We start from the raw sequence: 115,343 nt of genomic DNA, 5'->3' as shown, positions 1-115,343 counted from the left end.
TACCTATTTAATCCGAAAAGAAAATTAGAGCTGGCACATGAACAGAAAAAGTTCTTTCTGCTCGACGATACAGCCAATATACGAAAGAATTTTTTATTGACGTACAACGGGGTGATGTTTGAAGGGGAAAAATATTTAGGGACGACGGAACGCTCCTTCGAGGTCATCTCCATCTTCATATGGCCTAAAAAAGTGGCCGGCCTGAAAGGCTTGAAGCGAAATGACTTCTTAAAAATCGAGGCAGCCATAAAAAAACAATATCCAGATGCCGTTATTGATTGGAAGAGCCCGGTTAAGGAGTTTTTACAAAAATGAAAAAAATCACGCGTAATGAAGAGCCTTGAGAAAATGGACTCAAGGCTCTAAATTAATCATCTGAACGAAAAAATTCCTTCCAGGGGACGACCGTCTGCTTTTCTCTCAATAAATATAGCAATAAGGTTAAGGATAATAAAATAATGACGATCAGCGTTGGACTGAAATCTGCAATATAGTGGCCAAAAACCGTGTATACGAATGCTACAGGAAGATTGGTCATGAAGGATAGATAAAAATAATTTTTCAGCCCTTTATTGGATTCCAATAAGCAAAGCGACAGTAAGTAAAAGTGTATGAATGGTATTAGTCTCAGTACTGCAATTTGCCGGCTGTTTAGCTTTCGGTTTCCAAACAGCTTATTCTTAAGCCTTAGCAGCCTATCCTTTGTTTTCGGAAATTTGCCTATCACGAAATAAAAGGCCATACTGGATAACGTCAAACCGATTACCGAATAGATGGTTCCAAAAGCTGCCCCGAATAATACTCCGCCAGACATGCAAACCACAATGACGGGAATGAATAAAAATTGCCTTACTAAATGAAAAGTGATAAAAATCAACGGTGCAAACACGCTTCCAGATTGAACGTAGCTCATCACAAGTGTCAGTTTATCATTCATGCTCTCCCTCCAGCTACTCTTCGCTGCTTCTACAAGCATATACATTATACGGGCTACATATTACAATTGAATGAATATCTTAATCAATAAGGCTATCTGAAGAATCATCAATATAGGCAGGCCCCACTTAAAAGCGGCATGCTTCGTCTTATGGCGGAATTGCTTCATCCCCAAAAAGGACCCAGTCCCTCCGCCTATGAACGCCCAAAACCAAAGTGTCTTTTCGCTGATCCGGTACTCCCCATTACGAGCTTTCCTTTTGTCGATTCCCATTAAGGCAAACCCGATGATGTTTGTGATGATCATATAAGCAGCAATGAACCATACTCCTTGCATTCTCATTCCCTCCTTTAAATATGTAAAAAGCCACCCTCTTGAAAAGAGAGTGGCTGTATCAGTCAGACTTATTTGTCTAATTGTTGTTTAGCAGCAGTTGCTAATTGAGCAAAAGCTTGTTCGTCAGCAACAGCAAGATCAGCAAGCATTTTGCGGTTCACTTCGATACCAGCAAGCTTTAGACCATGCATTAAACGGCTGTAAGAAAGACCGTTGATGCGTGCTGCAGCGTTGATACGAGTGATCCAAAGTTTGCGGAAATCACGTTTCTTTTGACGACGGTCACGGAAAGCATAGTTTCCTGACTTCATTACTTGTTGGTTAGCTACTTTGAAAAGAATATGTTTCGCGCCATAGTAACCTTTAGCTAATTTTATTACCTTTTTACGACGTTTGCGAGTAACAGTACCGCCTTTTACACGTGGCATGTTATTTCCCTCCTATTTAACTCGATAAATCGAACTTATTTAATGTTGTCTAACATATGACGAATACGTTTGAAGTCACCTTTGCTTACAAGGCTAGCTTTGCGAAGCTTACGCTTTTGCTTAGTAGATTTGTTAGCAAATAAATGGCTTGTGTAAGCGTTAGAACGCTTAAGTTTGCCGGATCCAGTCTTTTTGAAACGTTTAGCAGATCCGCGGTGAGTTTTCATTTTAGGCATAAGGTATTCCTCCTCATTACAAATTACTTTACAATTACTTTTCGTTTTTCGGTGCTAAGATAATGAACATGCTGCGCCCGTCCATTTTTGGGTGTTGCTCGATTGTAGCCACTTCTTTACATGCTTCAGAAAAACGAACGAGTACACGTTGACCAATTTCCTTATGCGTAATGGCACGTCCTTTGAATCGGATAGAAGCTTTTACTTTATCGCCTTTTTCAAGGAATTTAATACCGTTGCGAAGCTTCGTATTGAAATCATGTTCTTCAATCGTCGGGCTCAAACGAACCTCTTTCAGACTGATGACTTTTTGATTTTTACGTGCTTCCTTGTCTTTCTTTTGCTGCTCGAAGCGGTGTTTTCCGTAGTCCATGATCCGGGCTACCGGAGGCTTTGCATTTGCAGCAACTAAAACTAGATCAAGATTTACACGAGCGGCAATTTCCAATGCTTCGAATTTCGTTTTAATTCCAAGTTGTTCTCCGTTTTGGTCAATAAGACGAACTTCACGGGCTCGGATGCCCTCGTTTACCATCGCGTCTTTACTAATAGTTAGCCACCTCCAAAGATATTGGCGAATACGAATATTTGAATAAATTCGGTCACGCTCACAACTCGCTTACAGGATATAATCATAATAAAAAAGTGTGGATGCATGTTGCACCCACACTGATAGACTCATTCAGAAAGATCCAAATAATCAAATCATGACCTGTTAACTGCATTGTTTGCGTCAACCAGGTGAGAAGCGGGTGCTTCTTCTTTTCCTCAAACACGTATTCAATTCACTTTAGAAATATATCATAAACACTGATGACTTGTCAAATGCTAATTTATTCGTTTTTTACAACAAAATTAATATTATCAGACATTCAGTTATTTGACAATACGTTTTTTAAAGTAATTTGGACAAAAAATATTCATCATGATACATACCATCGAAAAACAGTGATTCCCGCTTTATTCCTTCTTTTCAAAACCAATCTTTCGATATAAGGAAAGCGCAGGGGCTTTGTTTGCAATCACGGACAATTCCAGGCGCTGGATTTCGTTTGTCCGTGATTGCTTCCTTGAAGCCTTTCGAATTTCCATTTCTCCCCACTCCCACTTTGGTTTCGGACCATACCGATCGAAGCCATCAATTGTTAAGAGTTTTCTTTCGCCTTTTTCTTTTTCTCAATGCTGTCCCAAGAAAATAAGGCTATCCAAAAAAGCAGGACCGGGACAATGGCATATTGCCGATAACCATCCAATAATAATAAGATGATGATGACAAGGAATGTTGGCCCGAATAGATAGGTGAATTTCTTTTTCATGCTGACCCTCCTTTTCATTGCTGTACATAATTTCACATGATGGTTTCATTTTATCATGCCTTAATGAAAAAGAGGGACACAACTATATGTGCCCCTCTTTTTGCTATCAACGGCTTACTTCCGCCTTAATCGCTGAAACGAAATCTTCAAAAGCGATCGTTTCGGATTTTTGTTCACCGTATTTACGTACATTCACGCTGCCTTCTTTGGCTTCATTGTCTCCAACAACCAGCATGTACGGGATTTTTTGCATTTGCGCTTCACGGATTTTGTAACCGATTTTCTCGTCACGTGTATCCAGATCGACACGAATGCCTTGCGCTTTAAGTTTTTCCTGTACTTCTTTCGCATAATCCAAGTGCACTTCAGGTGAGACCGGGATCACTTGTGCTTGGATAGGTGCAAGCCAAGTCGGGAATGCCCCCTTGTATTCTTCAATCAAGTAAGCGACAAAACGTTCCATTGTGGAAACGACGCCGCGGTGGATAACAACCGGACGGTGCTGCTTGCCGTCCTCACCGACGTAATTAAGATCAAAACGTTCAGGAAGCAAGAAATCAAGCTGAACAGTGGAAAGCGTTTCATCTTTCCCTAAGGCAGTACGCACTTGAACATCAAGCTTAGGACCGTAGAATGCCGCTTCACCTTCCGCTTCAAAGTAATCCAGACCCAGTTCATCCATGGCGCCTTTTAACATGCTTTGTGCTTTTTCCCACATGTCATCATCATCGAAGTATTTTTCTGTATCCTGAGGATCGCGATAAGACAGGCGGAATGAATAATCCTTGATATCGAAATCTTTATATACTTCCAGAACCAGGTTCACAACGCGCTTGAACTCTTCTTTGATTTGGTCGGGACGGACGAAAATGTGCGCATCATTCAATGTCATTCCACGTACACGCTGAAGGCCTGAAAGTGCACCTGACATTTCATAGCGGTGCATCAAGCCTAGCTCGGCAATCCGGATTGGCAGTTCGCGGTAGCTGTGGATACTGTTTTTATAGACCATCATGTGATGCGGACAGTTCATCGGACGCAGGACAAGCTGTTCGTTTTCCATCTCCATGACAGGGAACATGCCGTCCTGGTAATGATCCCAGTGTCCAGATGTTTTATAAAGGTCCACGCTTCCCATTACAGGTGTGTAGACATGGTCATAGCCCAAACGTTCTTCCTTGTCCACGATATATCTTTCGATTGTCCGGCGGATGGTCGCGCCTTTTGGCAACCACATCGGCAGCCCTTGCCCCACTTTCTGTGAGCTCATGAACAAGTTCAATTCTTTGCCGATTTTACGATGGTCACGTTCCTTGGCTTCTTCAAGGAAACGCAGGTGCTCGGCTAAATCTTCTTTTTTATAGAAAGCCGTACCGTAAATGCGCTGAAGCATTTTGTTTTTGCTATCGCCTCTCCAGTATGCTCCAGCAATGCTCAATAGCTTGAATTCTTTGATTTTCCCCGTTGATGGAACATGAATTCCACGGCAAAGGTCAAAGAATTCACCCTGCTCATAAAGCGTTACCTGCTGATCGGCAGGAATCGCATCGATCAACTCCAATTTATACTCGTCGCCGATTTCTTTAAAACGGGAAATCGCTTCATCACGACTCACTTCGATGCGGGAAATTTCCAAGTTTTCGTTGACGATTTTCTTCATTTCTTTTTCAATCAATGGAAGGTCTTCGGGAGTCAATGATTCCTCCATATCCATATCATAGTAAAAGCCGCCCTCAATGACTGGCCCTACGCCGAATTTAGCGTTTTTGTACAAACGTTTGATCGCTTGTGCCATCAAGTGCGCTGTACTGTGACGCAATACTTCAAGAGCATCCGCTGCGTCCTGTGTGACGATTTCGATTGTACCATCTTGTTCAATCGGACGTTTCAAATCATATAATTCACCATTGAATTTTCCGGCAATGGATTTCTTCCTTAAACCAGGACTGATGGATGCAGCGATGTCTTCAGTTGTTGTGCCTTTAGCAAACTCCTTAACCGCTCCGTCAGGAAAAGATATTTTCAGTAATTCTGACATTGAGTTTCACTCCTTCTTATTGTTCGAACAAATTACAGGTTTTTGATTCCATTACAACACAAAAAAGCCCGCCCCTGTATAAAACAGGGACGAGCTTAGTAATAAATATCATTAACCCGCGGTTCCACCCTCGTTCCAGCTTGCTTTTCACGGCAAAATGGCACTTGTAACTTGGTAACGGCAGCTTCCCGTCAGCTCATATTCGCAGAATGCCTGCTTTCCGAGCCGAAGTTTAAAGGTGGTAAGTGTTCCATGCGAATAGGAAGCTTACAGCCTGTTGGCTCCCCTCTCTGGTAATCGGCGACTAGAATACCCTTGTCCTCATCATAACTTTTAGTTTTTTAATAGTATGTAGGAAATTATAATTTGTTATACGGTGAAAATCAAGGTTAATTTTCTTTTTTCCATGAAAGATCATTCAAATGCATAGAAAATGACGAAAGTGGCAGGATAGTCGCCCGTTCTTCGAAAATCCTTGAAATGGTCTGGATCAGCCCCTCTTCCTTGTCATCGGTATAGATGCACAAGTTTTCAGGAGCAATCGATAGAAGCGGGGCGAGTATCACCGTATCGAGAAAAAGTGAACTTTTGGCAAGAAGCCTCCTGTCGATCATACTATTGATTTTTGGCCGGTCTAGTTTGCTGAATTTCTGATCATAGAAATGAAAACCATCCCGGTTGACCAGGTGCAGCTTTCTTAATTTCGACTCCTGCCCATGAAGGCAATCACGGAGCGTAGCAATGAAATTTTGATAGTCCTGTTCCAGCTTGTATTCATCAATCGCCTTGACGACATACTTTTCCAAAGTATGCTGAAATGTTTTTAAACGGAAGGTCGTAAAAGAATCGAATGAAAAAGATACCTTTCCAGCCAAGATGCTTTGAAGTCCTTCCTCAATCAATCGTTTCTCCGTACTGAATGCTACATCTTGATTCCTGGCTCTTTCCACCTCGATGATTGATGATGCAATTTCAATGATGGCTTCAATTTCTTCCCGTTCCCTATAAAAATATTTACCGACTATTATTTGCTCCAGAACAGGAAGCGTCTTTTCTTCCAATAAAAAAGAATGAAAAGCATCACGAAGCAGAATTAGCCATTTATCACCTGAAGACTCCGTCACATCCACATGCATGCCTTGTTGCGGAAGAAACCGAATGTATGCTTGAAATTCTGCCCCCAGTGGATGGACAGAAACGAAATTCAGTAATTTCAATGCCTCTGAATCGTTTTGAAACGAAATTTGCACTACGACATCCCCCCTTCCCCCTTGCTTCTTTTTTCATGTATATGGGGATAGGGACGTGTTTAGAAGTAGGATGGGTCTTGTAAAGAAGAAAAAAGTGACCTCCATTAAGAGACCACTTTTCTTCATCTTCTCCGATTCACGCCATCCAGCTTGACCGGCTCCGCTAAATATTGAATTCTTTCCAGTACCCTGGCCGCCTTCACTTCTTCCTTCTCACCACGCTGTGAAAAGGTTAGGTGGTTCTCCAGGCCATTCAGGTCAAAATTCGAAGTGAAAAACGTCGGCAGGTTTTCCAACATCCTAAATTGCAAAATCGGACCAAAAACCTCATCGCGTCCCCAGCTCGTCATGGACTCCGCTCCAATATCATCCAGCATGAGGACAGGTGCCGTTTTCACCATCTCAATTTTTTCATTGACTGTATTATCACCTATCGATCCCTTAAGTTCCCTCAAGTAGTCAGGGACATAGACAATAAGGGAGGAAATTTGCCTTTCTGCAAGTTCATTGGCAATCGCACCTAATAAGTACGTTTTCCCAACACCGAATTTCCCATATATATATAAGCCTTTTTGCCTTTTACCTGGCTCATATTCCATAATGAACGACATCGCCTTACTTAATACACCCAAGCGTTTGTTTTCATTATCCGTTTGGGTAAAGTCCTCAATGGTCGCCTTTAAAATATCCTTCGGTACATATAGGCTGCGGATCAATTTTTCCCGTTTCCGCTTTTCATCCTCTGCCAATTTCCGCGGGCAGATTTCATAATGCAGGTTCAGGGCCTTCCCTTGAACCACCAATTTGGGATAATACCCTTGCATCATATTGATGCAGCCATTCAAGCTTGGACATTTATCACACTTATTGCTTTGTGAAGTGAACTCATAAAGCTTCCCCAAATTTTTATCAATCATTTCCTTCGTGACCGTCGAACTGTTGGCATTCAAAAATAACCGCACTTGTTCGTCTTCAAAAATCTCCTGTTTCAGCTTTTCATAACGCTGTTGAAATTGATTTGTATTGGCTAATTTATTAAGGGATCTATTAATCTTTTCCATCGTTCATTTCACCTCCTGCTTTCCACTGCTTCCATTTCTCCTGAAGCTCGCGTTTCTGGGCATTCAATTCAGGCTGATCTGCATTCTGCTCCTGCTGTGTTTCTTCTTTTTTCTCAAGCCACTCCGGAACCACTTCTTCCCGTATCGCCTTTTTCCGGCTGCCCTTCGCAGCATTCCTGCTCCCTTGAGCCCAGTCCTGATATTTCCTATGTTCATTTTTAGCTAGTTCCATCGCCTCGACGACCGTAGAGACCTTCAGCCGTGCCCAATGGCCTGCCAGCTTTTCCACATAACCCTTCGTGAACTTCATATCCGTTTTGAGCATGACATATTCAATCAAGACATTGACGACACCCGGATTCAGCTTTTGATTGATCATCACGCCCTCAACCACTTTCAAATCACCGCTTGATGGCTCTGCACCGCCAGACAATTGCATCAGCCGCTCCCTTGGAGAAATCGTCTCCAAATGACGGATTAACTCTTGTTCCTGTGTTTTCGGTTCTTCCTTTTGTGTCCGTTCACGAATCGGCTGCACCCGATTGACAAGGGAAGGCATATCGGCCTGCCGTTCGATCTGATACCAGTCCCTTGCCGCCTTTCTAAGCACTTCCTCATCGATCTCATCATCCAATGAAACGGCATCCATTACTAGTTTTTGCATTTCCAGCGGATCAATGCCATATAAAAAAGCAAGTTTGGCAATCGTACTTTTTATTTTCGGAGTAAAGGCCTTTTTCGGTACGATCGAGGATTTCATCCCGGCAAATAAAAGGTCAAAATCGAATAATTCGTCAAACCCCGATGGCTCGACGCCTTCCGTCCGATCGATGAATTGCTGTTCAGGCATCGGTTTCCATTCGTTTTTCGCTTCATCCGTTACATATAATGAGTCCAAATGATCTGATGAGAATACTTCCGCAAAAGATTTAGTCACACCTTCATATTGATCGGTTAAGATATAGTCATCACAAAAGAATCTCTTTAACCGGTTGAATTGCGCTTTACCGATTTTTTTGTATAAGTAAATATTCAGCATTCCATCCGTGAAAAACTGCTGGGGGGAAAGCGGCGGGTTTAACTCATAGATGAATTCCTTCGTTTCATTTGTCGATTTCTTATATACATTCAACAGACCAATTCCTTCAAGTAAAAGGCGTGCTTCGTAAATATCACCTAACTTAAGGCCGATGGTATTCATTAATTGATAATGTGAGGAGGTTTCCGACCATAGCCTGTTTTCCTCTAACTCACTCCATAACGTCATATATAGGCTAATGCAGATAGGTCCAATAAGAGGTTGATATAGTCGGGTCAGTATTTTCCGATCATAATCATGAAGCAGCCCCGCAGATGAGACCAAATATGAATCCGCTGGGAGCAATTCTTGCCAATGCATTGACATCTCCATTCAAACCTTTCAAAAGATGTAGTGAAAAAAGAGCCAAAGTAAATCTTCAGCTCTACTTTCTTTCTTTATTTATTAAATCTTTCAATTCATCGATAAAGACATTGATATCTTTAAATTGCCGATAGACGGATGCGAACCTTACATAGGCAACCTCATCGACTTCTGCCAGCTTGTCCATTACCATTTCGCCGACACTGTCGCTTTTCACTTCCGATATGCCCTGGTTGCGTAGTTCTTTTTCTACATAACTGGTAATTTGCTCTAGTTCTTTCAAGGGAACCGGACGTTTTTCGCAAGCCCTGATTAAGCCACGCAGGATTTTATCACGACTGAACTCTTCCCGTGTCCCGCCCTTTTTCACTACAATTAGCGGTGTTTCCTCCACCTTTTCAAATGTCGTGAATCGAAAACCACATGCCTCACATTCACGGCGTCGTCGAATCGATTTACTTTCATCGACTGGCCTGGAATCGAGCACTCTTGTTCCGTTATATTGACATGATGGGCATTTCATCATTATCAGCTCCGTATTTTATGTAGGACTCCCCTATCTAAATGTTCCCCAAGGAATTACTTCTCTATCTTAATCTTATATTAAAAGGAACGGCCAGTACAAGTAAAAAGTGTAACTTCTGGCAGCAGGCACTTTTTGTCCTGCCCCTGAAGCACCGTTGTTAAGGTCTTTGTGCTACAAGGCAATCCTCTTCCATAAAGTGAAGCAGGCTGCCGATTCATTGCATTAAAAAAGAGATGCACCCATGGCATCTCTGTGTATACGTGTTTTTATAGGGCACTTATATTGGCTTTTTTCATTTGTACAGGACCTAATCCACGTGGTAATTCTATGTTTTCACGTGTTTGCGCATTCAAAGCTTCTGCAATATAATCTGCCGCAATATTCGGATCCAAGTTACCGCATGTATAGACATCAATGCTCGCATAGCCGTGTTCTGGAAAACTGTGAATCGTTAAGTGTGATTCAGAAATGATGACAACCCCGCTGACTCCTTGTGGAGCAAATTTGTGAAAGGCAACTTCTCGTACCTCTGCACCAGATTTCAAAGCAGCATCAACAAAAATCTTTTCAATTAAATCGATATTGTTCAGTTTTTCAAAGTCACAACCCCAAAGTTCAGAAATGACATGTCTACCCATTGTTTCCATAGTGTAAGCTGTTTCCATATTAAGCTTCCCCCTTACCATGATTTAAAAATAAGTTCTGATAACTACCACGGGGGAAAGTTAGTCCAAAGAGGTCCTAACCCTTTAAGTAGCCATCATGCAAACCGCTTTTGAAGAAGTTCACGATTCATAGTATATATGGTTTGAATTTTTTTTGCAACTCCAAATTGAATTTTTGGAAAGATAAACTTTATATGTAATAGGGATATAGCGTAGGTTCCAATGTGGTGCAAATTCTGTTATCAGGTTTATTCAGCGCCTCAGAGCAGCAAGGAATTGATTAATCACTGAATTAAAAATAGCCCGCTAAAAAAATGTAGCAGGCTCAGACTGTAGGCAAACTCGATAATAATTGAGTTTGTCTACTGTTTTTTAGGTTTTTTTATATTTGGCCGTTGATTTCCACTCCATGCACTCGCTTTCCGCGGGCGGCCCGGGAGCCTCCTCGGCGCCATTGCGCCTGTGGGGTCTCCCTTGGACGCGCTTTTCCCGCAGGAGTCTCGTACCTTCCGTTCCAATCAACTTTGTTTTAACAGTAAGATAGAACTCCTTTTACCTACAGTCTATTTAAGGAAGAAACCAAGGAGATTAAGGACAGTTCAACTGATACCGAGAGTAGCTACTATGTGAAATATGAACGAACAAAACAAGTTTGCCTATTCGTTTCATGCGGCATCAAACCGCAATGTATTTGTGTTGGGGACGATAGTAACACCCGGAAATACGCATGATAGTCATATCTTAGGGCCTCTGGTTGAACAAATGATTGAGAAAGTTGGAAAAACCGGGAGCAGTTGCCGCTGATGCAAAAGAAAAGCATGGTATGCCTTGGGCCACCATTCTCTATAACTGCTTCAAATCCAATAAACATTAAAAAGGTTTCGGAATGTGACCATTTTGAAACCTTTTTGACTACAAAAAAAATAGCCCGCTAAAAAATTTAGCAGGCTCGATTTTTTCATTATTTTACTGATAATTCGACTTCAGAAGTTTTTTTCAACTCGGATCCAACCAATTTCACAAGGTCCACTACCCGGTTGGAGTAACCCCACTCATTATCATACCATGCAAGGACTTTCACTTTCCTGTCCCCGATCATCATCGTCGTCAAACCATCGATGATTGCAGAATGAGGATTCGTTTTGAAATCACTGGAAACTAAAGGTTCCATCGTAAATTCCATAATTCCTTTGAGTTCATTTTCTGAAGCATCGATGAAGGCTTGGTTCACTTCATCAATCGTGACATCACGGTTTAAATCCACAACAAGATCGACTAGAGATACGTTAGGTGTCGGTACGCGGATTGCCATTCCATGAAGCTTGCCTTTTAATTGCGGCAACACTAGTGAGATGGCTTTTGCAGCTCCTGTAGTCGTAGGAATGATGCTTTCCGCAGCGGCACGGGCACGTCTTAAGTCTTTGTGCGGGTTATCGATATTATTTTGATCATTTGTATAAGAATGTATCGTTGTCATTAACCCGTTGTTTATGCCGAATTTTTCATCAAGCACTTTTGCAACCGGTCCAAGACAGTTGGTTGTACAAGATGCATTGGATATGACGAAATGCTTGTCAATTTCCAGCACTTCCTGATTTACGCCCATTACAATGGTAACGTCTTCATTTTTACCCGGCGCTGATAAAATAACTCTTTTTGCCCCTGCATCTAAATGAAGAGCCGCTTTAGAACGATCATTGAATTTGCCCGTGGCTTCAATTACAATATCTATGTTCATCTCTTTCCAAGGCAATAGCTTTGGATCGCGGTTATTAATTAGTTTTACTCGGCGGCCATTCACTACTAGTGAATCATCTTCCGCTATAATGATACCGTCGAATTTACCATGTATCGTATCATATTTTAGTAAGTGTGCTAAAGTTTCAGCTGGATAGCTTGCATTAATGGCAACAATGTCCAAACTCTCATCTAATATGGCTTTTCGGAAAACCATTCTTCCAATTCTCCCAAATCCGTTAATCGCTATTCTTGAATTCATTGTTCGGACCCTCCAGAAAATATTAGTGTTATACTCATTAGTGTTATACTTATTACCCTTCGTATGTAATTAGTATAACATAATTCAAAGGAATTGTGCTAATAAAATTGCGGATTGTTCTTATTTTTTCAACATAAAAAGAAGAAACCGGGTGGTTTCTTCCTTTTATCATAATTATATGACATGCCATTCGCTAAGTATGGACTTCACTTGCCTCTTCGTTTCATTAATGTCCCCATTATTGTCGATGACGGCATCCGCTAAAGCCTTTTTGTCGGCCAAGGGCATTTGCGAATTGATCCTGGCAAGTGCTTCCGTTTCCGAAAGACCATTCCTGTTCATTAATCGCCTCAATTGAACTTGCTCATCTACATAGATCAAAAGCGTCTTATCCACCATGAATGTCAGCTTGCTTTCGAATAGGAGCGGAATATCCATGAACACCGTTTCTTCCCCTAATGAAAGTGCCGCTTCCGTTTTCAGGCGCATCCAATTCCTGACGGCAGGGTGCACGATGCCATTCAATAGCAATCTCTTTTCCTGATCATGAAATATGATTGACCCAAGCTTAACGCGATCTATATTCCCATCCGGCAATAAGATATCTTCACCAAATGCCTTCACAACTTGATGATAGGCTTCTTCACCTGGCTCAACGACAGCACGGGAAGCCAGATCTGCATCGACAATCGTGAATCCGAGTTCATGTAAATAGAGACTGACACTGCTTTTCCCACTGGCGATGCCTCCGGTGATTCCGATGATTTGTCCCATAAGCTCCCCCTTTTAAACCATGTATCATAACTTGAATAAACCGATGATAATCAATAGTACACCTGGAAGAAAGGTCAAATGCTGGACAACTTTATTATTCGAAAGCAATTTCCCGCTTTGAATTCCGCTCCAAATGAAAATCGAACTCATAACTGCGATGCACCCTGCGAGGATAATCGGTGAAATGCCGATCATAGCCGCTCCAACTCCGGCCCCGAACGCATCCAGCGAAAGTGCAAACCCCAGAACAAGCGCTTCAACACCCGTAATCGTACCTGATTTATCAAAATCGGCATTCAATGGTTTTTGTAAAATATTAATGACTACCCCAAGTGATTTAATTTCAAAATTAAAGATGATCTTTTCATGATATCTATCATCTTTCAGATCTTTTTCAGGCTTAAAATACTGGTATACCATCCAGGCACCAAGAAAAATGAGGATGATGCCACCCGTTTTTTCAGCAGCCCCGATAGATATGAGCTGACTGATGAATTGTCCGATGACCATCGCTATACCTAAACTCAATGCAGAACAAAATGAGATGACCGCTATTGACCTTAAGGGGATTTTCATCTTCCGCATACCGAATGTCAAACCTACGCCAAATCCGTCAATACTAACTGCAAAAGCGAGAAAAATAATTTGTAGCCACATCGGAATATTACTCCTTCCCTACTCGTCGCTACCCTAGTATATGGAAGGAGCCCATCCGATGTGTTTGAAAAAACATTCTCTAATTTAGTGGCTGGCATGACGGGCAAATATGTGTGCCGCGTCCTGCAACAACCAGTTTCTCAAGTGGCGTGCCGCATGTTTTGCAGTTCTCGCCTTTTCGTCCATAAACATTCAGTTCCAACTGAAACATGCCGATTTGCCCTTGGGAATTAATGTATGAACGAATCGTACTTCCGCCTTTTTCCACAGCTTCACCTAACGTCGCAATGATTTCTGCATGCAACGTTTTGATTTCCTGCAATGAGAGTGAAGAGGCAATTCTCTCCGGATGGATACCTGAACGGAATAACGACTCGTCTACATATATATTCCCAATCCCGACAACAACCGTTTGATCAAGGAGAACGGGCTTGATTTTCCTGTTGGTTCTTGCCAACTTCGCACTAAGCCCCTCGACAGTAAAATCTTCAGACAACGGTTCAGGCCCTAAATGCAGCAGGGGCAACCGCTCAAATTCTTCCCCTTTGGCAAATAGATGCATCGTTCCGAATTTCCGGACATCCCTGTACCTAAGTTCACTGCCATCCGTGAAAGTGAAGATTACATGGGTATGCTTATCATACGGCTCTTCTTTTGGATGGACGCCGTATTTCCCCTCCATTCTTAAATGCGAAACCAGCGAATAATCATCCAAGGTGAAAATAAGGAACTTGCCCCGTCGGCCTATTCCGGAAATCGTCTGCCCCCTTAAAGCATCCTGAAACTGTTCGACAGGTTCAGGCGCTTTAATGATCTTTGGCCAGAAGACGGACACTTCCTTGATCTCTTTTCCGATTACGAGCTGCTCTAACGTTCTTCTGACTGTTTCCACTTCTGGAAGTTCTGGCATTGCAATCACCTATCTTTTATTATTTGGCATCAAACCATGTTGGCCCGAAAGCATAATCCACTTTAAGGGGCACGTTCAATTCAATGGCATTTTCCATTTCCTCCGGAACGATCACTTTAAGGATTTCGAGTTCCTCAGGAGGAGTTTCAAAAATCAATTCATCATGCACCTGAAGAAGCATTCTCGTTTTAAGACCTTCCCTTTTCAGGCGCTTATTCATGTTTATCATGGCAAGCTTGATGATATCCGCGGCACTGCCTTGAATCGGCGTGTTCATCGCTGTCCGTTCGGCAAAGCTCCTGATGTTGAAATTCCTGCTAGTTATCTCAGGTATATAGCGCCTTCTTTGCATCAGAGTCGTGCTATACCCTTTTTGCCGGGCCTCATGTATGCTTTCTTCCATATATTCCTGAACACCAGGAAAGCTTCTTAAATACTTCTCGATGAACTCTCCAGCTTCTTTTCTCGTGATGCCAAGACTTTGCGATAGCCCGTAGTCGCTTATACCATAAACGATTCCGAAGTTGACCGCTTTGGCATGGCGCCTCATGTTCGAAGTGACTTGCTCTGCCGATACATGGAATACATCCATAGCTGTCCTTGTATGGATGTCCATCCCGGCCTGAAATGCTTCCACCAATCCGCTGTCATTGGCGATATGCGCCAGGACCCGTAATTCGATTTGGGAGTAGTCGGCAGCAAAAATGATCCAATCCTTTTCGGAAGGAATGAAGGCCTGCCTGATTTTCCTGCCTTCTTCCAGTCTGATCGGGATATTCTGAAGATTGGGATCTGTAGAACTTAACCGGCCGGTCTGGGTCAATGCTTGGTTGAACCGGGTGTGTACCTTGTCCGTTTTGCCATTGACCACTTTAAGCAACCCTTCAATATAAGTGGATTGCAGCTTACCAAGCTGGCGATACAGCAGTATTTCCTTAACAATATCATGCTTGCTCTCCAGTTTTTCCAGCACATCCGCTGAAGTTGAATAACCTGTTTTGGTTTTCTTCATGACCGGAAGCTCCAACTTTTCAAACAGGATGGCCCCAAGCTGTTTAGGTGAATTGATATTGAACGCCTCTCCAGCCAAATCAAAAATTCGCGCTTCGATATTTCTTAAGCGAATGGCTAATTCCTGTCCCATGTTTTTCAGTCGGCCGATATCCACCTTGATTCCCTGCCATTCCATATTGGCCAGGATGATCGACAGTGGCAGCTCCAGTTCCGTAAATAGGTGAAATTGCTCGAACTCTTGCAACTTATCAATCATCGGTTCTTTCAGAGAAAGGATCGCCTTCGATTTTCTGGCGATATGCTCCCTCAATTCCGCTTCCTCAGGTATTTTGCGTTTTGCACCTTTTCCATAAAAAACATCATCAGTTTCAAGACGGATAGTACCCTGAGTTTTCGTGATTTCTGCCACTTCGTCCACTGACTCTGCCGGATCCAGGATATAGGATGCCAAAAATACATCAAAATCGATGCCTTTTATTTCGACTCCTCGATGACGCAGTGCCACAACCGTACGCTTCGCGTCGAAAACCGTTTTCTTTTTTGTTTCATCCTCTGCCCAGGATTTAAATGCCCCGGAACTCAGAGCATCATCTCCATTGAAGTAAAAATGACCTTGTTCATTACTGATGGCGATCCCTATTATATCGGCACGATGATAATTATCTTCTAAAATTTCAACATACAAGGCACTTTCATCTGCAAACATTCCTTCTGTCATTTCAGCAGTATGCACCTCTATCTTCTCCTGTTCAAGCGGTGCACTTTCCGTTACATCCAATTTATCGAGCAAAGTCGAAAAGCCAAGCTCTTTATAGAACGAGATGACTCGATCCTGATCCATGCCAGTGTACTCGGTCTCGTTTACGGAAACCTCAAGCGGCGCTTCCCTCGTTATTGTAGCCAGCTCTTTGCTTAATAGGGCCAGCTCTTTATGTTCTTCTATTTTTTCTTTCAATTTTTGTCCGCTTACCTCATCAATCGACTGCAGAAGGTTTTCAACCGTTTCAAATTGATGCAATAATTTAAGGGCAGTCTTTTCACCAACACCCGGAATACCGGGAATATTGTCGGACGCATCTCCCATCAGCCCTTTTAAATCAATGATTTGCATGGGGGATAGACCGTATTTTTCATGTATATGCTTTGGAGTGTATTCCTCAATTTCAGTAATCCCCTTTTTCGTGATGGAAACCGTCGTACTAGGGGAGGATAATTGTGTTAAATCCTTATCACCGGAAATGACCTTCACTTCAAAACCATCTTTTTCCGCTTGTAAAGACAGCGTACCGATAATATCATCGGCTTCGTAGTTCTCCAGTTCATACCTTTTAATTTGAAAACAATCAAGCAGCTCGCGAATGAAAGGGAATTGCTCGGATAATTCTGGCGGCGTTTTTTGGCGCCCACCCTTATATTCTTTAAATGATGCATGCCTGAATGTCGTCTTCCCCGCATCGAATGCCACAAGTATGTGCGTTGGCTTTTCCTCTTCAAGAATGCGGTTGAGCATCATGGTGAATCCGTACACGGAATTCGTATGGACCCCCTTATCATTATTCAAGAGCGGAAGCGCAAAAAATGCACGGTATGCAATGCTGTTTCCATCTATGAGTACTAACTTTTTATCCAAATCCGTCTTCCTCCAGTCATACAAGTTTATGTATATAGCTTCTATATAAAAACGCAAAAAGCCGTTCATTTTCTTTCTCTATTCTACCATGAGTAGAAGCGGAAAGAAAAATGACGGCATCAAGGTTATTTAGTATTTCCCATTAACAAGCTGGCATAAGGGGAATCCGAAGGCAGAACGATGACCGTTTGATCTCCAATCGTTTTTTTGTAGGATTCAAGAGTCCGGTATAGTTTATAGAATTCGGGGTCTTTGGAAAACGACTCATTATAGATTTTCGCTGCTTCCCCTTCTCCTTCAGCCCTGATCACTTCTGCATCAGCCTCTGCTGTAGAGAGCAATTCTTTCACTTTCCGATCAGTATCCGCAATGATACGGTTTTTCTTCGCATCACCTTTGGATAGGTATTCTTGCGCTTTCGATTCCCGCTCGGAAATCATCCTCCTGAAGACGGATGCTTCGTTTTCGGCGGGCAGGTCAGTCCGCTTTATCCGGACATCCGTCAAGCTGATTCCATAATTGTCCTTTTGCAGCAGATCATTGACTTTTTCGGTTATCCGGTCGTTTAAACTTCCCCTGGATGACTTCTCATCATTGATGATCTCATCATAATTCAGCTGGCCCAGCTCAGAACGAACTGCCGAATAGATGAACTCTTCCATTTTCGTTTCGGCATTCTCAAGTGTCCTTGCATTTGTAATCAATTTCTTCGGATCTTCTATTCTCCAAACTGCATAGTTATCGATCAGCATCCGCTTTTTATCTTTCGTATTGATTTCCGCTTCGGAGACATCAGAAGTCATCTGATACTTCGGCAAGGTCATGATACTCTGAATGAATGGCACCTTCGCCTTCAATCCCGGAGTCTTATCGATCCTTACCACCTCACCGAATTGGCGGACGACTTTGTATTCGCCCTCTTTGACGATATATACATTGGTGAAGATGATTAGCAGCAACGCGATGAAAATAATCAGGAAAATGCCGATTCTCACATAGCCCCTCCAATGAAAATCCCCTTTTTTCAACTCAGAGAAATCTATTATTTTTCCGCTCATTGTTTAGTGCCCCCTTCCCCTGTCGCTTTTTCTTCCGATGCATTCCCTTTTTTCGTTTCTTCTTCAGGTATAGTGGCTTCATTAGGGGCAGGAGTTTTTTTCGTTTCCTCCTTTTCAAGCGAGCGAAGCGGCAAGTACTTCATTGTGTTTCCATCATCATTCATAATATAAATCTCTGCATTCGGCAATACTTCCTCAAGGGTCTCGATAATAAGGCGGTCCTTCGTAATTCCCTTATTGCCCTTATACTCACTGAGTAATTTTTCAAAGACCGCTACATCCCCGCGGGCAGCTTCCGTACGGGCAGCTTTATCCCCATTAGCCTTTGAAATGAGGGCATCTTTTTCCCCTTCCGCTTCATTCATACGCTTATTTTCATATTTATCCGCTTCGTTGATTTTCGTATTCGCCGTTTCCCGGGCATCCGTTACATTGGTAAATGCTTTCCGCACTTCTTCATTCGGTAACTCCACGTCCTGGAGTTTAACCGCAGATATGGAAATCCCCACATCATATTTCTCCATTAGCTGTGACAATAAATCGCGTACATCCGCTTCGATTTGCGCTTTACCAGATGTAAGGGCATCATCGATTTTCGTGCTGCCGATAATGCTCCGTAATGCAGCTGAAGTCGTATCGTATAATATTTTTTCTGGATCATCTGCATTGTATAGATATTTTGGAGGGTCGGTGATTTTCCACTGAACCACTAGGTCGGCCAGCACAATATTTTCATCACCCGTAATCATTTTCGTCTCACTCGGGTAATCCGTCACCTCTCCATCCTCTTCCTTATATCCAAATTTAAGACTGAATGTTTCTTTGGATAATTTCTCGACCGTTTGAATGGGCCAAGGCAGTTTAAAGTGAAGTCCTGGTTCCGTTATCGTCTGCTCCACTTTACCAAACGTCATTATGACAGCTTGATCGGATTCATCAACCGTGTACCAGGTAGATATCGCAACTACACCTAAAATTAAAATAAGAAAGACAAGTCCTGTGATTTTATATATCCTTTTTAAGCTAACGATATGTATCACCCCTTTTTTGCAGTTATATCTTATTTACGCAAGAAAGGGCCTAAAGTTTCATGAAAATCAAATATTTTCCTAGAAAAATAGGATAGAGGAATGGTTCCCGGGGAATATAGCCAAAATTAAAAGACAGAGACTATGTCTCTGTCAATGTTTAACTCCTTGGATGAGGGGTTGTACAACCATTGTACCCCTGCATTATGAAGTCCGTTTTAAGGAATTGTAAAGGACATGTAAATAAGAAACCCGCTACATTTTTCCTTTTAAGCTTTTATTTAAAGTGACTGTAAAAGTTGTCCCGGTTCCAGGTGTGCTTTCCACATTGATTTTACCTTTATGGACTTCTATTATATGCTTGACGATTGCCAGTCCAATGCCCGTTCCTCCTGAATCGCGGCTCCTCGCCTTATCGATCCGGTAAAACCGTTCAAAGATCCTCGGCAGTTCTTTTTCTTCGATGCCGATCCCGCTGTCTTGAACCGCAATATCGACCGTCTGTTCATTTTCAATGATATCAACGGTGACCCTCCCGCCATTTGGTGTATAGGTCAATGCGTTCGTAATCAAATTGATGAAAACCTGTTTGATCCTGTCAGATTCCCCTTCAATGAATACTGGTTCCGGTGATGTTTTAATTTCAAGGGATACTTCTTTTTCCTTCAGCTTGCCTATAAGCATCTCTTGTATTTCGCCAAGAACTTTCGTAATATCCACGACCCCTGCGTTTAAAACGAATTCCTGTTGCTCCATTTTGGATAAATTCAGAAGCTCCTGAATAAGTTCTTGCAGCCGATCACTTTCTTTCAGGATAATCGATAAAAAGTGCTTTAAGGTCTTTTCGTCTTTTAAGGCGCCATCTAACAATGTTTCAGAAAAGCCTTTAATAGAAGTGATCGGGGTCCTCAATTCATGGGACACATTAGCCACGAAATCCTTCCGCATCTGCTCGAGCCTTTTCAATTCGGTGATATCATGGAAAATGAGGAGGATCCCCTTCCATTCATCATGATTCCCGATGATTGGAGCCCCGTAAATCTCAAAATGCTTACGTTCGATGGCAAGCGGTATCTTCACCTGGCGTTTTATCGTTTTTTCCGTTCGAAAGATCTCTTCGATGATGGCAATCACTTCCTGATCTTTAATGACCGAGTAATATTCCTGAAACAAAAACGTAGCGGCGTTCACATGGAAACTTTTCTTGAATTCACGGTTGATTAAGGTGGTATACCCTTTACTGTCTATCAGCAAGACACCACTACCGATATTTTCAACAAGTGTTTCCAAACGATCCTGATTCATTTCCCTCGCTACCTCTGTTTCCTGAAGATTCCTCGCCAATATGTTCAAGGAAGTTGTCAGCATTCCCGTTTCATCTGAATGCCGCCCGAATGTCCGGGTTCCATAATTCCCTTTTGCCAGTTCAATGGCTGCCATCGTCGCTTCCTCGATCGGACGGGTATAATATGATGTGATTTTACTCGCAAGCATGAGAATGATGATCAGGGCGACGCCTAAACAAATGATCAATATTTGCCACATTTGTTTATTCACTTGATTGATGGCCTCTATTTCATTGCTATGAACGACAAAGCCTTCAATCTCGCCATCCTTTTCAACCGTCTTCCAATAATAATGGAGGTCCGATTCGCCTTCGACCACTTCATACCCTTCCCCAAGCTTTTGCCCTTTTTCCAAAGTTATTTTTCGAAGGACGTTGGCATGGCTTTTAAGTATTTCATTGGATGATGTCGAATCGTATAATATTTCCCCATTCTTGGAGAGAATGGTTAAATTCGAATCTAAAAGGGGTGTCAGTTTTGCCGTCTTCCCTTTTTCCAAAAAGGACTCGATCCCGCCATGCTCCTGAATATATGTAGAAATGAAAAATGTTTCGTTCTGTATACGCTCGTTGAACGTTTTAATATAATAACTTTTGAACAAGTGTCCTAATAAAAAGCCCACGGCCATCAGGACGACCATCACCAATGTGATGAGGGTGTATAAGAGCTTTTTACGATAGGTCGTCATTCTTTTTTAGGCTCCTCAAGCTTATACCCCAAGCCCCTTATCGTTTTAATATAGAGAGGTTTTTTTGTATCCTTCTCAATTTTTTCACGAAGATGGCTAATATGGACATCGACGATTCGTGAGTCTCCGGCGAAATCATAATTCCATACCGCACTGAGCAGTTGATCCCTAGTCAGCACCCTTCCTTTATTCTTCGCCAAGTATAAAAGTAATTCAAATTCCTTTGGAGTCAATTCTAATTGCTGTTCATCAAAGAATGCTTCGTATCGTTCCGGGAACACTTTCAATTCCCCTAATTTCAAGAGACCATCTTCCTGATCCTGATTTGACTCACTGCCGTCCGTTTGAAACTGGGATCTTCTTAAAATGGCTTTAATCCGGGCCACTACCTCCCTAGGACTAAAAGGCTTGGTCAAGTAATCATCCGCCCCTAGTTCAAGTCCCAGCACCTTGTCAAATTCATCGTCCTTAGCTGTCAGCATCAAGATCGGTATATTGATTTTTTGCTGGCGAAGCTGCTTACATACTTCAAGCCCGTCCATTTTAGGCAGCATCAAATCCAATACCACTAAATCGGGGCGTATATCCACGGCAGCCTCCAGCCCTTGTTCTCCATCCAAAGCTGTGATTACCGAATAGCCTGCTTGTTCTAAATTGTACTGAAGTAAGGTAACTATTGATTGTTCATCATCCACTACGAGAATTTTCTTTGACATTAGATCCTCCTGAATTATGTATTACCCAAAAAACCAATTTCTTGGTCTACTCATCCAATTCCATTATAAAGAATATTATATGAAATTTACACATAAAAAAAACGTAAAGAAAGTTATTCCTATCTTCAGCAGGGAGATTATAAGTTCCCGGATAGTTCCAGCGGTCTTTTGAAGCGGATTAAAAAACTGCCCGGAGTTGGAAAAAGGCCTTGGCCTTTTCCTCCAATATCCGGGCAGTCTGATCATGATTTCTCATTGAAGGACTTGCATGACTGATTTAACTGATTCAACTGATTTTGAAAGTGCCGCTTTTTCGTCTTCAGTCAATTCAAGTTCGATGATTTGTTCAATACCGTTTGCACCTAGTACAGTCGGCACTCCAAGGTAGATACCTTCAAATCCGTATTCGCCTTCAAGATAAGCGATTGATGGAAGAACGCGACGTTGGTCTTTAAGGATCGCTTCAGCCATTTCCACTAGAGATGCAGCTGGTGCATAATAGGCGCTTCCGTTTCCAAGAAGGTTTACGATTTCTCCGCCGCCAGTACGGGTACGAGCCACTATTGCTTCTAAACGATCTTGAGGGATCAATGTTTCCAAAGGAATTCCGCCTGCATAAGAGTAACGCACTAGAGGAACCATATCGTCTCCGTGTCCGCCAAGTACGAAACCAGTTACATCTTTAACGGATAAGTTTAATTCTTGAGCTACGAAAGTGCGGAAACGAGCTGTATCAAGGACACCTGATTGTCCGATAACGCGTTCTTTAGGGAAACCTGATTCTTTGTATACAGTGTAGGTCATTGCATCTACAGGGTTAGTCAAAACGATGATTGTTGTATTAGGGGAATATTTAACTACTTCTTTAGTTACTAATTTCATAACTTTTTGGTTAGTTTGAACTAAGTCGTCACGGCTCATGCCAGGCTTACGGGCAATTCCAGCAGTGATGATCACTACGTCGGAATCAGCTGTTTCTGCATAGTCGGATGTACCGATGATGTTCGCATCGAAACCTAGAACAGGTCCTGCTTCCGCCATATCAAGAGCTTTACCTTTTGTAGGGTTTTCAGCTTGCGGAATATCAACTAAAACGATATCACCAAGTTCTTTTTGAGCTGCTAGGAATGCTGCTGTAGCACCAGTGAATCCAGCACCTACCACTGTGATTTTTTTACGTTTAGACATGTTATTTCCTCCTTAAAATATATAAATACTTTTGGAATACTTTTAACATCCTCTGAAAATATATATAAGCCTCCTGGAAAAGCAGCCCGTTCAGGCACTTTTCCAGAAAGCATATAATGAATTATTTAAGGTTTTTGATAAGCTCGTCAGCGAACTCAGAACATTTAACTTCCGTTGCACCATCCATTAGGCGGGCAAAGTCGTATGTAACAACTTTAGAAGCGATTGTTTGTTCCACTGATTTAGTGATGCTGTCTGCAGCTTCGTTCCAACCAAGGTGCTCAAGTAAAAGAACGCCTGAAAGAAGAACTGAAGATGGGTTAACTTTATCAAGACCAGCATATTTAGGAGCCGTACCGTGAGTTGCTTCGAAGATGGCATGTCCAGTTTCGTAGTTGATGTTTGCTCCTGGAGCGATACCGATTCCGCCAACTTGTGCAGCTAATGCATCAGAAATGTAATCTCCGTTCAAGTTCATTGTTGCAACAACATCAAACTCTTTAGGACGAGTCAGGATTTGTTGTAAGAAGATATCAGCAATGGAATCTTTAACGATGATTTTGCCTTCAGCTTCAGCAGCAGATTGTGCTTTGTTAGCAGCTTCAGTGCCTTCAGCTTCTTTAATTTTGTCATATTGGTTCCATGTGAACACTTTATCGGCGAATTCTTGTTCTGCAACTTCATAACCCCAAGTTTTGAATGCACCTTCCGTGAATTTCATGATGTTACCTTTATGAACAAGCGTTAATGACTTACGGCCTTCTTTGATCGCATAGTTAAGTGCAGCGCGAACAAGACGTTTTGTACCTTCTTCGGAAATCGGTTTAATTCCGATACCTGAAGTTTCAGGGAAACGAATTTTTTGAACACCGAATTCATTTTGTAGGAATTCGATTAATTTCTTAGCTTCGTCAGAACCTTTTGCATATTCGATACCAGCATAGATGTCTTCAGTGTTTTCACGGAAGATGACCATGTCAGTGTCTTCTGGACGTTTAACTGGTGAAGGTACACCTTCAAAGTAACGTACTGGACGAAGACATACGAATAAGTCCAATACTTGACGCAATGCAACGTTCAATGAGCGGATACCGCCACCGATTGGAGTTGTAAGAGGTCCTTTAATAGCGATTAGATATTCGTTAATGACATCAAGAGTTTCTTGTGGAAGCCATTCGCCCGTTTGGTCAAATGCTTTTTGTCCAGCTAAAACTTCTTTCCATTCGATTTTCTTTTCGCCATTGTAAGCTTTTTCAACTGCTGCGTCTAAAACGCGGGATGCTGCAGCCCAGATATCAGGACCGATTCCGTCTCCCTCAATATAAGGAACGATTGGGTTGTTTGGTACGTTAAGAGCACCGTTAGTAACTGTGATTTTTTGGCTTTGTGTCATGTCTCTTACCTCCGATTCAAATTCAAAGGTTAGATGGCCTGCCATTAAATGAGGCAGAACCACTAACCTTTTTTACTCACATCTATTAATTTACTACAAATTCGATGAAATAAAAAATGATTTTCGAAAAAAATTTTAATTAGCGTTTTTCAATCGGTACGTATTTTTGCATACCTGGTCCTACATAATCTGCACGCGGACGGATAAGGCGGTTGTTTGAATATTGCTCAAGGATATGAGCGATCCAGCCTGAAGCACGGCTTACAGCAAAGATTGGTGTAAATAGGTCATGCTCGATACCTAAACTGTGGTATACGGAAGCAGAATAGAAATCCACGTTCGGCGGAAGATTTTTTTGACCGGTTACGATTTCATGAATTTTGATGGACATATCATAATATTGCGGTTGTCCAGTAAGTTCAGTCAGTTTTTGTGACATTTCTTTAAGGTGTTTAGCACGAGGATCACCTTTACGGTATACACGGTGGCCAAAGCCCATGATTTTTTCTTTATTGGCTAATTTTTCGTTGATATATGGCTCAACGTTTTCAACTGTACCAATATCTGTAAGCATTTTCATGACTTGTTCGTTAGCTCCGCCGTGAAGTGGGCCTTTTAAAGCGCCGATGGCAGAAGTTACGCCAGAATAGATATCAGATAATGTTGCCACACAAACGCGTGCAGTGAATGTTGAGGCGTTTAATTCATGGTCAGCATGAAGAACCAATGCTTTGTTGAATGCTTCTTCTTCGATTGCCGTTGGTTCGTTACCGCTTAACATATATAAGAAGTTAGCAGCGAAGCTTAAATCTGTACGTGGAGCAACAGCTTCTTTCCCTTGACGGATGCGAGCGAAAGTTGTTACCAATGTAGGGATTTTTGCTTGGATGCGGATTGCTTTACGATAGTTAGCATCTTCACTCATCACATCTGCTTCTTCATCATAAAGACCAAGAAGAGATACTGCAGTGCGAAGAGCTCCCATTGGATGTACTTTATCAATTGGGTATGTTTTGAAGTGATTAACCACTTCAGCTGGAATTTCAGCATTTTCAGCAAGTTGTTTAGTTAATTCTTCTAGTTGGCTTTTGTTCGGAAGAGCTCCGTGCCATAAAAGATAGATTACTTCCTCGAATGTTGCGTTCGAAGCCAAATCATCGATGTCATAACCTACATACGTTAATGTGTCATCGATAATGGAGCTTACTGATGAAGTTGTTGCTACCACACCTTCAAGACCTTTTGTTGCTGTCATACTAAATCTCTCCTTTTCCTAAATATTCCCCTATGCCCTTGCTATTAGCGTATAATTATAGCGCTTCCAAGAAATTAGCTATTGTTAACAACCATCTATTTTTTAGCAGAAGACATACATCTTCTATTGGAAGCGTTCACAGAATATGACCCCAACAATAGTAAAATGTACGATAATCTTAAAAAGAAATTCTAAAAATAATGCTTGTAGCTATTCCTAGTGAGCGCTTGCTCAATAACTACATCCTTTTTTTTAAGATTCCTCAAAAATATCAATGATATTCTGAATCCCAATTTTAATAAATCAGAGCAGTTACATGATTATTATAAACAATAAACACTTTTTTGGGAATGAAAAGCACTTAAAATGTGAAAAAATTATTATTTTATTAGAAAAATTAGCTACATATTCTCTTGCTTTTTTTAATGCGATTCAAAACGTTTTTTTTGAAAATTTGCCTCAAAGCAGAATAAATGAAACATTAAATAGAAAATTTATATTCCCAGTACTGACGGACTTTTCTACCTTTTGCCACTTGCTTCATTTAAAAAAATTGAAGATCTGCATGCATAAATAAGCAATTCCCGCCCCGATTAACGGACCGACAGCCACACCTTTGAATAATGCGACCGCCAGAATCGTCCCAAAAACAAGAGCCGTGGTAATGTGCGGATCATGTGATAGGAGCGTAATCCCATTTTTTGCAATGAGCGCAACCGCTATTCCAGATGCAAGCGCAATCCAAGCATAAGGAGATTTTATCGCGTCTCCGAGTTCCTTGAAACCTATCGCCCCGTTTGCTATGGGTATGAGTACGGAAATCGTAATGATCGTAACGCCAAGGTTGATTCCTTTCGCTTCTAGATATGGAAACACTTTAGCGTCAAGGCCAATCAGTTTCATGCTTAAAAGAAAACCCGCAGCCATGATCAGTGAGGTATTTTTCCCAAACCAACCGATTGCAGCAAGCAGAATTAAAAATACAACAGGACCGTTGATCATTATCCCTTCACCTTCTTCCTTCTGTTTTTGTTATTTTAACATAACAAACTCCCCTGTTTCCTGGGAGAAAAATGATTTATGGAACGATGCATCGGCGGAAAAAAGTTAAGCCAAAAGATGAAAGAATCTTTCCTTTCTTTTCCATCATCGTTACAATTATAATACAAACTTATGATTGAAGGAGGATATGACTTGAATCCGGTATATATGTATCGTTTCATTCGCTCTTTACTGGTCGTCGGAGGGATAATTTTAGGTGGAATTGCCTTGTTTTATTTATCTAAATATACATATCCATTCATCATTGCCATGATAATCGCTTTCTTGATGAATCCCCTGGTCACTTTTTTCGAAAGGAAAGGAAGGCTGCCACGGGGGTTGGCTGTATTCATATCCCTTTTACTCATTTTCCTTTTATTTGCGGGTCTTATCACCTTGCTTGTTACCGAGATCATTTCAGGGACCAATTACCTTGCCGGAGTCATCCCGAAACACATTGAAACCATCGTGGATTATATAGAAACATACATCGCGTCCACCGTCATCCCTTTATATAATCAAATAGCTGCCATGTTCAATAATTTGGATATCGAACAGCAGGACACAGTCCTCAAGAATATCCAAAATATCGGTGAATCCATCACTTCCGGAGTAAGCGGCTTCATTCAAGCTTTCTTGAAGAACATCCCCACAATCATCGGATGGTTTCCAACTACAGCAACAGCACTCCTTTTTACCCTGCTGGGCACTTTCTTCATCAGCAAAGATTGGGATACCTTTGGCCGAATGACCGGAAAAGTGTTGCCTGATAAAATTTTTGCGGGTGCCAAGCGTTTATTCAGGGACTTAAAACGGGCTTTGTTCGGGTTTATCCGCGCACAATTCACTCTTGTTTCATTGACGACTGTCACGATTTTAATTGGATTTCTCATTTTGGGGGTGAATTATTCAATAACCATTGCCCTGATATGCGGACTGGTCGATATCATTCCCTATTTAGGGACAGGTACGATTTTCATTCCTTGGATCATCTTTGAATTCATCGCCGGGAATACAAGTCTTGCAATCGGTTTGTCCGTCCTTTACATAATCGTCGTTGTCCAGCGTCAGTTAATAGAGCCAAAAGTACTTTCTTCCAGTATTGGTTTGGATCCGCTTGCCACTCTCATCGCCTTGTTCATCGGCTTCAAATTGATCGGTTTCCTAGGGCTGATTGCAGGACCTGTCGTACTTGTCATATTCAATACCCTTCAGCGTGCCCATGTCTTCAAGGCCATATGGACTTTCATCATCGGGGATACAAAGAAAACCACTTAAGTTATCCAGATATCCTTAGCATTCACCCATTTCCATTTAAAAATCCGCCTCGGGTACAAGGCGGATCTTTGGTTTTAAGCTTAAATTATTTTGACGTCTCGAATTGTTCTGTTTCAGTAGAACCTGCAAGCGCTGTTGTGGATGATGTTCCACCAGAAACGACTTGTGCCACTTCATCAAAGTAACCAGTTCCCACTTCACGCTGATGACGTGTTGCTGTATAGCCGTCGGGCTCACTAGCGAACTCCGCTTGTTGAAGTTCTGAGTATGCAGCCATGCCGCGGTCTTTATAACCAAGAGCAAGGTTGAACATGCTATGATTCAATGAGTGGAAGCCTGCAAGTGTAACGAATTGGAATTTATAACCCAATTTACCCAATTCTACTTGATAATTGGCAATCTCTTCATCACTTAATTTCGCTTTCCAGTTAAATGATGGGGAACAATTGTATGCAAGGAGTTTGCCCGGGAACTCCGCATGGATAGCTTCGGCAAAGCGGCGAGCATCCGCTAGATTAGGTTCAGAAGTCTCACACCAGATAAGGTCGGCATACGGCGCATAAGCAAGGCCTCTTGCAATGGCTTGGTCAAGACCTGCATTCGTGCGGTAGAATCCTTCTGGAGTCCTTTCACCAGTGATGAATGGTGCATCGACCGGATCAATATCATCGGTGATCAAATCTGCAGCATCAGCATCCGTACGGGCAATCAAGATAGTCGGTGTACCCATTACGTCGGCTGCCAATCGTGCGGAAACTAAATTACGTACTGCCGTTTGGGTTGGAAGAAGGACTTTACCGCCTAGGTGACCACATTTTTTCTCGGAAGAAAGCTGGTCTTCAAAGTGAACGCCTGCCGCTCCAGCTTCGATCATGCCTTTCATTAATTCGAAGACGTTAAGGGAACCGCCAAAGCCTGCTTCAGCATCCGCCACGATTGGAGCGAACCAATCGATATCATCTTTTCCTTCAGCAAAGCTGATTTGGTCTGCACGCTGAAGTGTCTGATTAATGCGTTTAACCACTTGCGGCACGGAGTTGGCTGGATATAAACTTTGGTCAGGGTACATTTGCCCTGCGATGTTAGCATCTGCCGCCACTTGCCAGCCGCTTAAGTAGATTGCTTTTAAACCAGCTTTCACCTGCTGCATGGCTTGGTTACCAGTCAATGCTCCTAATGCATTGATGAAATCCTCTGTATTTAATAGATTCCATAGTTTTTCAGAACCACGGCGTGCCAATGTTTGTTCAATATCGATGGAACCTCTTAGTTTAATAACTTCTTCGGCCGTATAAGGACGTTTAATACCAGTCCACCGTGAGTCATTTTCCCAGCTTTGTTGTAATTTTTGCGCTCTCTCATTCATCATCATTATTTCCTCCTCATTTATAAAATATATTTTGAATATTAAGATAATTTTTCGTATGCCGCGTTAGTTAAGAAATCTGCAAAGTCATCCGCTTCAATCAATTGTTCAAATAGTTTAGTAGACTCTTCAAACTTTCCTGATTTGAAAGTTTCTTCCCCTACTTCCGATTTAATGACCGCCAATTCTTCTTGTTTGATTTGATGGAATAATTCCTTGGTTATTTTCCTGCCATCTTCGAGAATGCCTTTTGGATGACGGATCCATTGCCAGACTTGGGCCCTTGAAATTTCAGCGGTTGCAGCATCTTCCATTAGATTATTGATGGGTGCCGCACCTCTGCCGCTTAACCAAGAGGCGATATATTGGATGCCAACGTTAATATTCGTCCTTAATCCTGCCTCTGTGATCGTTCCTTCCGGTACAGCCAGCAACTCTTGAGCTGTTACATGGACATCCTCCCGTTTTCGGAAAATTTGATTCGGTTTGGGGACGAGCAGGTCAAAAACCTCTTTTGCCGTGCTTACCATACCTGGGTGGGCAACCCATGTTCCATCATGACCGTCTCTTGCTTCGCGTTCTTTATCTGCCCTTACTTTCGCAAAAGCCTCATCGTTCTTAACCGGGTCATTTTTAACAGGAATTTGCGCGGCCATCCCGCCAATTGCTGGAGCATTGCGAGTGTGACATGTTTTGATTGCCAGTAAGGAATACGCCCTCATGTTCGGGACGGTCATCGTGACCTGCTGCCGGTCTGGGAAGATAACATCATCCGAGTGACGGAATTTTTTCAGGAAACTAAAGATATAATCCCAGCGGCCACAGTTCAGGCCTGCCGAATGTTCTTTCAGCTCGTACAGAATTTCGTCCATTTCGAATGAAGCAAGAATCGTTTCTATCAAGACCGTTGCCTTGATGGTTCCTTGAGGAATTCTCAAATCGTTCTGTGCATATACGAATATTTCATTCCATAATCTTGCTTCGAGATGGCTTTCCATTTTTGGTAAGTAAAAGTATGGTCCGCTTTGTTTTTCGACCAATGCTTTTGCGTTGTGGTAAAAGTACAGTCCAAAGTCAAAAATGCTGGCTGATATAGGCTGTCCATCTAAAAGGACATGTTTTTCCTCCAAATGCCAGCCGCGTGGCCTTACCTTTAGCACAGCTGTTCTTTCGTTTAATTCATACACTTTGCCATTTGGATTTTTAAATGAAATGGTTCCGCGGATTGCATCGCGCAGATTCAATTGACCATCAATGCAATTCTCCCAAGTGGGTGAATTGGCATCTTCAAAGTCTGCCATGAATACATTGGCACCTGAGTTCATGGCATTAATGATCATTTTACGATCGACAGGTCCAGTGATTTCAACCCTGCGGTCCTGCAAATCATTCGGGAGGGGCGCAATCGTCCAATCACTTTCACGAATATGCTTCGTTTCTTCAAGGAAATCAGGAAGCTTACCTTGATTCAGTTCTTCCTGAACGCTTTTCCGCAGTTCCAGAAGTTCTGCCCTTCTTCCACTGAAATGCCGTTCAATTCTTTCTATGAATTGAAGAGCTTCCGCTGTAAGTATTTGTTCATATCCTGGCTTAATGTCGCCTGTAATTTGTAAGCCTTTTGCTTCCGTAATCATGTTGCCACTCCACATCCTTTCCAACTTTTATATGTTATAATACAGTTGTTTTATTTCCTGTTTGTATTATATAACACGTTGTATAAATTTGTCACCAGTTTTTTCTAAAAAATCTAAAAAAAGATTTTTAAGCATGAAAAATCCTGATTTACCAATGTTTCTTAGGACTTAACCATTTAAAATCCTGTTATTATACACTTTTTCATTCTCGTGGAATTCATCATTTAATGGTGAAACAGGTAAAATCCGATTTACATGGAAGCTCCCATTTCAATGAAAAGCAAAAAAAGCACCCTATAAAAAACTTGGATGCTTTTGTTGACCTTTTTTCCAGACCAAAAAGGCTGCCTAAAAGCTTGAGCCTTTAGACAGCCTTATATTATTTATGCCGAATGACGGTAACTTTCCCTTTATTCATCCTGTTCATGATAAACCGGATAACAATCGGTTTGAGGAGATTCCGGGTTGGCGGAAACACAAGGATCAATCCCATGATATCCGAGATGAGCCCAGGGGACAGCAACAGTGCAGCACCGATAAAGATACAGATTCCATCAATGATTTCATTTCCTGGCATCATTCCGTAACGAATCTGTTCCTGTGCCTTTTTCCACGTTTCCATCCCTTGCCGCTTAGCTAAATAGGCTCCGATCAAACCTGTGGCTACAATCAGGAACAGCGTTGGCCAAAAACCAATCAGATTGCCTGACAGCAAAAGGACAATAATTTCAACGACCGGCATCGCAATGATAAACATCAAGAAATATTTCATCTACATTCCTCCTGCACAGCCCATTTCTGGTGCGGTACATCCATCTTACCTCATTGGCACGGAATCAGCCAAAATTTCGTTTTACAAAACGTTGGCATGTCCATCATAAATGACTCCACGACCTGCATCGACTGTTATTCTTTGACCATCCGTGAAAACCTTGGTCGCGTCCTCCGCCCCAACGATGACCGGTATGCCCAATGTGACACCTACTACAGCTGCATGGCTTGTCAAACCGCCTTCTTCCGTAATCAATGCCGCACACTTTTCAATCGCCGGCATCATTTCGCGGTCCGAACCGATCGTAACCAATACAGAGCCTTCCGTCACTTTTTCCAATGCTTCCTTGGCATTCTTAGCTATAACCACTTCACCTTTCGCTGATTTCCTGCCGATTCCTTGAGCCTTCAAAAGAATCTCTCCTAACACATGGATTTTCATCAAGTTAGTCGTACCTGTTTCACCTACAGGCACACCGGCTGTAATGACGACTAAATCCCCATGGGAAACTAAGCCAGAATGCAAGCTTTCATCTATTGCTGTTTGAAGCATTTCATCGGTAGTCGTCGCTTTTGGACCAATCTGCGGATAGACTCCCCAAGCCAATGCAAGCCGTCTTGAAACATGATCATTGGATGTAACCGCAATGATCGGTGCTTTAGGGCGGTATTTGGAAATCATCCTTGCCGTATGACCGCTTTCTGTAGGGGTGATGATTGCTCCGGCATTAAGATTAAGCGCGGTATGGGCAACGGATTGTCCAATGGCATCAGTGACATTATGACGGTTCACTTTGCTTCTGATTGATAAAATATCCCGATAATCAAGGGCAGTTTCAGCACGTGAAGCAATGTTATGCATTGTTTGCACCGCTTCGACAGGATAGGTTCCGGCAGCTGTTTCGCCAGAAAGCATGATTGCATCCGTTCCATCAAATATGGCATTGGCCACGTCACTTGCTTCTGCACGGGTCGGCCTTGGATTACGCTGCATCGAATCGAGCATTTGTGTAGCCGTTATGACTGGTTTCCCAGCATTATTACATTTTTTGATCATTTGTTTTTGGACTAATGGTACTTCTTCTGCAGGAATTTCCACTCCCAAGTCTCCCCGTGCCACCATCAAGCCATCTGAAACTTCCAAGATTTCATCAAGACGGTCTACACCCTCTTGATTTTCGATTTTAGGGATGATTTGAATATGTTCCGCTCCATTTTGCTGCAATAATTCACTTACTTCAAGCACGTCGGAAGCCCTGCGTACAAATGAGGCAGCAATGAAGTCGATACCCTGTTCGATTCCAAAAAGGATATCCTGTTCATCTTTCTCCGTTATGCCAGGCAGGTTAACCGAAACTCCAGGAACATTCACGCCTTTTTTGTTCTTAAGTGTACCGCTATTCAAGATCTTGGTATGGATTTCTTTTCTTACCTTATCTATCTTCAACACTTCAAGCCCGATCAACCCATCATCCAAAAGGATCTTAGATCCTGGGTGGACATCATGCAGAAGCCCTTCATACGTAATGGAGAATTTTTCAGGTGTTCCCAGGACTTCATTCATGGAAATAATGACATCATTGCCGGCTACGAGTTCCATAGAATCATTTTCCATATTATTTGTCCGTATTTCAGGTCCTTTTGTATCCAATAGGATGGCAACCTGTTTACCCACTTTTTCGCTCGCTTCTCTGATATTGCGGATTCTAGCGGCATGTTCTTCATGATTTCCATGAGAAAAGTTAAGCCGTGCTACATTCATCCCCGCTTCTATTAATTGAACCAGCTTTTCTATACTTTCACTTGCGGGGCCAATCGTACAAACAATCTTGGTTTTACGCATAGTGTCATCCTCCTTTAAGGAAAACTAGCCGCCTGTCCACCTTTGGAAGACAGGGGCGCAGTGTTTTATGTCTTCTTTAAATACCCAATTCTTTAAAAAGCAATTCCTATCGTCAATAATGATTAAATGGATAGCTCAGCGGATAAATCATACATCTTCTTGTCAATTGTATGCGGTTTAGCAAGAGCTTCGATGATATCATAATCAACCAGTTGATTTTGTTCTATCCCGACAGCCCTGCCCCCTTTTCCTTCAAGAAGCAATTCAACGGCTCTTGCACCAAGCCGGCTTGCCAATACCCTGTCATTTGCCGAGGGAGATCCTCCGCGCTGAACATGACCCAGGACCGTTACACGGGTTTCAAATCCTGCTTTCGCCTCAATTTTCCTGGAAATATCAACGGCACTTCCAACACCTTCAGCTACAATGATGATACTGTGCTTTTTCCCACGGTCATGTCCGCGGTTCAGCTTCCCAATCAGATCTTCTATATCATATTCATATTCAGGACAAAGAATCGTTTCAGCTCCGCCAGCCAATCCAGCCCAAAGCGCAATATCGCCGGCATCTCTTCCCATCACTTCAACCACATAAGTCCTTTCATGAGAAGTGGCCGTATCCCGAATTTTATCGATAGCATCGATGACTGTATTCAGGGCCGTATCGAAACCAATGGTAAAGTCCGTACCCGGTATGTCATTATCAATCGTTCCAGGAACTCCGATACAAGGGAAACCCCTTTCCGTTAAAGCTTTAGCTCCGCGGTAAGAACCATCGCCACCAATTATGACAATGCCCTCGATACCAAGTTTATTCAATTGTTCAATCGCTTTCAGCTGGCCTTCCTCCGTCTTAAATTCCGGACAGCGAGCCGTATGTAACATCGTGCCGCCTCTATGAATGATATCCCCGACCGACCCAAGTTCAAGCTTCTTTATATTCCCATTTATCAGGCCCTGATACCCATGATAAATTCCGAAGACCTCCATTTCATGAAAAATTGCTTTCCGGACAACTGCTCGGACTGCCGCATTCATTCCTGGAGAATCTCCTCCACTTGTCAATACACCAATTCTTTTCATAAATGTCACCTCTCTACAGCACTAATCAATTTTAGCTTCGTTATATCATTGTACCCTTTTTCAAGCTTCAATAAGCAGTAACTGTCTCACTTATGCTCACTTGATGTTATAAGCCTAACCGATTCTCTTCAGAAATTGAAGTAAAATGGTGTAAAAATTTACATTCTACACACAAACCATATTCTTTACTCGTTTCGATAATGAATACATATGCGCCCATGAAAGGATGAAAAAACGTGTTGCCCCAGGCAGCACGTTTTTCCTTTTGCAAAATGTGTTTATGAATGCTGTTCCACTTCCTTAGGTTCGCCCTCAGGTTGTTTTGCAAATTCATATTCACCGATTTTCTTGAATTTCATATAACGCTGGTTGATTAGATCATCACTATTCAATGGCAGAAGTTCATGGAATGAACGTTTCAGGATTTCCTTGATGGCTTCAGCCTGTAAATTTGAATCCCGATGGGCGCCGCCCCTCACTTCAGGAATGATCTCATCGATGACTCCTAAGCGGTTTAAGTCGGGAGCCGTGATTTTCATCGATTCCGCAGCCCTCTTAGCCTGAGAGGCATCCTTCCACAGCAAGGCTGCAGCCCCTTCAGGGGAAATTACCGAATAGGTGGAGTTCTCAAGCATGAAAATTCGGTCTCCGACGCCAAGTGCCAATGCACCGCCGCTTCCGCCTTCACCGATGACAATGCTGATGACCGGCACCTTCAGCCCTGCCATTTCGAAAAGGTTTTTCGCAATGGCTTCACTTTGCCCGCGCTCTTCAGCAGCTTTACCAGGGAAAGCTCCCTTCGTATCAATGAAACAAATAATCGGCCGGTTGAATTTTTCCGCCTGTTTCATCAGACGCAAAGCTTTTCGATAGCCTTCAGGATGGGGCATGCCAAAGTTACGACGGATGTTTTCTTTCGTATCTTTACCTCGTTGATGACCGATGACAGTCACGGCAAGTCCATCAAATTCTGCGATTCCAGCGACAATCGCTTCATCATCCCCATAATAACGGTCACCATGAAACTCGATGAAGTCATTGAATAATAGCGGAATGTAATCAAGCGTCGTCGGACGGGCTGGATGCCGGGCAATCTGAACACGATCCCACGGTTTTAGATGGTTATAAATATCCACTTCCAGCTTCTCTAAACGCTTTTCCAATGTTTCGATTTCAGCTGTAAGGTCTACATCAGCATCCTTCGAAATTGCCTTTAGCTCTTTAATCTTATTTCTCAGGTCCGTAACGGGACGCTCGAACTCTAATTCGTAAATCATAACCATTCACCGCCCGGGGCATGGATTTTAAGGATCGTCGTCAAGGTTTCCTTCATTTCCGTACGTTTGACGACCGCATCCAATTGGCCGTGCTTCATCAAGAATTCAGCGGTTTGGAAATCTTCAGGAAGCTCTTCATGGATCGTCTGTTCAATGATTCTTCGTCCCGCAAAACCAATAAGGGCTCCAGGTTCGGCTAGATTAATATCGCCAAGTGACGCGAAACTTGCCGAAACCCCACCTGTGGTAGGATGGGTCATCATTGAAATGATCAGTCCGCCTTCATTGCTGAACATTTTGAGTGCTGCACTTGTCTTTGCCATCTGCATCAAGCTTAATACACCTTCCTGCATCCGAGCGCCGCCTGATGCCGTAAATATGATAAACGGAATCTTCAATTCAGCTGCACGTTCAATGGCACGGGTAATTTTTTCCCCAACAACGGAGCCCATGCTTCCCATCCGGAAATTCGAATCCATGATGGCTGATGAAACCTGGTACCCATTGATGCTTCCCACTCCTGTGACAACAGCCTCATTGATCTTGGCTTTCTTTTTATCTTTTTCCAATTTATCCAAGTAATCCGGAAATTCAAGCGGGTTAACTGAAATCATTTCTTTATCAAATTCATTAAAACTGCCGGCGTCGAATAAAAATTCGATACGCTCATGGGAAGACATCGGATGATGGTGCCCGCAATGCAGACAGACTTTCTTGTTTTTTACCAATTCTTTTGTATACATGATTTTTTTACAGCCGGTGCACTTTGTCATGATTCCTTCTGGTACATCTTGTTTCTCCCGATCAAAAGGAACCGTTGCATATTTCTTCTTAGACTTCGCAAATAGCTCTTTAAGCAAGCTTAATCCTCCCTTTACCACCAATTATCTATTTTATGATACTTGGTACAAACTATATCAGAAATAAAATTAGTATCGTGTAAAAAGGTGTCACTCGTCCTTCGACATATTTCTAATTCTAATAAGATACGTTTCGATGGCTTTTTCTTCATCACGTTCGAGCAAATATGTAAGAAGTGCCAGATAATCTTCTTTTTTCACATTACCCTGTACCATCTCTGATGTTCTAGCATAGCTGTTGACAATGCGCCAAATTCTTTCCAGCAATCGATTGCGATTCAAAATGGCAATTCTTAAGAAGAAATCATCATCATGAAACTCATCGGCTTTGACCCAGGCCATTAATCTTTTGATATCTTCAGCCGTAGCGAAAAAGGCGACGATCCGCAAACAGTCAATTTCAATCAGCCTTTTCGTCTCAGACAAATCTTCTTGTACTTTTTTATCTTGCAAAAAAAAGGTTCCCAGAAGCTCGACTAGCTTATGCTCCTGGAAATCCCTGATAAACGTCCCTTCACCACGCCTTGTTTCTATTAATCCTAATAGCTCTAAGGCACGCAATGCTTCACGGACAGAGGAACGGCCAACATTAAAACGATCCGATAACTCCCGTTCTGATGGGATTTTATCTCCCGGCAGGAGGCTGTCCGCTTCAATCATGCTACGTAGGCTCTCAACGACATCGAGATAAATTTTGGATGAAGAAGTACGACCTGCCAAATTAATTATTCCTCACTTTTTCCAATGATCGCTAATTTCCTTGTTTTTTCTTTAATTTCCTCGGGATCTACATTTATTCTAGCTACTCCCGTTTCCATCGCTGCCTTGGCAACAGCAGCCGCAACGGCAGGTGCTACCCTTGCATCAAATGGAGCAGGGATAACGTAGTCTTCATTTAACTCATGTTCCTGTATTAAACCGGCAATGGCTTGTACTGCAGCTACCTTCATTTTTTCATTGATATGAGTCGCACGTACATCTAAGGCCCCACGGAAAATCCCTGGGAAAGCAAGGACGTTATTGACCTGATTCGGGAAATCCGAACGGCCTGTTCCAACAACCTTGGCACCCGCTGCTTTCGCATCTTCCGGCATGATTTCCGGATCTGGATTAGCCATCGCGAAAATGATCGCATCCCGGTTCATCGAAGAAACCATTTCTTTTGTCAATGCACCTGCGGCAGAAACACCTATAAATACATCAGCGTTTTGAATGACAGTTTCCAAAGGTCCTGAAATCTTATTTCGATTGGTCACTTTCGCCACTTGTTCTTTTGTATCATTCATACCTGTCGAACGGCCCTCATAAATGGCACCCTTCGTATCACACATGATGATGTCACGAACTCCATAGCTATAAAGCAATTTAATGATGGCAATGCCCGCAGCGCCTGCTCCATTCGCAACCACTTTAATTTCTGACATTGATTTATTCACTAGTCGTAACGCGTTCACAAGACCGGCAACAGTAACAATGGCTGTACCGTGCTGATCATCATGGAAAACAGGAATATTCATTTCTTTCTTGAGCCGTTCTTCAATTTCAAAACAATTTGGTGCGGCTATGTCCTCTAAGTTCACTCCACCGAAAGTCGGTTCGAGTAATTTAACGGTCTCTACAATTTTGTCCACATCCGTCGTTTTTAAACAGATTGGGAAAGCGTCCACTCCAGCGAAACTTTTAAATAAAACGGCTTTTCCTTCCATTACCGGCATAGCAGCCTCCGGACCGATGTTTCCAAGTCCCAACACAGCCGTTCCATCGGAAATAACGGCAACAGTATTCCCCTTCATTGTATAGTCATAAACGGTTTCCGGCTTATCGTAAATATCTTTACATGGTTCTGCGACACCAGGAGAATAAGCCAGGCTTAAATCTACTGCATTCCTTACCGGTACTTTCGAAACTGTTTCTAATTTTCCTTGATTCAAGCGATGCATATGTAATGCTTCTTCTCTTAATGTCATATTTTCACTCCTAATACAAATTGGGTAACCCATATCTTATATGCTGAAATCTAGTGGTCAGACCACAGCGGCCTGTTTTCAATATAACATAACTATTAAAGTTGTAAAACAGTTATTCTTTCTTGTAAACCACATTCCCTTTTCCGACCAAGTCAAATAATGCCTGCATCAGGCTATCTGTAGGATTGACCCAATCCCAATAAGATAGCTGTACATAGCGGTTTTCCCTCTCGTAAAAAAGCATGACCTTGGTTTCACCGCTATGCTGCATTAATATTTTTTTTATTTTTTGCAGTGTATCCTTCGTTTGCTTGCCAGCCTCAATTTTCAGGAATACCGTTCCGTTTTTTTCCTCTTTCATCTGCTTCACTCTTTCAAGCGGGTATACGTTCCTGATCAGGAGCTGTGTTTTTCCATCACGCTCTTCCAATGTTCCTTGCAGCATGACGAGTTGTCCATGATTCAAGTCGGCAGAGTGGTTTTTATAAACATTTGGAAAAACGACCGCTTCAATATCCCCCTCTTCATCACTTACGCTCAAGAAAGCCATCACATCGCCCTTTTTTGTCCTTATGGTTTTAACCGAAGTAATGTATGCGCCAAGTAAGACTTTTGATTCCTTTTTATTGGTAGCTTCATCTATGGTCAAACAGCCGAAGTGCTGAAAAAGTTCCCTGTAGCTTGTCACCGGATGATTCGATAGATAAAGCCCCAATGCGCTTTTTTCCAATGAGAGTTTGTGCTCGATGGGGATGGGCTCGACCCGGTTGTATTTCGGTTTGAGTGAAAACTCGCCATCCGAAAACATATCGAATAGGTCATCATCTGGATTAACCAATTCAGTATGATTGATCGCTACGTCCAAGCTCGCCAACAATGTTGCCCGGTCTTCACCGAATTCATCAAATGCACCTGAATGCACAAGCGCCTCCAACACTTTTCTATTTACGATTTTTCCCGAAACGCGCAAACAGAAATCGAATAAATCAGCGAACTTCTTCTGCCTCCTCGCAGCAAAGATTTCTTTTAGGACAGTCCCGCCTATCCCTTTTATGGCGCCAAGGCTATAACGGATCCCTTCCTTTTCCGGTAAAAACGGGTAACCGCTCCGGTTAATCGAGGGGGTCAGGACCATTATCCCTTTCTTTTTTGCTTCACGGATATATTGCGAAATCTTTTCATCATTCCCGACGACCGATGTCAGAAGTGCTGCCATGAAATATTCCGGATGGTGGGTTTTCAAGTAACCCAGCTGATAAGCGATGAAACTATACGCCACCGCATGGCTTCGATTGAATCCATAGTTAGCGAAGCGGACAATCAAGGAATAAATCTCATCTGCCGTTTTTTCGGAGTATCCTTGTTTCAATGAGCCGCTCACGAAATGCTGCCGCTCTTGATCTAGAACATCCTTCTTCTTCTTCGAAACGGCACGCCGGAGCAGGTCAGCCTCCCCTAATGAAAAACCGGCTAAGCGGGAGGCAATTTGCATGATTTGTTCTTGATAAACGATGACCCCGTATGTAGGCTCGAGGATATCCTTCAAATCTTCGTGCAGGTAATCAATCGGAGCCAGTCCATGTTTTCGCTCGATGAACAGCGGTATATTTTCCATCGGACCTGGACGATATAGGGCATTGACCGCGACGATATCCTCGAATCGGTTCGGTTTCAGCTTGATCAAAACCTTTCGGATGCCATCCGATTCAAATTGAAACACTCCGGTTGTTTCGCCTCTCCCTAAAAGCGCCAGCGTCTCGGGGTCATCCATCGGAATATGGGACAAGTCGAGCTTTTTCCCCGTTCCCTTTTTGATGTTATTTAAAATATTATCGATGAGCGTTAAATTGCGGAGTCCAAGAAAATCCATTTTAAGAAGCCCCAGTTCTTCGAGAAGGTCCATTGGATATTGAGTCAGATGGATGCCTTCATGCCCTCCCTGAATCGGAATATGCTCGGTCAGTGCCTGGTCACTGATAACGACGCCTGCAGCATGTGTCGAAGCATGGCGAGGCAGCCCTTCAAGCAATAACGCGGTTTGAAAAAGTTTTTGATTCAGGTCACTCTCATTAACGAATTCCCTGAGCCTTTTCGATTCCTTGAAAGCCTCGGGAAGCGTGATGCCCAGACGGCCTGGAATCATTTTCGATACCGCTTCCTGTTCTTTTGAATTCAAGCTGAAAACACGTCCTGTGTCCCTTAAGGCAGCCTTGGCAGCCAATGTTCCGAATGTAATGATTTGTGCTACATGAAGTTCCCCGTACTTCTTCGCGACATAGGCAATCACTTCTTCACGGCGGTTATCCGGAAAGTCAATGTCGATATCCGGCATCGAGACACGTTCCGGATTCAGGAAACGCTCGAACAGCAAGGAATGTTCGATTGGATCGACATCCGTTATCGACAGCACATAAGCGACCATCGATCCTGCGGCCGACCCCCTTCCAGGACCAGTCAGGATTTGATGGTCCTTAGCGAATTTCATGAAATCCCAAACGATTAAAAAGTAATCGCTGAATTTCATCTTGGTGATGATATCCAATTCATATCGCAGGCGTTCTTCATATTGAATGGATGGCTCCGGCAATCTTTTCTTCAGCCCTTGGAAACAGATGGCTTCTAGCATTTCCTCGGCTGTGACTCCATCTTCAGTAGGGTACTTAGGCAGCAGTGAACGATGAAACGGAATTTCCAGATTGCATTGCGCGTCAATATGTAGTGTATTTTCGAGTGCATCCGGTCTGTCATGGAATAGTTCTGCCATCTGAGCCCTGCTTTTCAAATAAAATTGATCGGATTCAAGAACCGTATGCGTTTCATCCGCCAGCTTGTCGCCATTTCCAATTGCCAAAAGGACTTCATGAGCGAGTGCATCACTTTCGTTCAAATAATAGACCGGATTCGTCGCGACAATCTTTATCTCTAAATCTCTCGCCAACTGACTTATGGCTTCGTTACCTTTTTCCTCATCCGCAATCGAAAGTCGCTGTATGGATACATAAAAGTTATCATGGCCAAAAATTTGCAGAAACCGCTCTGCTGCCTGTTTGGCTTCTTCAGGATTTCCTTCTCTCAATAGCGTTTCTATTTGCCCCTCTGCACCCGGTGTAATTGCAATCAAGCCCCGGGAATAGGCTTTAAGCCAATTCATTGGAATGCCTGACGGGGATTTAGTTTTTATGGCACTGCTAATTTTAAGCAGGTTTTGATATCCTTGTAGACTTTTTGCCAATAAAAGAAGTCCATGTGGAGATTCCCGTTCATCAAGGACATCCGCAAGTATGCCGATGATCGGCTTTATACCCTGTCTCTTGCATTCTTTATAAAAATAGACCGAACCGTACATAACATTTCGATCGGTTAAGGCAAGACTTGTACAGCCATCCGCTTTCGCTTTGGCCACAAGTTCAGTGATCTTCACTGTACTTGTCAGCAGGCTGTATCCGCTCTGAATATGGAGATGAGTATACACGTTTTTTCTCCCACCTTTGTAAGGCATGTTTCTTTTCATTATAGTGTTTATTTCAAAAAAAGAAAATATGTTCTCATTACCAATGCAATTTAACTTCTGATTTCCGGCGACTATCATATTACCTCTGAACTTCCCATATAAATGGAATAGAAGGATATCAAGCAAAAAAGGATGATGATATATGAATGAAGCCTTTGTTCCAGCCTTCCTCAACAGCTTTTTCATATCGCTTGGCGTATTGCTTGGCGGCTCGATAATCGGGGGCCTCGCCGCTTTTTTTACTGGACAAGCCCCGATGACGACTGTATTCCGGCTGTCGGACAGCCTTCGTATTTGGGCGATTGTCGCTGCGATCGGGGGTACTTTTGATATGGTCTATAATTTCGAACGCGGTATTTTCCATGGAGAAACGAAGGATATAGTCAAGCAGGTCCTATTGATTCTATCTGCACTTGGCGGAGCACAGACAGGAGCACTGATCATAAACTGGTTCACTCAGGAGCATATTTCATCATGAGGATTCCTCCCTATCACCGGTCTCCCACCTGGCAGCGTTTTTTTGCCGGAGCCGCACTCGGCGGATTGATCAGCTGGGGGATTTTCTTTTATATGCATGGTGTCCAGCAGGAGAAGCAGATCCTGACCCTTCACGAACAAAGAGAAAAGATCAAGGATTTAAACGGGAAAATCGCAATTTGGGAGCAGGATTATAAAAAATTGAACCAGAAAAACGAGGAAATCCTGACGATTCAGGAAGTGGAAGTAACCATTACGAATGAAAAATACAGTCTGGATCGGCTGAGTATTGCAGAAGCGGAGGATGTGATTGAGGACGACCTTTCCTCTCTTCTCGCCAAAGATGTCGCCAGTGTCTATGACGGAAAGGTGCTTTTGAAAAAATCCATAGAAAATAAGATCATGACCATCAATAAAAAGCGCTATCATCTTGAAGTCGTTGAAATCATGTTTTATACGAAAATGAATATTGAAATCAAACTAAAAAGGACTACTTCTTAAATGTGGACTTAATGGGTGAAAATCCACCAAATTTAAAGACCAAATCATATGCGATTTGGTCTTTGAATTTTTTCATTCCGCTTTATTCAACTCTTCCATGTCGGCAAGGATATTATCCACTTCATCCCAGGAATGGATCGAAGCCCCTGCTGCAAGCGGGTGGCCTCCTCCGTTATATTTACGGGCAATCGTATTGATGATTGGTCCTTTAGAACGGAAACGGACTCTGATTTCATTATCCTCTTCAATGAAAAAGACCCATGACTTAACATTTTTAATCGAGCCAAGCGAGGAAACGAGCTGGGATGCCTCAGATGTAGAAGCATGGAATTTTTCAAGTATATCTTTCGTGATGATCATTTTCCCTGTTCCATATGGAAGGATTTCAAAATGCTGCAGGACATAGCCATTCAACCGGACTATGCTTTCTTCGACATCATACATCTCCTGATATAACTGCGGGCGGGAGAACGAATAATGAATCAATTCACTGGCATAGGCAAATGTCTTTTCAGTCGTACTTTGGAATAGGAAACGACCTGTATCGCCAACAATGCCTGCATATAGAAGGCGTGCCGCTTCATCACTCATCTTCAAGCCTTGTTCTTTACCGAACTGGTAAAACTCATAAATCATTTCACTTGTGGAACTTGCCGATGTATCAACCCAGCGCATATCCCCATATGGATCTTCATTAGGGTGATGATCGATCTTAATCAGTTTATCGCCCGTCGTGTACCGTGCATCACAAATCCGGTCCGTATTTGCGGTATCACAAACGATGACCAGAGCGCCTTGATATGTTTCATCCGAAATCACATCGAGCCTTCTTAAGTAATTCAATGACGGTTCTTCTTTCCCGACCGTATAAATTCGCTTTTCGGGAAAAGATGCTTTCAGGATTTCCGCCAATCCCCCCTGTGAACCATAAGCGTCCGGATCTGGACGGACATGACGATGGAGAATGATAGTATCATAACGCTTTATATCTGCTAATATTTCAGCTTTCATATTGATCTCCCCTTAACATATGTATTATCGAGCCTTATAAAGATGATATATTTCATTTAATCAAAAAATTGCGGAAATAGGAAGACTCATCTTGTTTACTGTGGCATTCTCTTTCATTTCCCGCTACAATAAAAAGGTACATATGTTAAATTGGGGGAATTTCAAACGATGCCTATTCTTGTCACCTTGATCGTTCTTTCACTAGGGGTCTATCTGTTTTATAAAATCAAATCGGTCCGAACCAGAATGCCGATGGAGAAAAAGTGGATTTCAGGGAAGTCTTCCATTGCCCTTGGTTCGTTTGTCGCACTATTCGGAATCAATCAGCTTTTTCTATTCCACACGACCATCACTTATATCATTGCTGCCGTTTTCATCTTCGTTGGCCTATTCAGTGTTTGGGGCGGCTATAAAATGTATAAATTTTATTTGCCGCATGCAATCGAAGAAGCTGCAAATCAAAAAGGATAATCGAATTTCGATTATCCTTTTTATTTTTCATGACCTGTCCAGCAATTGGCAAGTCAACATCGCCTTGCCGACAAGTTTACCTTGGTTAAACACCTCGACATCCACTTTTCCGAATTTACGTCCTACATCAAGGACACGCGGATGGATTTCAAGCGTACTGTCGATCTGAACTGGCTTGATGAAGTAGATCGTCATGTTTTCCACGACCAAGTCACCGCGCTTATAGCTTCGAAGTGCACGGTTTGCCGAGTCGGTGACCAATGTCGTGAACACACCGCTTGAAATGGTCCCAAGGTAATTGGTCATCTGCGGAGTGACGCCATAGTTATACACTTCCTCGCCCTTGCCACGATTCGAAGTCATCACAAGCTGGCTGGTGATCGTATCGTCGATCGTTTCGCCGACCTGAGGCTGCCTTTGACTCATTTGCAGTGCCTTCAGCACATCCTGCCTGCTCACGATTCCCTTTAGGATATGACTGTCATTCACGACCGGGATTAACTCAATCCCTTCCCAAACCATCATATGTGCAGAAGATGCCACACTCATTTTATCGCCTACGGTCATCGGGTTTTTCGTCATCACCTTATCAATGAGCGTCAGCTCTTCCTGTCCAATGATATCTTTTGATGTGACCATTCCTTGAACCTTCATTTTGTCATCGACAACAGGGAAACGGCTATGCCCCGATTCCTGATTCAGTTCATGCCAAGTCTGAACCCGGTCACCCACTGTCAAAAAGGTCGTTTCCTGTACGGGTGTCAAAATATCCTCCACCAGCAAGATTTCCTTTTTGATCAATTGGTCATAGATCGCCCGATTGATCATCGTTGCGACGGTAAACGTATCGTAACTCGTTGAGATGACTGGCATCTCCAATTCATCGGCTAACCTTTTAACGGGCTCTTCCGTATCGAATCCCCCGGTGATCAGCACCGCCGCACCCGCTTTTAACGCGTGCTCGTGGGCCTGTGTACGGTTCCCGACGATCAGCAGGTTTCCTGCCCCTGTATATCTCATCATGGCATCCAGCTTCATCGCCCCGATGACGAATTTATTTAATGTCTTATGAAGTCCCGTTTTCCCACCAAGAACTTGTCCGTCAACAATATTGACTACCTCAGCGAAAGTGAGCTTTTCAATATTCTCTTTTTTCTTTTTCTCAATACGGATCGTGCCTACCCGTTCAATCGAGCTCACGTAGCCCTGGTTCTCCGCCTCTTTAATGGCCCGGTATGCCGTACCTTCACTAACATTCAATGCTTTCGCAATTTGACGGACGGAAATCTTTTCGCCAACAGGGAGCCCATCGATATGTTTTAATATTTGTTCATGCTTTGTAGCCAAGCGCTTCACCCTTTTCACGGTATTCCTATTCTCCATTATAAGGTCAAAGAGCCTAGTTTATCAAACAACTACTAGTATTGGCGCAACCTTTTGTATTCCAGCTGGCGTTTTACCTTTTGTTTCTTAGGAGAATATAGTATGCCCGTCAAGTTTCCAGCGACTGCCAACAATGCAAACAACAGCCAGGATCCAGCAAACAGACTCTCCAGACCGCCACTTTCCAACGACAAACGCGGCACGGCATAATACAGCATCACACCGCATAAAAGTAAACACAGTAATAACCTCTGTTTCATCCAATCCCCCCCTTTTTTTCATCTATTCATTTTATGCCTGTGACAGGAAAAAAGACTTGGCTGCTGAACGAGACTTTACTTTCCGATTGCCGGAATGATTTGCGTGAAAGGCAATGCTACAGGGAAATCTTCAATTTTGGCCGGCTATCCCCATAACAATCCACATAAAAAACGGAAGCCCTGCAGGCTCCCGCTCCTATTAAAATTCTATTTCATCCCCGGCTTCCATGATCAGCCCATTTCGCTCTTCAAGCAAGTCGATGAATTTGTCAGGGTCCTGTTTGATGACAGGGAACGTATTATAATGAATCGGCACGACTTGTTTGGCTTGAAGGAATTTCGCTGCAAGTGCTGCATCTTCCGGGCCCATGGTGTAATTGTCGCCGATTGGCAAGAATGCCAAGTCAATCGGATGTCGCTCCCCGATCAGTTTCATATCTGAAAATACCGCTGTATCCCCTGCATGATAAATCGTTTTCCCTTCTATCGTAAGCAATATGCCAGCAGGCATTCCTAAATAAATGATTTGCCCCTCTTCGTTATTGAATCCCGTTCCATGGAAAGCAGGCGTCAGTTTCACTTTTCCAAAGTCGAACTCGAAAGCTCCGCCGATGCTCATCCCGTGGGTCCTGACTCCTTGAGCACCCAGGTAGTCGGCAATCTCTGCAATGCCGATGACAAGCGCATCATGCCTTTTGGCCAATTCAACCGTATCACCGACGTGGTCATTATGGCCATGTGTTAAGATGATCACATCCGGTTTCACATCTTCTACCTTCAAATCGGTTAATTCGTTTCCAGTAATGAATGGATCGATTAAAATCGTTTTACCATTCGTTTCGACTTTTACAACTGCATGTCCATGAAAAGATACTTTCATTTTTGATGCTCCCTTCCCATACCAACAATTTTTTTATGTAGCTTTCTTAGGCCTTTCCCATTTACTATACTTTTAAATATTGCTAAGGTAATTATATCTTATTAATGGAGGTATCGTCATGAATGAACGTTTGACAGGACTACAAAATTGGCTGCAGGCCAATGAGGCTGATGCCGCTTTACTTACATCTACAGAGAGCATCTTCTATTTGAGCGGTTTTTTTAGTGATCCTCATGAAAGACTGCTGGCACTTGCCATTTTTGCAAATGCCGAACCTTTCCTTGTCTGCCCGCAGATGGAAGTTCCGGATGCTAAACAGGCTGGATGGGATGGAGATATCATCGGTTACACCGACATTGAAAATCCTTGGGAAAAAGTTAAGCAAGCAGTGGAGAATCGCGGGTTAACCATTCATACAATGGCCATTGAAAAAGAGCATATGAATGTAGAACGTTATGAAAAGGTCCAACAATACTTCGGAGCACCAAAGCTCGTTTCCGCAGAAGAAAAACTTCAAAGGATGCGAATGATCAAATCGGAAGATGAAATGGTCAAAATCCGTGAAGCATGCCGCCTTGCCGACTTTGCGATTGAAGTGGGTGTCAGCGAAATTCATGAAGGTAAAACGGAAATGGAAATCCTTGCAGCGATAGAATACGAATTGAAAAAGGCCGGAGTCAGCCAAATGTCTTTTTCCACCATGGTCCTGACTGGTAAAAATGGCGCTTCCCCACATGGCACACCCGGGAATACGAAGGTTCAGCGCGGCGATCTTGTCCTCTTTGACCTGGGCGTCGTTCATGAAGGGTACTGCTCTGACATCACTAGAACGGTTGCTTACGGAGATATCAATGATAAACAGGCAGAAATATATGAAACTGTACTTAGAGCACAGGAAGCTGCCGTTGCAGCCAGTAAACCTGGTGTATCCTGTTCCGAGATAGACTTGACTGCCAGAAACATCATCAGGAATAAAGGATACGGTGAATTCTTCCCGCACAGGCTCGGCCACGGACTTGGGATCAGCGTCCATGAGTATCCATCCTTGACTGAAACGAATTCCCTCGAACTCCAATCCGGAATGGTTTATACCATCGAACCTGGCATATATGTTCCAAATGTTGCAGGCGTCAGGATTGAAGATGATCTACTGATCACCGATACCGGCTGTGAGGTTTTGACCAAATTCCCGAAGAGCCTGCAAATCATAAAGTGATCATGCATTAACCATTTAATATAAAGACCCGGATACCCCCGCCTTCATTTAAGACGGGGGTATCTATTAATCAAAATTCATTTTACTAATCGGTCAGCCGTTCAAGCTTCACTGCTTTATCACTGCCGTCAAACAAAATGACCAGCCATTCACTATCTATTCTTATGATTCCCCTCTCGGCACCAAGAAAATAAACAACATGATCATTCTCTTTAAAATATTCCGTTGGGGACCCTAAAAGCATGATCACTTCTTCTTATGTCTTGCCTATCCATTCATTTTAATTCATTCAACCAGATATACTCTTCCTTCATCATCATTTAACCACCTTTCAGTGGTGAACCTTGATTCATATTCATCTACCCCTCACATAAAAACACAATAATAGAAGAGAAAAGCCAAGGCTTGAAATGATTATAAATCTAATTTTGATTTTCCTTTTATTATGCTGATCGGTATATTTCCATGAAATCCACCGAAAAATAGTAAAAGAACAAATGGAAGCAGCAGTGCTGATATACTCATTAAACTGATCGAAGCATGTACAGCATTGATGTAAAAAATATAAATGAAATAGATCAAAGCATACAAAATCTTATACATATGATGCATAATTTAATATTCTTGAAACACTCAAAGAAAAAAACTCCCCTCTCACATTAAATTCACCATAAATTAGGTAAATAAGGTGAGCGTTTCGTTCATGCAATGAATGTGCTTATCTTTTCATCATAATAAGGTTAGAATCATTTTTTTCATTTTGCGATTTCCAGATCATTGGCTAAAACATTCGCTAATTTGTTACAATTGAAATCAGATCCATTAGGTAAATCATAGTATAATAGGAATGAAATAGAAGGAGGAGATTCACTTGAATAGTATAGATTATAAAAATATTCTTGTAGCAGTGGATGGTTCGGAAGAAGCAGAATGGGCCCTAAAAAAGTCAATCTATTTAGCAAAACTCAGTGACGCTACCCTTGTTCTCACACATATCGTGGATACAAGGAATTTCCCTACTGTCGAAGCTTATGATATGACTATCCGTGATCACTCTGAAACCTTTGCCAATGAGCTATTGGACAAGTATAAAACGGAAGCCATTGCATCCGGGATTGCAAAGGTCCAAACAGAAGTTGCATATGGTTCTCCTAAAGTTCAAATTCCAAGGGATTTAGCGAAAAAGCATTCGATCGATTTAATTGTATGCGGTGCAACGGGCCTTAATGCAGTCGAACGTTTCCTTATCGGCAGCGTGTCGGAAGGCATCGTTCGCCATTCTAACTGTGATGTAATGGTCGTGCGTACGAATTGATAATAGAAAATGATAAAAAGCTCGTTCGCCAAATTGGTGAACGAGCTTTTTCCTGTTATTCACTTACCAGTTTTTCCGCTTTTTCAATCGCCAGCAAAACTTGGGCAAAACCTGTACCGCCCGCACTGTTACGGCGTTTAACTGCTTCATACGGATTTAATGCATCATAAATATCCTGTTCAAACAACTCGGAAGCTTCCTGGAATTGTTCAATGCTTAGGTCCACTAAATAGCAGCCATTCTGGACACAGAACAATACAAGCTTCCCGACCACTTCGTGCGCCTTACGGAAAGGCATACCCTTTGAAGCTAGGTAATCAGCTAATTCCGTCGCGTTCGAGAAGTCATTTTTTGTTGCTTTTTCCATTACGTCCGTTTTCACTTTCATCGTTGAAATCATGCCGGCAAATATTTTAAGTGAACCAACAATGGTCTTAACCGTATCAAAAACGCCTTCTTTATCTTCTTGCATATCTTTGTTATAAGCAAGCGGCAGTCCTTTCAAAACAGTCAATAACCCCGTTAGGTTCCCATAAACCCGTCCTGTTTTACCACGGATCAATTCCGCCATATCAGGGTTTTTCTTTTGCGGCATGATGCTGCTTCCCGTGGAAAACGCATCATCCAATTCAATGAATTGGAACTCTTGGCTTGACCAGAGAATGATTTCTTCGCTGAAACGGGATAAATGCATCATCATGGTCGCACTGTTGCTCATGAATTCAATGGCAAAATCACGATCACTTACCGCATCAAGACTGTTTTCATAAATTCCCTCAAACCCCAATAGCTCGGCACTGAGCGCACGGTCAATCGGGAAAGTCGTCCCAGCTAATGCCCCAGCACCCAATGGAGAAATATTAATCCTTTTGAAACTCTCGGTGAAGCGCTGCTTATCACGCTCAAGCATCCAAAAATAAGCCATTAAGTGGTGGGCAAATGAAATGGGCTGTGCACGCTGCAAATGTGTATAACCTGGAATTAGTGTTTCCACATTTTTCTTGGATTGTCCCAAAATCGCTATTTGCAAATCATTGATGAGTTCCAGAATCACTTTCGTTTGGTTCCGCATATACAGATGAAGGTCGGTTGCAACTTGGTCATTACGGCTTCTTCCTGTATGAAGCTTTCCGCCAACTGGACCGATTTCGCTTATTAGCATACTTTCCAGGTTGAGATGGATATCTTCCATCTCAACCTTAAAAGTCAATTCACCCTTCTCAGCTTTTTCCTGTAAACTTTTCAGACCCGCAATGATCTGATCCGCATCTTCTTCAGGTAAAATGCTGCATTTCTTTAACATGGTTACATGAGCTAAACTGCCTTGAATATCTTCAAGGACAAGTTCCTGGTCAAAGGAAATGGAAGCTCCGAACTCATCTACCCATTCTTCGGCAGATTTCGTAAATCTTCCTCCCCAAAGCTTGCTGCTCACACTGTCACCTTCTTGCTATTGACCATGCTGTTCACTTTCGTTGGAAGTCCCCATAACTTAATGAATCCAACTGCTGCATCATGATCGAATTCGTCCGCTTTTGTATAGGTAGCCAATTTTTCGTCATATAGGGAGTACTCGGATTTTCTTCCTTCAACAATCGCATGACCTTTGAATAGTTTCACACGTACCGTACCCGTTACATTCACTTGTGTTTCTTTCAGGAATGCAGCTAAAGCTTTTTGAAGCGGAGAGAACCAAAGTCCTTCATAAATCAATTCAGTCATTTTCTTCTCGATCACCGGTTTGAAGTGAGCCAATTCTTTTACAAGCGTGATATCTTCAAGTTCTTTGTGTGCAGCTATCAATGTCATCGCACCAGGAGCTTCATAGACTTCACGTGATTTGATTCCTACTAATCTATTTTCAACGTGATCGATACGTCCAACTCCGTGTTTGCCGGCAATTTGATTCAACTCGACGATCAGGTCAGCCAATTTATAGTTTTTATCATTCAATGTAACTGGCACACCTTGTTCAAAACCAATTTCAATGATATCAGCAGTATCCGGCGTACATTCAAGGCTTGTAGTCAAATCATATGCATCTTCCGGTGGAGCTGCCCAAGGATCTTCCAGGATTCCACATTCGTTACTTCTTCCCCAAAGGTTTTGGTCAATCGAGAACGGACTCGCCATGCCAATCGGAACGGGAATGCCATTTTTCGCTGCATATTCAATCTCCTCTTCACGAGACCATTTCCAGTCACGAACAGGTGCAAGAACTTGCAAATTAGGGTTCAATGCGGAGATTGATACTTCGAAACGCACTTGGTCATTTCCTTTTCCCGTACAACCGTGCGCAACGGCTACCGCGTTTTCCGCTTCAGCCACTTCCACTAATTTCTTCGCGATCAGCGGACGTGATAAAGCTGATACCAATGGATATTTCCCTTCATACAAAGTATGTGCCTGAAGAGCCGTCAATGCGAATTCATCAGCGAATTCGTCCTTCGCATCAATTACATAGGAACTTACCGCACCAACAGTGATCGCTTTTTCTTTAATGAAGTCCAAATCTTTCCCTTCACCGACATCCAAGCAGCATGCAACAACTTCGTACCCTTGATCTTGTAACCATTTAATTGCAACGGAAGTATCCAAACCTCCGGAATATGCTAAAACAACTTTTTGATTTTCCATTTCCATCGTCCTTTCGTATGAATAAAAATTCATCGTTTGTTATTTTTATTCAATCTATGATTAGTACTTTATCATCTTTATTAAAGGAATACAAGGGGTATTTTAAAGATTTTGCTAAATAATCCGCTAATATTTTCAGGGAATTTACACATTGGATGCTTCCGCGAGAATATAGTAAACTAGGAGTATGATAAATCGAAAAGTGGAGGGCATATGAAAGAACAATTTACCTATGATGAACGGCTTGGCATCCCAATTCCCGATTTGAATCTGGAATGGGATGAATATACAAAAGGCGAGCAACAGCAAATACTCGTACATTGGGAGAATATCCGGGGAAGCATCCCGGACCGCATCAAGGAACTGGAATCCACCATTAACCGAAAGCAGTTTCGGCTTTCCGATGAGAGTAATTTCGCCAAATCATGCCAGCTCAATTCCGAAATTGCGGAACTTGCTTCCATCATCAATGATTTATGGCTTTGGTATCGTGCCAATCAAGGCGTAACTGAAAAGATGCATAATTAAGGCCTATTCCATGCAAAAAAAGCCACAGTTTAAAACTGTGGCTTTTTTTGCATTCCTCTTATAAATCCTTGCGAAGTTCACCAACGACATGTCCCAATTCCGGAAGAATCAATTTATTCATCGCAAGCCGAACCGCCCCTGATGAGCCCGGGGTGGAAAAAACCGCTTTGTTGTTCACGACTCCGGCAATCGCCCTGGATAGAATGGCAGCCGAACCGATATCCTCTTGATAGCTGAGCATTCGGAAAATCTCGCCAAAACCGGGAATTTCCTTGGTCATCAATTCTTTGACCGCCTCGATCGTTACATCCCTATTGGCGATGCCAGTGCCTCCATTTGTTAATATGACATCGACCGTGCTGCTTTGGCAGCCAGAAGTGACCGCATCCTGAATCGCTTTCCGCTCATCTTTAATGATTACATAATCCGTCACTTCATGCCCATTCGATTTCAATAATTCCATCATCAGTGCCCCGCTTTTATCCGTTTCTTCATTTCGCGTATCGCTGACGGTTATCACCATGCAGTTAACTGCCTCCGTGACGGCTTTTTTATGATTCTTGACACTCATTCTTCATCAGCCTTCTTCTCCAGTAAATAACGATATTGATAGAACTTCTGGGCAAATTCACTGACACTCCGGGTCATTTGATAATTGGATCCAGCCCCGATGGCCATGCTGATGAACGGTATGCCCCGAACCAGTTTTTTCCGAAAAACAGTAATGGATAATGCTTTCAACAGCTGCTTCAGCGGCTGTTCCATCCAGGACGGGTTTGTCAGTTCTTCGATACCTAAATAAAAATAGTCATCTTCTGCGGTCTGGACCTCGCGGATCAATTCTTCCCAGGCTATTCCTTGGAGCCTCTTCGGCATCGCTCCTGCATTGAATACCTTAAGGGCCAGCATCATTTCAAACGGTGTATTCACCTCAACACCATAAGACATCGCAATCAGCTGTACGATCCTGACATTGATGACCGTCATGGCCGGAATATCGCTCCCTAGCAGAAGCATGCCTCCTGATCCGCTCATCCCGCCTTGTGCAAATGAATATAAGCGATGCTTAGCGATATGCTGGTTGGCTATGTAATTCAACTGATCGATCGATAAGTGATTCAAATCACTCAACGTTTCGATTTCTTCATTAAACACGCGCGCAGATGCTAAAATCCGCTCTCTTGCATCTATTTGAACTTGTGAGCTCTGAACCATGGCATGCAAATGAAAAAGCCAAGTATCAAGCTTTTCAAAAAACTGTTGTTGGACGTTTTCCGGAAGCAGGGCAAACCCCTGTTCCAACCATTTATCATACAATGCAGCAAGATCCGTTGGCTCATATTGATAAAGTTTTTCCTGCCATTCACTAATTTCATTCCAAAGTTTCATTTCCCGGTTCGTGAATTCCATGCATCAAGCCTCCTATGTACAGAATTGGTGGATTCTCCCTTAAGTATACCATAGAAGGAAGCTTTTCAGAGAATAGATGATGGCGATCCAGCGTTCAAGGGTATGGATTGCATGGACATAAAATCCATGAGAAGGCGGATTCCGAGAATGAAATTTTATATACTGCATTCACTGGAAAGACCCCTTACCAGAGAGATAAAGGGATCATTATAAAAAAACAGGAAGTCATGTTTTCCAAGTTTCGCTCAAAGCTATTTTCATGGTATCCCTGACAATCATGATTTCTTCATTAGTTGGGATGACCATGACCTTCACAGGGGAATAAGGTGCATTGATGAACGCTTCCTTACCCTTGGTGCGATTGAGATCCTTATCCCAATATACGCCCATGAATTCAAGTCCCTCCAAGATTCGTCCCCTAATGGTTTGACTGTTTTCACCGATGCCCGCTGTAAAAATGATGCCGTCCACACCTCCCATTTTAGCTGAATAGGAACCTATATACTTGTGAATTCGGTCTGCGAACACTTTAAGTGCGAGTTCGGCCCGCTCATTGCCTTTATCCGCTTCAACCTGAATATCGCGCAGATCGCTGGAAAATCCAGAAAGGGCCAGAATGCCGCTTTTCTTATTCAGGACATCCAGCACTTCATCTGCTGTTTTTCCCGTCTTCTCCATGATATAAGGAATCAGTGCAGGGTCGATGTTCCCTGAACGCGTTCCCATAGTAACACCGGCCAAGGGTGTAAATCCCATTGATGTATCAATTGATTTGCCGCCCTTTATGGCCGTAATGCTTGCACCATTCCCTAAATGGCAGGATATTAATCGAAGCTGTTCAATTGGGCGGCCAATCATTTTGGCAGCCCGCTGCGATACATATTTATGTGAAGTACCATGAAACCCATACTTCCTTATTCCGTAATTTTCATAATATTCAAGAGGTAAGCTGTACAAATAAGAACCTGCTGCCATCGTTTGATGGAAGGCAGTGTCGAATACCGCAACCGCTGGCACATCATCCAGTATTCGCTTGAAAGCTTTGATCCCGGTGATATTGGCGGGATTATGAAGGGGCGCCAACTCGGAAAGCTTTTCGATTTCCTCTATTATGTCCTCCGTAATCAAGACCGATTCGCTGAATATCTCACCGCCATGCACCACCCGATGCCCTACGCCATCTATCTCTTCAAAGGAGTCAATGATGCGATGGTCAATCAGCTTTTTCAATAAAAGCCCTACAGCTACTTCATGATTGGGTATATCCATCGTTTCAGAAACATTTTCGCCTTCGACACTTAAGGTAAATGCGGAATTCTTCAAGCCGATTCTTTCTACAAGACCTTTTGTCATTACTTTTTCACTTGGCATCTCAAAAAGCTGAAACTTCAATGAAGAGCTGCCCGCATTAATAGCCATGATTTTTGACATCCATCCTGCTCCTTTACTCTAAGCTAGTTATTCAAATATTCATCTCAACGAAACGTGCAGTGTATTGTACAATCTTATCATGGCAAGCGGATTCAACCAAATAATAATGAAAAATTGCAAATAATCACTCTTTCAAAAAAAAATGAAAGCCAATGCCTGCGGCATCAGCTTTCATTGACTATTTTTCCTCTTTAAACCAATCGTCCATCTGTTGCATGACAGACCTGGTCGCTTCGAAATCAGACAACTTCGGAAGTTGTACGAGCAATGCCTTCTTCGGTGCTTCGATACCCTCTTTTTTCTTTTGAAGGATCAGGATGCTTTTCGCAGCCGCTTCACTCTTAAACATGGAAAGCGGCAGTTGCACCATCCCTTGGATATGTGTATGCTTCTTCAGGAAATCATTGAGTTTCGGCGCTTCCTCCGAGACGAACAGGTTATTCGGGACAATGAAGAATAGGTGTCCGCCATCCTTCGCGTGCTTAACACCTTGTTCAATAAACAAATGGTGTGCATACGAATGTCCCTTATCGGCCTTCAAATCATACTCAGCTGCACGCACATCATTCGGGTAATAACCAATCGGCAAATCACTGACCACAACATCTGAAGGATCGATGAAAAGCGGCTCCAAGCTGTCCTGGTTGAAAAATTCCAGCGGGTGTTCTTGCAGGTTGGCACCTGCATAAGCAAGCCTGATCAAGGTTTCATCAATCTCGACACCATAAGAAGCGATGTTTTTATCAGTAAGTTGATTCAAGATCGCAAATAGTAAGTTCCCCGTTCCGATGGCTGGATCGAGCATGACTATCTCTTTTTGGTCCTTGGTGAATTTACCGACTAAATAGCTGACGAACATGCCGACTGCATCAGGGGTCATATGATGATTCGGCTGAACGCTCTGTTGCATGCCTTTTAAAATAGCAAGCTGATACGCTTTACGGATTGCTTCCTTCTCATATTTCTCTGGTGAAAAATCTGCATAATGCTTCACTAGCCTTTTCTTCGATACTTCACTGATTTCCTCCTGCAGGACTTTCCCTTGGAAGAAATTCTCGCCCGTTTCACCCAGGGCATCCAGATACGTACATGATAGTTCACTTTGCAATATTTGAGCTGTTTCATCAAATTCATAAAATAATTGTTCAACTGGGGTAGACTTCACTTATTAATTCCTCCTGTTTGCTTCTGTCCCTATTTTAAAGGTAAGAAGAAAGAGTTACAAGCCGTACGTCCTGCTCATCATTCTTCGTTTGTTTAACGTACTGTTTTCCGATTTGAAAGTCCGCATATGAAGACTCTCTCGCGCGGCACTCTTTTGTCAACATTTTTAACCATGGTAATTAAAAGGTAAATAAAATACAGGGTTGTTGCCCTGTATTAGGTATGGTTTGTAACTGAATTTTATAACAAAGTTGATTGGAACGGAAGGTACGAGACTCCTGCGGGAAAAGCGCGTCCATGGGAGACCCCGCAGGCGCAAAGGCGCTGAGAAGGCTCCCGGACCGCCCGCGGAAAGCGAGTGCCTAGAGTGGAAATCAACGTCCAAATTGTACAAGCCATAAAATAACTGTGACAAACTCGATGAAAATGATTTTGTCTACAGTTTTTTTATTACTTGGATAGGCTCAATGAATGCCCAAACAGAATACCATGCATGAGGTGGTGATTATATGGATAATCAATATCAAAACTATCATGGGCAGGTTAATCCGATAAATCAGCAACATGATATTCAGTCAGCAGATGAATTTAACAGGCAACAACAAGGGTTTCAACAAGGGTTTCGACAAGGGTATCGACAAGGGTATCGACAGGGGTATCGAGATGGATTTCGAGCAGGGCAACAATCGGGTTTTTTTCCAGGACCAAGACAAATGCCGTCGTGGCCTAATGAAATTGACATAAAAGTCGGTACACCTAATGGTCAAGAGTGGTCTGGCAAGATTGTTTTACCAAATGGTCCGACTTTAGAACCTTAACTAAATACAGCATATAATAAATGAAACTCGTCAAAAAATGATAAATAAACCAGTGTATTAGAAACGAACTGTATCGTCGAAACTTTAACATTAATATAACCACAACTCAATTGAAAATTAAGCCCCTGTCCACTTCAACGACAAGGTGTTTATCAACAAGAAAATCAACATTAAAACAAAAAACCGGGCACATTGCGCCCGGTTTCTTAGTATTCGCATCTTATTTTGCCGCTTTAGCCGCTTCGATTGCACCTTCGTAATTTGGATGGTTGGTACCTTCACTCACATATTCTACATATGTGATTTCATCAGAGCTGTTCACTACGAATACAGAGCGAGCCAATAGACGAAGTTCCTGCATGACGACACCATATGCTTCACCGAATGAAAGGTCACGATGATCGGAAAGAACTTGAACATTATCCAAGCCGCTAGCAGCACACCAGCGTTTTTGCGCGAAAGGAAGATCGTTACTGATCGTCAGTACTTTCACATTATCCAATTTTGCCGCTTCTTCATTGAATTTACGTGTCTGTGCATCACATACACCTGTATCCACGGATGGAACCACGCTGATAATGCGGACAGAACCTTTGGAGTCGCTTAATGTAACTGGTGATAAGTCATTAGCCAATACTGTAAAATCAGGTGCTTTGTCCCCAACTTTTAGTTCTTGTCCCACTAAAGTGATCGGGTTGTTTTTAAATGTAACTGAAGCCATTAATAATTCCTCCCTTTTCTGTATATGTACAAGCATAATAATATTTGTTTTGCCGGAATTTTGCAATTAATTGAATTGGGAAATGTGAATGGTGCTTGCACATGTCCGACATCAAGCTTTTTTGGGTGTAATGGAAGATTGCAGCAAAAAGAAAACTCGGCGGAAGCCGAGTCGCAGTTAGAAATCTATATCCTGTTTAGGTTCTTGGTAGCTCTTTACAGCTGGCTGACTGCCGCCTTGGTTTTGATTACTGCCTTGGTTTTGATTACTGCCTTGGTTTTGATTACTGCCTTGGTTTTGATTACTGCCTTGGTTTTGATTACTGCCTTGGTTTTGATTACTGCCTTGCTTTTGATTACTGTCTTTCTTGGATAGCATGGACTGAATCTTATCGACGACTTGTGGAGCTAAATCCATCATTTTTTCGAGAAGGTGCGTCCCTTCATCCAGATGAATCATTTTCACCCCATGGGAACCGACAATCAAAAAGGCAATTGGTGTTATGGAAACCCCACCGCCGCTACCGCCGCCAAAAGGCTGCTTGGAACCACCTTGCTGTCCTTGATGGTTACCGTCCATCACAAATTCGCTGCCACCTGCTGCAAAACCAAATCCCACTTTGGATACGGTTAAAATGACACTTCCATCCGGAGTTTCCACCGGATCCCCGATGATCGTGTTCACATCAACCATTTCTTTCAGATTTTCCATCGCTTCTTTCATTAAACCTTGGATCGGATGATCTGACATTTAAATTCCTCCACTCTAGAACGATTGTTTATTGGAATCACCTGATAGCTTCGCTAATTTCTTGGACTTGAAATGCGGCTTTCCGCCTTTCCAATAACGAAGCAGTTTTATTCCAGTCACCATAGCCTGCCCGATTCTAAATTGTAATATGCAGGAAATCGATGTATTTGCCTGCCACCTCTGAAAGTCGGGTGTAATGGAATAGGAGGGCATGATCCGGAAGTTGAAATAAGTTGTCAGCAAACCGATGATTGAACCTTTAAGTGCCCAGCATGCACCAGTTAAAACACCGGTGTGTGCAGCGTTTTTAGTACCGACCATACTATGCCAGGTGAATTTTTTGACTTGGACTTTTCCTGCGAATTGACGGACGATCCTATGAAATCCGATTATATGCTGAAGCATCTCCAGAATGTCTGCGAATCCGTCACGCAAATCTTCGGCTGTGATTTTTTTCTTTTCTTCCTTTTCCATTTTTCCGTTCATTTCTTGCTCTTCCTTTACTACTACAGTTGCCGAGTCATCTTCCATTTTGATGACCGGAACCTTGAATGTATAGTGAAAAAGCCCATACCAAGCTGATAATTTAATATGTATTCGGTCATTCGTTTGGACACGTTTGTAGTCGATGGACACTCTTACTTTAGTGAAAATAACAATAAGCAGCACCAAAATGAGGATACCTATAATCAACAAAAGCCACTTCATGCACCCACACCCCTTCAGCCTATCATTATCGGCATATGTAAAAAAAATAAACCTGCAAAAGCGAAAATCACGCTCTTACAGATTTATGTATGGAAGAAATCATCTTCTGATCAACACAACGCCCGTGTCTGCAAAGACATCATGCAAAGCCTGTTTCTTCGGTAATAGGCCTGCCAAGAGATAGCCAATCCAAGTGACTTTTGAAATATAGCGGCCAATCAGCTCCCTGAACAATATCGTACCCCATGAAATGGTTTTTTTCTCTTCCTTCAATGCAACGACTTTCAGTCCAAAAATCATCTTGCCAAGGGTTTGGTTCAAGAATTTGGTCATCAAAACAAAGTATAAGAAGAATACGCCCCCTGTTAAGAAGCCCTCTGCGGAAAACCAGAGATCATCTGTCCCTTCATAAAATTTGAAGATGGGATGAATCAAAATCCGGTTCAAACTTCCGATAACCAATAGATCGGCTAAATATGCCCAAAACCTCATCCAAAAACCAGCAAAATGCACTTTCTTGACTCCGTCATCATCCACGGCCTTCCTGGCTGATGTAAATTCCTGTTGAACGGGAACCCCTGGATCTGCCATTAGATTGGATGAAGCGATTTGTTCATTGTTTTCATTTCGTTCCGTCATCCTTCAGCCCCCCTATTCCGCATACAAATACATTAAGCGTGGAGAATTTGAAGAGGAAAGGATTTTTGTCAAGACTGCCGTTTCCACATCATTTCCCAACATTTTTTGCGCACCCATACTGAATAATGAACCGAAACCTACCTCATCTGTATAACGGATAACTTGAGCATCCTTTTTACCGATATCCGTTTTCATCGCTGCAATTACATCATCCAAATGGCCGAAATCATCGATAAGATTGTTTTCTTTAGCCTGACGTCCATCATAAATGCGGCCATCGGCGATTTCCCTTACTTCCTTCTCTGTCATATCGCGTCCGTCTGCAATGATTTTTACAAATTGATCATAAGAATTATCGATCATATCTTGGAGTATTTCACGTTCTTCACCAGTCATTTCCCGGGTTGGACTCATAATATCTTTGTGTGGTCCGCTTTTGATGGTTTCGAACTCAACACCATACTTTTTGGCCAACTTCTCGTAATTATAACCCTGCATGATGACACCAAGTGAACCCGTCATCGTTTCTGGGCTGGCATAAATCTTATCGGCTGGTGCAGAAATATAATATCCGCCTGAAGCAGCCATAGACCCCATTGATACATATACAGGTTTTTTCACTTTCTTGATATCAAGGATCTTTTCATAGATCTCTGCACTTTCGACGACACCGCCCCCTGGAGAATTCACACGAAGGATGATTCCTTTGATATCGTCATTTTCCTCTGCCATCTTCAGCTTATCCAAGAAGGCACGGTGATTATATGTTGCTGAACTAAGTAATGAGGCTTCTCCTGTATCTTGAATCGTGCCCTCTACATCAAATACGGCAATAACATTAGTGATATCATCGCCTTCTATGACTTCCTCGTAAAATGCACTTTCGGAAGCAAATAATTCATCAATGATATTTTCCGTATCCGCTGTAAATAGAGTCGTAGCCATCCCTACAGCAATAGAGACAAAAAATAAAACGGCTGCGATTCCAAGTGCCGCCCAACGCTTTCCATTCATCTGTTTTCCCCCTTCAATATATGTATCCTTCTTACCATACGAACTAATAACAAAAATGTTTCATTCCATGATAAACTAAGACATATAAAATTGTAGCAAAGAATCCTCAAATTGGAAATGAAATGGTGCATTTTGTACAATCTCCATTTATCCTAAACAAGATAAAGTAAGCCCTTTCATCACCATACATACTAGGGGGGAACATGATGAACACTCGAAGGAATATTTATTTTTTCCATGCACCGAATGCAGAGACGCTTAACAAGGTTGAATACTTGTCAGACTTAGCTAAGCAACATTCGTATGAAGTCATCCAGGATTTCACAAAAGCAAACATCATCGTAAGCATCGGTGATGACGGCACATTCCTGCAGGCTGCCCGTAAAACCGGGTTCAGGGATGACTGTTTATATGCGGGCATTTCCACCACAGGCAACTTGAATATGTATTGCGATTTCCACTTGGAGGACAGTGATAAAATGATCGATGCCATGACAAGAGAGCAAATCGAGGTGCGTAAATATCCAACCATCGATATCCAATTGGACGATCAGCCCTCCTTTTATGCCCTTAATGAACTCAGTATCCGGTCTTCCATCACCAAAACGTTCATCATGGATATTTTCATTGATGAACTCCATTTTGAAACTTTTCGCGGCGACGGAATCATCATTGCGACTCCGACCGGAAGCACCGCCTATAATAAATCGATCAATGGGGCCGTTGTCGATCCCCTTCTCCCTTGCTTCCAAGTGAGCGAGCTTGCTTCCATCAATAATAATACCTATCGGACCCTGGGTTCCTCATTCATCCTAAGCGGCGATAAGACGTTGACCGTCCACCTTGAACAAAACGGGCCAAGCTATCCGATCATCGGAATGGACAATGAAGCCTTAAGCATCAACCATGTCGAAAAGGTAAAGGTCCGGTTAAGCGGTAAAGTCATCAAGACTGTTAAGCTAAAAGACAATTCCTTTTGGGAAAAGGTTAAAAGGACCTTTCTTTAAACGAACTAAAAAGGTACCGGGAATGATAACCGGTACCTTTATATATGATAAAAACCTTTCGTATTTTGATAAAGGATTTCATAGACATCCCCAATCGGCAATCCTTTAATCGAAGCAATTTGGCACACACTGTCATGCATCATGCCGGGATGGGTCCATTTTTCTTTGAATATCCCTTCAAACGGCCATGGGCCATCCGTTTCAATCATCATCAGTTTAAGTGGGTATGCCGAAACTAATTCCTGTATTTCCCTCTCATAACAAACATCAGGTGTAATCGAAATGCGGTACCCCTTTTCGGCCATTCTTTCGACTGTCCGGATATCGCCTTTAAACCAATGAAAGTGTGCCTTTTTGATTTGATGCTTATCCAAAAGGTCGCAAACGATGGGTGCATCGTCATGGACGGCATGAAGGATAACCGGCTTTTCAACCTCTTTAGCTAAGGCCAGGAACCTCTCCAGTATCACTATATACGCTGAGTTATCAATATCGGGATTTTCCTGCCTTAAGTAATAGGGCAGCCCAACCTCACCTATGGCAACCATATCTTGACGATGTTCCCGCATCCAGTTCAATAATTCGTTCACTTCTTCATCACTCGGGAGGGGCTGCTCTGGATGAAAGCCAAAGGCAGGCTTAATTCGTGGATCTTTGAGTGAAAGCTGATAATTGTTAATCGAAGAAGCCAAATTCATGGAGACAGTCAGCAAGGATTCCAAATGAACCTTTTCCATGTCAGTCAGAATCTGCTTCCGCTTAACAACATCATACTTATCAAAATGGATATGGCTGTCGATGATTCTCAATTTTAATCGCCTCCTTACTTAAGTAGAAAAAGTTGGCTTGAGTGCTGCATATAATTCTCTCTTCAGATGAAAAAATTCATCACTAAGAAGCTGTTCTTCTCTTCTTGGCCTTGAAAATGGAACTTCCACTTCTTTGATGACAGCAGCCGGTTTTGCTGATAACACATAAATTCTATCTGATAGGAAAACCGCTTCATCTATGCTATGAGTAACAAAAAGCACCGACCTTCGATTTTCTTCCCAAACCGACAACAGCCATTTTTGCATTTGCAATCTTGTCAGTTCATCCAAGGCAGAAAAGGGTTCGTCCAGGCACATCAAGTCCTGTGGACTTAAGATACTCCGAATGAATGCGGCCCTTTGCTTCATGCCTCCAGATAATTCATGCGGATATGCTTTCTCGTACTCTTCTAATCCAGCTTTCATCAATAGGGCTTTTGCCTTTTCTTTATCTCTGATCCCAGCAAGTTCGCTTCCAAGCAAAACATTTTCCAATACCGTTCTCCAAGGTAAAAGGGAAGGCTGCTGAGGCATATAGCTGATATGGCCCTTTAAGCCATTTATCTTTTTATCATCCAGTGAAATGATGCCATGATCCGGCTTTAAAATGCCGCCGATCAAGTGGAACAATGTACTTTTACCGCTGCCCGATGGCCCAAGGATCGTGACAAATTCCCCATCATCCACATGGAAATTCATATTCTCTAATATATTCTGGTTACCATCGAAAGAATAGGAGACGCCTTTAATTTCCAGCTTCATCCTTTTCGCCCTCCTTTCTCTTCCAAGAAACTAAGTATTTCTCCAGGAAGGTGATGATCCCAAAAAAGATCAGGCTCATTCCCATAATGATGAAAATGGCAACAAACACCCGATCTGTCCTGAACGCAGAGGAAGCGAGAGTCATATACACACCAATCCCCGATTTTGCCCCAAGCCATTCCGAAATAACCGCACCCATTACACTATAGGTCGCCGAAATTTTCAGTCCGGAGAAAATGAACGGGATCGAATGAGGAAGTTCCAGCTTCCAAAATAACTGGTTTTTTCCCGCTCCCATCATCTTGAAATAATGCTTAAGCTCGTATGGTGTCTGGCGAAAACCGTCTAATGATGCAACCGCAACCGGAAAAAAACATACAAGCGAAATCACTATTAACTTAGGCAGCATGCCAAATCCAAACCAGATCACCAAAAGCGGCGCCAAAACAATGATGGGTATATTTTGTGATAGTATGAGCAGAGGATAAACCGCGTCCTTCACACCTGGAAATAGGTGTAAGATTGCCGCGATCAAAAACCCGATGCAGCTTCCAATAAAAAAACCCGACAACGCAAGCTCGGTTGTGGATATAAGGTGTCCGTAAAGATTGCGGGACGACTCAATTCCTTCAATGAAAATGGCCGATGGAGCGGGAAGCAGCCATTCTTCAACTTTCAATAAGACTGTCACTGATTCCCATACTATCAGCAACAATAATAAAAGAAAGAAGGGAGCCCCCTTCTTCCAAATTCCCCTTCCGATCATGCCCGATATTTCTCCGTTAACGTATCCATCGTAATCCCGCTTGGCTGATATAATATTTTCACTTGGGAAATGACATTCGGCGAGCCTATTTCAATCATTCTTACATTCATTTTTTCTATCACGGCAAAAAGTTCGGATAGCTCACCCTCCATTGTCGTTTCAAGCGGGTGAACCTCATATTTGACACCTGATTCTTCAATGATCTTGATTGCTTCATCGACCATAGGGATGACATTTTCCCCTTTAGGAATAATTTGTATACTAATTAATGAATTGGCCATTGTATTTCCTCCTATTTTGGTAAAAATTCATTGGTAAATGCCGTTTCAGGATCGAAATCACCTTCAAGAAGCTTATTTTCAGTCATCCAATCGCTGTAATTCTTCCAAATTTCAAGCTTTTGTTCACCCCATCGCGGAGCATCATCCTGATACTTGGCTGCAAGCCACTCCTGGCTTTTCTTCACTAGTTTTGCATCAAGATCCGGTGCAGACTTAATTAACATGTCTGCTGCATCAGCAGGATTCTTAATCGCAAACTGGTACCCTTTCGATGCTGCATGAACGAATGCTTTAACAGTCTCGGGATCTTCTTTTATCATCTTTTCATTTGTAGTCAAAACAGGCGTATAGTAATCAAGCTTATCAGAGTATTCGGTTAAGTAAACCATATTAAGCTTTTCATTTCGCAACTCAGCCTCAATGCCTGTCCATCCATAATAAATCCAGGCAAAGTCTATATCCCTTTTAACCGAAGTGAAAAAATCCGTGTCTCCTGTATTGACTATGTCCACTTTATTTACATCCGCATTCTCTTTTTTCATGAGTGAATCTATAATGGCCTTTTCAACTGGAGACCCCCAGCCACCATACGTTTTCCCTTCAAAATCCTTGGGAGTTTTAATGTTCTTTGCCTCAGGGGAAGCGAATCCAGAGGTATTATGCTGGATGACGGCAGCTACCGAAACAATCGGTACGCCCTGCACGCGGGCCTGCGTAATGCCCTCCTGGTAACTCACGCCAAATTCAGATTTCCCTGAAGCGACAAGCTTATCAGCTCCAGCTTCACCTGGCATGATAATTTCCACATCAAGGCCTTGCTCTTTAAAATATCCTTTTTCCTTAGCTACATACAATCCTGTATGGTTTGTATTCGGTGTCCAATCAAGCACGACCGATACCTTTTTTAATTCTTCATTGCCTTCATTTTTAGAAGCTTCTTCTTTTTCATTAGTTCCGCCTGCACCGCATCCAGCCAAAAGGAACAACGAAGTTAACAGTGGTAAGAATTTATTCAAGTTATTATCCTCCTACACATCATATAAGATCCATATGCCGGAACCATAATGGGGCTCCAGGGTCCATTCAAATACTGGATAAAAAAGCAAAAAACGCCCGAAGATGAATTCGGACGTTAACATACAAAACAGAAAATCAGTAATAATATGTTCCCTCCGCTGGCATCATCCAGATCAGGTTCAAAGAGTCAGCATCTAAAGGATGCAATCTCAGCCAGCAGTACTGGCCCCCCTACATTTCTCGCACATATGAACTTTCTCTCTCATTATATCAATTCATGGGGAAAAGGGAATACTAATTTGCTTCATCTCGCTAATTGGAAAGGTATTCCTTACAGTTAAGGATATCTAGTAAAACAACTTGTTGGAATGAAAATCATTGAAATCAAGATAATTCTGCCACTTTTCATTCAACATTCCTGGCTGTAACGGTGGCTGACACTTTCCAAATAGTCAATTCCTTACTGGCATTCATATAATGAGCATTACCTATAGACATTTTTGTTTACTGGTTTTTAAACCCTTAATTTCATAAGTAAAAGGTGGATATGATCATGATAAAGATTAATCACAAATGGTTAGATGTCAGTCAAATCCAACCAGGAATAGCATCTGCTAAATCGCTTGAAATTCTCCAATTGCTGGCGGAAGATTCTAACGTTTTTGAATACCGGAACTTTGGAGAGTTTAATTTCGAGATACAACTGAGGAACCGAGTCATTGAGGCAGCTATTGCGTTGAATAAAAGTGATGCAGAATTTTCCACACTTGAGGAATCGGCATCCAATAAACAATATTGGAGCCTTTCAAAGGATGGCACCTTTACACTTCAGCCAGGGATTCTCCCTCATGCTGCACTCGTTGACATTTTCATGAATGGAAGGCTTTATGCTTTCGAATGCGGGACAGCGATAGTCGTCACTTTTTTAAAGGCCATTTTGGATTTAATCGGCCCTAGGAATTTCGACTATCTTTTTTCAGAACTATTTTTATATGACTTTCGCCCTCCACAGAATATGGCTCTCATTATTCACCAAGGGAGAGATTATTTACCAGGTGATTGCGTTTACTTCAAAAACCCTGATCACGACGAGGCAACTCCTGAATGGCAAGGTGAAAATGCCATATTATTAGGAAGAAACCTCTTTTATGGCCATGGAATCGGGATTACCAGTTCACAGGGAATCATCGATGAATTAAATAGCAATAGAAGGCCGAACGCCACCATATCGGCATTCCTGACAGATCATATCATTTTCCTGGATAGTTCCTTCTATAGACAATTCCAACTAAATATCCCCCGTGCAAAGCCCGATCACAGTCCTGTCAGCCTTTCCAATTGCATTGTTTCTGAAATAGGTCCGAAGATTTACCTTTCATGACCCTGGCATTTCCCCTATGCCGTAAAACCGTTTTATTAAATACCGGCATGAAAAAATGCTTGGGAGAGATCTCCCAAGCATTTTTTCTTATTCATGCACCAATATTCCCTTTGCCTTTGAACCTGCGGGCACTTGCCTGACCCCATTTCGTTATGGATAGTGTATAAACAGCCAAGGCTGACCATATGAACAAAAAGGCTAAAAGATGTGATTTGGTGAAACTTTCATGATAGACGAATACTCCGATCAATAAAGATAAGGTCGGAGCGATATACTGAAAAATGCCAAGCATCGATAACGGGATCTTCTCCGCCCCTTTTGCAAAATATAAAAGAGGCAATGCCGTGACAATCCCGCCGCCCACCAACAGCAAGCTTGTGCTTCCCACTGTAAAGAATTGCATTTCCGATCGGTTCATCAAGTATATCAGGTAACCCAGCGCCAGAGGCGTCACCATCATCGTTTCGAGCGTCAGCCCGATCGCCGACTCGGCCTTGATCATTTTTTTTGCCAGACCGTATAATCCAAAGGTCATGGCCAAAACAAGAGAGATCCACGGGATCGTGCCGAAATGAATGCCAAGGATCAAGACTCCGATTCCTGCAAGCAGGAATGAAATGATTTGGGCCCCGCTCAATTTTTCTTTTAAGACTATCACTCCCAATAGTACACTGACTAGCGGATTGATATAATATCCAAGGCTCGTGTCGAGGATCCGTCCTGAGTTAACGGCCCAGATGAACACTCCCCAATTAGCTGTAACAAGCAGTGACGCCGTTAGTAATGCCGCAAAGAGTTTGGGATTTCCCATTATGTTTTTGACATAATCAAGAAACGCTTGCCATTTTTTCATGAACATCAATAAAACCAGCATGAACACGAAAGACCATAATACCCTCTGAGCCAAAATTTCCGTTGCACCGACTCCCTGAAGGAACTTCCAGTAAATCGGCACGACTCCCCACATCATGTAAGAAAGGGCTGCATAGAACGCCCCTTCTTTTTGATCATCCACTTTCATAACCTGCCTTCTTTCCATTTACATTCCTTTATCTAATTCCATCTAAAAATTTTGTATTTCCATTTCTTTTTTTGCAACTGTTATTTTTTATCATACATGATTTTATCATCGATGACCGTCATGATTGCCTCAGCTTTTAGGAGATCATCCGGCGCAGCAGCAAAGACGTCCAGATTAAACACGGTAAAATCGGCATCGTACCCTTTATCGATCACACCGCGACGTTTTTCCTGGCCGATTGCTGCAGCACTCCCTTTTGTATACAGTGCGAAAGCCTCGTAAACGGAAATCCTTTCACCCAAGCCATATACGGTACGGTCTTCACTGTTGATTTTCATCCTTGTTACAGCTGCATGAATGCCCAAAATTGGATTTAATGGTTCAATGGGTGCATCAGACCCTCCCGCGCAAATGATGCCCAAATTCAAATAGGTTTTCCAGGCATAGGAGGCTTCCAATAGATTGGCAGGAACCTTTTCTTCCACCCACGGAAAATCGGACGGGACGAAACCCGGTTGGATATCAAAGATTACCGGCAGCTTTGCCGCCCGCTCCAACAGCTCCGGGCGGACAATCTGCGCATGGATGAGCCGATCCCTCTGTCCCTTTTTCGGAGGGAGGGCTTCAATTGCATTCAAAACGTATTCAAAAGCGAGATCACCAATCGCATGGACAGCAATCGGCATTCCGGCCTCCCTTGCTTTTTTCACCCATTCCTGAAGCTCGTTTTCAGTGAATATCGCTACTCCATTCGTATTCTTCTGATCTACATAAGGCTCGCTCAACAGGGCTGTGCGTCCGCCTAAGGAGCCGTCGGTAAATATCTTCATACTGTCGAATTTGATATATCGCGTACCTTTCTGATAGCCGCCGCCTGCTGCCAGCATTTCTTCAAACGCTTCGTGATGGACGAGTAAATTGGCGCGAAAGGCCATTTCCCGGTCCTCGATCACCGATTTAAACGCCTGATATGTCGGCATGAAGCCATTGTAATAATGGAGGTCCTCAGTATGTCCGCCAGTCAAACCTAGCTTATAAGCGTCTTCTATCGCCTCTGTGAGCGCGTTTTCGATATACTCTTGATCAATGCCGGGAAGGCTGTCTAAAATAAGGTTCTGCGCCTGACTTTCTTTAAATAAACCATTTAAACGTCCGTCAGGATAACGGCAGATCACCCCGCCTGAAGGTTCTTTTATATCTTCTTTAATATCCGCTTCCAAAAGGGCACGGGAATTGACGGCCAAAGCATGACGGCAGATCCGTTTCAATACGATGGGATGTTCTGTCGATATCGCGTCAAGCTCATCCCGTAATATCAATTCAGGACTCGGCCATTCATTTTCATTCCACCCTTCGGCAACAATCCACTTTCCAGCCGGGGTCTTTGAGCACTTTTCCTTCAAGGATTTCATGATGGACTCCCTGCTATCCATCAAAGAGAGGTCTAAACGAAGCAGCCTTTCACCATGCCCGACCAAATGAAGGTGACTATCCACTAACCCCGGGAGCATCGTTTGTCCTTTTAAGTCGATTTCCCTGGAAATATTGCTGGCATATTCATTTTTCAAATAGTCCAGGCTGCCGGTATCAACAATTACCCCCTTTTCAGTGAAGACTGCCTCCACTTGATCGTTTTCTTTAACCATCGTATAAATCGACCCATTGAACCATAATGTACCCATACCGGCTTTACACTCCTTATTAAATGATTGTTACTGTGCAGATATGCAGTAAGTTTACCATCTCATATCACGAATTCCCATATTTACGCTTTTATCCAAGCCCCTGATAATAAAAAAACGCCAGCCTTGGAGGCTGACGGTCATTCAATCAATTGTTAAGGAGTGCTTCTTCCCTTTTCCGTAAATCCACCCGTTTGATTTTACCTGATGTCGTTTTGGGCAGCTCTTCTAAAAATTCGATTTTCCTTGGATATTTATATGGGGCAGTCAATTCTTTCACGTGCGATTGAAGCATCTTGATCAAGTCTTGGCTGTTCGGATCGATATCATCCATCAAGACTACATATGCCTTGACCACATTGCCCCTTATTTCATCAGGACTTGCTATAACGGCACACTCTTTGACATATGGATGCTTAACGAGTGCATCTTCCACTTCAAACGGCCCAATCGTATATCCCGAGCTGATGATGATATCATCAGAACGACCTTCAAACCAGAAATAGCCATCCTCATCCTTTTTCGCTTGATCGCCGGTAATATAATAGTCCCCACGGAATTGCTGCGATGTCCGCTCGGGATCTTTAAAATATTCTTTAAAGAGAGCAGGTGTATCTACATGTACGGCAATATCCCCCACTACGCCAGGAGAACAGGGTTTACCGGAATCATCAATGATTTCCACATGGTTGCCCGGAGTCGGTTTGCCCATGGAGCCCAATTTAATTTCCATACCTTTCGTTACACCTACCAACAGGGTATTTTCGGTCTGTCCATATCCATCACGCACTTCAATATGGAAATGGTTTTTAAAGACCTCGAACACTTTTTGATTTAAAGGCTCTCCCGCTGATACAGCACTATGGAGATGGGATAAATCATAGTCATCAAGGTTATCCACCTTTGCAATCAATCGATACTCGGTTGGTGTGCAGCATAATGCATTCACTTTGTAGTCCTGAAGCAGCTGAAGATATTTTTTCGCCTCGAACTTCCCATGATAGGCAAGGCCGGTCGCTCCCGTTCCCAGAACCGCCAGGAAAGGACTCCAGATCCACTTTTGCCACCCTGGGCCTGCAGTTGCCCAAACCACATCCGCTTCGCTGATGCCGAGCCAGTTTGCAGCAGACGTTTTCAAATGGGCATAAGCCCATCCATGTGTATGGACGACCCCTTTTGGATTTCCTGTCGTTCCGGAAGTATACGATAAGAACGCCATATCCTCACTCTTCGTGTCGGCCATAGTCAGCTGATCGGATTCCTCATCGGCAAGCTCATTCAAATCCAGCCAATTTTCGATTCGCTTTCCTATTGAAAATTTCAGGAGACTTTCCGCCCCTACTATTTCATTCAATTCATGTGTATATTCATGATAACTGATGATTCCTTTGACATCACCATGGTTGACTCGATACTGCAAGTCCTTCGCACGAAGCATTTCAGAACAAGGTATGACAATCATGCCAATTTTCAATGCGGCTAAATACACTTGATAAGCTTCCACCAAACGAGGGATTATGATAAGGACCGTATCACCTTTACCCAGTCCTTTTTGCTTGAAGGCATTTCCAATTTTATTTGCAATTTTTAGTAAATTCTCATATGTAAGTTGTTTTTTAACTCCGGTTTCGTTCTCCCAAAGTACGGCAACTTTTTCTGGATCTTTTGCATAACGTTCCATTTCACTCACTAAGTTGTAATGTTCCGGAGCCAATAAGTCTTCACGCTTCATATTCTTCCCCTCCAATTATGAACTCTTAGTACCTACTCATTATACAAGATACTTCTCTAATAATTCTATGTATTTTTACAAATTAAAAAGAGAGCGGATTCCTACACCCGCTCTCTTTTAGTCTGTAGACAATTCCTAAGGTGAGTTTGTCTGCAGTTTTTCTTTTTAAAAATTCCGCTGATTTTCGAAACCCGCTCCCTTTCCGCCGACTGTCTGCCAAGCCTCCTCGGCGCATGCGCCTGTGGGGTCTTGGCTAGCCAGTTATTCGGCAGGAGTGTCGCAAATCTCTTCAATCCTTTAAGGATTACTGAAAAAAACTATGAAGGGTAATCTAGTTTACCTTTAAAATTTTGGTTCGGGGCGAGAGCAATTCGGAACTCCTTTGCCGGAAAGTTGATGGACCTCCAGACCCTACAATATTTCTCGAAAAGAAGTTCCAGTTATTGGAACGTAAGGTACGAGACTCCTGCGGGAAAAGCGTGGCCAAGGGAGACCCCGCAGGCGAGCGCCGAGGGCGGACCGCCCGCGGAAAGCGAGTGCCTGGAGTGGAAATCATTACACATACCCCCTTTAAGAAACCCGCTCCCTTTCCGCCGACTGCCTGCCAAGCCTCATCAAAGCAAGCGCCTGTGGGGTCTTGGCTAGCCAGTTATTCGGCAGGAGTGTCGCAAATCTCTTCAACCCTTTAAGGAATACTGTAAAAAACTATGAAGGGTAATCTAGTTTACCTTTAAAATTTTGGTTCGGGGCGAGAGCAATTCGGAACTCCTTTTGCCGGAAAGTTGATGGACCTCCAGACCCTACAATATTTCTTAAAAAGAAGTTCCAGTGATTGGAACGTAAGGTACGAGACTCCTGCGGGAAAAGCGTGGCCAAGGGAGACCCCGCAGGCGAGCGCCGAGGGCGGACCGCCCGCGGAAAGCGAGTGCCTGGAGTGGAAATCATATTACACATCCCCCCTTTAAGAAACCCGCTCCCTTTCCGCCGACTGCCTGCCAAGCCTCATCAAAGCAAGCGCCTGTGGAGTCTTGGCTAGCCGTTATTCGGCAGGTGTGTCGCACATTTCTTCATTCCAAGGTTTCATATTATATAAAACAGTAAACAATTATGTAGTTAGACTAAGGAATTTATTAAATCGGCCTTCACGAATTCAGTCCGCAAACGTAAAGAGAGCGGGTGTTAAAACCCGCTCTCTGTAGCCATATTTATTAAATTATCTGTTGAATCCTCCGCCTAATTGTTGTTCAGCCATTTGAACAAGGCGTTTTGTGATTTCTCCACCAACTGAACCGTTAGCGCGAGATGTTGTGTCGGCACCAAGTTGTACGCCGAATTCTGTAGCGATTTCATATTTCATTTGTTCTAGAGCTTGTTCAACTCCAGGTACCAATAATTCGTTTGAGCTGTTGTTGTTTGCCATGTGTTTTTCACCTCCTTGTGATTATAGAGTGTGTTAAAACACATGGCTTCATTCGCACTATTTCATTGGTAATTACAGGATATTAAAATAAGTCTTCCATCGCTTCTTCCTTATCGAAAGTCTGACCAGGTTTAACCGTCAATACTTCTGTTTCGGAGACCGCTTTTTCAATCAAGGATTCAAAGTCGACGAAGCTTTCATAGTAATTGACTTTCTCACGTTTCGGTTTCGTTTTTGGGCTTGCCGGCGTAAAGACCGTACAGCAATCCTCGTATGGCAGGTTGGATATTTCAAAAGTATCAAGCTCTCTTGCAATTTTGATGATTTCCGTTTTATCCATGGTAATCAGCGGACGCAGGATCGGTGTATTCGTCACTTCATTGATGGCAAACATGCTGCTCATCGTCTGGCTCGCAACCTGTCCAAGGCTTTCACCGGTAATCAGTGCCATGGCTTCTTCCTTTTCACGGATTCGATCGGCGACCCGCATCATTAAACGACGGGTTGTAGTCATTGAGTAGTTTTCCGGGATTTGTTTTTGAATCAATAATTGGATTTCCGTAAATGGAACGATATGCACTTTCATGCTTCCATTTATTTCTGCCAGCTTGCCTGCCAAATCAATGACCTTTTGACGTGAACGTTCGCTTGTGAACGGCGGGCTGTAAAAATGGATCGCTTCCACGTCCAATCCCCGTTTCATCGAAAGGAATCCCGCAACAGGACTATCAATTCCGCCTGAAAGCATCAGCATCGCCTTTCCGCTTGACCCGAATGGAAGACCGCCTGCCCCCTGGATGATTTCACCTGTCAAATACACGGCTTCGCGTCTCACTTCCACTAGCAGGTTCAAATCAGGGTTCTTTACATCCACTTTTAAATCTTCTGTATTTCGAAGTAAATGCCCGCCGATTGCCCTGTTAATTTCATCTGTATTATATGGAAAATCCTTATCTGCGCGTTTTGTCGTGATTTTGAATGTGTTTACCTCTTCAAGAGTATGATTAAGGTAATACAATGCTGCCGTTTTCATCACTTCCAGATCACGCTCTATTTTTATTGCAGGGCTTAATGACTGAATTCCAAAAATGCCTTTCAATCGGTCAATGACAGGCTTATGGTCCGCACCGTTCAGGAGAACGTACATCCGCTCCCGGTTGGCTGTAAGCACTACGCCTTCTATATCTTTTAAACTCCAGCGGATATGTGCCTTCATTTTGTCTACAAAGCCTTTACGGTTTCTTTTTTTTGTGGAGATCTCTCCATAACGGATAATTATATGATCAAATTTCATTTTGCAACCCTCATTATTTTTTCTAAATTAGCGACTATTTTCTGTATCGCCTCCAGAACTTGCTTTGCTTCTTCCATTTCATTTCCATAGGTAGTACTGATTCGGATGACGCTTTCGGAACGAGCTGAATTATGGAACATCGCATCCACCGTTTTGCTTACCGTCCTTTTTTTCGAAGAACAGGCACTAGTCGTCGAAACATATATTCCTTCCGATTCAAGTGCATGCAGCAATACCTCGGATTTAAGCCCTGGAACGGAAAAATTCACAATATGGGGTGCACCCTCTTCAGGACTGTTAACCAACACCCCGTCCATTTCCTTCAAACCTTTATATAAATAAGTTTTGATTTGCTGCAGCTTATCATGATACAGCAATTGATTGTTCATACTAATACGCAAAGCCTTCGATAAGGCGACGATTCCCGCGACATTTTCGGTGCCGCTCCTGATTTTCGTTTCTTGATTGCCACCATGGAAAAGCGGATCGACCCGAACGCCTTCACGAACATAAAGGATGCCCGTCCCCTTCAAGCCGTGAACCTTGTGGCCGGAAATTGTACATAAATCCACATTGGCATCACGCAATGATAACGAAACTTTGCCTGCTCCCTGCACATTATCGACATGAAAGAGCACGTTTGGGTATTGTTTTAACAATTTACCCATTTCAGCAATCGGCTGTATCGATCCAACTTCATTATTAACATGCATGACGGAAACCAAAATGGTATCTTCCCTCAATGCATCCTTAAGATCCGTTACATCAATTTGCCCAAATTCGTTAACGGGAAGATATGTGATCTCATAACCCATTTTCGTCAATGATTGGCAGGCATCTTCTACAGAAGGATGTTCAATCGCTGTCGTGATTATGTGTTTGCCGCGATTTCCCTGAGAGTGGGCGGCCCCTTTAATGGCAAGATTATTCCCTTCCGTTCCCCCGGAAGTGAAATATATTTCCGAACTCTTCACCTTTAATAAATCAGCGATCTGCTTTCTTGCAGCGGAAAGCAGTTTTTCGGATTGCACCCCAAGTCCATGAAGCGAAGAGGGGTTCCCGAAATAGTCCGAAGTTACCTTCATGAATGATTCGATTACTTCGGGATATGGTTTTGTTGTAGCACTATTGTCAAAATAAATCATGGGTTCACCTTCCATGTTTTTTATCTATGATGGTCACTCTACTAAATATAAGTTTACATGTTGCTGTAGCAACTTCTAATATTAACATAATTGAATTTGAAAGAGAATGTAAAACCCTGGTCCATGAATGAAAGGAGACCTGCTTCTTTTTATTCCCGCAGGATGATTTAACTTCCCACCTATCTATTCAAGGTCCGGTAAAAGAAAAAAACCCGCTATGGCGGGTTTTTAGGAAAGGACTTCTTCTATGTTCGCCCCGATTTTTCGTAAACTGCCTGGGTCGACCTTTTCTATGGCCGTGGCTGCCGTTTCCAATGCAGCTTGATATTCATAGCTTCGGAATTTGGCTTCGGCTTCCCTAAGGCTTTCGGCAACCATATCGTGACTGCTTCGATAGCGATTTCCGAATTGGATCACCTTTTCAGCCAAATACATATGTTCGATCAATTCTTGGGCATTTTCGTGGACCCTATCCACCTGTTGAACCGCTTTTTCCAAATAAATATAAACAGCGGCCATGTCAAGCGGCTTTTCTTCAAGTTTACCCTGAACGTCATCCATGCTTTCTTTGGCGTCCTGAAGCACCACTTTATACTCTTCCGGAAGACCTGGAATATTGCTTTTTGTAATTAAACGTCCAGTATCGACCATTTTGCGTTTCAATTCGGCCAGTGAATCCCTGGCATCCATTTCATCTTTTCGTAAAGCCTGTAATTTAACGGTAAAGTCTTTCTGATTTTCCTGTAATTCCTTCAACTGTACTGCAAGCCCCTGCATCTCTTCGCTGATGAGCGAGCTTGCCATCACATTATCCTCCATTTTCAAGACGAGCAATTGATGGCGTTTCGAAATCTGGGCAATCTGCTTTTCCATTTTCCGTTGTGCATCGAGCTCATTTTCCGTCAGGTGATACGTGTGCTGAACATGTATAGTTTCAACTTTAAGTTTATCGTTTTCATATTCAAGGTCACTTATCGTTTTCCTGAGAACTTCATCATTTTTCAAGATATACTGTTTTGAAAGTACTTCTTTTTCCAAAAGGTCATAAAGCACCTCGATGCTTTCGCGCATATCTTTAATGCCTTTTTCCACGGCTTCCGTTTCGGCATTTTCCAATTGTGTTTTATATAGATCCAGTTCTTCCTCAAGGCGTGATATTTCCTGCTCGAATTGGATATGGCTCAATAGATAGCCCTGTCCTGACATCTCCTCATAACCATCCTTCAATTCATTAAGCTGGGAATGCAGCTCGGATTGGCTATCAACCAATAATTTTGGGAGCATTTCCATTTTAACTGACAGAACCGCCAATTTTTCCTTAATGGATAGAACAAGCTCCCTCGCATTCAAATAATTGCCGTTCACGGTCTCTTCTTCATATTTCTGAAGGATCTGCAATACTTCATCCAAGGAGTTTTCCAGCTTATCAGCCGCTTTCCCGTAATTGTGCCTGTGTGCAAGCAGGGATTTCTTCAATTGACGGTAGGATTCTTTGATATCCTCAATTTCCAATCGATTCTTTTCCTCACTGCCTACAAGTTCATTCAGTTCGTATAAGATCTTTTTGATCATTTCTTCGATTTCATTCAGCTTGACTGTAATTTTGCGCTGTACCTCTTTTGATCGGCTGAAACGGTATTTATCGACGAATTCCTCGGCATCGAATAAAAGCTCTTCGACTTCGGGCATATGATCCGTAATGATGGCGTCCCATTCAATGCGCCAGTTTTCGAACATTTCCTCTGTTTCACCTGTCATGTTCAATTGTTTGACTTTAGAAAGCTCTTCCAGCACGGGGCGGTGCATGATGCTTATTTTCCAGGATTCCAGTCGATCGATTTCTTTAAAATATCTCTTTTTGAAAAAATAACCCCAAATGATGAAAATCAAAATTAATACAATTACCCCAATTATGTAATCCATGGTAAGCCCCCTGTTCTAGTCCTTACAGTCTTGCTCGTTTATATATCAATTTTAAAAATGTTAAATTTAATGCTTTTATGATACCATGTTAGCAATAATTTTTGACGAGAAAAATGATTTTTTTGTAGAAAATTGCTACAAATACCTGTTTTTTGGGAGGGAAGGACCATGAAAGCTGACGGTCATGTGCACACTCCGTTTTGCCCTCACGGCTCTACGGATAAATTCGATGAATATATTACGCGGGGAATCGAGCTAGGATTAAAGGAAATCACATTTACGGAACATGCTCCATTGCCACGAAATTTTCAAGATCCCACGCCTGAAAAAGACAGCGGCATGGACGCTGTCCTGCTCCTGGATTACTTTCAAGAGCTCCGCGTACTGAAAGAACGCTATAAAGACAAAATCCTGATCAAAACAGGTCTGGAGGTTGACTTTATAGAGGGGTATGAAAAAGAAACAAAAGAATTCCTCGACGAAATCGGAGAATTCCTTGATGATAGTATACTTTCCGTCCACTTCATCAAGCATCAAAACAGTTGGCATTGCATCGATTTCAGCGAAAATGGATTTGCTGAGATTGCCAATGAACTAGGTTCAGTGGAATCGGTTTATGTCAAATATTACGATACACTGGAAAAATCAATAGAAGCTGATTTAGGCATTTATAAACCAAAACGGATCGGGCACATTACGCTTGTCCATAAATTCCAGCATCGATATCCGCCGGCAGCAAGTTTTGACGAGCGGGTTTACAAGGTTCTCGACATGATCAAGGATCAAAGGTATGAACTAGATTATAATGGAGCTGGGCTTGTAAAGCCGCTATGCGGTGAACCCTACCCACCTGAACGATTTGCAAAGCGTGCTTTAGATCTCGGCATTCCGCTTATTTACGGTTCCGATGCCCATCAGGCTAAAGATTTGGGTCAGGGCCATCAGGCACTGATTGCAGGGTTTAATGGGTAACTCATGTATACACTTCAGGCCGGCCGGCTAACAGCGGCTGTAGGTCTTCGGCAATGAAAAGGGTATCTTGCAGAAAACGTCCGACTTCATTGGCATAAATATTCGTGTAATAGGCTTCCTGAGGGAACACATGAAGCACATCCATCGCATAATGGGTATGCAGGACAGGGGCCGTCAATAAACCCTTCAACTGCAGCATATACATGGGAACGGAGACCTGCTGGAAACTCCTGCTCTTGATTCCTTGTTCCAGAATATATTGAAAATAAGACTTTTCCTTTGTAAAATAAGTCGAATGAATTTCGCGGTTTAAATTGGAATCGAGTGAAGATTCCCCATATATGAACCGTGCAGCAAGGAAGTTTTCCCTCTGGAAAGCGAGAATACCCTTTACAAGATTCATCAAGCAATGCTGCGGGCCTTTAAGTTCCAGGAGTGTCATGTTCGTCTCAAGGACCAGGATGTATTCTTCTAAATAGGAAGTGAAACAGAATTCCAGCAACCCCTGCTTATTCTTGAAATAGTAGGCAATATTTGCAGCGTTCACTTTCGCTTTATTCGCAATATCCCGTATGGATGTAGCATGATAGCCCTTTAAATGAAATAAATGCAATGCAGCTTCCACAATGGCTTGTTTCGTTGGCGTCTGGCGATTCATTCAGGCAATCCCTCGCTTTCTTTGAGACAAGTCTTGTTGACTACTTCTTCACGGAAGAGCCTGAATCCTTTAGTAAGTTCTCGACAATTTCCCAACAATAAAGCATCATGATTAGAAAGTGCTGTAAAAATATGCGGAAGACAGGTGAACGCTTTTGTTTAATGTCGAAATGTATCAAGGAAAAAAAGAAAAAAACTATGAACTGGTCCAAAAACAACTACTTGCCTTAATCGAAGATGAAACGAACCGGATAGCCAATTTAAGCAATGCGGCAGCTTTACTTAATCAGTTTCTCGATGAGATCAACTGGGTCGGCTTTTATTTATACGAAGAAGGCCAATTAATACTAGGACCCTTTCAAGGTCTTCCAGCCTGTGTTCGCATTCCAATGGGCAAGGGCGTTTGCGGGACTTCTGCGGCAACTGAAAAAACCCTGCGCATAGAGGATGTCCACCAATTCCCTGGACATATCGCCTGCGATGCGGCATCAAGATCTGAAATTGTCATACCGCTCATGAAGGATGGCAAATTGCTCGGGGTCCTCGATATCGACAGCCCGGTCACGGACCGTTTTGACGAAATGGATCAGCAAGGACTGGAGAAGTTCGCTGAAATCCTTTCCAATCATCTATAAAGTTAAAGGGAGCGGCAATCCTTGCCTGCTCCCTTTCAGACTGTAGACAAACTCGATGAAAATCGAGTTTGTCTATTTTTATGGCTTGTACAATTTGGACGTTGATTTCCACTCCAGGCACTCGCTTTCCGCGGGCGGTCGGGGAGCCTCCTCGGCTTTCGCCTGCGGGGTCTCCCCTAGACGCGCTTTTCCCGCAGGAGTCTCGTACCTTCCGTTCCAATCAACTTTGTCTTACCTTTACAGGGCACCTGTACATATCCCCTGTCCTTTCCTGAATTCTTCGCAAAATAAATATATCGTATATTCCCGTTGCGATTCTCTATCTATTCCTTAATTAATCACAACTGTCCTTGACTCATTGAGCAGAATATTATACAATACTCCTTGTGTAAAATATTGCAGCCTATGTGACAGCCTTTATGTTCTCATTTTGTTCCTCAATACAGAGGTGTATCTCGTAACTCTCTGCTGCTAGGGCGAAGGTACATGAAAACAAAATGGTCATGATCGTACATTCACACGGTTTTTATTTTACCAAAATAAAAACATTTAAAGGAGGAGTCATCCTATGGCTCGTTATACTGGCCCAAGCTGGAAACTATCCCGTCGTTTAGGAATTTCCCTAACAGGTACTGGTAAAGAATTAGAAAAACGCCCTTACGCTCCAGGACAACATGGTCCTAACCAACGTAGAAAAATTTCTGAATACGGAATGCAACTACAAGAGAAACAAAAACTTCGTCACATGTACGGAATCACTGAACGTCAATTCCGTTCAATGTTCGATCGCGCTGGCAAACTTAAAGGTGTTCATGGTGAAAACTTCATGATTCTTCTTGAATCACGTCTTGATAACCTAGTTTACCGTCTTGGTTTAGCTCGTACACGTCGTCAAGCACGTCAACTTGTTAACCACGGTCACATCACTGTAGACGGAAGCCGCGTAGACATTCCATCTTACAAAGTGTCTCTTGGACAAACAATCGCAGTTCGTGAAAAATCACGCAACTTCTCAATCATTAAAGAATCAGTTGAAGCAACTAACTTCGTTCCTGATTTCCTTACTTTCGATGCTGAGAAATTAGAAGGTACTTTCACTCGTTTACCAGAACGTTCTGAATTGCCTGCTGAAATTAACGAAGCTCTTATCGTTGAGTTCTACTCTCGTTAATAACTTCAAAAACCCCATCCTCGGATGGGGTTTTTTTTGCATCTAAACACCCTTGCATGACAAAGCCCGGCTGGGATTCAGCCGGGCCTTGAACAATCATTTCACTAATGTGTATTTCTTCTTGCCGCGACGAACGAGGATGAACTCCCCTTCAATCTTGGCAGCTTCCGTCACTACATATTGCAGATCCGTCACTTTCTCCCCATTTATGGAGATTGCCCCATTCTGAATATCTTCACGGGCTTGACGCTTTGATGGCGAAATTTTCGCTTCAACGATTAAATCGACCAAACCGATATCTTCCTTGCTTTCACGTTCGAAGCTAGGGACATCTTTAAAGCCCAATTTGATTTCCGCTGCACTTAAATTCTTCACCTCACCGCTGAATAGGGCGGCAGAGATTTTAATTGCTTGGTCAAGAGCTTCCTGACCATGAATCAAACGGGTCATTTCTTCCCCTAAAGCTTTTTGCGCTTTACGCAAATGCGGTTCGGACTGTACGGATTGCTCTAACTCTTCAATCACCTCACGAGATAGGAAGGTGAAGAATTTCAGGTATTTCACGACATCAGCATCGGCTGTATTGATCCAGAATTGGTAAAATTCATACGGAGTCGTCTTTTCCGGGTCAAGCCAAATCGCTCCGCCTTCCGTTTTACCGAATTTCGTTCCATCCGCTTTCGTTACGAGCGGGATTGTCATACCGAATGCTTTTGCATCCTCATCATTGGATTTCCGGATCATTTCAAGGCCGGTCGTAATGTTGCCCCATTGATCACTGCCGCCAATTTGCAATTTACAGTCGTAATTGCTGTATAAATGACCGAAATCAATTCCTTGTAAGATCGTGTACGCAAATTCAGTAAAGGAAATTCCCGTATCCAGGCGGGAAGCAACCGTATCTTTTGCCAGCATGTAGTTAATGCCAATGTATTTCCCGTAATCCCGCAAGAACGTAACCATATCGATTTTACCTATCCAGTCATAGTTATTGACCATGACCGCACCATTTTCCCCGTCGAAATCAAAGATGTGGGATAGCTGCCCTTTTATGCAATCTGCATTATAGAGCACTTTTTCCAGCGTTTGCAGCTGGCGTTCTTCTTTTTTACCGCTTGGATCACCGATAAGTCCAGTCGCACCGCCTACTAGCACAATAGGACGATGACCGTGCTGCTGGAAACGGCGCATTGTCAAGAATGGCAATAGATGTCCGATGTGCATACTATCCGCAGTTGGATCGACACCGCAGTATAAAGAAATTTTCTCTTTTTCTAAAAGGCCCTTAAAACCCTCTTCATCCGTTTGTTGATAAATAATCCCTCTCCACTCAAGGTCTTTAAGCAATTCCATTAAATATTCCTCCTCCATCTTAGAAAAAAACCGCAAAAAGCACACAAAAACGCCCCTTCATAAAATATGAAGGGACGAATGAATTCGCGGTACCACCCAACTTGAGGACATAATATGCCCTCCGCTCAAGACGAATAACGGCCGTCAACCGTTTCCTGCTACTAATCATTTCACAGCAAATGCTCCAGGAAGTAATTCATCATACCATTTGTACCGATTTCCACTAACCACCGGCTCTCTGAAACAGGGATAGTCTGACTACTGGGTCCTATCATCGCGATCATTTAATCATTTTATTGTTGTTAATAAACTTTTATCATACATAAGAATCCTTGTCAACATACCCTTACAGATTATAGAAAAATAAGAAAGATGCCCATTCCCCTACCTGTTATATGCTATAATATATGTGATTTCAGGGGGTATGATACGATGAATAATAATCAAAAAGATAGATTTCTAACAGTCTGGAAGCAGCTGACCCGTTTTTTTCAAAATGAAAAAACACAAAAGAACGCGCGGGTTACATACCAAGTCATTTGGAATTTAACGCTGATCCTCATTATTGTCGGGATTCTAGGATTCTCATTCGCCGGCGGCGTCGGGGCCGGCTATTTCGCTGCCCTCGTCAATGATGAGCCGGTACGCTCAAAAGAAGAATTGAAAAAAGACATTTACAATTATGAAGAGACCTCTGAAGTATACTTTGCTGATAACGTATACTTGGGCAAGCTTAAGAGTGACCTTGAGCGTGAAGAAGTGTCCATCGATAAAGTTTCCGAGCATCTAAAAAATGCAGTCATCGCTACAGAGGATGAATATTTTTATGAGCATGACGGGGTTGTCCCGAAAGCCATCCTGCGTGCCGTTTACCAGGAATTTTCGAATGCAACCGTCCAATCGGGAGGAAGTACATTAACACAGCAGCTCATTAAAAACCAGGTCCTGACCAACGAAGTATCGTTTGAACGGAAAGCAAAAGAAATCCTTCTTGCGCTCCGGGTCGAAAAGTTCTTTGAAAAAGAAGAGATTTTGGAAACCTATTTAAACGTTTCCACTTTGGGACGAAATTCCTCAGGCCGTAACATCGCTGGTGTCGAGTCCGCTGCTGAAGGCATTTTTGGCGTGGAGGCCAAAGATCTGACACTGCCCCAATCAGCCTTTATCGCTGGATTGCCGCAAAGTCCTTTCGGTTATACACCATATACCCAGAAAGGAAAACTGAAAGAAAATCAAGAGCCCGGCATCAACCGGATGAAAACCGTTTTAAAGCGGATGTATAGTAACGGATACATAACAAAAGAAGAATATGATAAAGCAAACGCATACGACATAACAAAAGACTTTATCGGCAAAACGGAGATGCCATCCGAGAAATATCCATGGCTCACCTATGAAATCGAAAAACGCTCCATCGAAATCCTATCTGTCAGTCTCGCAAAAGAGGATGGATATGAAGAGAAAGATTTAAAGAATGATGATTTAAAAGATCAATATCTAGCACTTGCCGACCGTAAGCTGCGTCAAAACGGCTATCAGGTTTATACGACAATCAATAAAAAGATTTATGACAAGATGCAGGAAGTAACGAAAAACTACCCGAATTACGGATACGATAAAACGGCACAAGTCGTCGATCCGGATACGAAAGAAATGAAAACGGTGAGTGAGCCCGTTGAAGCCGGGGCCATTCTAATCGAAAACAAAACCGGAAAGATCATCAGTTTCGTAGGTGGCCGTGATTTCAAGCGGGAACAGACGAACCATGCAACCGCATCATTGCGATCGAATGGATCAACGATGAAGCCGCTGCTCGTATATGGACCAGGGATCGAGTTAGGAAAGGTCTCACCAGGAAGCGTATCGGCCAACGTACCCATTTCCATTCCAGCAGGAACAATGTGGCGTCCAGGAAACTATGGCGGCGGTAGCTATACGGGAGTAACGACTGCGCGTGAGGCACTGAAGAATTCCTATAATATCCCGGCAGCGCTCTTTTACATGAAAATAATCAACCAAGGTCCAGCTTCCTATTTGGAAAAAATGGGCTTTACAACAGTGACGAAAGAGGATTACTCTAATCCTTCCATGTCATTGGGAGCTATGTCAAAAGGTGTAACCGTTGAAGAAAACGTCAATGCCTTTGGCACATTTGCCAATTCAGGGGAGTTCGTCGATGCCTATATGATCGATAAAATCGTATCGAAAGATGGCGAGGTCATCTATGAACATAAAGCCAAGCCAGTGGAAGTATTTTCTCCGCAAGCCGCTTACCTGACACTTGACATGATGCGTGATGTCGTAAACAGCGGGACGGCCACTTCGGTCAGGAACCGACTTGCTTTCTCGAGTGATTGGGCAGGTAAGACCGGAACTTCACAAAACTATTGGGACGCTTGGTTCGTCGCTACCAATCCCAATGTATCATTCGGTACATGGCTGGGATATGATACACCGAAATCCTTGCAAGGGACCTATAATGGTCTTGAATATAATAAACGTAATATGTATTATTGGGCAGATCTGATCAATGCCGCATATAAAGTCGACCCTAAACTCATCGACCCCGATAAGCGATTTGAAATGCCGGGCGGAATTGTCAGCCGTTCCTTCTGTGGCGTTTCAGGACTGCTGCCTTCAAGCTCATGCCAAAAGGCCGGGCTTGTCAAATCGGATTTATTCATCGCCAAATATGCCCCATCCAAGGCGGATGATAGTTTCATAGATGGACGATATGTATCAGTCGGCAGCAAACGCTACGGAGCCCTTCCGCAAACGCCTGGCGAATTCACAAGCGGCGGGTTCATGTTGAATCCCGATTCTTTTGCAGATATCGGATTGAAATATGTCGATGATCCGGGATCCGTGATTCCTGGAGGCGAAAAATCAGGAAATGTAGTCGGGGCGAAAGCGAAATTGAATGATAATGGCAAAGCACCAGATCCCCTATCCATAACGATCAGTAACGATAAGATTACTTGGGGCCTGCATCATGAAGGAGATGTCGTCGGTTATCGTGTTTATAAAGACGGCAAAAAAGTGGCGAGCATCAATGCTGGGGAGAGTCTTGTTTACAAAGTCGGCTCAGGCGGTTCCTATTATGTAACGGCCGTAGACATAGTCGGTAAAGAATCATCCCCTTCTCAACGTGTTGAAAGCGGCGCTAAAAAGACTGGTTCAAAAGAAGATTCGACAAAAAATAAAAATGATCGCGGAAAAGATAAAATAGCTAACGAAAATAAAAAACCAGACTCAAAAGAAGAGAACGGTTCAGATAAAGAAGCAAATAAAGAAACAGAAAAAGAAACGGAAACGGATAAAGATAAAGTTAAAGAGCCAGCTGAAGACATAGATCAAAACAAAGAGAATGCAGATAAAGAAAATCAAGAGACCGACACAGATCAAGACACAGTCAATGATAAAGAACAAGACACGGATAAAGCTGAAGAAGAGGAAGAATGACACTCTTTTTTGAACTAAAACAGGCTGTCGGGCTGGCCCGACAGCCTGTTTCCTTATAATCTCCCAAAAAGGCATCCATGCAAATGACCATGGATGCCTTTTTCCTTTTCAAATAATCAGTATGACCCAGTTTCTCAATCCTCCATCGATGATAAATCACCAGTTGGAAGATCCAGTTCCCAAGCTTTCAAGACACGGCGCATGATTTTACCGCTTCTTGTTTTAGGAAGTTTATCCCTGAATTCAATTTCACGAGGTGCCGCATGTGCTGCCAGACCATGCTTTACAAATGTTCGAATTTCCTCAATCAACTCATCGCTTGCATCGTATCCGTCACGAAGGGCGATAAACGCTTTGATGATTTCCCCCCGAACTGGATCTGGCTTCCCGATGACCCCCGCTTCAGCTACGGCTGGATGCTCGACCAACTTGCTTTCGACTTCGAAAGGTCCGACTCTCTCCCCTGCCGTCATGATGACATCATCAACACGGCCTTGGAACCAGAAATAACCATCTTCATCCATATATGCGGAATCTCCGGAAACATACCAATCACCTGGCATAAAGTAAGATTCATATTTCGCTTCATTCTTCCAGACGGTCTTCATCATCGAAGGCCATCCTTTTTTGATGGCAAGGTTCCCCATTCTATGCGGCGGAAGCTCGTTGCCTTGATCATCCACTATTGCCGCTTTCACACCTGGAATCGGTTTACCCATCGAACCCGGTTTGATTTCCAGGCAAGGATAATTGCAGATGACCTGAGCCCCGGTCTCCGTCATCCACCATGTATCATGGACACGATGATTGAATACCTTCATTCCCCAGCGCACCACCTCCGGGTTCAACGGTTCACCAACACTTAAAATATGGCGGAGAGAACTCAAATCGAACCGCTTAACGATTTCATCACCTGCGCCCATCAGCATCCTGAAGGCAGTCGGGGCACTATACCATACCGTGACACCAAAGTCTTCCAAGGTCTTGTACCAGGATTCAGGCTTGAACCGCCCGCCTACAATGACATTCGATGTCCCTGTCAGCCAAGGTCCAAATATCCCGTAAGACGTCCCTGTCACCCATCCAGGGTCCGCTGTGCACCAATACACGTCCTCATCCTGCAAATCAAGGACCCATCTTGCCGTTTGATAATGCTGGATCATCGCATTATGAACGTGAAGCACTCCTTTTGGTTTGCCTGTGGAACCGGAGGTATAGTGAAGGATCAGACCGTCATTCCGGTCCACCCATTCAATTTCGAATTTTTTGTCGGCTTCTTTTAATTTTTTATTGAAGTGATGGTACTTTCCTTCTTCTTTTATATTTTCCCCCACCAAGAAAATATGCTTTAAATGGGGTAATTCATCCACTGGCACGCGCGGCAAAAGTTCAGGTGTCGTCACAATCACACTTGCCTCACTATCTTCAAGGCGATCCCTTATTGCGCCTTCCATGAAGGCTTCGAACAACGGCCCTACGACAGCTCCCGTTTTAATCGCACCCAACAATGCAAAATAAAGCTCCGGGGAGCGAGGCATGAAGATGAAGACACGATCACCTTTTTCAACATTGGCAATGTTCTTGAACACATTGGCCGCTTGGTTCGTATAATCTTTCATTTCCTTGAACGTATACTTTTCATTTCTTTTATCGTCTTTGTAATAAAGGGCTACTTTATTTTTTTTGTATGTTTCAACATGGCGGTCAATGGCTTCATACGCAAGATTCACCTTACCGGTTTCAGACCAGGAGAATTCCTTTTCCGTCTCAGACCAGTCAAACTTCTTGTATTTTTCATCATAATTCTTTAAATTAAAATTACCTTCCACTACTGGCAACGCTTTCACATTCATACGACAAACTCCCCCTTCATTCGGCTCTATATTTTCATTATAGTATAAGAATGGAATTATCTCAATTTTTAAAATATTCAACACTTCCATATTAGGGGAAAACCAGTTTGCTGACTTTTGAAAATCACTAGTATATTGTTATAGTTAAGGTGAATCATATTGATGACCCGGGAAAGAAGAAGCCCTGTAACAAAAGATTCAAATATGCCTTGAACTTTCTGAATTATGACCCTTGTTTTTAGGTATAATTTATGTAAGCTTTCCATTCAGTCAAACTAGAATGCTAGAGTGTAAGATTACTATATAACAAGGGTGGTGAAGGAATGGAATATAATAAGACCTTTTATACTAAGGAACTGCAGACATTAAGCGGAACGCTCATCATCGAGGGGCCGTTAAGCGGCGAGAAAATGTCCGCTTATGAGTTTCACGAAGACTTGGTCGCCTTTCGCCCGCCTGCTTTGCAGCATAAAGCGTTAATAGAGATTGCAGACTTGCCTGAGGGCAGGATCTTTATCGCCCGCGAAAATGAAACAATCGTGGGTTATGTAACTTACTTATATCCCGATCCCTTGGAGCGCTGGTCGGAAATCAAAATGGAGGACCTGATTGAGCTTGGTGCAATCGAGGTCATCCCTAAATACCGGGGTGCCTCTGTCGGGAAGAACCTAATCCGCCTTTCAATGGAAGACGATTCGGTTGAAGACTTCATCATCATCACAACTGAATACTATTGGCATTGGGATTTGAAAGGGACAGGGCTGAATATATGGGACTATCGCAAGGTCATGGAAAAAATGATGAGTGCGGGCGGCTTGGTCTACTTTGCAACAGATGATCCTGAAATCAGTTCCCACCCGGCCAACTGCCTGATGGCCCGTATTGGCAAAAGAGTCCCGCCGGAATCCATCCAGAAGTTCGACCAATTGCGTTTTATGAATCGGTTTATGTATTAAAGAGGCGAGGAAGAGGAGGAAGGAAAATGATTGTTGAAACAATAATGAATGAGGATATTATCACCCTCACTCCAACGGATACAATCCATAGCGCTGTCTTGATCATCAAGGAGAAACGAATTCGCCATATACCCATTGTCAATGACAGCTTTCAACTTGTGGGATTAGTCAGCGACCGTGATATTCGGGATGCTGCCCCTTCTATATTCCGTCCCGAAGAATACAAAAATGATTTACAAAAACCACTATCAAGCATCATGAAAACGGAAATAATCACGGGGCACCCGCTGGATTTCGTGGAAGAAATCGGGGCTGTTTTTTGTGATAACAATATCACCTGCCTTCCAATCGTTAAGGGAAGGAAGTTAGTGGGCATCATAACCGGTTCTGATTTACTTCATTCATATGTTGAGTTGACTGGAGTCAATCAGCCCGGTTCCCAAATCGAAATCAGAATCCCGGATAAGGCAGGTTCCCTTCATGATATTGCCCATATTTTCAAAAGGCGCAATACCAATATCCTGAGCACACTTGTTTATCCTGAAAAGAATGGAACCGATTATAAAATACTTGTAATTCGTGTACAGACGATGAATCCATTTATGGTGGTGGAGGATTTGAAGAAAGAAGGCTATACCGTTTTATGGCCTAGTCTACCGGGGATTTCACATGAATGATACATCCCTTTTCGTCTATTCGGATGAACTCCTTACCTACAAATTCAACGATGAGCATCCATTCAATCAAAAACGGCTTAAACTCACGCTTGATTTATTAAAAAAACACCATGCCATCAATGATGATCAAATTATCAAGCCCAGAATGGCTACCGATGCAGAATTGGAACTGATCCATGATCACCATTATGTAAACGCTGTCAGATTGGCAGGCCAGGGAAAGCTCCCCCCTGAAAAGGCAGTAAATTATGGGCTAGGAACAGAGGATACCCCTATCTTCCCCAAAATGCACGAAGCAAGCGCCTTGCTTGTAGGCGGTACCTTGACAGCTGTGGATGCCGTCATGACCGGTCAGGCCCTGCACGCACTTAATCTTGGCGGGGGCTTGCATCACGGTTTCCGTGGGAAAGCTTCGGGCTTTTGCATTTACAACGATAGTTCGGTCGCGATTAAATACCTGCAAAAAAAATATGGGGCGCGTGTCTTGTATGTAGATACCGATGCACATCATGGTGACGGAGTCCAATGGTCATTTTATGATGATCCTGATGTATGCACCCTTTCCATCCATGAAACGGGGCGCTACTTATTTCCCGGCACCGGCAATATTACCGAGCGGGGTCAGGGAAAAGGCTACGGCTATTCATTCAACATTCCGGTCGATGCGTTCACTGAAGATGAATCCTGGCTCGAATGCTATAGGGCTTCCTTTAAAGAGGTCATTGAATTCTTCAAACCGGATGTCATATTAACGCAAAACGGAGCCGACTCCCATTATTACGATCCGCTGACCCATTTATCTGCCACCATGAAGATTTATAGGGAAATACCAAAGTTGGCACACGAAATGGCCCATAAGTATTGCGAAGGACGGTGGATTGCAGTAGGCGGCGGCGGATATGATATATGGCGCGTCGTCCCGAGGGCTTGGGCGAGGGTCTGGCTTGAAATGACGAATAACGATATTTCAGGTCCCCTATCAAAGGAATGGCTCGATTGCTGGCAGCCTGAGTCCCCTGTTCCCCTACCGAATGAATGGGATGACATGGAGGATATATACGAACCCATTCCGAGGAAGCCTGAAATTACCGAGAAGAATGCCCTGACGCTTGAAAAGGTCCTTTATCCCATCAGGTCTTCCAAGCAAACATCGAAAAGCAATGAACAAAGTTAACCTAAAGATCGTTGAAAAACGATCTTTTTTGTTCGGGAATACAATGGAGAAACAAAAAGAGAGTGCCCTCGGGACACTCTCCAAACCAGTTTATTTCGTTGATTGACGGTTTTCAATCCGATGTGGCAGGATCACTTTTTCAAGACCTTCCTCCACTTGTTCTTTATTCATCAACTTTGTAAGAAGCCTCATCGCAACCGCACCAATATCATATAAAGGTTGAACGATCGTCGTGATTTGCGGACGCACCATCAATGTCAATCTCGTGTTATCGAAGCTGATCACTTCAAAGTCTTCCGGCACATTATACCCTTTGTCCTGTGCGGCATGGACAATTCCAAGCGCCATTTCATCAGCACCGGCGATGAATGCCGTCGGTCTGTCTTCAACTTCCAGGTACTTTTCAAAAGATTCAATTCCTGAATCATATGTATAATCACCTTCAACAATATAACTTTCATCAAATGAAAGACCAGCTTCTTTCAATCCTCGTTTATAACCAGTCAATTTCATTTCATTAATCAGCGCGGAAGGGTTTCCGCTTACAAAAGCGATATGCTTGTGGCCTTTTTTAGCAAAGAAGGTCACTGCGTCGAATGCCGCCGCCTCATAATCAATATTAACCGATGGAACTTGCCCGCTTTCATCCACCGAACCTGCCAGAACGATTGGAACCGGTGAATTCTTAAACTCTTTGACATGCTCATCAGAAATGTTGCCGCCCATAAATACGATACCATCCACTTGTTTTCCAAGCATCGTATTCAGCAAATGGAATTCCTTATCTATATTCTCATCAGAACTGCTTAGAATGATATTGTATTTATACATAGTGGCTATATCTTCTATGCCCCGTGCCAATTCGGCAAAAAAGATGCTCGAGATATCCGGGATGATGACCCCGACTGTAGTCGTTTTCTTTGAGGCAAGTCCCCTTGCCACTGCATTTGGACGGTACCCTAACTTCTCAATCACATCGGCAACTTTCTTCCTTGTTGCAGGCTTTACATTTGGATTCCCGTTAACTACGCGGGAAACGGTGGCCATGGAAACATTCGCCTCACGCGCCACATCATAAATGGTTATATTATTCATTCATCCATTCCTCCATTTCTTTCATTTTTCCCATAAAAGACCCGAATTATTTCGGAAAAAAATCTTTTATGCGTTTTCTCTATAAGGAAGATTATTTTAGGAACGATCTGCCTAACAGAAACTGCAGTCCTACTCTCTTCTCAGTCAAATATTCAATACCCTATTCAAGTATAAAATTCACATAGATATCACTTTATGTATGACTCAATCTCCCGAACAGTTCTCATTCTTGTTATTTATCATACGATAGTCGAATCTTTCCTGCAATCCAATAGTGCTTATTTCGAAGCTTTTTCTGCAAAAACTTGTATTTTACCATTAAAAAAAGCCCTTGCCAAGTTGGTAAGGGCCGTAAGTAGATCATTTAAAGACTTTCCAGCTTATACAGTTACCCAGTTCAAACGTTTAATTTCATCGTAGAATTCATCAAATTGTTTGAAGTCCATTTGCTGTGCAGAATCCGATAAAGCAACGGAAGGATCCGGATGCACTTCTGCCATAACACCGTCAGCACCAATTGCAAGAGCCGCTTTAGCCGTAGGAAGCAAGAGATCACGACGTCCAGTTGAATGCGTTACATCAACCATGACCGGTAAATGAGTTTCTTGTTTTAAAATCGGTACAGCAGAGATATCAAGTGTATTTCTTGTTGCTTTTTCGTAAGTACGGATACCACGTTCACAAAGGATGATGTTGCCATTGCCCTGCGACATGATGTATTCCGCTGCATGAATGAACTCTTCAATCGTTGCAGCCAATCCACGTTTTAAAAGAACTGGTTTATTTACGGCACCTGCCGCTTTTAGCAAGTCGAAGTTTTGCATGTTGCGCGCTCCGATTTGGATGACATCGATATGATCGATGGCCGCTTCGATATCGTTGGCACTCACGATTTCACTGATGACAGCCAAGCCGTATTCATCTGCAACGCGTTTAAGTATTTGTAAACCTTCCAAACCAAGCCCTTGGAAGTCATATGGAGATGTACGTGGCTTAAATGCACCGCCGCGCATCAATTTCAAACCTTTAGCTTTAATGACTTCCGCCACCGCAGCTGTCTGTTCATAAGATTCAACGGCACATGGTCCGAAAACGAAGCTAGGAATCCCGTTACCGACCAATTCACCCTTAATGTCGATGATCGTGTCTTCAGCCTTTTGTTTTCTTGATACAAGAAGCGTTTTCTTCTGATCATCTTTTTGTAGCTCCAAGCCCAATTTAAAGATTTCTTTGAAAATATGTTTAATCGAACCAAGATCAAGCGGTCCTTGATTATTGGCTTCGATAAGATCCAGCATTGTTCTTTCACGGACCGGATCGTAACGGTTTACACCTTGTTTTTCTTTAACGCGACCAATTTCCTGTACAAGTTCAGCACGTTGATTAATAAGATGTAATAACTGAAGGTTCACATCATCCAGTTGATTACGAAGTCCATCAAGCTCTTTGTTGCTCATTACAAATCCATCCCTTCGTTTTTTAAAATAGAAATCGGTTCAGCGGACTCAAACTAAAAAAATCCCATCTGGATCCTCGAACATCCACCCCGATTGTTTTATCAATGAAAAATTTAGAATATTTCATGTATAATAAAATCAATTATAAATGAAGTGTCCATAAATGTCACTATATTTTTCTTTAATAATTAAACGCTTTTAAGCATTAAAGTTATAAATGCATAAATGCAGGTGTTACACATACGAGAAAAACGATTTGCACTGGATATCGGAACACGATCCGTTGTAGGAATTATATTGGAAATAGAACAGGAAAGCTATAATTTAATTGATATTTTATCTCAAGGGCATTGGACCATGATCGATCGTCTGCCGCTTGCCGGAGCCATCCACGAATGATTAAAGAGTTACAGCTGCCTGAACTCCTTACGTTGCTAAATGAACAGGTAATACCTTTCAAGAAAAGGTTTCCCCTGAAGACCGTTTAAAAATCCTATGGCCACCAAATGAATAATAAAAGACCGGACCCCTTACCTAAGGGATCCGGCCTCCAAATTCATTCAGTAATGGCTTTGCTCAATGAATCATATGTAATCCGCCAATGAGATTCATTCCAGACAGGTTTTCCACTTTTAAAAAGGATGGCCTGAGGTGATTGATGTGTGACATCAAATGTTTCTGCCACATAATTGGATAGTGGACGAGCTTCCTGAACGGCCAAATAGGCCGTTTTAAGTTGTTCGTTCTCTAAGATGTACCTCTCATATTGTTCAAATGCTTCAGCACTGACCGGGCATGTTACGCTATGCTTGAAAAGCAGGAATGTATCCTCATTTAGAAGCTCATTGAATTGTTCTTCTGTTTCGATTTTGCTCATGACCATAAAACAGTCTCCTTTCCTTGTCCATATAAATTTTACCATCAAAAAGGCGATGAAGCCATAGAAGCACTTCACCGCCTTATTCTTCGTCCCTTTATGCCTCTTCATCCCCATTAAAGGAATCCAAGGAATATTATTTCTTTAGATTATTCTCTGTTTCATCAAATGCCTTTTTCGCTTCATCAAGCTTTAATTTTGCCGCATTCTTGTTTCCGCTTGTAGGATCTGCAGGATTATTTTCCGAGTCATTACCGTTAGCAAAGTTCGTTTCGACGGATACGATAGGAGAATCGGAAGTTCCGGTTACATCTATATCCCTATTGCTGGAATTCGTCGTATCATCAGCCGCGTCGCCGTTTTCTTTTCCCGTTTTTAGGCTTTTCACTTTATTGACGATATTTGAAGATTTATTGGAAACGATTTCCGTGACGGAGCTTGTTTTTTCTTTTGCAGTATCAGCAAGGACTGTACCTTTTTCCATCGCCGTTTGTCTTAATCTTTCTGTTTTCTCTGAAATGTTTTTAGCTTGTTCATTGAAGTCATTCCTTAATTCCTTGCCTGTTTTCGGAGCCATGAACAAAGCTGTAGCCGCTCCGATCATCCCGCCGATCAAGGCGCCAATCATAAAGTCCTTTGAATTGATCGAGTCGCGTTCGTCCTCATATGATTTCTGATAGTCCTTTGTCGGAAATTCTTTTTGAGTCATAATACATTCCCCTTTCAATTTTCAGTTCATTTTTATTTAACTAGATTTTAAGATCTAGAACGTAAAAACCTTTTTTTAGGTAGGTTATCTGTTTCCAGTGCTTCCCTTTCTAACTCCGCCCTTTCGGTTGGGGTCGGGGCAGCCTGTTTGCTTCTGGATTTCCATTTGTCCCTGATCTCCATGGCTACATTGCTCCATTGTACAATTTGTGAGATTCGTTCTTGATTATTATCAATCTCAGCCTGCACTTTATGGGAAACCTTTTGGATGGAAGAATTAAAACTAGAGATGGATGTGCCTACATCCTTCACGGCATCCACCACCGTGTTCAGGTTTTCTGACTTATGCTGCAAATCTTCAGCCAACGTATTCGTTTTATGTAATAACTGAGTAGTTTCGAGCGTTATGCCCTGCATTTGGCTCTCTAGTCCTGTCAGCGTCCGGGCCACACTGTCCAGGGTAGTTTGAAGTGATGTCAGTACCTTTGTTAGGAAAATAACAAGTACCAAAAAAGCTATCGCTGCAACAGCAGCACTTACGTATAAAATAATCTCCATTGGAACACCTCCGTAAAAAATCGACTTATTTAATAGCTGTTAGATATTAATTACCCCTTCCCTATTATTATAAACGTATTTATTTTTTCAATATACCCTATCAAACCCTAATCTGGAAATATTGTTGTCTGCATCCAGTTCCTCCGTGAAATTCATGGGTGACACTTATGGCAGGAAATCGGGTATGATAGAAAAGATAAGTCGAATTTAAACAATGGAGGTATTTTTTATGAAAGATCCCAGAATTGGTACATTGGCCAAAAACTTAATCAATTATTCCGTGAAGCTTCAAAAAGGTGAAAGAATCTTGATCGAAAACTTTGGATTGCAGCGTGAACTTGTTAACGCACTTGTGAATGAAGCCTATGCAGCAGGTGGTTACCCATTCGTCCTGTTAAAGGATCACCAAGTGGATCGTGCCTTGCTGATGGGTGCCAAAGAAGAACAGTACAAGATGATGGGTGAGTTTGAAGCAAACGTAATGAACCAGATGGATGCTTATATCGGGCTTCGTGCCGGGGATAATATCAATGAACAATCCGATGTCCCTTCAGAAAAGATGGCGATTCATGGACAGACAGTCGGTAAAGTACATAGAAATATCCGCGTGCCAAAAACAAAATGGGTCGTACTTCGCTACCCGACAAATTCCATGGCCCAATTAGCCAAAATGAGCACAGAGGCATTCGAAGACTTTTATTTCGAAGTCTGCAACCTCGACTATGGCAAAATGAGCGCAGCAATGGACAACCTTGTTGAATGGATGGATAGAACGGATAAGGTCCGCTTAACTGGGCCCGGTACGGACCTAACCTTCTCCATCAAAGACATTAAAGCCATCAAATGTGCGGGTGAGCTGAACATTCCTGACGGTGAAGTATATACGGCTCCAGTTAAAGATTCCATCAATGGAGTGATTTCGTATAATACTCCGTCCCCTTATCAGGGTTTTACTTTTGAAAACGTGAAGTTAACATTCAAGGATGGAAAAATCGTTGAAGCGGTTGCGAATGATACGGAACGCATCAACAAAATTTTTGATACTGATGAAGGCGCACGATATGTCGGTGAATTTGCAATTGGTGTAAATCCTTATATTCTACACCCGATGCAAGATATCCTCTTTGATGAAAAAATTGATGGAAGTTTTCATTTCACTCCCGGACAATGCTATGATGATGCCTTTAACGGAAACCATTCAGACATTCACTGGGACCTGGTCAATATTCAGCGACCTGAATATGGCGGCGGGGAAATCCATTTTGATGACGTCTTGATACGTAAGGACGGACGCTTCGTTTTACCGGAACTGGAAAATTTAAATCCAGAAAATTTAAAATAACATAAAAACCAATAAAAAAACGACCGATCCGCTACTAACGGATGGTCGTTTTTTTATTTTACCTGCAGTGAATGCTCATAGGCTGCTTGGAACTTTTGAATGTCCCCCGCACCCATGAATAACACGACACTGTTTTGATGATTTTGCAATATTGATGTTGTGTTCTCCGTAATCAGCTCGGCACCGGGAATCTTATCTTGAAGGTCTTCAATCGATAACTTCCCTTGATGTTCACGAGCAGATCCAAAAATTTCACATAAGTATACTTTGTCAGCCAAATTCAAGCTGTCGGCGAATTCATCCAGGAATGCCTGCGTTCTCGAGAAAGTATGTGGCTGGAATACCGCAACAACTTCACGCTCTGGATATTTCTGACGCGCCGAGTCAACAGTTGCAGAGATCTCGGTCGGATGGTGTGCATAATCATCAATGATGATCTGACTTCCGATTTCCTTTTCGGAGAACCGGCGTTTAACTCCGCCAAAAGTCCGCAATTGGGCTTTCACAGCTTCCGTATCCAAGTTTTCATATTTACAAAGTGCAATGACACCTAGTGCATTCAACACATTATGCTTTCCAAAAGTAGGAATAGTGAATGTATCATAGTAATTGTTCCTTACATGCACATCAAAAGTCGTGCCATCCGGAGTGACGGAAACATTTTTCGCCTGAAAATCATTTCCTTCTGCAAATCCGTAAAAAATAACCGGTACTTTCGCCTGAATATGTGGTAAATGCTCATCATCCCCGCACGCAATGATGCCTTTGTTGACTTGAAGGGCCATCGTTTGGAAAGCCTCGAACACGTCTTCGACATTGGCGTAATAATCAGGATGATCAAAATCGATATTCGTCATGATTGCATAATCCGGATAATAGGAAAGGAAATGACGGCGATATTCACATGCTTCGAATACGAAGTAATCAGAATTCACGATTCCTTTACCCGTTCCATCCCCAATCAAGAAGGATGTCGGTTTAGCGCCCCCCATTACATGGGCAAGTAAGCCGGTCGTCGATGTTTTACCATGCGCTCCCGTAACGGCCACACTGATGAAGTTTTTCATGAAATCACCTAGGAAACGGTGATAACGGATAATCGGCAAATCAAGTTCTTTTGCCTTTACGATTTCCGGATGACTATCCGGAAACGCATTTCCTGCAATGATGGTCATTCCAGGTTGAATATTTTCCTCGTTGAAAGAAAGGATTTTAATCCCGGCTTTTTCTAATGCCAATTGTGTAAAAAATTCTTTTTCGTAATCGGAACCCTGCACTTCTATATTCATATCATGCAGTATTTGTGCAAGAGCACTCATACCCGACCCTTTAATTCCCACAAAATGGTAAGCAGTCATAAAGCGAACCTCCACCAATCGTCTACCTGTATGACAGTATATGACGTCATCTTTTATTTGTTTTTCCATTACGAGACTTGTTAGTAACGCAATTTCTTCATAGGTTTTTCAAGCTTTTATTTTAATCATTCATCAACAAAAAACTATTATATCACTTTTTTAATCATTCATCCATGTCAGGCAGATGCCAATTTATCAAATCATTGGCTTTTCCCTCAATTAAGGTGATAAAAAAGGGTTTTCACCCTTTCACATTATATACAATTTCCTTTTATTAGGTTCTCTTAATTAACATGTAAAAATTCCAGTTCTTCTTCCGTAATCAATACATCCCTGGGCCTTGATCCCCTGGATTCGGAAACGACTCCCTGTTGCTCCATCATTTCTATTAGACGCGATGCACGGTTATAACCGACACGGAAGCGCCTTTGGACACTCGATGCAGATGCAGCCTGCTGGCTTACGACAAATTCACAGGCCTCGAAAAACAGTTCATCCGCTTCTTCCGTGACCTGGGCCCTGTTTAGCAAGTCTTCCTGTTCAAACAGGTATTTCGGCTGCTGCTCCAATTTAACATGGTTGACTACTTGATCGATTTCTTCATCACTCACAAAAGTCCCTTGCAGACGCACCGTTTTTGAAGAGCCGTTTTCAGCGAATAACATATCTCCTCTTCCCAATAATTTTTCTGCACCGCCGCTATCGATGATAGTACGGGAGTCGACCTGTGAAGAAACCGAAAAAGCGATCCTTGTCGGGATATTTGCCTTGATCAATCCAGTTATGACATCGACTGAAGGTCTTTGAGTGGCTACAATCAAATGAATGCCGCAGGCCCGGGCCTTTTGAGCAATCCGGCAAATCGCTTCCTCTACATCAGCCGGGGACATCATCATTAGATCCGCAAGCTCATCGATGATCACCAGGATATAAGGCAGCTTGCTTGAATATTGACCGGCTTTTTCCGCTTGGTCATTGAAGCGGGTGATATCACGTACACCGGCATGTACAAACAATTCATAACGCCGTTCCATCTCCTCTACAGCCCATTTCAACGCAGCCGTAGCGGCTTTTACATCGGTTATCACTGGACTGACCAAATGCGGGATCCGGTTATATGGGGCGAGCTCGACCATTTTCGGATCGATCAACAGTAATTTCAACTCCTGCGGCGTCGCTTTATACAGCAAGCTGACCAGCATGGTGTTGATACAGACACTTTTCCCCGATCCCGTTTGCCCGGCTATCAATCCATGCGGCATTTTTCTCAAATCCGTGATAATCGGCTGACCGGATATATCGAGTCCTAAAGCCACAGCAAGCGGTGATTCATGCTCTTGAAACTCAGTACTTTCCAAAACCTCACGCAAAAATACCGGTTTGCTTTTCCTGTTCGGGATCTCGATGCCAATTGTATGTTTACCCGGAATAGGCGCTTCCATCCGCATATCCTGAGCAGCAAGGCTTAATTTGATGTCATCCATCAGGTTCGTCACTTTATTCACCTTCACTCCCGGCTCCGGATGCACCTCGAAACGAGTTACTGCAGGACCTTGAGTGACATTGACGACCTTTGCACGGACATTGAAATTCTTCAATGTCTCATCAAGTAATAAAGTCTGTTCCTCGAGCCACTCATCATCATGCACAGCATAAGTGGGAGGTGTCAGCAATTCGATATTCGGAAACACATAGTATGGATTATCATCCGCTTCCACGGAGCCAAAAACTGCCGGGGTATCGCCCTGGCCACTTTCGGCTGCTGCCTCTGTATAAACTGCTTCTTGATACCCATTTCCAGAAATGGGGGATTCCTGTTCCAAGGGCGGCTTAGGGTTGGAACCATTATTGGATTCAACTGTATTTTCAGGCACGGCGGCGGTTTCGGAACTAACCTTAGTGTCCAAAAAGGTAGGTGTAATGGCCGGAGTCTCCTCTTTCGGCATAACTCTTCCTTCCTCCGGTTTCCGTTCAGGAATGGCGGATGGTTTCGCTTGTCCTGCCTCCGTTTCAGCAGCATCATTCATTGGGCGCTTATCAGGTGAAACTACTGCCCTTTCCGAATTAAGGCTTTTTTTTTCCGGCATCATTTTATTCATGAAGGCATTTTTTTCACGATCTTGCTTAAGCATCATCACATTAAATGGGATATGTTTTTTCGGACGTTTAGGCTGCACTTCAGGTATTGCCTCAGATGGATCACTTTCAGGCAGTATCCCTTGACTAACGGGTGGTTGATTTGATTGTACAGCAACCTCCCCAGGATCCGATATAGCTTCAGGCGATGTGTCGTCCGCCCGTTCCATGATGGATACAGCGACTTCACGTCCAAAATCGACTTGGTCCTGTTCAATAGCCTCTTTTTCTACCGCAGGCTCGCTTACTGCTTCTTCTGGCAGTGACTCAATGGGATTCCTACGAAAGAAAGCGGGTATCTCAGAATCTTCCCTTTTTTTTTCCGCTTGTTCCGGTATAAGAACGGAGGGTTCTATCGTCATTTCCGCATTTGACACTTCTTTTGTGATTTCAGGGATCGATACCGGAATCTCGATATCGGGTTCTTCTTTTTTAAGGATGGGCAATTTACTTTCTAATTCATATTCGACAATTTCTTCAGAAGGGACTATTTTTTTTTCCGGACGACGGAACCCATAAATGGGTGAAGGGATTTCCGTTGGGCGGAATGGAGTCTTTGACGGGACTATTTTTGAGGTTTCCTCCCCGTCGAAGCTTCTCCGTTTTGGTTCAGGATCCCTTACAGCCCTTCTCGTCGTTTCTTTGGTCACATTCTTCCCCTGTTTGGGTTCGTTGTCTTCCCTGTTTCTTTCCCTAGGCTTTCTTTTATTCTGCTCCCGGTCTGGAATGAGCGGAAACTTGAACTGTCCTTTTGGATATTGAAACAGGATTTTCGTATCCGGGTCTGGCGTCTGGGACATTTTTTCCACTTTTTGATTGTAAACCTTTATTTCTTCTTCCTTTGACTTCGAAAGCTTCGAAAAATCCATTTTCCTTAATGTCTCTTCATCAAGCGGTTCATCTATAATAATTTCTTCGATTTCAATAATTTCCTCTGCTTGGAACCATTTTTTCATCTTATTTAGCCATTTCAAAACTATCACTCTTTCTACATCTGTAGTTATGTAACTAATTCTACCAGTTATTTTAAAAATATCGAGAAAATTTAAGCTAAATTGTGATTAGTATCTATTTTTTTATAGCATTCTTACTAACCTAACGTATTTCGCAGAACTCCTACCCTATTAAACCCCTTCTGGAATGGTTTTAAACCTATCCATTGCGAAATAACATTAGCCCCTAGTCTACTATTTCAATAAAACACCGCTGTTAAATCGCGTTTACAAAGAGATTAAGTTTTCATGCAGCCTTGGAAGCAGACGGGCCAATTCATTGCATCATCCTTCATGAAACCTCCGGCGGCATCCAAATACCTGCCGCAACCCACAAAACACCGTTCGTTAATACCGAACGGTGTTTTGTGGGTTTCTTGCGTTTTTTTTTGAAAACAAAGACACATGGGACTATTCCCATTCAAAAAAACTGCATACAACCTGTGCCACTGATTTGGAAGCGATCAAAAGGGCATCTTCATCAATATCGAATTTAGGATGGTGATTGAAATATACCTTCTCCGCCCCTTTCGGTTTACAGCCAATGTAAAAGAAGCAGCCAGGAATCTTTTCTGCATAATACGAAAAATCTTCTGAACCTGAGAAAACCGGAAATTCCACGACCTTCTTAATATCTTTGTCATTCATGCTTTCCAGGCTATTTTTCACGAATCCAGTCAGTTCAGGTTCATTATATAACGGAGGATAATCGGGCACATATGTTAGTTCGCACTGAACATCAAATTCCGTTTCTATCCCTTTGACGATCCGGTGGATTTCCTTATCGATCAGCTGTTGGGTCTCTGCTGTCATATAACGGACATCCCCTTCAATTTCTATACGATCTTTAATGACATTAAAGCTTCCTTTTCCATCGAAGGAGCCGATTGTGACTACACCCATCTCAAAAGGGTTCAAGCGACGGCTGATTACGGTTTGTACGGCTGTCACGAAATGGGCGCCTGCCACAATGGCATCATTAGCCAGATGCGGGGAGGAACCATGTCCGCCTACACCCTTTATCGCTAACTTGAAATAGGTCCGTCCAGCCATCGAATAGCCGCCGCGATAACCGACAACCCCAGCTGGATGCGACGGAAATAAATGGATTCCAAAAACAGCATCCAGATCATCCAAAAACCCTGATTCCATTATGCTTTTTGCTCCCCCTGGGGGTGTTTCTTCTGCATGTTGATGGATTATTTTGATCGTACCTGATAGGGAATCTTTCAGCTCGTTGATGCAGTCTGCCAGAACCAATAAATAAGCGGTATGCCCATCGTGTCCGCAGGCATGCATGACACCTTCATTTTTTGAACGGAACGGAACCTCCGCTTCTTCTGTAATCGGCAATGCATCGAAATCCGCACGGAGACCTATCGTTTTCCCTGGTTTTCCGCCTTTGATCGTTACGATGATCCCTAATCCATTTCCTACATTCGTTTGTATCGACACATCTTTCCCCTTATAAAAATCAATGATATATTGTGCCGTTTTCTCTTCTTTGAAGGATAGTTCCGGATTCTCGTGTAAATGACGGCGGATTTGAACCATTTCCCCTTTACGGGCTTCCAGCATGTTCATTAATTTGCTTTTCACATTCACGATTATTCTCCCCCTTATTTCAAGTTGATTAGCCTATTAGTAAGTTCCATGTTCGCTGCAAATCTTCTGTATGCAAAAAGCCAAATAAAAAAGGACAGAGAAGGGTTGCTTACTGCTCCCCTTCTCTGTCCTTTTCACCTGAGAGTTTAGCTCCATTTTTGGTCATGGAGATTCCCCCTTTGGCGGCACACTGCTTCCCTGCGCGCTCTCCAGAGTAGCGTCCAGCTGCGGTTCCATTTACCTGAGAGATTTGCTTCATGGGATATTTTTGGAACTTGCTCCTTCGGTGGCTCACTGCTTTGCACTCTCCCACAACGTTCATCCGCTTGTTCATTTGTTTTATTCTATATTTTCAAAATATTGCAATTATATTATCATCGATTAAAAAATAAATATCAACTCTCAAGAGTTATAAACTCTATTGAACTTTAAAAGGACCGCTGTCAGATGCTGACACGGTCCTTTTAAAGTTTAATAGATTATTGTTCACGCTTTTTGTTTTTACCCATAATGAAGATGGGCTCCAACTCATTTTCTTCGTAAAGGAATGATAGAGCCGTTATCGGAACATGACCGCTGGCAAAGAAGCTCATCGCCATTTGCGCAAGAATATCATAGCCCGTATCATTCTTCACATCGGCAATGATGATGACATCCTGATGGGGAATGGCCACAGCCATGGTTCCCTCGATCTTGTCCTTCATTTCCCGAAGCCATGATTCATTTAGTATCCTGCTGGCATCATATCCATCATTCGTGTTCAAAAAATAAAATGCATTACCTGCAACGATATCCGACTTCATTTCAGTGGAGAGGGAACGGGCATTGAAAAGGGCAATTTCACGGATCCTGTCACCCTGCCAATTTTCCCGTTGAATCATCTTTTCATCTATAAGACGGTAGGTTTTCCCTAAATCAAGGGCATAAAAAATCCGGGTTTCAGCCGTATGCTCATCGAATAAAAATGGATTTCCTTCTTCCGATTCCATTGGAAAGGAGGTCGAGCGGATGACTGGGAAAATGAATTTCTCCTTGCCTTCCATACTGTGTTCTTCCCCCATCACATTCAGGGCCTCTTCCACGTAATAGGTGATTTCATCGATGGCCTTTTCCTGTACGTTCTCATAGTTAGCAAGTACAGGAGGCAGCTCGATGGTGATCCCCTTCCCAGTCTTCACATTTTCCACGCGTAACGTATCTTGCTTGCTATCGAATTTGAATGTGCGTTTCTCATCTTTTAAACGTTCCTTCAAGATATTTTTCAGCTTTGTGCTGTCCATTTTCATGATTGACCCTCCTCTTCATTGAAAAATCCCCAGCGAGAAGGGGAAATTGATTATAGTGATTGTATGAATTCCTCAATTTGTTCTTGTGTTTTGCGATCCTTACTCACGAACCTGCCTAGCTCTTTGCCATTATCATAAGCGATGAAACTTGGTATTCCGAATACATCATTAGCTGCACACACATCGATGAATTCATCACGGTCCACATAAATGAATGTGAAGTCTGGAAATTTCATTTCAATCTCCGGCATTATCGGTTCGATTACACGGCAATCTCCACACCATGTTGCTGAAAAAAGAAAAATATGTTTGCCCTCATTTTTCAATGCATCATATTGCTCAATGGTTTGTAACTTTTCCATTTGAATATTCCTCCTGCTCTAAATGACACCTTAGTTTTTATAATCCCATCATACCAGACTCACCGCGAATCAACCATTAATACGGATCGGTTGAAAGGCAGGGGGGACATCTTATTTCTGGGGCACGGATGAAACGATTTCCATCATTTGTTTCGCATCGGTTTTTAATTGGTCTTTATCCGTTTCGGTGGTCAGCTTCACCCCGCCGATCCCCACTGCAAGCTCATACTTTTCTTTCGGTATCTCTTTGATCGAGATAAAGCCGAATTTATCATCAGTTTGAAAGGAATGCATCACTACATATTGATCCTGTTGTTCCTTTATCGCCAAATATAACACGGAGCTATCTTCTTTTTCATTTGGATTGACAAATAATATATAAATCTTATCACCTTTTTGTAAAATTAAATTATTATCATGTTCTTCCACTACTTTAAAATCCTTTGACAGATAGACCTGAATTAGCCCTGCCTCTTGATTGGGCTGTTTTTCATCGTCACGAAAAGCCACTTCAGCAGCCTTCATTGCCTTTTCTGTTTGTCTCTCGATACCTGAGCAGCCCACGACCAAACTGCTTATCAACAGGAAAACAAGAAAATTCTTATTCGATAAAGCCATCGTCATTCCTCCAGCCGTCTCTTTTACTCCTTACGGATAATATTATCCTTATTTATGGAATTCATCCATTTTCTAAAAAACATGGTACAATGAAAGCAATTTTAATACCGAGGAGGAAAACAATGAAATTAACCGTGTATCTTGCTGGGGAGATCCATTCAAATTGGAGAAGTGAGTTGAGAGAGAAGTCCGCTGCACTGAAGCTTCCTTTAGAATTTGTCGGCCCGATGGAAAATCATGAACGCTCCGATAATATCGGTGAAGATATCCTCGGGGAACAGCCGAATCCTATCCTGAAGGATGCGGCCGCTTCCCAAATCAATAATTTACGGACAGGCCTTTTGATGAAAAAAGCTGATATTGTCGTCGCTCTGTTTGGTGAAAAATATAAACAGTGGAATACTGCCATGGACGCAAGCACCGCCGTTTCCCTGGGTAAACCACTTATTTTGATTCGTCCCGAATCCCATCACCATGCCTTAAAGGAATTATCGGAAAAGGCGAGTGTCACGGTAGAATCCGTGAACCAAGCCATGAAGGTGCTTTCTTATATTTTTGAAGAAGGGCTGTAAATCTCCCTGCCCTTAACTGTCCAGCTCAAGTATATGAAGGACTGATCATTTATAAAGAAACGAATAAAAAGCTTGCAGGGGGAAATTAGATGCCTAACCTCCCCTGTAAGCGAAAAACGAATAATTTTTATGATTAATCCTTATCCCTTTTTAATGGGAATCCAAATTTCGGAGTAATAGTCAGGGTTTGAAGCGTCGTCATTCGCGTATACTTCCAATTCTGGAGTTCCGGCATGTTCATAACCGCTTGTAGGGAACCATTCGGAAAAAATTTGCTTCCAAGCTTGTTGGATGGCTTCAGGCATAGGTCCGTGAACTTCGAATACAACCCACTTGGAAGCCGGTATCGTAAGGGTTGAAAACTCTTCAGGCACTTTCCCTGCATACTCTGCACCTATCCAATAATCCATCGTTTCATTTTTTTCCACAGCCCGCTTATCGACACATACACCAATCAAGCCATCTATTTGGCCATTGTTCAACTTCGCTAACCTATCTCCCGTTCCATCCGAATTCACTTTCTCCCATAACTTTGGAATCCCAATCAAATTCTCTTCATTAACCAAGGAAAACTCTTGCTTGATTCCAATCAATTGAAAGGAATCCCTTTCAAGGATATTGTATTTCATCGGTTTTTCCCCTTTCAGAATCACCTGTATCACCAGGCGTTCATAGAATTTCAGCTTCCCCATATACTTTCGGGCTTCGCTTGGAGATACCCCATGCTGCCTTCGAAAAGCTTTTGAGAATGCCTCGGGGGTGTCATAGCCATACTTGTAGGCTAAATCAATGACCTTGCCATTTGTGGATGAAATCTCCTGGGCCGCTAAGGTCAGTCTTCGACGCCGGATATATTCACCAATGGTAATATCCGTTAAAATGGTGAATGTCCTTTGAAAATGAAAAGCTGAGGCATTCGCCTGCCTGGAAATACTCTCGATCGTCAGGTCCTCCAATAAGTGCTCCTCGATATATTCGATGGCCTTTTGGATTGATTCAACCCACCCCATTTCGCTCACCCCTTGTCACCATACTAGCAAGCCAGCTAAATAAAATCCTGTCTGATTCTGCTCTGTTTTGGCAGTGTTCGTTTCCATCATTCGAAACCCGCCTTTCCATGACAGTGATTCAAAAATCCTGCTTTTTCATTTTCAGCTTATACTCGTGTTGACCGGCAAGCATCCTCATGATATGAAGGAACATTTCGCCCCTAGTGATTCGCTCATTTGTAAATACGCCGATCGCTCCTTCCTTTTTGCTAATATTCTCTTGCCTTGTGAAGGCGTCCATCACCGGGCCCAACTCTTCGCCGTCCAGCAGCTTCTCAGCAACAATTCCCGGAACTGGGATTCTCGCTCCGGCAGCTACAAAGACCTCACCGTCCCCCGTGGCCATTGCACCCCAATTACACAGAAACAGGGCTTGTCCCATTTTCACGACACCGCCTTCAAGTCCGATACCCATTTCGGCATCACTGTGAATCAAGCAATTCCGGGCACGTGTCATTGCCCCCTCCATCGTTTCCTCATCTGAAAAAGGCTGTTCCGGGACCCCGCTCTCCACGTGAAGCGAAATGATTTCTGCATCTTCATATACACCAAGCACGGCACTTACTTTCGCCGGATTCTTACTGCCTACTGCTATTTTCAATATAATTACCTTCCTTCTATGTAAAAAAAGCTGATGGAAAAGGATTCATGACAGCATCCCTTTCCATTCAGCTTCCTCCTCAACCTTTTTTTATCAAGGTCTCGAATGTCGTTTTATCACAGGAACGAACCAATTTCCCAATCAGTTCACGTGCAGCGGCATAATCATCAATATGAATCATGGATGCATGTGTATGAATATAGCGGGAACAAATGCCAATCACCCCGCTTGGAATGCCTTCGTTTGCAATATGGACCTGCCCTGCATCCGTGCCGCCTTGGGAAACGAAATATTGATACGGAATCTCATTCGACTCGGCCGTATCAAGGATGAATTCCCTCATTCCGCGATGCGTAACCATCGAACGATCAAAAATGCGGAGCAGTGCCCCTTTTCCTAACTGGCCAAATTCACTTTTACTGCCGGACATATCGTTCGCCGGACTTGCATCCAAAGCGAAGAAAAGATCCGGTTTGATCATATGAGCTGCAGTTTGCGCACCCCGTAATCCCACTTCCTCCTGGACGGTTGCCCCGGAATATAAGATATTCGGTAACGTTTCACCTTTTAAATCTTTTAACAATTCAATCGCAAGTCCGCAGCCGTAACGATTATCCCACGCTTTTGCGAGGATTTTCTTCTCATTGGCCATCGGGGTGAATGGACAAATCGGTACAATCTGCTGACCAGGCTTAATACCGATTCTCTTCACATCTTCCTTATCATCCGCTCCGATATCAATCAGCATATTTTTAATTTCCATTGGTTTTGAGCGTTGGGATTCATCAAGCAAATGGGGCGGAATCGAACCGATGACACCAATGACCGGACCGTTGTCTGTTATGATCTCGACTCTTTGGGCCAAAAGCACTTGACTCCACCAGCCTCCTAGGGTCTGAAAGCGAATCATTCCATTTTCCGTTACGGAGGTGACCATGAATCCCACCTCATCCATGTGCCCGGCAACTAGTACAGTCGGCCCATCCTCATTGCCTCTTTTTACGCCAAATATTCCACCAAGGCGATCTTGGACGATTTCATCCGAATACTTTTCCAGCTCACTCTTCATGAAACTCCGAACTGCATGTTCATTTCCCGAGGCTCCCGGTAATTCCGTCAATGTTTTAAAAAGCTCCAAAGTCTCATGATTCATTTTTCTACCCCTAACCTATGTATTGTTTCTTACTATTTTACAGAACTTAGCATCGTGTTACACTAGAAACTTCTAATTTATCAGTTAATGGGTAAAATTTCAAATTATTAGTCAAATAAAGCGTTCTTCTGTATACTAGAAGAAGTGATTTTAAAAAATGCAATGGAGGAGAAATCAATGAATTGGAAAACGTTTTTACTAGGTACCGCAGCCGGGTTTGCTGCTGGCTATGCGACTAAACAACTATTGGATCAATCAAGTAAACCTTCTCCCGATAAAGTCTTGGCTCAAGTAAAGGAAACAGTCAAAAAGGATGGAAATATATATGGCTCATGGATCTTGATGAAGCCGGAGAACTATACAAAAAATGATTTGGACTATGAAGTGTACAAAGGCGGGATCACCAGAAACACAGAGGGTAAACGCGAGCAATTCGAATTTGTTGCAGATGCCTCAACAGGGACGATATTGGAGCTTAATGCGCAAAATAATTGAAACACAAAAGGAGGGCCGTCAAAATGACGTCCTCCTTTTGCTTTCCCTCTTACCGCTTCCGTTTCAATTCGGCTATTATCTCCTTACCCGTTACATCCCATTTGATGGCACAGTATTGGGCATCATGGTAAAAGCTGTACCAGGACCCATTTTCCAGTCCTGATTTCATCCATTTTTCCTTCGCCTCGATGGAAGTCATGGGATAATCGTCATAAGCGAGGACCCAGAGGACATTCGCATGCGCGTGCGTCGGCATGATATCTGCCATGTGAATCAATCTATCCCCGCCATCCTCAATGATGATGATCGCATGTCCATCACTATGCCCCCCAGTATGGACCATTTTAATGCCGTCCGTAATTTCCTGCTCACCTTCAAAAGGACGTACAAGAGAAGCTACAGCCTCCCAGTTTTCTGCCCAATATGTACTTTTTGAACGAATATTCGGGTTTTTCATTTCTACCCATTCAGTTTGGGTCGTAATGATTTCTGCACGCTCGAAAACAGGCACCCAAGATTCACCTTCACGTTTCGTCAAACCGCAGGCATGGTCGAAATGTAGATGGGTCATTAAAATGTAATCGATATCATTTGGCTGAATCCCAAGTCTGCCAAGATCTTGGACAAGATTGGATTCCTCCGTCACCCCAAAATTCCGTTTCTGCTTGTCATTCATCTTTCCATTACCAATACCGGAATCTATTAGCATGTTCAATCCATTAGCCTGCACCAAAATCGGATCCGTACGTAACTCGATTTGGTTATTTTCGTTAACAGGATACTTCTTGGACCAAAGCGGTTTCGGTACAACACCGAACATCGCACCGCCATCCAAGTGAGTCACACCGCCATTCAACCATGTTAATTTAATTTCCCCTATTTGCATCGTTTCCATTTTACCCCTCCTCTTCCTTTAGTTTAACACCCACTTCCAGATATTGAAATTGATAACAATCAAGTCATCCTCGTGTATGAATTACACTGCCTTAAACAAAGTAAAAAACCAGATGCTGTGCACCTGGTTTCTGATCGATGATTATTGGAACATTGCTTCCAATCGGTATATCCGGTTGCCTTTACTCGAGAACTTTTCTTCATATTCAGTCATGATGTTGCCTTCAAAACTGCTGTTATGCAGATCAAGGCTTACATATTTCAAGAGCATGCCGTATTCGGAAATACTTTTCAAGGAAGACTCGAATAACCCTTGGTTATCCGTCTTGAAGTGAATCTCGCCTTTGTCTGGCAGGATGCCTTCATATACTTCGAGGAAAGTCTTATACGTTAACCGACGTTTTGCATGACGTGATTTCGGCCATGGATCAGAGAAATTCAAGTAGACGCGATCCACATCACCTTTTGCAAAATAGTCCCCTAAGTTCGCTGCGTCAACATTCAACAGCTTTAAATTTGGAACATCCGCTTCAATCAGCAAGTCCAATGCAGCTACAATGACGCTTCCATATACTTCAATTCCAATGAAATTCACATCAGGATGGGCTTTTGCCATTTCTGTGATGAAACGGCCTTTTCCCGTACCCACTTCAATATATAATGGATTATCGTTACCGAAAACTTCATGCCAATTACCTTTATGGCTCTCTGGCTGATGAATTACATATTGTGGAAAATTATTCAAACGGTCTTCAGCCCAAGGTTTATTTCTTAAACGCATGATGACACCCCTATTTATAATATAATCGTTCAAACCATAACACGAGTGTATGGATTCCTGCAAGTTGATTTTTTCAGGAAACATCCACTGAACAAATTAAAAAACTGCCGGCCATCCAGGCGACAGTCTCTGTAGTTTTCATGTATAAAACTTTCAGCAAAACACACCATAAATAAGTGAAGGGCAGGCGAGAACCACCTGGGAATCCCTTGAGTCCATATTTAAGAAAGGAGAGGTATATATGCCGCTTTCCCATGAACATCAAATGTCACTATTGAAAGATATATTGACCAACCATCAAACAGACTGCTGCGGATCCGTTTCAGAATGTGAACAGGTTGAAAGGCTCGTCAAATCCTTAATGATCAATATGGAAATGGACAGCAATGTGAAAACGATACTGACGGAGATTTACGAATACAGTCAGACAGGCATCGGTACCGCCGATTTAGATGCACATATTTCAACCCACCAGAACGACTTGTCCCAGTGGGTGGATGATATAGATCAATTCTGATCAGCCAACCATCAATAATGCTTCCAGTTTTTGCAGTAATTCATTTCTTTCCTCGTACCGCTTTCTACGATGATGCCATTGGATGGAAAGCACAAGTTGTGAAACCGTGTGCCATTTCATCCTCATCTCCAGGCCTGCGTCAAGCTTCTTGCCGTAACGGGCAAGCCATTGATTCCATTCTTCCCTTGGGACATATGAATACAGGAGTATGCCGAGGTCAATGGCCGGATCGCCAATGACCGCTCCGTCCCAATCAATCAGGAACAACCCGTCGGTTTCGGTCATGAGCCAATTATTATGGTTCACATCACAATGACAGACGACTTTTTCGTCGCATTCAATCAACAGGAGATTATTCTGTAAAAAGTCGATGGCCTGCTTGATAATCGGAATATCCGTAACATCCGAAGATAACCCGGTTTCTATGTCTGTAAGTATACTTTCAGGTCGTAAAGGGGATTTCCCAAGCCTTTTGAGCATGCTTAACAAAGGATCGGATTGATGAATTTTTTGAAGCAGCTTTGCGACTCTTATATTGTTCATTTCCTGCTGAGATAGCTCCCTGCCTTCCATCCAATGCTGGGCTGTAATTACATCCCCATTTTCCAGGCGTTTTGTCCACATTAACTTTGGAACAATGCCCTCAGCTGAAAGAACAGCTAAAAATGGCGATGAATTTCGTTTAAGGAAGAGCTTCTGCCCCTCTTTCTCGGCAATAAAGGCTTCTCCCGTAGCTCCTCCAGCAGGGGATATATCCCACTCCTGACCTAATAAATGTTCCAACTGGTTCACCTTCGATTTCCTCGCTTAATCATACAAATATGGGTACGTTCACCTAGTGTATGTATTACCACTACTTTGAGTCCATGTTTAATAAAAAATCCGCCTGCTGGCGAAGCTGCATATATACTTGCATCGGGATGATACCCGCAATTAAAAACATCCTCATTTTAGAGAAATAAAAAAATAGCTATTGAGCAATTAAACAATAGCCATAAATTAAATTTTAGTTGAAAAACGGTTTCTTCGTCAAGTACTATAAAACGATTATACGCATAAAACAAAAACAAATAAATCATTTCATATTTTTGTATGGGTCATCACCCTTGAACATGACGCGCATTTTCTCTTTCAGAACCACTGAAGCTACTTCATGCATACCAACAATTTCCCCATCAGACTGGATTTTTAGTGACAATTTTTATCATTTCACCAGAAAAAGAATCAACATTTTTAATATTTAAGTGACCGCCCAAAAAAACGGTGATGAAGACGGTCAATAATTTCAGCAAAGTAATATCATGGACCGCAATCACGTTCAACCTGCCATCATCCAGCTTCGACATCGGTGAAATTTTCATCCCACCGCCAAAGTAGGGCTGGTTCGCAATGACAATGAACCAAACCTTTTTCAAAAGATGCCGATTTCCATCAATGATCAATTCCATGCAGCTGGGCTTATAAGAAAATATCTTTTTCATAAAAATGAACAGATAAATTAATTTACCCGCTCTGACAAAATTAAACCATTTTTTTCAGAGGGGAACGGTCTGCTTCATCGGAAGTTTCGGCATCAATGCCCATTCCCAGGCTATTCACGAAATAACCCACTTTGCCATTCGTCTCGAACTGCCCAATATCAATGGCACTAAAGGCATTATCCTGAAATAAAGAAAGAGCTTCTTCCACACTCTCAGTTTTTTGAATGCCCCTTACATAATCATTGCCGGATCCAGACGCAAGGGAGCCGATGATAGCGTGAGGGAACCAATGGCGCCATTTATCATTTCATTAATCGTGTCCCCCGACACCGATCATCCGGGTATTCAGATTCGTCCCATAGAATCTCCTTCGTCAATCTTAGCGCATGCCCCTTTTCCCGTGTAAAAAACCCTTCATGGGGAACAGCTTTTGATTTTCAGTATTTCCTCGGTTTTTTTCCAAATCTTCAAACTATCTTCATTTCCAGCCGTTGGATTGACCATGAAATACACCGTTTCATTAAGGTGCGGCATGCTCATTTCCTTCTGTTTGGTTATATTCGGCTTCCCATTCAGGTCGCAGGCTGGATGTAGTTTGGCAATATTCAAGCAATGCCTGTGCCCCTTTTAGCTGCTGTGCCTTAAGAGGAGACGATATGGCCCGCATCCTTTCAAACCATTCCGGGAAGGTCCGTTTATCCAATATCGAAATATCATTAGGGGCTTCGGGATAATCGACATATCCATTCCGGGATAAAATCACCTTTTTAATCGGCATGTTCACTTCATATAGCTCAAATAACCGGGAGACGATGTTCGTCATCCGATTTGCACCCAACATAGGATTGAGCACTTTTTTATCCGGACGTTTATGATGCCTGCGGACCCAGAATCGTTCACTCGAACCGATGAAAGCAGCGTCTTCTTCCGCTTCCAGAAAAGTGATGCACCAAGCATCAACAGGGGTCAATAAAATCACTTCGACTTCAACAGGCGCATTCTTCAATAGAAAGATAGGTTTATATAATATGAGAAACGTATCCGGAAAACGCTGCAGAAAAAAGCGGAGCCTCTCATCCAAAAAGAATGATTGGTCCACAAATGACTTTTCACGAAGCGTCGAACTCCCCCATTTCATTTGAAAACGGAGCAACTGATTTAAAAAATTTTGCTTTAAATCATCCAGACTGGCTGGTCGGGACGGAAATCTTAATGAAAAAACATTAAGATCTTCAATCTGGTTCGTTATTAGCAGTTCTTCAGCCTCTTGTTTACCTGTCCGGTGGAATATGCCTTTCACCTTTTTAAACAGGCCCTTTGACTCTTCCTGAGGCGGATCAAATTTGACCTGTGTTTCACTTTCAGTATGTTCGCTATACAGCCGATCTAGCTCGCCCGCAGTATAAGCAGTTTTCAATTTATCCCATTGCTGTTTTTTCAACCGTGCAAATTGTGTTGGGTAACGATAAATATCCTGCTCATACCGTGAAACATAATCCTGCATCTTTATGAGCTGTGCCATTCGACCACCACCCATCTCTCTATTTTTGAAGGTTTATCGTGGAAATCTTCTCGTACGAAGGGGAAGCTCCAAGATGTGTTTGATATAACGCAACCTGATCTGCTTCAAAATGCTTATCCTCCAAATTCGCTATCTGGCGAACGCTCTCCAACGAAAAGGGACGATCCCCCTCGAATTTTCTTGCTAGCGTAATATGAGGCTTAAACGGCTTTTTATCAAGTTCAAAACCCGCTTCGATACAAGAATTATAGACTTTCCTTTGAATGTCAAAAAGCCTTTCCTGCCGCTTGACGCCAGCCCATAGAATCCTTGGACTCTCACTCTTGCCAAAACCGCCGATACCGCCGAGTTCCAAGCCGAATGAGGCCTCATTGGCAAGCTCGCTTTCCACAAGCCCCAAAGCATCCTCTTTCAAAGTATCGGGGGCATTGCCCAAAAATGCCATCGTAATATGATAATCGGCTGGATGCAGCCATTTCTTAAATGGAAAGTCTGGCTTTAGTTGTTCCGTTACAGCATTTAAATAAGCCTTAATGTCATCAGGCAATACTAAAGCAAAGAAAAAATGAGTATTCATGGTCACTTACATTCCTTCCTGTTTTCCCTTTAATTTTACCATAATTCCCAATGCATATACCTTTTCTTGGACTTCCTTACAAATACTCCCTCCATCAGGAATATTCCCAATCATCCATACTATGAACGAGGTCCAGGACGGATTTTTTCGGGCTGGGTCGGATTAACGAAAAATACAGCAAAAATAAAACAAAAAAGGACCAAAAATTGGTCCCACAGACTGTAGACAAACTCGATGAAAATCGAGTTTGTCTATTTTTATGGCTTGTACAATTTGGACGTTGATTTCCACTCCAGGCACTCGCTTTCCGCGGGCGGTCGGGGAGCCTCCTCGGCTTTCGCC

112 protein-coding genes, 3 pseudogenes, 2 riboswitches and 2 other annotated features (1 of these 119 running past the window's edge) are annotated in these 115,343 nt (G+C 42.7%); of the genes and pseudogenes, 25 read left to right on the top strand and 90 right to left on the bottom strand.

All coding sequences use genetic code 11. The annotated features are described in order from the left end of the window. A protein-coding gene (locus Q8G36_RS02525) for a sigma-w pathway protein ysdB (RefSeq protein ID WP_305158822.1) crosses the window boundary here: on the top strand, nt 1-315 show its 3' portion. Its footprint begins 66 nt before the window's first position; the window shows 315 of its 381 coding nt (coding positions 67-381); the start codon falls outside the window, past its left edge; the stop codon is at nt 313-315. 52 nt (nt 316-367) lie between these two features. Here the strand turns inward: Q8G36_RS02525 and Q8G36_RS02520 are convergent, their stop codons facing one another. The 13 genes from Q8G36_RS02520 to speD form a co-directional block, all read right to left on the bottom strand. Beyond that, the gene (locus Q8G36_RS02520) at nt 368-937 is read right to left on the bottom strand and encodes a TVP38/TMEM64 family protein (protein WP_305158821.1); all 570 of its coding nucleotides are present in this window, start codon (nt 935-937) and stop codon (nt 368-370) included. Nucleotides 938-997: 60 nt separating this feature from the next. Next, the gene (locus Q8G36_RS02515; protein ID WP_305158819.1) at nt 998-1,273 is read right to left on the bottom strand and encodes a DUF1294 domain-containing protein; all 276 of its coding nucleotides are present in this window, start codon (nt 1,271-1,273) and stop codon (nt 998-1,000) included. 68 nt (nt 1,274-1,341) lie between these two features. Then, on the bottom strand, nt 1,342-1,701 hold the full coding sequence (gene rplT, locus Q8G36_RS02510) for a 50S ribosomal protein L20 (RefSeq protein WP_034309067.1): 360 nt from the start codon (nt 1,699-1,701) through the stop codon (nt 1,342-1,344). A 35-nt stretch (nt 1,702-1,736) separates the two neighbouring features. Further along, complete coding sequence (gene rpmI / locus Q8G36_RS02505) at nt 1,737-1,937, bottom strand: 50S ribosomal protein L35 (RefSeq protein WP_034309070.1); 201 nt, start codon at nt 1,935-1,937, stop codon at nt 1,737-1,739. Nucleotides 1,938-1,971: 34 nt separating this feature from the next. Then, a complete protein-coding gene (gene infC, locus Q8G36_RS02500) occupies nt 1,972-2,472 on the bottom strand; it encodes a translation initiation factor IF-3 (protein ID WP_034309072.1) in 501 nt (166 codons plus the stop codon). A 98-nt stretch (nt 2,473-2,570) separates the two neighbouring features. Next, nucleotides 2,571-2,707, bottom strand: a sequence feature (ribosomal protein L20 leader region). A 190-nt stretch (nt 2,708-2,897) separates the two neighbouring features. Further along, complete coding sequence (locus Q8G36_RS02495; RefSeq protein ID WP_305158811.1) at nt 2,898-3,029, bottom strand: hypothetical protein; 132 nt, start codon at nt 3,027-3,029, stop codon at nt 2,898-2,900. 53 nt (nt 3,030-3,082) lie between these two features. After that, nucleotides 3,083-3,253: a hypothetical protein gene (locus Q8G36_RS02490; protein WP_170971767.1), complete on the bottom strand. Its 171-nt coding sequence runs from the start codon at nt 3,251-3,253 to the stop codon at nt 3,083-3,085. A gap of 106 nt (nt 3,254-3,359) precedes the next feature. Then, nucleotides 3,360-5,291, bottom strand: a complete 1,932-nt coding sequence (gene thrS, locus Q8G36_RS02485; protein ID WP_305158809.1) for a threonine--tRNA ligase — start codon at nt 5,289-5,291, stop codon at nt 3,360-3,362. A gap of 389 nt (nt 5,292-5,680) precedes the next feature. Beyond that, the gene (gene ytxC / locus Q8G36_RS02480) at nt 5,681-6,541 is read right to left on the bottom strand and encodes a sporulation protein YtxC (protein WP_305158808.1); all 861 of its coding nucleotides are present in this window, start codon (nt 6,539-6,541) and stop codon (nt 5,681-5,683) included. Nucleotides 6,542-6,663: 122 nt separating this feature from the next. Continuing rightward, nucleotides 6,664-7,602, bottom strand: a complete 939-nt coding sequence (gene dnaI, locus Q8G36_RS02475; RefSeq protein ID WP_305158807.1) for a primosomal protein DnaI — start codon at nt 7,600-7,602, stop codon at nt 6,664-6,666. Next, nucleotides 7,589-9,001, bottom strand: coding sequence for a replication initiation and membrane attachment family protein (locus Q8G36_RS02470; RefSeq protein ID WP_305158806.1), 1,413 nt, complete (start codon nt 8,999-9,001; stop codon nt 7,589-7,591). The genes dnaI and Q8G36_RS02470 overlap by 14 nt, the downstream gene beginning before the upstream one ends. A gap of 64 nt (nt 9,002-9,065) precedes the next feature. After that, nucleotides 9,066-9,527 carry a transcriptional regulator NrdR gene (gene nrdR, locus Q8G36_RS02465; RefSeq protein WP_034309080.1) on the bottom strand — a complete coding sequence of 154 codons (462 nt, stop codon included), beginning with the start codon at nt 9,525-9,527 and terminating at the stop codon, nt 9,066-9,068. A 269-nt stretch (nt 9,528-9,796) separates the two neighbouring features. Beyond that, a complete protein-coding gene (speD, locus tag Q8G36_RS02460; protein ID WP_034311443.1) occupies nt 9,797-10,177 on the bottom strand; it encodes an adenosylmethionine decarboxylase in 381 nt (126 codons plus the stop codon). Between the two features lie 584 nt (nt 10,178-10,761). On the opposite strand from speD, the pseudogene Q8G36_RS02455 reads away from it, so the two are divergent. Then, nucleotides 10,762-11,012: pseudogene (locus tag Q8G36_RS02455) on the top strand (IS5/IS1182 family transposase); the annotation flags it as partial. Between the two features lie 144 nt (nt 11,013-11,156). On the opposite strand, the gene Q8G36_RS02450 reads toward Q8G36_RS02455, so the two are convergent. From Q8G36_RS02450 to Q8G36_RS02390, 13 genes are all read right to left on the bottom strand, one after another. After that, the gene (locus tag Q8G36_RS02450; protein ID WP_251429218.1) at nt 11,157-12,194 is read right to left on the bottom strand and encodes a glyceraldehyde-3-phosphate dehydrogenase; all 1,038 of its coding nucleotides are present in this window, start codon (nt 12,192-12,194) and stop codon (nt 11,157-11,159) included. Nucleotides 12,195-12,368: 174 nt separating this feature from the next. After that, the gene (coaE, locus tag Q8G36_RS02445) at nt 12,369-12,968 is read right to left on the bottom strand and encodes a dephospho-CoA kinase (RefSeq protein ID WP_305158805.1); all 600 of its coding nucleotides are present in this window, start codon (nt 12,966-12,968) and stop codon (nt 12,369-12,371) included. A gap of 24 nt (nt 12,969-12,992) precedes the next feature. Then, nucleotides 12,993-13,625 carry a sporulation membrane protein YtaF gene (gene ytaF / locus Q8G36_RS02440; RefSeq protein ID WP_034309090.1) on the bottom strand — a complete coding sequence of 211 codons (633 nt, stop codon included), beginning with the start codon at nt 13,623-13,625 and terminating at the stop codon, nt 12,993-12,995. Between the two features lie 79 nt (nt 13,626-13,704). Further along, nucleotides 13,705-14,535 (bottom strand): DNA-formamidopyrimidine glycosylase, encoded by an 831-nt coding sequence (gene mutM / locus Q8G36_RS02435; protein WP_305158804.1) that lies wholly within the window; start codon nt 14,533-14,535, stop codon nt 13,705-13,707. Between the two features lie 19 nt (nt 14,536-14,554). Next, complete coding sequence (gene polA / locus Q8G36_RS02430; protein ID WP_305158803.1) at nt 14,555-17,179, bottom strand: DNA polymerase I; 2,625 nt, start codon at nt 17,177-17,179, stop codon at nt 14,555-14,557. 125 nt (nt 17,180-17,304) lie between these two features. Next, nucleotides 17,305-18,237, bottom strand: a complete 933-nt coding sequence (hflC, locus tag Q8G36_RS02425) for a protease modulator HflC (RefSeq protein WP_305158802.1) — start codon at nt 18,235-18,237, stop codon at nt 17,305-17,307. Continuing rightward, nucleotides 18,234-19,268 (bottom strand): FtsH protease activity modulator HflK, encoded by a 1,035-nt coding sequence (gene hflK, locus Q8G36_RS02420; RefSeq protein ID WP_305159028.1) that lies wholly within the window; start codon nt 19,266-19,268, stop codon nt 18,234-18,236. Before hflK ends, hflC begins: the two co-directional genes overlap by 4 nt. Before the next feature lie 252 nt (nt 19,269-19,520). Then, the gene (gene pnpS, locus Q8G36_RS02415) at nt 19,521-21,299 is read right to left on the bottom strand and encodes a two-component system histidine kinase PnpS (protein ID WP_305158801.1); all 1,779 of its coding nucleotides are present in this window, start codon (nt 21,297-21,299) and stop codon (nt 19,521-19,523) included. Then, a complete protein-coding gene (locus Q8G36_RS02410; protein WP_305158800.1) occupies nt 21,296-22,015 on the bottom strand; it encodes a response regulator transcription factor in 720 nt (239 codons plus the stop codon). The genes pnpS and Q8G36_RS02410 overlap by 4 nt, the downstream gene beginning before the upstream one ends. A 252-nt stretch (nt 22,016-22,267) precedes the next feature. Further along, nucleotides 22,268-23,203 (bottom strand): malate dehydrogenase, encoded by a 936-nt coding sequence (mdh, locus tag Q8G36_RS02405; RefSeq protein WP_305158799.1) that lies wholly within the window; start codon nt 23,201-23,203, stop codon nt 22,268-22,270. A gap of 121 nt (nt 23,204-23,324) precedes the next feature. Continuing rightward, nucleotides 23,325-24,641, bottom strand: a complete 1,317-nt coding sequence (gene icd / locus Q8G36_RS02400) for an NADP-dependent isocitrate dehydrogenase (protein ID WP_305159027.1) — start codon at nt 24,639-24,641, stop codon at nt 23,325-23,327. A 94-nt stretch (nt 24,642-24,735) separates the two neighbouring features. Beyond that, nucleotides 24,736-25,851: a citrate synthase gene (gene citZ, locus Q8G36_RS02395; protein WP_305158798.1), complete on the bottom strand. Its 1,116-nt coding sequence runs from the start codon at nt 25,849-25,851 to the stop codon at nt 24,736-24,738. A 540-nt stretch (nt 25,852-26,391) separates the two neighbouring features. After that, nucleotides 26,392-26,853 carry a DUF441 domain-containing protein gene (locus Q8G36_RS02390; protein WP_034309113.1) on the bottom strand — a complete coding sequence of 154 codons (462 nt, stop codon included), beginning with the start codon at nt 26,851-26,853 and terminating at the stop codon, nt 26,392-26,394. Nucleotides 26,854-27,045: 192 nt separating this feature from the next. Here Q8G36_RS02390 and ytvI point away from each other — a divergent pair, with 192 nt between their 5' ends. Next, nucleotides 27,046-28,170 (top strand): sporulation integral membrane protein YtvI, encoded by a 1,125-nt coding sequence (ytvI, locus tag Q8G36_RS02385; RefSeq protein WP_305158797.1) that lies wholly within the window; start codon nt 27,046-27,048, stop codon nt 28,168-28,170. A gap of 85 nt (nt 28,171-28,255) precedes the next feature. Here the strand turns inward: ytvI and aceA are convergent, their stop codons facing one another. The 10 genes from aceA to dnaE form a co-directional block, all read right to left on the bottom strand. Then, nucleotides 28,256-29,539 (bottom strand): isocitrate lyase, encoded by a 1,284-nt coding sequence (gene aceA, locus Q8G36_RS02380; protein ID WP_101222909.1) that lies wholly within the window; start codon nt 29,537-29,539, stop codon nt 28,256-28,258. A 38-nt stretch (nt 29,540-29,577) separates the two neighbouring features. Next, entirely contained in the window at nt 29,578-31,170 is a 1,593-nt protein-coding gene (gene aceB, locus Q8G36_RS02375) for a malate synthase A (protein WP_305158796.1), read from the bottom strand. Between the two features lie 379 nt (nt 31,171-31,549). After that, nucleotides 31,550-31,942 (bottom strand): FxsA family protein, encoded by a 393-nt coding sequence (locus Q8G36_RS02370; protein WP_305158795.1) that lies wholly within the window; start codon nt 31,940-31,942, stop codon nt 31,550-31,552. Nucleotides 31,943-32,023: 81 nt separating this feature from the next. Further along, on the bottom strand, nt 32,024-33,784 hold the full coding sequence (gene pyk / locus Q8G36_RS02365; RefSeq protein ID WP_305158794.1) for a pyruvate kinase: 1,761 nt from the start codon (nt 33,782-33,784) through the stop codon (nt 32,024-32,026). A 122-nt stretch (nt 33,785-33,906) separates the two neighbouring features. Beyond that, nucleotides 33,907-34,866: a 6-phosphofructokinase gene (pfkA, locus tag Q8G36_RS02360; RefSeq protein ID WP_305158793.1), complete on the bottom strand. Its 960-nt coding sequence runs from the start codon at nt 34,864-34,866 to the stop codon at nt 33,907-33,909. 278 nt (nt 34,867-35,144) lie between these two features. After that, a complete protein-coding gene (gene accA, locus Q8G36_RS02355; protein ID WP_305158792.1) occupies nt 35,145-36,143 on the bottom strand; it encodes an acetyl-CoA carboxylase carboxyl transferase subunit alpha in 999 nt (332 codons plus the stop codon). Next, entirely contained in the window at nt 36,140-37,003 is an 864-nt protein-coding gene (accD, locus tag Q8G36_RS02350; RefSeq protein ID WP_305158791.1) for an acetyl-CoA carboxylase, carboxyltransferase subunit beta, read from the bottom strand. Before accD ends, accA begins: the two co-directional genes overlap by 4 nt. Nucleotides 37,004-37,093: 90 nt before the next feature. Continuing rightward, nucleotides 37,094-37,723 carry a FadR/GntR family transcriptional regulator gene (locus Q8G36_RS02345; protein WP_094246639.1) on the bottom strand — a complete coding sequence of 210 codons (630 nt, stop codon included), beginning with the start codon at nt 37,721-37,723 and terminating at the stop codon, nt 37,094-37,096. 5 nt (nt 37,724-37,728) lie between these two features. Then, nucleotides 37,729-38,970 carry an NAD(P)-dependent malic enzyme gene (locus Q8G36_RS02340; protein ID WP_305158790.1) on the bottom strand — a complete coding sequence of 414 codons (1,242 nt, stop codon included), beginning with the start codon at nt 38,968-38,970 and terminating at the stop codon, nt 37,729-37,731. A 112-nt stretch (nt 38,971-39,082) separates the two neighbouring features. Further along, complete coding sequence (gene dnaE, locus Q8G36_RS02335; RefSeq protein ID WP_336622945.1) at nt 39,083-42,442, bottom strand: DNA polymerase III subunit alpha; 3,360 nt, start codon at nt 42,440-42,442, stop codon at nt 39,083-39,085. 181 nt (nt 42,443-42,623) lie between these two features. On the opposite strand from dnaE, the gene Q8G36_RS02330 reads away from it, so the two are divergent. Beyond that, nucleotides 42,624-42,959 carry a YtrH family sporulation protein gene (locus tag Q8G36_RS02330; protein ID WP_076364742.1) on the top strand — a complete coding sequence of 112 codons (336 nt, stop codon included), beginning with the start codon at nt 42,624-42,626 and terminating at the stop codon, nt 42,957-42,959. After that, complete coding sequence (gene ytrI / locus Q8G36_RS02325; protein ID WP_305158788.1) at nt 42,956-43,459, top strand: sporulation membrane protein YtrI; 504 nt, start codon at nt 42,956-42,958, stop codon at nt 43,457-43,459. The genes Q8G36_RS02330 and ytrI overlap by 4 nt, the downstream gene beginning before the upstream one ends. Before the next feature lie 72 nt (nt 43,460-43,531). On the opposite strand, the gene Q8G36_RS02320 is transcribed toward ytrI, so the two are convergent. Beyond that, entirely contained in the window at nt 43,532-44,470 is a 939-nt protein-coding gene (locus Q8G36_RS02320) for a DHH family phosphoesterase (protein ID WP_305158787.1), read from the bottom strand. Nucleotides 44,471-44,638: 168 nt separating this feature from the next. Here Q8G36_RS02320 and Q8G36_RS02315 point away from each other — a divergent pair, with 168 nt between their 5' ends. Next, the gene (locus Q8G36_RS02315; RefSeq protein ID WP_305158786.1) at nt 44,639-44,941 is read left to right on the top strand and encodes a YtpI family protein; all 303 of its coding nucleotides are present in this window, start codon (nt 44,639-44,641) and stop codon (nt 44,939-44,941) included. 27 nt (nt 44,942-44,968) lie between these two features. On the opposite strand, the gene Q8G36_RS02310 is transcribed toward Q8G36_RS02315, so the two are convergent. The 3 genes from Q8G36_RS02310 to Q8G36_RS02300 all read right to left on the bottom strand — a co-directional run bounded on the left by Q8G36_RS02310 (nt 44,969) and on the right by Q8G36_RS02300 (nt 47,464). Continuing rightward, nucleotides 44,969-46,288 carry a DRTGG domain-containing protein gene (locus Q8G36_RS02310; RefSeq protein WP_305158785.1) on the bottom strand — a complete coding sequence of 440 codons (1,320 nt, stop codon included), beginning with the start codon at nt 46,286-46,288 and terminating at the stop codon, nt 44,969-44,971. Between the two features lie 71 nt (nt 46,289-46,359). Then, entirely contained in the window at nt 46,360-46,584 is a 225-nt protein-coding gene (locus Q8G36_RS02305; protein ID WP_133349657.1) for a hypothetical protein, read from the bottom strand. A 199-nt stretch (nt 46,585-46,783) separates the two neighbouring features. After that, entirely contained in the window at nt 46,784-47,464 is a 681-nt protein-coding gene (locus Q8G36_RS02300) for a metal-dependent hydrolase (protein WP_305158784.1), read from the bottom strand. Nucleotides 47,465-47,582: 118 nt separating this feature from the next. Here Q8G36_RS02300 and Q8G36_RS02295 point away from each other — a divergent pair, with 118 nt between their 5' ends. Then, nucleotides 47,583-48,680, top strand: coding sequence for a M24 family metallopeptidase (locus tag Q8G36_RS02295; protein ID WP_305158783.1), 1,098 nt, complete (start codon nt 47,583-47,585; stop codon nt 48,678-48,680). Between the two features lie 85 nt (nt 48,681-48,765). Here the strand turns inward: Q8G36_RS02295 and Q8G36_RS02290 are convergent, their stop codons facing one another. Further along, the gene (locus tag Q8G36_RS02290) at nt 48,766-48,924 is read right to left on the bottom strand and encodes a hypothetical protein (RefSeq protein ID WP_305158782.1); all 159 of its coding nucleotides are present in this window, start codon (nt 48,922-48,924) and stop codon (nt 48,766-48,768) included. Nucleotides 48,925-49,560: 636 nt separating this feature from the next. Between Q8G36_RS02290 and Q8G36_RS02285 the strand changes: the two genes are divergently transcribed. Then, complete coding sequence (locus Q8G36_RS02285) at nt 49,561-49,995, top strand: universal stress protein (protein ID WP_305159026.1); 435 nt, start codon at nt 49,561-49,563, stop codon at nt 49,993-49,995. 55 nt (nt 49,996-50,050) lie between these two features. On the opposite strand, the gene argH is transcribed toward Q8G36_RS02285, so the two are convergent. Together argH and Q8G36_RS02275 are read right to left on the bottom strand one after the other, a co-directional pair. Beyond that, entirely contained in the window at nt 50,051-51,430 is a 1,380-nt protein-coding gene (argH, locus tag Q8G36_RS02280; RefSeq protein WP_305158781.1) for an argininosuccinate lyase, read from the bottom strand. Beyond that, nucleotides 51,427-52,632 (bottom strand): argininosuccinate synthase, encoded by a 1,206-nt coding sequence (locus Q8G36_RS02275; protein WP_305158780.1) that lies wholly within the window; start codon nt 52,630-52,632, stop codon nt 51,427-51,429. The genes argH and Q8G36_RS02275 overlap by 4 nt, the downstream gene beginning before the upstream one ends. 213 nt (nt 52,633-52,845) lie before the next feature. Between Q8G36_RS02275 and Q8G36_RS02270 the strand changes: the two genes are divergently transcribed. After that, nucleotides 52,846-53,160: a hypothetical protein gene (locus Q8G36_RS02270; protein WP_305158779.1), complete on the top strand. Its 315-nt coding sequence runs from the start codon at nt 52,846-52,848 to the stop codon at nt 53,158-53,160. Between the two features lie 58 nt (nt 53,161-53,218). On the opposite strand, the gene Q8G36_RS02265 is transcribed toward Q8G36_RS02270, so the two are convergent. From Q8G36_RS02265 to Q8G36_RS02250, 4 genes are all read right to left on the bottom strand, one after another. Then, nucleotides 53,219-53,731: a MogA/MoaB family molybdenum cofactor biosynthesis protein gene (locus Q8G36_RS02265; RefSeq protein ID WP_305158778.1), complete on the bottom strand. Its 513-nt coding sequence runs from the start codon at nt 53,729-53,731 to the stop codon at nt 53,219-53,221. Further along, entirely contained in the window at nt 53,728-54,570 is an 843-nt protein-coding gene (locus Q8G36_RS02260) for an EcsC family protein (RefSeq protein ID WP_305158777.1), read from the bottom strand. The genes Q8G36_RS02265 and Q8G36_RS02260 overlap by 4 nt, the downstream gene beginning before the upstream one ends. A gap of 225 nt (nt 54,571-54,795) precedes the next feature. Further along, entirely contained in the window at nt 54,796-56,001 is a 1,206-nt protein-coding gene (locus Q8G36_RS02255) for an acetate kinase (protein WP_305158776.1), read from the bottom strand. 178 nt (nt 56,002-56,179) lie between these two features. Next, nucleotides 56,180-57,166, bottom strand: a complete 987-nt coding sequence (locus Q8G36_RS02250; RefSeq protein WP_305158775.1) for a class I SAM-dependent methyltransferase — start codon at nt 57,164-57,166, stop codon at nt 56,180-56,182. 508 nt (nt 57,167-57,674) lie between these two features. Here Q8G36_RS02250 and Q8G36_RS02245 point away from each other — a divergent pair. Then, complete coding sequence (locus Q8G36_RS02245) at nt 57,675-57,983, top strand: hypothetical protein (RefSeq protein WP_305158774.1); 309 nt, start codon at nt 57,675-57,677, stop codon at nt 57,981-57,983. A gap of 220 nt (nt 57,984-58,203) precedes the next feature. Here Q8G36_RS02245 and tpx read toward each other — a convergent pair whose 3' ends face one another. The 5 genes and pseudogenes from tpx to sppA all read right to left on the bottom strand — a co-directional run bounded on the left by tpx (nt 58,204) and on the right by sppA (nt 61,815). Then, a complete protein-coding gene (gene tpx, locus Q8G36_RS02240; RefSeq protein ID WP_034309176.1) occupies nt 58,204-58,704 on the bottom strand; it encodes a thiol peroxidase in 501 nt (166 codons plus the stop codon). A gap of 303 nt (nt 58,705-59,007) precedes the next feature. Continuing rightward, nucleotides 59,008-59,454, bottom strand: a pseudogene (gene ytfJ / locus Q8G36_RS02235) (GerW family sporulation protein); the annotation flags it as partial. Nucleotides 59,455-59,469: 15 nt separating this feature from the next. Next, entirely contained in the window at nt 59,470-60,162 is a 693-nt protein-coding gene (locus Q8G36_RS02230) for a DUF2953 domain-containing protein (RefSeq protein WP_305158772.1), read from the bottom strand. A gap of 99 nt (nt 60,163-60,261) precedes the next feature. Beyond that, nucleotides 60,262-60,801 (bottom strand): RDD family protein, encoded by a 540-nt coding sequence (locus tag Q8G36_RS02225; protein ID WP_305158771.1) that lies wholly within the window; start codon nt 60,799-60,801, stop codon nt 60,262-60,264. Between the two features lie 12 nt (nt 60,802-60,813). Then, complete coding sequence (gene sppA / locus Q8G36_RS02220; RefSeq protein WP_305158770.1) at nt 60,814-61,815, bottom strand: signal peptide peptidase SppA; 1,002 nt, start codon at nt 61,813-61,815, stop codon at nt 60,814-60,816. Between the two features lie 206 nt (nt 61,816-62,021). Here sppA and Q8G36_RS02215 point away from each other — a divergent pair, with 206 nt between their 5' ends. Beyond that, the gene (locus tag Q8G36_RS02215; RefSeq protein ID WP_305158769.1) at nt 62,022-62,822 is read left to right on the top strand and encodes an NAD kinase; all 801 of its coding nucleotides are present in this window, start codon (nt 62,022-62,024) and stop codon (nt 62,820-62,822) included. Nucleotides 62,823-62,860: 38 nt separating this feature from the next. Here Q8G36_RS02215 and Q8G36_RS02210 read toward each other — a convergent pair whose 3' ends face one another. Genes Q8G36_RS02210 through Q8G36_RS02190 form a run of 5 tightly spaced genes read right to left on the bottom strand, consistent with a single transcriptional unit; the run spans nt 62,861 to nt 66,456 of the window. Then, a complete protein-coding gene (locus Q8G36_RS02210; protein ID WP_305158768.1) occupies nt 62,861-63,631 on the bottom strand; it encodes a TatD family hydrolase in 771 nt (256 codons plus the stop codon). Nucleotides 63,632-63,649: 18 nt separating this feature from the next. Continuing rightward, a complete protein-coding gene (locus tag Q8G36_RS02205) occupies nt 63,650-64,393 on the bottom strand; it encodes an ABC transporter ATP-binding protein (RefSeq protein WP_305158767.1) in 744 nt (247 codons plus the stop codon). Then, a complete protein-coding gene (locus Q8G36_RS02200; RefSeq protein ID WP_305158766.1) occupies nt 64,377-65,159 on the bottom strand; it encodes an ABC transporter permease in 783 nt (260 codons plus the stop codon). Before Q8G36_RS02200 ends, Q8G36_RS02205 begins: the two co-directional genes overlap by 17 nt. Continuing rightward, entirely contained in the window at nt 65,156-65,440 is a 285-nt protein-coding gene (locus Q8G36_RS02195) for a thiamine-binding protein (protein ID WP_034309193.1), read from the bottom strand. The genes Q8G36_RS02200 and Q8G36_RS02195 overlap by 4 nt, the downstream gene beginning before the upstream one ends. Before the next feature lie 11 nt (nt 65,441-65,451). Continuing rightward, a complete protein-coding gene (locus Q8G36_RS02190) occupies nt 65,452-66,456 on the bottom strand; it encodes an ABC transporter substrate-binding protein (RefSeq protein ID WP_305158765.1) in 1,005 nt (334 codons plus the stop codon). 134 nt (nt 66,457-66,590) lie between these two features. Continuing rightward, nucleotides 66,591-66,700, bottom strand: a riboswitch (TPP riboswitch). Nucleotides 66,701-67,010: 310 nt separating this feature from the next. Between Q8G36_RS02190 and Q8G36_RS02185 the strand changes: the two genes are divergently transcribed. Continuing rightward, the gene (locus Q8G36_RS02185; RefSeq protein ID WP_305158764.1) at nt 67,011-67,838 is read left to right on the top strand and encodes a protein-glutamine gamma-glutamyltransferase; all 828 of its coding nucleotides are present in this window, start codon (nt 67,011-67,013) and stop codon (nt 67,836-67,838) included. A gap of 91 nt (nt 67,839-67,929) precedes the next feature. Here Q8G36_RS02185 and rarD read toward each other — a convergent pair whose 3' ends face one another. The 3 genes from rarD to mbcS form a co-directional block, all read right to left on the bottom strand. Next, a complete protein-coding gene (gene rarD, locus Q8G36_RS02180; protein WP_305158763.1) occupies nt 67,930-68,859 on the bottom strand; it encodes an EamA family transporter RarD in 930 nt (309 codons plus the stop codon). An 80-nt stretch (nt 68,860-68,939) separates the two neighbouring features. After that, nucleotides 68,940-70,541: an amidohydrolase gene (locus Q8G36_RS02175; RefSeq protein ID WP_305158762.1), complete on the bottom strand. Its 1,602-nt coding sequence runs from the start codon at nt 70,539-70,541 to the stop codon at nt 68,940-68,942. Nucleotides 70,542-70,689: 148 nt separating this feature from the next. Then, nucleotides 70,690-72,273 carry an acyl-CoA synthetase MbcS gene (gene mbcS / locus Q8G36_RS02170; RefSeq protein ID WP_305158761.1) on the bottom strand — a complete coding sequence of 528 codons (1,584 nt, stop codon included), beginning with the start codon at nt 72,271-72,273 and terminating at the stop codon, nt 70,690-70,692. Between the two features lie 479 nt (nt 72,274-72,752). On the opposite strand from mbcS, the gene Q8G36_RS02165 reads away from it, so the two are divergent. After that, the gene (locus Q8G36_RS02165; RefSeq protein WP_305274921.1) at nt 72,753-72,962 is read left to right on the top strand and encodes a hypothetical protein; all 210 of its coding nucleotides are present in this window, start codon (nt 72,753-72,755) and stop codon (nt 72,960-72,962) included. A gap of 524 nt (nt 72,963-73,486) precedes the next feature. Here the strand turns inward: Q8G36_RS02165 and Q8G36_RS02160 are convergent. The 4 genes from Q8G36_RS02160 to ezrA form a co-directional block, all read right to left on the bottom strand. Then, nucleotides 73,487-73,693 carry an alpha/beta-type small acid-soluble spore protein gene (locus Q8G36_RS02160; RefSeq protein ID WP_137018142.1) on the bottom strand — a complete coding sequence of 69 codons (207 nt, stop codon included), beginning with the start codon at nt 73,691-73,693 and terminating at the stop codon, nt 73,487-73,489. 82 nt (nt 73,694-73,775) lie between these two features. Continuing rightward, nucleotides 73,776-74,987, bottom strand: coding sequence for a tRNA uracil 4-sulfurtransferase ThiI (thiI, locus tag Q8G36_RS02155; protein ID WP_251429340.1), 1,212 nt, complete (start codon nt 74,985-74,987; stop codon nt 73,776-73,778). Continuing rightward, the gene (locus Q8G36_RS02150) at nt 74,984-76,132 is read right to left on the bottom strand and encodes a cysteine desulfurase family protein (RefSeq protein ID WP_305158760.1); all 1,149 of its coding nucleotides are present in this window, start codon (nt 76,130-76,132) and stop codon (nt 74,984-74,986) included. Before Q8G36_RS02150 ends, thiI begins: the two co-directional genes overlap by 4 nt. 228 nt (nt 76,133-76,360) lie before the next feature. Continuing rightward, nucleotides 76,361-78,055, bottom strand: coding sequence for a septation ring formation regulator EzrA (ezrA, locus tag Q8G36_RS02145; RefSeq protein WP_305158759.1), 1,695 nt, complete (start codon nt 78,053-78,055; stop codon nt 76,361-76,363). A 168-nt stretch (nt 78,056-78,223) separates the two neighbouring features. Between ezrA and hisJ the strand changes: the two genes are divergently transcribed. Then, the gene (hisJ, locus tag Q8G36_RS02140; protein ID WP_305158758.1) at nt 78,224-79,027 is read left to right on the top strand and encodes a histidinol-phosphatase HisJ; all 804 of its coding nucleotides are present in this window, start codon (nt 78,224-78,226) and stop codon (nt 79,025-79,027) included. 1 nt (nt 79,028) lies between these two features. Here hisJ and refZ read toward each other — a convergent pair whose 3' ends face one another. Beyond that, a complete protein-coding gene (gene refZ, locus Q8G36_RS02135) occupies nt 79,029-79,685 on the bottom strand; it encodes a forespore capture DNA-binding protein RefZ (RefSeq protein WP_305158757.1) in 657 nt (218 codons plus the stop codon). A 154-nt stretch (nt 79,686-79,839) separates the two neighbouring features. Here refZ and Q8G36_RS02130 point away from each other — a divergent pair, with 154 nt between their 5' ends. Together Q8G36_RS02130 and rpsD are read left to right on the top strand one after the other, a co-directional pair. Continuing rightward, nucleotides 79,840-80,319 (top strand): GAF domain-containing protein, encoded by a 480-nt coding sequence (locus tag Q8G36_RS02130; RefSeq protein WP_305158756.1) that lies wholly within the window; start codon nt 79,840-79,842, stop codon nt 80,317-80,319. A gap of 568 nt (nt 80,320-80,887) precedes the next feature. After that, nucleotides 80,888-81,490 carry a 30S ribosomal protein S4 gene (gene rpsD / locus Q8G36_RS02125; RefSeq protein ID WP_063232686.1) on the top strand — a complete coding sequence of 201 codons (603 nt, stop codon included), beginning with the start codon at nt 80,888-80,890 and terminating at the stop codon, nt 81,488-81,490. Between the two features lie 96 nt (nt 81,491-81,586). On the opposite strand, the gene tyrS is transcribed toward rpsD, so the two are convergent. Continuing rightward, complete coding sequence (tyrS, locus tag Q8G36_RS02120) at nt 81,587-82,843, bottom strand: tyrosine--tRNA ligase (protein WP_305158755.1); 1,257 nt, start codon at nt 82,841-82,843, stop codon at nt 81,587-81,589. A gap of 67 nt (nt 82,844-82,910) precedes the next feature. Beyond that, nucleotides 82,911-83,127 (bottom strand) — a binding site (T-box leader). A gap of 148 nt (nt 83,128-83,275) precedes the next feature. Here tyrS and Q8G36_RS02115 point away from each other — a divergent pair. After that, on the top strand, nt 83,276-86,305 hold the full coding sequence (locus tag Q8G36_RS02115; RefSeq protein ID WP_305158754.1) for a transglycosylase domain-containing protein: 3,030 nt from the start codon (nt 83,276-83,278) through the stop codon (nt 86,303-86,305). A gap of 134 nt (nt 86,306-86,439) precedes the next feature. On the opposite strand, the gene acsA is transcribed toward Q8G36_RS02115, so the two are convergent. After that, a complete protein-coding gene (gene acsA, locus Q8G36_RS02110; protein ID WP_305158753.1) occupies nt 86,440-88,158 on the bottom strand; it encodes an acetate--CoA ligase in 1,719 nt (572 codons plus the stop codon). Between the two features lie 323 nt (nt 88,159-88,481). On the opposite strand from acsA, the gene Q8G36_RS02105 reads away from it, so the two are divergent. Genes Q8G36_RS02105 through Q8G36_RS02095 form a run of 3 tightly spaced genes read left to right on the top strand, consistent with a single transcriptional unit; the run spans nt 88,482 to nt 90,965 of the window. Next, nucleotides 88,482-89,114, top strand: a complete 633-nt coding sequence (locus Q8G36_RS02105; protein ID WP_283915397.1) for a GNAT family N-acetyltransferase — start codon at nt 88,482-88,484, stop codon at nt 89,112-89,114. Between the two features lie 26 nt (nt 89,115-89,140). Beyond that, a complete protein-coding gene (locus Q8G36_RS02100; RefSeq protein ID WP_305158752.1) occupies nt 89,141-89,791 on the top strand; it encodes an acetoin utilization AcuB family protein in 651 nt (216 codons plus the stop codon). Next, entirely contained in the window at nt 89,784-90,965 is a 1,182-nt protein-coding gene (locus tag Q8G36_RS02095) for an acetoin utilization protein AcuC (RefSeq protein ID WP_305158751.1), read from the top strand. Before Q8G36_RS02100 ends, Q8G36_RS02095 begins: the two co-directional genes overlap by 8 nt. Before the next feature lie 90 nt (nt 90,966-91,055). Here the strand turns inward: Q8G36_RS02095 and ccpA are convergent, their stop codons facing one another. After that, nucleotides 91,056-92,060: a catabolite control protein A gene (gene ccpA, locus Q8G36_RS02090; protein ID WP_305158750.1), complete on the bottom strand. Its 1,005-nt coding sequence runs from the start codon at nt 92,058-92,060 to the stop codon at nt 91,056-91,058. Between the two features lie 380 nt (nt 92,061-92,440). Continuing rightward, nucleotides 92,441-93,517, bottom strand: a complete 1,077-nt coding sequence (locus tag Q8G36_RS02085) for a bifunctional 3-deoxy-7-phosphoheptulonate synthase/chorismate mutase (protein ID WP_034309244.1) — start codon at nt 93,515-93,517, stop codon at nt 92,441-92,443. A gap of 231 nt (nt 93,518-93,748) precedes the next feature. Here Q8G36_RS02085 and Q8G36_RS02080 point away from each other — a divergent pair, with 231 nt between their 5' ends. Further along, entirely contained in the window at nt 93,749-93,916 is a 168-nt protein-coding gene (locus Q8G36_RS02080; RefSeq protein WP_305158749.1) for a hypothetical protein, read from the top strand. A gap of 157 nt (nt 93,917-94,073) precedes the next feature. Here the strand turns inward: Q8G36_RS02080 and ytxJ are convergent, their stop codons facing one another. From ytxJ to Q8G36_RS02065, 3 genes are all read right to left on the bottom strand, one after another. Continuing rightward, a complete protein-coding gene (gene ytxJ / locus Q8G36_RS02075) occupies nt 94,074-94,400 on the bottom strand; it encodes a bacillithiol system redox-active protein YtxJ (protein WP_305158748.1) in 327 nt (108 codons plus the stop codon). 130 nt (nt 94,401-94,530) lie between these two features. Then, a complete protein-coding gene (locus tag Q8G36_RS02070; RefSeq protein WP_305158747.1) occupies nt 94,531-95,103 on the bottom strand; it encodes a YtxH domain-containing protein in 573 nt (190 codons plus the stop codon). 47 nt (nt 95,104-95,150) lie between these two features. Continuing rightward, a complete protein-coding gene (locus Q8G36_RS02065) occupies nt 95,151-95,660 on the bottom strand; it encodes a DUF948 domain-containing protein (protein WP_063232677.1) in 510 nt (169 codons plus the stop codon). A gap of 229 nt (nt 95,661-95,889) precedes the next feature. Between Q8G36_RS02065 and Q8G36_RS02060 the strand changes: the two genes are divergently transcribed. Next, nucleotides 95,890-97,002: an aminopeptidase gene (locus Q8G36_RS02060; RefSeq protein WP_305158746.1), complete on the top strand. Its 1,113-nt coding sequence runs from the start codon at nt 95,890-95,892 to the stop codon at nt 97,000-97,002. A 53-nt stretch (nt 97,003-97,055) separates the two neighbouring features. On the opposite strand, the gene murC is transcribed toward Q8G36_RS02060, so the two are convergent. From murC to Q8G36_RS02025, 7 genes are all read right to left on the bottom strand, one after another. Beyond that, entirely contained in the window at nt 97,056-98,360 is a 1,305-nt protein-coding gene (gene murC / locus Q8G36_RS02055; protein ID WP_305158745.1) for a UDP-N-acetylmuramate--L-alanine ligase, read from the bottom strand. Between the two features lie 284 nt (nt 98,361-98,644). Further along, the gene (locus Q8G36_RS02050) at nt 98,645-101,470 is read right to left on the bottom strand and encodes a DNA translocase FtsK (protein WP_336622944.1); all 2,826 of its coding nucleotides are present in this window, start codon (nt 101,468-101,470) and stop codon (nt 98,645-98,647) included. Between the two features lie 429 nt (nt 101,471-101,899). After that, the gene (locus Q8G36_RS02045; protein ID WP_305159024.1) at nt 101,900-103,087 is read right to left on the bottom strand and encodes an amidohydrolase; all 1,188 of its coding nucleotides are present in this window, start codon (nt 103,085-103,087) and stop codon (nt 101,900-101,902) included. A 115-nt stretch (nt 103,088-103,202) separates the two neighbouring features. Then, complete coding sequence (locus Q8G36_RS02040) at nt 103,203-103,352, bottom strand: hypothetical protein (protein WP_305158744.1); 150 nt, start codon at nt 103,350-103,352, stop codon at nt 103,203-103,205. Then, a riboswitch (glycine riboswitch) is annotated at nt 103,312-103,415 on the bottom strand. It overlaps the preceding gene by 41 nt. 157 nt (nt 103,416-103,572) lie before the next feature. After that, nucleotides 103,573-104,379 carry a DUF1444 domain-containing protein gene (locus Q8G36_RS02035; protein WP_305158743.1) on the bottom strand — a complete coding sequence of 269 codons (807 nt, stop codon included), beginning with the start codon at nt 104,377-104,379 and terminating at the stop codon, nt 103,573-103,575. 50 nt (nt 104,380-104,429) lie between these two features. Beyond that, entirely contained in the window at nt 104,430-104,741 is a 312-nt protein-coding gene (locus tag Q8G36_RS02030) for a thioredoxin family protein (protein ID WP_305158742.1), read from the bottom strand. A gap of 111 nt (nt 104,742-104,852) precedes the next feature. Beyond that, nucleotides 104,853-105,359: a hypothetical protein gene (locus Q8G36_RS02025; RefSeq protein WP_305158741.1), complete on the bottom strand. Its 507-nt coding sequence runs from the start codon at nt 105,357-105,359 to the stop codon at nt 104,853-104,855. A 122-nt stretch (nt 105,360-105,481) separates the two neighbouring features. Between Q8G36_RS02025 and Q8G36_RS02020 the strand changes: the two genes are divergently transcribed. Next, nucleotides 105,482-105,931 (top strand): YtoQ family protein, encoded by a 450-nt coding sequence (locus Q8G36_RS02020; RefSeq protein WP_305158740.1) that lies wholly within the window; start codon nt 105,482-105,484, stop codon nt 105,929-105,931. Nucleotides 105,932-106,071: 140 nt separating this feature from the next. On the opposite strand, the gene Q8G36_RS02015 is transcribed toward Q8G36_RS02020, so the two are convergent. The 3 genes from Q8G36_RS02015 to Q8G36_RS02005 all read right to left on the bottom strand — a co-directional run bounded on the left by Q8G36_RS02015 (nt 106,072) and on the right by Q8G36_RS02005 (nt 108,734). Then, nucleotides 106,072-106,941 (bottom strand): AraC family transcriptional regulator, encoded by an 870-nt coding sequence (locus Q8G36_RS02015; RefSeq protein WP_305158739.1) that lies wholly within the window; start codon nt 106,939-106,941, stop codon nt 106,072-106,074. 118 nt (nt 106,942-107,059) lie between these two features. Next, nucleotides 107,060-107,581, bottom strand: coding sequence for a DUF84 family protein (locus tag Q8G36_RS02010; RefSeq protein ID WP_305158738.1), 522 nt, complete (start codon nt 107,579-107,581; stop codon nt 107,060-107,062). A gap of 79 nt (nt 107,582-107,660) precedes the next feature. Beyond that, nucleotides 107,661-108,734 (bottom strand): M42 family metallopeptidase, encoded by a 1,074-nt coding sequence (locus Q8G36_RS02005; RefSeq protein ID WP_305158737.1) that lies wholly within the window; start codon nt 108,732-108,734, stop codon nt 107,661-107,663. 177 nt (nt 108,735-108,911) lie between these two features. Here Q8G36_RS02005 and Q8G36_RS02000 point away from each other — a divergent pair, with 177 nt between their 5' ends. Further along, complete coding sequence (locus Q8G36_RS02000; protein ID WP_305158736.1) at nt 108,912-109,229, top strand: PepSY domain-containing protein; 318 nt, start codon at nt 108,912-108,914, stop codon at nt 109,227-109,229. Between the two features lie 49 nt (nt 109,230-109,278). Here the strand turns inward: Q8G36_RS02000 and Q8G36_RS01995 are convergent, their stop codons facing one another. Together Q8G36_RS01995 and trmB are read right to left on the bottom strand one after the other, a co-directional pair. Then, nucleotides 109,279-110,124, bottom strand: a complete 846-nt coding sequence (locus Q8G36_RS01995) for a YtnP family quorum-quenching lactonase (protein WP_305158735.1) — start codon at nt 110,122-110,124, stop codon at nt 109,279-109,281. A gap of 141 nt (nt 110,125-110,265) precedes the next feature. Next, nucleotides 110,266-110,904, bottom strand: a complete 639-nt coding sequence (gene trmB / locus Q8G36_RS01990) for a tRNA (guanosine(46)-N7)-methyltransferase TrmB (RefSeq protein WP_305158734.1) — start codon at nt 110,902-110,904, stop codon at nt 110,266-110,268. 241 nt (nt 110,905-111,145) lie between these two features. On the opposite strand from trmB, the gene Q8G36_RS01985 reads away from it, so the two are divergent. Then, the gene (locus tag Q8G36_RS01985; RefSeq protein WP_305158733.1) at nt 111,146-111,421 is read left to right on the top strand and encodes a YtzH-like family protein; all 276 of its coding nucleotides are present in this window, start codon (nt 111,146-111,148) and stop codon (nt 111,419-111,421) included. Here the strand turns inward: Q8G36_RS01985 and Q8G36_RS01980 are convergent, their stop codons facing one another. The 6 genes and pseudogenes from Q8G36_RS01980 to Q8G36_RS01955 all read right to left on the bottom strand — a co-directional run. After that, entirely contained in the window at nt 111,422-112,204 is a 783-nt protein-coding gene (locus tag Q8G36_RS01980; RefSeq protein WP_305158732.1) for a phosphotransferase family protein, read from the bottom strand. 392 nt (nt 112,205-112,596) lie between these two features. Continuing rightward, nucleotides 112,597-112,923 (bottom strand): annotated as a pseudogene (locus Q8G36_RS01975) (diacylglycerol/lipid kinase family protein); the annotation flags it as partial. Nucleotides 112,924-112,942: 19 nt separating this feature from the next. Beyond that, nucleotides 112,943-113,110, bottom strand: a complete 168-nt coding sequence (locus tag Q8G36_RS01970) for a hypothetical protein (protein ID WP_305158731.1) — start codon at nt 113,108-113,110, stop codon at nt 112,943-112,945. A gap of 312 nt (nt 113,111-113,422) precedes the next feature. Continuing rightward, the gene (locus Q8G36_RS01965; protein ID WP_305158730.1) at nt 113,423-114,424 is read right to left on the bottom strand and encodes an NERD domain-containing protein; all 1,002 of its coding nucleotides are present in this window, start codon (nt 114,422-114,424) and stop codon (nt 113,423-113,425) included. A gap of 19 nt (nt 114,425-114,443) precedes the next feature. Further along, nucleotides 114,444-115,001, bottom strand: coding sequence for an RNA 2',3'-cyclic phosphodiesterase (thpR, locus tag Q8G36_RS01960; protein ID WP_305159023.1), 558 nt, complete (start codon nt 114,999-115,001; stop codon nt 114,444-114,446). Nucleotides 115,002-115,163: 162 nt separating this feature from the next. Continuing rightward, on the bottom strand, nt 115,164-115,343 hold a 180-nt coding region (locus Q8G36_RS01955), incomplete at its 5' end, for a hypothetical protein (RefSeq protein ID WP_305158729.1).

Source organism: Peribacillus frigoritolerans, from assembly GCF_030676415.1.
Classification (GTDB): Bacteria; Bacillota; Bacilli; order Bacillales; family DSM-1321; genus Peribacillus; species Peribacillus frigoritolerans_A.
Note: the sequence above shows the minus strand (reverse complement) of the source record. Positions and strands in the feature narration are given on the sequence as shown.

Coding starts and splice junctions, on each gene's coding strand:
- thrS (WP_305158809.1), bottom strand. CDS start 5,291: ATGTCAGAATTACTGAAAATATCTTTTCCTGACGGAGCGGTTAAGGAG.
- Q8G36_RS02160 (WP_137018142.1), bottom strand. CDS start 73,693: ATGGCAAACAACAACAGCTCAAACGAATTATTGGTACCTGGAGTTGAA.
- Q8G36_RS02225 (WP_305158771.1), bottom strand. CDS start 60,801: ATGACGGAACGAAATGAAAACAATGAACAAATCGCTTCATCCAATCTA.
- Q8G36_RS02295 (WP_305158783.1), top strand. CDS start 47,583: ATGAATGAACGTTTGACAGGACTACAAAATTGGCTGCAGGCCAATGAG.
- Q8G36_RS02030 (WP_305158742.1), bottom strand. CDS start 104,741: ATGGAAAAGTTACAAACCATTGAGCAATATGATGCATTGAAAAATGAG.
- ccpA (WP_305158750.1), bottom strand. CDS start 92,060: ATGAATAATATAACCATTTATGATGTGGCGCGTGAGGCGAATGTTTCC.
- Q8G36_RS02390 (WP_034309113.1), bottom strand. CDS start 26,853: ATGATCAACGGTCCTGTTGTATTTTTAATTCTGCTTGCTGCAATCGGT.
- Q8G36_RS02255 (WP_305158776.1), bottom strand. CDS start 56,001: ATGTCAAAAATCATGGCTATTAATGCGGGCAGCTCTTCATTGAAGTTT.
- Q8G36_RS02200 (WP_305158766.1), bottom strand. CDS start 65,159: ATGATCGGAAGGGGAATTTGGAAGAAGGGGGCTCCCTTCTTTCTTTTA.
- Q8G36_RS01985 (WP_305158733.1), top strand. CDS start 111,146: ATGCCGCTTTCCCATGAACATCAAATGTCACTATTGAAAGATATATTG.
- Q8G36_RS02070 (WP_305158747.1), bottom strand. CDS start 95,103: ATGACTCAAAAAGAATTTCCGACAAAGGACTATCAGAAATCATATGAG.
- ytaF (WP_034309090.1), bottom strand. CDS start 13,625: ATGTGGCTACAAATTATTTTTCTCGCTTTTGCAGTTAGTATTGACGGA.
- Q8G36_RS02065 (WP_063232677.1), bottom strand. CDS start 95,660: ATGGAGATTATTTTATACGTAAGTGCTGCTGTTGCAGCGATAGCTTTT.
- Q8G36_RS02260 (WP_305158777.1), bottom strand. CDS start 54,570: ATGGAATTCACGAACCGGGAAATGAAACTTTGGAATGAAATTAGTGAA.
- Q8G36_RS02005 (WP_305158737.1), bottom strand. CDS start 108,734: ATGAATCATGAGACTTTGGAGCTTTTTAAAACATTGACGGAATTACCG.
- Q8G36_RS02015 (WP_305158739.1), bottom strand. CDS start 106,941: ATGGGGTGGGTTGAATCAATCCAAAAGGCCATCGAATATATCGAGGAG.
- Q8G36_RS02185 (WP_305158764.1), top strand. CDS start 67,011: ATGATAAAGATTAATCACAAATGGTTAGATGTCAGTCAAATCCAACCA.
- thiI (WP_251429340.1), bottom strand. CDS start 74,987: ATGAAATTTGATCATATAATTATCCGTTATGGAGAGATCTCCACAAAA.
- Q8G36_RS02370 (WP_305158795.1), bottom strand. CDS start 31,942: ATGAAATATTTCTTGATGTTTATCATTGCGATGCCGGTCGTTGAAATT.
- Q8G36_RS02020 (WP_305158740.1), top strand. CDS start 105,482: ATGAAATTAACCGTGTATCTTGCTGGGGAGATCCATTCAAATTGGAGA.
- Q8G36_RS01965 (WP_305158730.1), bottom strand. CDS start 114,424: ATGGCACAGCTCATAAAGATGCAGGATTATGTTTCACGGTATGAGCAG.
- Q8G36_RS02490 (WP_170971767.1), bottom strand. CDS start 3,253: ATGAAAAAGAAATTCACCTATCTATTCGGGCCAACATTCCTTGTCATC.
- rpsD (WP_063232686.1), top strand. CDS start 80,888: ATGGCTCGTTATACTGGCCCAAGCTGGAAACTATCCCGTCGTTTAGGA.
- hflC (WP_305158802.1), bottom strand. CDS start 18,237: ATGAGCGGAAAAATAATAGATTTCTCTGAGTTGAAAAAAGGGGATTTT.
- Q8G36_RS02300 (WP_305158784.1), bottom strand. CDS start 47,464: ATGAAAGTATCTTTTCATGGACATGCAGTTGTAAAAGTCGAAACGAAT.
- tpx (WP_034309176.1), bottom strand. CDS start 58,704: ATGGCTTCAGTTACATTTAAAAACAACCCGATCACTTTAGTGGGACAA.
- Q8G36_RS02115 (WP_305158754.1), top strand. CDS start 83,276: ATGAATAATAATCAAAAAGATAGATTTCTAACAGTCTGGAAGCAGCTG.
- Q8G36_RS02340 (WP_305158790.1), bottom strand. CDS start 38,970: ATGACATTAAGAGAAGAAGCATTACATATGCATCGCTTGAATCAAGGA.
- Q8G36_RS02095 (WP_305158751.1), top strand. CDS start 89,784: ATGAATGATACATCCCTTTTCGTCTATTCGGATGAACTCCTTACCTAC.
- Q8G36_RS02305 (WP_133349657.1), bottom strand. CDS start 46,584: ATGAAACAGAGGTTATTACTGTGTTTACTTTTATGCGGTGTGATGCTG.
- Q8G36_RS02515 (WP_305158819.1), bottom strand. CDS start 1,273: ATGCAAGGAGTATGGTTCATTGCTGCTTATATGATCATCACAAACATC.
- Q8G36_RS02270 (WP_305158779.1), top strand. CDS start 52,846: ATGAAAGAACAATTTACCTATGATGAACGGCTTGGCATCCCAATTCCC.
- Q8G36_RS02275 (WP_305158780.1), bottom strand. CDS start 52,632: ATGGAAAATCAAAAAGTTGTTTTAGCATATTCCGGAGGTTTGGATACT.
- Q8G36_RS02195 (WP_034309193.1), bottom strand. CDS start 65,440: ATGGCCAATTCATTAATTAGTATACAAATTATTCCTAAAGGGGAAAAT.
- Q8G36_RS02265 (WP_305158778.1), bottom strand. CDS start 53,731: ATGAGTGTCAAGAATCATAAAAAAGCCGTCACGGAGGCAGTTAACTGC.
- Q8G36_RS02105 (WP_283915397.1), top strand. CDS start 88,482: ATGGAATATAATAAGACCTTTTATACTAAGGAACTGCAGACATTAAGC.
- mbcS (WP_305158761.1), bottom strand. CDS start 72,273: ATGAAGCGTGAAGACTTATTGGCTCCGGAACATTACAACTTAGTGAGT.
- Q8G36_RS02175 (WP_305158762.1), bottom strand. CDS start 70,541: ATGGGTACATTATGGTTCAATGGGTCGATTTATACGATGGTTAAAGAA.
- Q8G36_RS02330 (WP_076364742.1), top strand. CDS start 42,624: ATGAATGAAGCCTTTGTTCCAGCCTTCCTCAACAGCTTTTTCATATCG.
- Q8G36_RS02470 (WP_305158806.1), bottom strand. CDS start 9,001: ATGCATTGGCAAGAATTGCTCCCAGCGGATTCATATTTGGTCTCATCT.
- citZ (WP_305158798.1), bottom strand. CDS start 25,851: ATGACAGCAACAAAAGGTCTTGAAGGTGTGGTAGCAACAACTTCATCA.
- Q8G36_RS02245 (WP_305158774.1), top strand. CDS start 57,675: ATGGATAATCAATATCAAAACTATCATGGGCAGGTTAATCCGATAAAT.
- Q8G36_RS02205 (WP_305158767.1), bottom strand. CDS start 64,393: ATGAAGCTGGAAATTAAAGGCGTCTCCTATTCTTTCGATGGTAACCAG.
- rpmI (WP_034309070.1), bottom strand. CDS start 1,937: ATGCCTAAAATGAAAACTCACCGCGGATCTGCTAAACGTTTCAAAAAG.
- nrdR (WP_034309080.1), bottom strand. CDS start 9,527: ATGAAATGCCCATCATGTCAATATAACGGAACAAGAGTGCTCGATTCC.
- aceA (WP_101222909.1), bottom strand. CDS start 29,539: ATGATGAATGAGAGAGCGCAAAAATTACAACAAAGCTGGGAAAATGAC.
- Q8G36_RS02060 (WP_305158746.1), top strand. CDS start 95,890: ATGAAAGATCCCAGAATTGGTACATTGGCCAAAAACTTAATCAATTAT.
- trmB (WP_305158734.1), bottom strand. CDS start 110,904: ATGCGTTTAAGAAATAAACCTTGGGCTGAAGACCGTTTGAATAATTTT.
- tyrS (WP_305158755.1), bottom strand. CDS start 82,843: ATGGAATTGCTTAAAGACCTTGAGTGGAGAGGGATTATTTATCAACAA.
- speD (WP_034311443.1), bottom strand. CDS start 10,177: ATGGAAACAATGGGTAGACATGTCATTTCTGAACTTTGGGGTTGTGAC.
- Q8G36_RS02320 (WP_305158787.1), bottom strand. CDS start 44,470: ATGAAAGCTGAAATATTAGCAGATATAAAGCGTTATGATACTATCATT.
- ytxJ (WP_305158748.1), bottom strand. CDS start 94,400: ATGGTCATGAGCAAAATCGAAACAGAAGAACAATTCAATGAGCTTCTA.
- acsA (WP_305158753.1), bottom strand. CDS start 88,158: ATGAATGTGAAAGCGTTGCCAGTAGTGGAAGGTAATTTTAATTTAAAG.
- Q8G36_RS02100 (WP_305158752.1), top strand. CDS start 89,141: ATGATTGTTGAAACAATAATGAATGAGGATATTATCACCCTCACTCCA.
- Q8G36_RS02150 (WP_305158760.1), bottom strand. CDS start 76,132: ATGATTTATTTTGACAATAGTGCTACAACAAAACCATATCCCGAAGTA.
- ezrA (WP_305158759.1), bottom strand. CDS start 78,055: ATGGATTACATAATTGGGGTAATTGTATTAATTTTGATTTTCATCATT.
- Q8G36_RS02315 (WP_305158786.1), top strand. CDS start 44,639: ATGCCTATTCTTGTCACCTTGATCGTTCTTTCACTAGGGGTCTATCTG.
- pyk (WP_305158794.1), bottom strand. CDS start 33,784: ATGCGTAAAACCAAGATTGTTTGTACGATTGGCCCCGCAAGTGAAAGT.
- sppA (WP_305158770.1), bottom strand. CDS start 61,815: ATGAATGGAAAGCGTTGGGCGGCACTTGGAATCGCAGCCGTTTTATTT.
- dnaI (WP_305158807.1), bottom strand. CDS start 7,602: ATGGAAAAGATTAATAGATCCCTTAATAAATTAGCCAATACAAATCAA.
- rarD (WP_305158763.1), bottom strand. CDS start 68,859: ATGAAAGTGGATGATCAAAAAGAAGGGGCGTTCTATGCAGCCCTTTCT.
- Q8G36_RS02040 (WP_305158744.1), bottom strand. CDS start 103,352: ATGAAGCAAATCTCTCAGGTAAATGGAACCGCAGCTGGACGCTACTCT.
- Q8G36_RS02025 (WP_305158741.1), bottom strand. CDS start 105,359: ATGGCTTTATCGAATAAGAATTTTCTTGTTTTCCTGTTGATAAGCAGT.
- refZ (WP_305158757.1), bottom strand. CDS start 79,685: ATGAATCGCCAGACGCCAACGAAACAAGCCATTGTGGAAGCTGCATTG.
- mdh (WP_305158799.1), bottom strand. CDS start 23,203: ATGTCTAAACGTAAAAAAATCACAGTGGTAGGTGCTGGATTCACTGGT.
- murC (WP_305158745.1), bottom strand. CDS start 98,360: ATGACTGCTTACCATTTTGTGGGAATTAAAGGGTCGGGTATGAGTGCT.
- Q8G36_RS02035 (WP_305158743.1), bottom strand. CDS start 104,379: ATGAAAATGGACAGCACAAAGCTGAAAAATATCTTGAAGGAACGTTTA.
- rplT (WP_034309067.1), bottom strand. CDS start 1,701: ATGCCACGTGTAAAAGGCGGTACTGTTACTCGCAAACGTCGTAAAAAG.
- mutM (WP_305158804.1), bottom strand. CDS start 14,535: ATGCCAGAACTTCCAGAAGTGGAAACAGTCAGAAGAACGTTAGAGCAG.
- Q8G36_RS01995 (WP_305158735.1), bottom strand. CDS start 110,124: ATGGAAACGATGCAAATAGGGGAAATTAAATTAACATGGTTGAATGGC.
- Q8G36_RS02230 (WP_305158772.1), bottom strand. CDS start 60,162: ATGAAGTGGCTTTTGTTGATTATAGGTATCCTCATTTTGGTGCTGCTT.
- Q8G36_RS02410 (WP_305158800.1), bottom strand. CDS start 22,015: ATGTCAAAGAAAATTCTCGTAGTGGATGATGAACAATCAATAGTTACC.
- Q8G36_RS02450 (WP_251429218.1), bottom strand. CDS start 12,194: ATGAATTCAAGAATAGCGATTAACGGATTTGGGAGAATTGGAAGAATG.
- coaE (WP_305158805.1), bottom strand. CDS start 12,968: ATGGGACAAATCATCGGAATCACCGGAGGCATCGCCAGTGGGAAAAGC.
- pnpS (WP_305158801.1), bottom strand. CDS start 21,299: ATGACGACCTATCGTAAAAAGCTCTTATACACCCTCATCACATTGGTG.
- thpR (WP_305159023.1), bottom strand. CDS start 115,001: ATGAATACTCATTTTTTCTTTGCTTTAGTATTGCCTGATGACATTAAG.
- infC (WP_034309072.1), bottom strand. CDS start 2,472: ATGGTAAACGAGGGCATCCGAGCCCGTGAAGTTCGTCTTATTGACCAA.
- Q8G36_RS02085 (WP_034309244.1), bottom strand. CDS start 93,517: ATGAGCAACAAAGAGCTTGATGGACTTCGTAATCAACTGGATGATGTG.
- Q8G36_RS02520 (WP_305158821.1), bottom strand. CDS start 937: ATGAATGATAAACTGACACTTGTGATGAGCTACGTTCAATCTGGAAGC.
- Q8G36_RS02495 (WP_305158811.1), bottom strand. CDS start 3,029: ATGGAAATTCGAAAGGCTTCAAGGAAGCAATCACGGACAAACGAAATC.
- icd (WP_305159027.1), bottom strand. CDS start 24,641: ATGGCAGGCCATCTAACCTTTGAATTTGAATCGGAGGTAAGAGACATG.
- accA (WP_305158792.1), bottom strand. CDS start 36,143: ATGATTTACGAATTAGAGTTCGAGCGTCCCGTTACGGACCTGAGAAAT.
- aceB (WP_305158796.1), bottom strand. CDS start 31,170: ATGATTACGGAAGCAAAAGGCTTACAAATTACAGGCGACATTAAGCCA.
- pfkA (WP_305158793.1), bottom strand. CDS start 34,866: ATGAAAAGAATTGGTGTATTGACAAGTGGAGGAGATTCTCCAGGAATG.
- Q8G36_RS02000 (WP_305158736.1), top strand. CDS start 108,912: ATGAATTGGAAAACGTTTTTACTAGGTACCGCAGCCGGGTTTGCTGCT.
- Q8G36_RS02290 (WP_305158782.1), bottom strand. CDS start 48,924: ATGCTTTTAGGGTCCCCAACGGAATATTTTAAAGAGAATGATCATGTT.
- hisJ (WP_305158758.1), top strand. CDS start 78,224: ATGAAAGCTGACGGTCATGTGCACACTCCGTTTTGCCCTCACGGCTCT.
- Q8G36_RS02215 (WP_305158769.1), top strand. CDS start 62,022: ATGAACACTCGAAGGAATATTTATTTTTTCCATGCACCGAATGCAGAG.
- ytrI (WP_305158788.1), top strand. CDS start 42,956: ATGAGGATTCCTCCCTATCACCGGTCTCCCACCTGGCAGCGTTTTTTT.